Source organism: Devosia sp., from assembly GCF_025809055.1.
Lineage (GTDB): Bacteria > Pseudomonadota > Alphaproteobacteria > Rhizobiales > Devosiaceae > Devosia.
The window spans coordinates 1,754,791-1,867,711 of the sequence record NZ_CP075529.1; the positions used below are offsets into that span (position 1 = coordinate 1,754,791).

The 112,921-nt window shown below is 63.5% G+C and carries 108 protein-coding genes, 1 tRNA gene and 1 other RNA gene (2 of these 110 running past the window's edge); 29 read left to right on the forward strand and 81 right to left on the reverse strand.

Translation table 11 applies throughout. The features are described 5' to 3' along the window. The 6 genes from KIT02_RS08540 to pcaD form a co-directional block, all read right to left on the reverse strand. Positions 1–410 carry the 5' portion of a sulfate/molybdate ABC transporter ATP-binding protein gene (locus KIT02_RS08540; protein ID WP_297584966.1) on the reverse strand. Its footprint begins 625 nt before the window's first position, so only the first 410 of its 1,035 coding nucleotides appear in the window; the start codon lies at positions 408–410; its stop codon lies beyond the left edge, outside the window. 163 nt (positions 411–573) lie between these two features. Continuing rightward, positions 574–1,608: a 3-carboxy-cis,cis-muconate cycloisomerase gene (locus tag KIT02_RS08545; protein ID WP_297584968.1), complete on the reverse strand. Its 1,035-nt coding sequence runs from the start codon at positions 1,606–1,608 to the stop codon at positions 574–576. 44 nt (positions 1,609–1,652) lie between these two features. Further along, positions 1,653–2,276: a protocatechuate 3,4-dioxygenase subunit alpha gene (gene pcaG / locus KIT02_RS08550; RefSeq protein ID WP_297584971.1), complete on the reverse strand. Its 624-nt coding sequence runs from the start codon at positions 2,274–2,276 to the stop codon at positions 1,653–1,655. After that, positions 2,276–3,022 (reverse strand): protocatechuate 3,4-dioxygenase subunit beta, encoded by a 747-nt coding sequence (pcaH, locus tag KIT02_RS08555; RefSeq protein WP_297584973.1) that lies wholly within the window; start codon positions 3,020–3,022, stop codon positions 2,276–2,278. The genes pcaG and pcaH overlap by 1 nt, the downstream gene beginning before the upstream one ends. Further along, entirely contained in the window at positions 3,019–3,408 is a 390-nt protein-coding gene (pcaC, locus tag KIT02_RS08560) for a 4-carboxymuconolactone decarboxylase (RefSeq protein WP_297584976.1), read from the reverse strand. The genes pcaH and pcaC overlap by 4 nt, the downstream gene beginning before the upstream one ends. Then, a complete protein-coding gene (gene pcaD / locus KIT02_RS08565) occupies positions 3,401–4,195 on the reverse strand; it encodes a 3-oxoadipate enol-lactonase (RefSeq protein ID WP_297584978.1) in 795 nt (264 codons plus the stop codon). The genes pcaC and pcaD overlap by 8 nt, the downstream gene beginning before the upstream one ends. 159 nt (positions 4,196–4,354) lie before the next feature. Between pcaD and pcaQ the strand changes: the two genes are divergently transcribed. Continuing rightward, the gene (gene pcaQ / locus KIT02_RS08570) at positions 4,355–5,275 is read left to right on the forward strand and encodes a pca operon transcription factor PcaQ (RefSeq protein WP_297585170.1); all 921 of its coding nucleotides are present in this window, start codon (positions 4,355–4,357) and stop codon (positions 5,273–5,275) included. Positions 5,276–5,498: 223 nt separating this feature from the next. Here pcaQ and KIT02_RS08575 read toward each other — a convergent pair whose 3' ends face one another. After that, positions 5,499–6,338, reverse strand: coding sequence for a helix-turn-helix domain-containing protein (locus KIT02_RS08575; protein ID WP_297584980.1), 840 nt, complete (start codon positions 6,336–6,338; stop codon positions 5,499–5,501). 85 nt (positions 6,339–6,423) lie between these two features. Between KIT02_RS08575 and pobA the strand changes: the two genes are divergently transcribed. Continuing rightward, positions 6,424–7,578: a 4-hydroxybenzoate 3-monooxygenase gene (pobA, locus tag KIT02_RS08580; RefSeq protein ID WP_297584984.1), complete on the forward strand. Its 1,155-nt coding sequence runs from the start codon at positions 6,424–6,426 to the stop codon at positions 7,576–7,578. Between the two features lie 286 nt (positions 7,579–7,864). Here pobA and KIT02_RS08585 read toward each other — a convergent pair whose 3' ends face one another. The 3 genes from KIT02_RS08585 to KIT02_RS08595 form a co-directional block, all read right to left on the reverse strand. Continuing rightward, complete coding sequence (locus tag KIT02_RS08585; RefSeq protein WP_297584987.1) at positions 7,865–8,884, reverse strand: TRAP transporter substrate-binding protein; 1,020 nt, start codon at positions 8,882–8,884, stop codon at positions 7,865–7,867. Between the two features lie 87 nt (positions 8,885–8,971). Beyond that, positions 8,972–10,294: a TRAP transporter large permease gene (locus tag KIT02_RS08590; protein ID WP_297584989.1), complete on the reverse strand. Its 1,323-nt coding sequence runs from the start codon at positions 10,292–10,294 to the stop codon at positions 8,972–8,974. Further along, positions 10,291–10,836 (reverse strand): TRAP transporter small permease, encoded by a 546-nt coding sequence (locus KIT02_RS08595; RefSeq protein WP_297584992.1) that lies wholly within the window; start codon positions 10,834–10,836, stop codon positions 10,291–10,293. The genes KIT02_RS08590 and KIT02_RS08595 overlap by 4 nt, the downstream gene beginning before the upstream one ends. A 280-nt stretch (positions 10,837–11,116) precedes the next feature. Between KIT02_RS08595 and KIT02_RS08600 the strand changes: the two genes are divergently transcribed. Next, positions 11,117–11,593, forward strand: a complete 477-nt coding sequence (locus tag KIT02_RS08600) for a MarR family winged helix-turn-helix transcriptional regulator (protein ID WP_297584994.1) — start codon at positions 11,117–11,119, stop codon at positions 11,591–11,593. A 57-nt stretch (positions 11,594–11,650) separates the two neighbouring features. On the opposite strand, the gene KIT02_RS08605 is transcribed toward KIT02_RS08600, so the two are convergent. The 8 genes from KIT02_RS08605 to KIT02_RS08640 form a co-directional block, all read right to left on the reverse strand. Beyond that, the gene (locus KIT02_RS08605; protein WP_297584996.1) at positions 11,651–12,415 is read right to left on the reverse strand and encodes a crotonase/enoyl-CoA hydratase family protein; all 765 of its coding nucleotides are present in this window, start codon (positions 12,413–12,415) and stop codon (positions 11,651–11,653) included. 23 nt (positions 12,416–12,438) lie between these two features. Further along, positions 12,439–12,855: a thioesterase family protein gene (locus tag KIT02_RS08610; protein WP_297585000.1), complete on the reverse strand. Its 417-nt coding sequence runs from the start codon at positions 12,853–12,855 to the stop codon at positions 12,439–12,441. Between the two features lie 7 nt (positions 12,856–12,862). Then, positions 12,863–13,624, reverse strand: coding sequence for an SDR family NAD(P)-dependent oxidoreductase (locus KIT02_RS08615; protein WP_297585003.1), 762 nt, complete (start codon positions 13,622–13,624; stop codon positions 12,863–12,865). Then, a complete protein-coding gene (locus KIT02_RS08620; RefSeq protein WP_297585006.1) occupies positions 13,624–14,865 on the reverse strand; it encodes a thiolase family protein in 1,242 nt (413 codons plus the stop codon). Before KIT02_RS08620 ends, KIT02_RS08615 begins: the two co-directional genes overlap by 1 nt. Position 14,866: 1 nt before the next feature. Then, the gene (locus tag KIT02_RS08625; protein ID WP_297585009.1) at positions 14,867–16,726 is read right to left on the reverse strand and encodes a feruloyl-CoA synthase; all 1,860 of its coding nucleotides are present in this window, start codon (positions 16,724–16,726) and stop codon (positions 14,867–14,869) included. Between the two features lie 100 nt (positions 16,727–16,826). Beyond that, on the reverse strand, positions 16,827–17,801 hold the full coding sequence (locus tag KIT02_RS08630) for a PDR/VanB family oxidoreductase (RefSeq protein WP_297585012.1): 975 nt from the start codon (positions 17,799–17,801) through the stop codon (positions 16,827–16,829). 82 nt (positions 17,802–17,883) lie between these two features. After that, complete coding sequence (locus tag KIT02_RS08635) at positions 17,884–18,618, reverse strand: GntR family transcriptional regulator (RefSeq protein ID WP_297585015.1); 735 nt, start codon at positions 18,616–18,618, stop codon at positions 17,884–17,886. Then, entirely contained in the window at positions 18,615–19,661 is a 1,047-nt protein-coding gene (locus tag KIT02_RS08640; protein WP_297585018.1) for an aromatic ring-hydroxylating dioxygenase subunit alpha, read from the reverse strand. The genes KIT02_RS08635 and KIT02_RS08640 overlap by 4 nt, the downstream gene beginning before the upstream one ends. 123 nt (positions 19,662–19,784) lie before the next feature. Here KIT02_RS08640 and KIT02_RS08645 point away from each other — a divergent pair, with 123 nt between their 5' ends. After that, positions 19,785–20,906, forward strand: coding sequence for a 5-methyltetrahydropteroyltriglutamate--homocysteine S-methyltransferase (locus KIT02_RS08645; protein ID WP_297585021.1), 1,122 nt, complete (start codon positions 19,785–19,787; stop codon positions 20,904–20,906). A 22-nt stretch (positions 20,907–20,928) separates the two neighbouring features. Here the strand turns inward: KIT02_RS08645 and KIT02_RS08650 are convergent, their stop codons facing one another. Then, positions 20,929–21,699 (reverse strand): IclR family transcriptional regulator, encoded by a 771-nt coding sequence (locus tag KIT02_RS08650; RefSeq protein ID WP_297585023.1) that lies wholly within the window; start codon positions 21,697–21,699, stop codon positions 20,929–20,931. Between the two features lie 206 nt (positions 21,700–21,905). Between KIT02_RS08650 and KIT02_RS08655 the strand changes: the two genes are divergently transcribed. Together KIT02_RS08655 and KIT02_RS08660 are read left to right on the forward strand one after the other, a co-directional pair. Beyond that, the gene (locus KIT02_RS08655) at positions 21,906–23,612 is read left to right on the forward strand and encodes a thiamine pyrophosphate-requiring protein (protein WP_297585026.1); all 1,707 of its coding nucleotides are present in this window, start codon (positions 21,906–21,908) and stop codon (positions 23,610–23,612) included. Between the two features lie 12 nt (positions 23,613–23,624). After that, entirely contained in the window at positions 23,625–24,158 is a 534-nt protein-coding gene (locus KIT02_RS08660; RefSeq protein ID WP_297585028.1) for a 2,4'-dihydroxyacetophenone dioxygenase family protein, read from the forward strand. Between the two features lie 285 nt (positions 24,159–24,443). Here the strand turns inward: KIT02_RS08660 and KIT02_RS08665 are convergent, their stop codons facing one another. The 7 genes from KIT02_RS08665 to KIT02_RS08695 form a co-directional block, all read right to left on the reverse strand. Beyond that, positions 24,444–25,202, reverse strand: a complete 759-nt coding sequence (locus tag KIT02_RS08665) for an SDR family NAD(P)-dependent oxidoreductase (RefSeq protein ID WP_297585032.1) — start codon at positions 25,200–25,202, stop codon at positions 24,444–24,446. 3 nt (positions 25,203–25,205) lie between these two features. Next, the gene (locus KIT02_RS08670; protein WP_297585035.1) at positions 25,206–26,657 is read right to left on the reverse strand and encodes an aldehyde dehydrogenase; all 1,452 of its coding nucleotides are present in this window, start codon (positions 26,655–26,657) and stop codon (positions 25,206–25,208) included. 27 nt (positions 26,658–26,684) lie between these two features. Then, the gene (locus tag KIT02_RS08675) at positions 26,685–27,401 is read right to left on the reverse strand and encodes an ABC transporter ATP-binding protein (RefSeq protein ID WP_297585037.1); all 717 of its coding nucleotides are present in this window, start codon (positions 27,399–27,401) and stop codon (positions 26,685–26,687) included. Then, complete coding sequence (locus tag KIT02_RS08680) at positions 27,394–28,122, reverse strand: ABC transporter ATP-binding protein (RefSeq protein ID WP_297585040.1); 729 nt, start codon at positions 28,120–28,122, stop codon at positions 27,394–27,396. Before KIT02_RS08680 ends, KIT02_RS08675 begins: the two co-directional genes overlap by 8 nt. Further along, positions 28,119–29,057 (reverse strand): branched-chain amino acid ABC transporter permease, encoded by a 939-nt coding sequence (locus KIT02_RS08685; protein ID WP_297585043.1) that lies wholly within the window; start codon positions 29,055–29,057, stop codon positions 28,119–28,121. The genes KIT02_RS08680 and KIT02_RS08685 overlap by 4 nt, the downstream gene beginning before the upstream one ends. Continuing rightward, on the reverse strand, positions 29,054–29,926 hold the full coding sequence (locus tag KIT02_RS08690; protein ID WP_297585046.1) for a branched-chain amino acid ABC transporter permease: 873 nt from the start codon (positions 29,924–29,926) through the stop codon (positions 29,054–29,056). Before KIT02_RS08690 ends, KIT02_RS08685 begins: the two co-directional genes overlap by 4 nt. Positions 29,927–30,022: 96 nt before the next feature. Then, positions 30,023–31,252, reverse strand: coding sequence for an amino acid ABC transporter substrate-binding protein (locus KIT02_RS08695; RefSeq protein ID WP_297585048.1), 1,230 nt, complete (start codon positions 31,250–31,252; stop codon positions 30,023–30,025). A 156-nt stretch (positions 31,253–31,408) separates the two neighbouring features. Between KIT02_RS08695 and KIT02_RS08700 the strand changes: the two genes are divergently transcribed. The 6 genes from KIT02_RS08700 to KIT02_RS08725 all read left to right on the forward strand — a co-directional run bounded on the left by KIT02_RS08700 (position 31,409) and on the right by KIT02_RS08725 (position 39,290). Beyond that, complete coding sequence (locus tag KIT02_RS08700; RefSeq protein WP_297585051.1) at positions 31,409–32,302, forward strand: helix-turn-helix domain-containing protein; 894 nt, start codon at positions 31,409–31,411, stop codon at positions 32,300–32,302. A gap of 86 nt (positions 32,303–32,388) precedes the next feature. After that, entirely contained in the window at positions 32,389–34,155 is a 1,767-nt protein-coding gene (locus KIT02_RS08705; RefSeq protein ID WP_297585054.1) for an ATP-binding protein, read from the forward strand. Then, the gene (locus KIT02_RS08710) at positions 34,152–35,483 is read left to right on the forward strand and encodes a sigma-54 dependent transcriptional regulator (protein ID WP_297585057.1); all 1,332 of its coding nucleotides are present in this window, start codon (positions 34,152–34,154) and stop codon (positions 35,481–35,483) included. The genes KIT02_RS08705 and KIT02_RS08710 overlap by 4 nt, the downstream gene beginning before the upstream one ends. A gap of 176 nt (positions 35,484–35,659) precedes the next feature. Next, entirely contained in the window at positions 35,660–36,619 is a 960-nt protein-coding gene (locus KIT02_RS08715; protein ID WP_297576950.1) for a TAXI family TRAP transporter solute-binding subunit, read from the forward strand. 194 nt (positions 36,620–36,813) lie between these two features. Continuing rightward, on the forward strand, positions 36,814–38,919 hold the full coding sequence (locus tag KIT02_RS08720) for a TRAP transporter permease (protein WP_297576952.1): 2,106 nt from the start codon (positions 36,814–36,816) through the stop codon (positions 38,917–38,919). Beyond that, positions 38,919–39,290 (forward strand): DUF1850 domain-containing protein, encoded by a 372-nt coding sequence (locus KIT02_RS08725; protein WP_366520532.1) that lies wholly within the window; start codon positions 38,919–38,921, stop codon positions 39,288–39,290. Before KIT02_RS08720 ends, KIT02_RS08725 begins: the two co-directional genes overlap by 1 nt. Positions 39,291–39,710: 420 nt before the next feature. Here the strand turns inward: KIT02_RS08725 and ugpC are convergent, their stop codons facing one another. The 5 genes from ugpC to KIT02_RS08750 all read right to left on the reverse strand — a co-directional run bounded on the left by ugpC (position 39,711) and on the right by KIT02_RS08750 (position 46,381). After that, positions 39,711–40,802 (reverse strand): sn-glycerol-3-phosphate ABC transporter ATP-binding protein UgpC, encoded by a 1,092-nt coding sequence (gene ugpC / locus KIT02_RS08730; protein WP_297576955.1) that lies wholly within the window; start codon positions 40,800–40,802, stop codon positions 39,711–39,713. Between the two features lie 4 nt (positions 40,803–40,806). After that, positions 40,807–41,634 carry a carbohydrate ABC transporter permease gene (locus tag KIT02_RS08735; RefSeq protein ID WP_297576957.1) on the reverse strand — a complete coding sequence of 276 codons (828 nt, stop codon included), beginning with the start codon at positions 41,632–41,634 and terminating at the stop codon, positions 40,807–40,809. Continuing rightward, positions 41,631–42,533, reverse strand: coding sequence for a sugar ABC transporter permease (locus tag KIT02_RS08740; RefSeq protein ID WP_297576959.1), 903 nt, complete (start codon positions 42,531–42,533; stop codon positions 41,631–41,633). The genes KIT02_RS08735 and KIT02_RS08740 overlap by 4 nt, the downstream gene beginning before the upstream one ends. A gap of 199 nt (positions 42,534–42,732) precedes the next feature. Then, complete coding sequence (locus KIT02_RS08745) at positions 42,733–44,022, reverse strand: extracellular solute-binding protein (RefSeq protein ID WP_297576961.1); 1,290 nt, start codon at positions 44,020–44,022, stop codon at positions 42,733–42,735. 49 nt (positions 44,023–44,071) lie between these two features. After that, positions 44,072–46,381, reverse strand: coding sequence for an alpha-L-rhamnosidase (locus KIT02_RS08750; RefSeq protein ID WP_297585177.1), 2,310 nt, complete (start codon positions 46,379–46,381; stop codon positions 44,072–44,074). A gap of 184 nt (positions 46,382–46,565) precedes the next feature. Here KIT02_RS08750 and KIT02_RS08755 point away from each other — a divergent pair, with 184 nt between their 5' ends. Continuing rightward, positions 46,566–47,579, forward strand: coding sequence for a LacI family DNA-binding transcriptional regulator (locus KIT02_RS08755; protein WP_297576963.1), 1,014 nt, complete (start codon positions 46,566–46,568; stop codon positions 47,577–47,579). A gap of 15 nt (positions 47,580–47,594) precedes the next feature. Here KIT02_RS08755 and KIT02_RS08760 read toward each other — a convergent pair whose 3' ends face one another. Genes KIT02_RS08760 through KIT02_RS08770 form a run of 3 tightly spaced genes read right to left on the reverse strand, consistent with a single transcriptional unit; the run spans position 47,595 to position 50,415 of the window. Continuing rightward, positions 47,595–48,896, reverse strand: a complete 1,302-nt coding sequence (locus KIT02_RS08760) for a TRAP transporter large permease (protein WP_297576965.1) — start codon at positions 48,894–48,896, stop codon at positions 47,595–47,597. Between the two features lie 13 nt (positions 48,897–48,909). Next, a complete protein-coding gene (locus KIT02_RS08765; RefSeq protein WP_297576967.1) occupies positions 48,910–49,419 on the reverse strand; it encodes a TRAP transporter small permease in 510 nt (169 codons plus the stop codon). A 3-nt stretch (positions 49,420–49,422) separates the two neighbouring features. Then, on the reverse strand, positions 49,423–50,415 hold the full coding sequence (locus KIT02_RS08770) for a sialic acid TRAP transporter substrate-binding protein SiaP (protein ID WP_297576969.1): 993 nt from the start codon (positions 50,413–50,415) through the stop codon (positions 49,423–49,425). Between the two features lie 161 nt (positions 50,416–50,576). Between KIT02_RS08770 and KIT02_RS08775 the strand changes: the two genes are divergently transcribed. From KIT02_RS08775 to KIT02_RS08790, 4 genes are read left to right on the forward strand one after another with little or no spacing between them, the layout of a single operon-like run. Beyond that, positions 50,577–51,476, forward strand: a complete 900-nt coding sequence (locus KIT02_RS08775; protein WP_297576971.1) for a dihydrodipicolinate synthase family protein — start codon at positions 50,577–50,579, stop codon at positions 51,474–51,476. 29 nt (positions 51,477–51,505) lie between these two features. Continuing rightward, on the forward strand, positions 51,506–52,189 hold the full coding sequence (locus KIT02_RS08780; protein ID WP_297576974.1) for a GntR family transcriptional regulator: 684 nt from the start codon (positions 51,506–51,508) through the stop codon (positions 52,187–52,189). Between the two features lie 10 nt (positions 52,190–52,199). Further along, positions 52,200–54,848, forward strand: a complete 2,649-nt coding sequence (locus KIT02_RS08785; protein WP_297576976.1) for an alpha-L-rhamnosidase — start codon at positions 52,200–52,202, stop codon at positions 54,846–54,848. Between the two features lie 3 nt (positions 54,849–54,851). Next, on the forward strand, positions 54,852–55,535 hold the full coding sequence (locus tag KIT02_RS08790; RefSeq protein ID WP_297576978.1) for a hypothetical protein: 684 nt from the start codon (positions 54,852–54,854) through the stop codon (positions 55,533–55,535). A gap of 46 nt (positions 55,536–55,581) precedes the next feature. Here the strand turns inward: KIT02_RS08790 and KIT02_RS08795 are convergent, their stop codons facing one another. The 8 genes from KIT02_RS08795 to KIT02_RS08830 form a co-directional block, all read right to left on the reverse strand. After that, entirely contained in the window at positions 55,582–57,093 is a 1,512-nt protein-coding gene (locus tag KIT02_RS08795) for a DUF5060 domain-containing protein (protein WP_297576980.1), read from the reverse strand. Further along, the gene (locus KIT02_RS08800; RefSeq protein ID WP_297576982.1) at positions 57,090–58,688 is read right to left on the reverse strand and encodes a DUF5060 domain-containing protein; all 1,599 of its coding nucleotides are present in this window, start codon (positions 58,686–58,688) and stop codon (positions 57,090–57,092) included. Before KIT02_RS08800 ends, KIT02_RS08795 begins: the two co-directional genes overlap by 4 nt. 49 nt (positions 58,689–58,737) lie before the next feature. Continuing rightward, on the reverse strand, positions 58,738–59,568 hold the full coding sequence (locus KIT02_RS08805) for an ABC transporter ATP-binding protein (protein WP_297576984.1): 831 nt from the start codon (positions 59,566–59,568) through the stop codon (positions 58,738–58,740). Next, positions 59,565–60,479, reverse strand: a complete 915-nt coding sequence (locus tag KIT02_RS08810; protein ID WP_297576986.1) for an ABC transporter ATP-binding protein — start codon at positions 60,477–60,479, stop codon at positions 59,565–59,567. The genes KIT02_RS08805 and KIT02_RS08810 overlap by 4 nt, the downstream gene beginning before the upstream one ends. Beyond that, positions 60,476–61,390 (reverse strand): ABC transporter permease, encoded by a 915-nt coding sequence (locus tag KIT02_RS08815; protein WP_297576988.1) that lies wholly within the window; start codon positions 61,388–61,390, stop codon positions 60,476–60,478. The genes KIT02_RS08810 and KIT02_RS08815 overlap by 4 nt, the downstream gene beginning before the upstream one ends. Continuing rightward, positions 61,387–62,388: an ABC transporter permease gene (locus KIT02_RS08820; protein ID WP_297576991.1), complete on the reverse strand. Its 1,002-nt coding sequence runs from the start codon at positions 62,386–62,388 to the stop codon at positions 61,387–61,389. The genes KIT02_RS08815 and KIT02_RS08820 overlap by 4 nt, the downstream gene beginning before the upstream one ends. Positions 62,389–62,556: 168 nt before the next feature. Continuing rightward, a complete protein-coding gene (locus tag KIT02_RS08825; RefSeq protein ID WP_297576993.1) occupies positions 62,557–64,461 on the reverse strand; it encodes an ABC transporter substrate-binding protein in 1,905 nt (634 codons plus the stop codon). A 281-nt stretch (positions 64,462–64,742) separates the two neighbouring features. Next, positions 64,743–65,564, reverse strand: coding sequence for a DeoR/GlpR family DNA-binding transcription regulator (locus KIT02_RS08830; RefSeq protein ID WP_297576995.1), 822 nt, complete (start codon positions 65,562–65,564; stop codon positions 64,743–64,745). A 384-nt stretch (positions 65,565–65,948) separates the two neighbouring features. Here KIT02_RS08830 and KIT02_RS08835 point away from each other — a divergent pair, with 384 nt between their 5' ends. The 5 genes from KIT02_RS08835 to KIT02_RS08855 are packed head-to-tail and all read left to right on the forward strand — an operon-like array spanning position 65,949 to position 71,044. Next, positions 65,949–66,701 (forward strand): transketolase, encoded by a 753-nt coding sequence (locus KIT02_RS08835; protein WP_297585179.1) that lies wholly within the window; start codon positions 65,949–65,951, stop codon positions 66,699–66,701. Further along, entirely contained in the window at positions 66,701–67,663 is a 963-nt protein-coding gene (locus tag KIT02_RS08840; RefSeq protein ID WP_297576997.1) for a transketolase C-terminal domain-containing protein, read from the forward strand. Before KIT02_RS08835 ends, KIT02_RS08840 begins: the two co-directional genes overlap by 1 nt. Next, entirely contained in the window at positions 67,660–69,153 is a 1,494-nt protein-coding gene (locus KIT02_RS08845; RefSeq protein ID WP_297577000.1) for an FGGY family carbohydrate kinase, read from the forward strand. The genes KIT02_RS08840 and KIT02_RS08845 overlap by 4 nt, the downstream gene beginning before the upstream one ends. After that, entirely contained in the window at positions 69,150–70,142 is a 993-nt protein-coding gene (locus tag KIT02_RS08850; RefSeq protein WP_297577002.1) for a TIM barrel protein, read from the forward strand. The genes KIT02_RS08845 and KIT02_RS08850 overlap by 4 nt, the downstream gene beginning before the upstream one ends. Beyond that, positions 70,139–71,044, forward strand: a complete 906-nt coding sequence (locus KIT02_RS08855) for a nucleoside hydrolase (RefSeq protein WP_297577003.1) — start codon at positions 70,139–70,141, stop codon at positions 71,042–71,044. Before KIT02_RS08850 ends, KIT02_RS08855 begins: the two co-directional genes overlap by 4 nt. 145 nt (positions 71,045–71,189) lie before the next feature. Here KIT02_RS08855 and KIT02_RS08860 read toward each other — a convergent pair whose 3' ends face one another. From KIT02_RS08860 to ugpB, 6 genes are all read right to left on the reverse strand, one after another. Next, positions 71,190–71,969 carry an HAD-IIB family hydrolase gene (locus tag KIT02_RS08860; RefSeq protein ID WP_297577005.1) on the reverse strand — a complete coding sequence of 260 codons (780 nt, stop codon included), beginning with the start codon at positions 71,967–71,969 and terminating at the stop codon, positions 71,190–71,192. Beyond that, complete coding sequence (locus KIT02_RS08865) at positions 71,966–72,736, reverse strand: DeoR/GlpR family DNA-binding transcription regulator (protein ID WP_297577007.1); 771 nt, start codon at positions 72,734–72,736, stop codon at positions 71,966–71,968. Before KIT02_RS08865 ends, KIT02_RS08860 begins: the two co-directional genes overlap by 4 nt. Before the next feature lie 234 nt (positions 72,737–72,970). After that, entirely contained in the window at positions 72,971–74,008 is a 1,038-nt protein-coding gene (locus KIT02_RS08870; RefSeq protein WP_297577009.1) for a sn-glycerol-3-phosphate import ATP-binding protein UgpC, read from the reverse strand. Between the two features lie 3 nt (positions 74,009–74,011). Next, complete coding sequence (ugpE, locus tag KIT02_RS08875) at positions 74,012–74,860, reverse strand: sn-glycerol-3-phosphate ABC transporter permease UgpE (RefSeq protein ID WP_297577012.1); 849 nt, start codon at positions 74,858–74,860, stop codon at positions 74,012–74,014. Positions 74,861–74,871: 11 nt separating this feature from the next. After that, positions 74,872–75,756: a sn-glycerol-3-phosphate ABC transporter permease UgpA gene (gene ugpA, locus KIT02_RS08880; RefSeq protein ID WP_297577014.1), complete on the reverse strand. Its 885-nt coding sequence runs from the start codon at positions 75,754–75,756 to the stop codon at positions 74,872–74,874. Positions 75,757–75,860: 104 nt separating this feature from the next. Beyond that, entirely contained in the window at positions 75,861–77,186 is a 1,326-nt protein-coding gene (ugpB, locus tag KIT02_RS08885) for a sn-glycerol-3-phosphate ABC transporter substrate-binding protein UgpB (protein WP_297577016.1), read from the reverse strand. 278 nt (positions 77,187–77,464) lie between these two features. On the opposite strand from ugpB, the gene KIT02_RS08890 reads away from it, so the two are divergent. Further along, positions 77,465–79,132, forward strand: coding sequence for a Na/Pi cotransporter family protein (locus KIT02_RS08890; RefSeq protein WP_297577018.1), 1,668 nt, complete (start codon positions 77,465–77,467; stop codon positions 79,130–79,132). A gap of 71 nt (positions 79,133–79,203) precedes the next feature. Here KIT02_RS08890 and KIT02_RS08895 read toward each other — a convergent pair whose 3' ends face one another. The 9 genes from KIT02_RS08895 to KIT02_RS08930 all read right to left on the reverse strand — a co-directional run bounded on the left by KIT02_RS08895 (position 79,204) and on the right by KIT02_RS08930 (position 90,396). After that, on the reverse strand, positions 79,204–79,884 hold the full coding sequence (locus tag KIT02_RS08895) for a response regulator (protein WP_297577020.1): 681 nt from the start codon (positions 79,882–79,884) through the stop codon (positions 79,204–79,206). Then, complete coding sequence (locus tag KIT02_RS08900; RefSeq protein WP_297577022.1) at positions 79,881–82,541, reverse strand: sensor histidine kinase KdpD; 2,661 nt, start codon at positions 82,539–82,541, stop codon at positions 79,881–79,883. The genes KIT02_RS08895 and KIT02_RS08900 overlap by 4 nt, the downstream gene beginning before the upstream one ends. 1 nt (position 82,542) lies before the next feature. Beyond that, complete coding sequence (gene kdpC / locus KIT02_RS08905) at positions 82,543–83,109, reverse strand: potassium-transporting ATPase subunit KdpC (RefSeq protein ID WP_297577024.1); 567 nt, start codon at positions 83,107–83,109, stop codon at positions 82,543–82,545. Positions 83,110–83,119: 10 nt separating this feature from the next. Beyond that, a complete protein-coding gene (kdpB, locus tag KIT02_RS08910) occupies positions 83,120–85,177 on the reverse strand; it encodes a potassium-transporting ATPase subunit KdpB (RefSeq protein WP_297577026.1) in 2,058 nt (685 codons plus the stop codon). Positions 85,178–85,189: 12 nt separating this feature from the next. Further along, complete coding sequence (kdpA, locus tag KIT02_RS08915) at positions 85,190–86,899, reverse strand: potassium-transporting ATPase subunit KdpA (RefSeq protein ID WP_297577028.1); 1,710 nt, start codon at positions 86,897–86,899, stop codon at positions 85,190–85,192. 14 nt (positions 86,900–86,913) lie between these two features. Continuing rightward, entirely contained in the window at positions 86,914–87,216 is a 303-nt protein-coding gene (locus KIT02_RS17585; RefSeq protein ID WP_366520534.1) for a potassium-transporting ATPase subunit F, read from the reverse strand. Between the two features lie 96 nt (positions 87,217–87,312). Next, positions 87,313–87,389, reverse strand: a tRNA-Arg gene (locus tag KIT02_RS08920). Between the two features lie 117 nt (positions 87,390–87,506). Beyond that, positions 87,507–88,928 carry a HAMP domain-containing sensor histidine kinase gene (locus tag KIT02_RS08925; RefSeq protein ID WP_297577029.1) on the reverse strand — a complete coding sequence of 474 codons (1,422 nt, stop codon included), beginning with the start codon at positions 88,926–88,928 and terminating at the stop codon, positions 87,507–87,509. Positions 88,929–88,968: 40 nt separating this feature from the next. Beyond that, entirely contained in the window at positions 88,969–90,396 is a 1,428-nt protein-coding gene (locus tag KIT02_RS08930) for an FAD-dependent oxidoreductase (protein WP_297585181.1), read from the reverse strand. A 223-nt stretch (positions 90,397–90,619) separates the two neighbouring features. Here KIT02_RS08930 and rpmH point away from each other — a divergent pair, with 223 nt between their 5' ends. Genes rpmH through yihA form a run of 4 tightly spaced genes read left to right on the forward strand, consistent with a single transcriptional unit; the run spans position 90,620 to position 93,710 of the window. Next, the gene (gene rpmH, locus KIT02_RS08935; protein WP_046105410.1) at positions 90,620–90,754 is read left to right on the forward strand and encodes a 50S ribosomal protein L34; all 135 of its coding nucleotides are present in this window, start codon (positions 90,620–90,622) and stop codon (positions 90,752–90,754) included. A 48-nt stretch (positions 90,755–90,802) separates the two neighbouring features. Further along, the gene (rnpA, locus tag KIT02_RS08940) at positions 90,803–91,177 is read left to right on the forward strand and encodes a ribonuclease P protein component (RefSeq protein WP_297577034.1); all 375 of its coding nucleotides are present in this window, start codon (positions 90,803–90,805) and stop codon (positions 91,175–91,177) included. After that, complete coding sequence (yidC, locus tag KIT02_RS08945) at positions 91,174–93,009, forward strand: membrane protein insertase YidC (RefSeq protein WP_297577035.1); 1,836 nt, start codon at positions 91,174–91,176, stop codon at positions 93,007–93,009. Before rnpA ends, yidC begins: the two co-directional genes overlap by 4 nt. Before the next feature lie 56 nt (positions 93,010–93,065). Next, positions 93,066–93,710 (forward strand): ribosome biogenesis GTP-binding protein YihA/YsxC, encoded by a 645-nt coding sequence (gene yihA, locus KIT02_RS08950; protein WP_297577037.1) that lies wholly within the window; start codon positions 93,066–93,068, stop codon positions 93,708–93,710. A 7-nt stretch (positions 93,711–93,717) separates the two neighbouring features. Here yihA and KIT02_RS08955 read toward each other — a convergent pair whose 3' ends face one another. The 15 genes from KIT02_RS08955 to ruvC form a co-directional block, all read right to left on the reverse strand. Beyond that, positions 93,718–94,431, reverse strand: a complete 714-nt coding sequence (locus tag KIT02_RS08955; RefSeq protein WP_297577040.1) for a gamma-glutamyl-gamma-aminobutyrate hydrolase family protein — start codon at positions 94,429–94,431, stop codon at positions 93,718–93,720. Between the two features lie 94 nt (positions 94,432–94,525). Next, positions 94,526–95,011, reverse strand: a complete 486-nt coding sequence (gene msrB / locus KIT02_RS08960) for a peptide-methionine (R)-S-oxide reductase MsrB (protein WP_297577042.1) — start codon at positions 95,009–95,011, stop codon at positions 94,526–94,528. A gap of 172 nt (positions 95,012–95,183) precedes the next feature. Next, the gene (locus tag KIT02_RS08965) at positions 95,184–95,750 is read right to left on the reverse strand and encodes a fasciclin domain-containing protein (protein ID WP_297577044.1); all 567 of its coding nucleotides are present in this window, start codon (positions 95,748–95,750) and stop codon (positions 95,184–95,186) included. A 203-nt stretch (positions 95,751–95,953) separates the two neighbouring features. Continuing rightward, the gene (tolB, locus tag KIT02_RS08970; RefSeq protein WP_297577046.1) at positions 95,954–97,264 is read right to left on the reverse strand and encodes a Tol-Pal system beta propeller repeat protein TolB; all 1,311 of its coding nucleotides are present in this window, start codon (positions 97,262–97,264) and stop codon (positions 95,954–95,956) included. 63 nt (positions 97,265–97,327) lie between these two features. Then, positions 97,328–98,494: a hypothetical protein gene (locus KIT02_RS08975; RefSeq protein ID WP_297577048.1), complete on the reverse strand. Its 1,167-nt coding sequence runs from the start codon at positions 98,492–98,494 to the stop codon at positions 97,328–97,330. Between the two features lie 9 nt (positions 98,495–98,503). After that, positions 98,504–98,941 (reverse strand): ExbD/TolR family protein, encoded by a 438-nt coding sequence (locus KIT02_RS08980; RefSeq protein ID WP_297577050.1) that lies wholly within the window; start codon positions 98,939–98,941, stop codon positions 98,504–98,506. A gap of 1 nt (position 98,942) precedes the next feature. Continuing rightward, entirely contained in the window at positions 98,943–99,644 is a 702-nt protein-coding gene (tolQ, locus tag KIT02_RS08985) for a protein TolQ (RefSeq protein WP_297585184.1), read from the reverse strand. Between the two features lie 207 nt (positions 99,645–99,851). After that, positions 99,852–100,250, reverse strand: a complete 399-nt coding sequence (gene ybgC / locus KIT02_RS08990) for a tol-pal system-associated acyl-CoA thioesterase (RefSeq protein ID WP_297577053.1) — start codon at positions 100,248–100,250, stop codon at positions 99,852–99,854. After that, positions 100,247–100,456 (reverse strand): hypothetical protein, encoded by a 210-nt coding sequence (locus tag KIT02_RS08995; protein ID WP_297577056.1) that lies wholly within the window; start codon positions 100,454–100,456, stop codon positions 100,247–100,249. Before KIT02_RS08995 ends, ybgC begins: the two co-directional genes overlap by 4 nt. After that, positions 100,453–100,953, reverse strand: a complete 501-nt coding sequence (locus KIT02_RS09000) for an NUDIX domain-containing protein (RefSeq protein WP_297577058.1) — start codon at positions 100,951–100,953, stop codon at positions 100,453–100,455. The genes KIT02_RS08995 and KIT02_RS09000 overlap by 4 nt, the downstream gene beginning before the upstream one ends. Further along, positions 100,950–101,987, reverse strand: coding sequence for a Holliday junction branch migration DNA helicase RuvB (gene ruvB, locus KIT02_RS09005; protein WP_297577060.1), 1,038 nt, complete (start codon positions 101,985–101,987; stop codon positions 100,950–100,952). The genes KIT02_RS09000 and ruvB overlap by 4 nt, the downstream gene beginning before the upstream one ends. 3 nt (positions 101,988–101,990) lie before the next feature. Further along, positions 101,991–102,299, reverse strand: coding sequence for a hypothetical protein (locus tag KIT02_RS09010; protein ID WP_297577062.1), 309 nt, complete (start codon positions 102,297–102,299; stop codon positions 101,991–101,993). Between the two features lie 137 nt (positions 102,300–102,436). Then, entirely contained in the window at positions 102,437–102,754 is a 318-nt protein-coding gene (locus KIT02_RS09015) for a hypothetical protein (protein WP_297577064.1), read from the reverse strand. Between the two features lie 138 nt (positions 102,755–102,892). Beyond that, on the reverse strand, positions 102,893–103,510 hold the full coding sequence (ruvA, locus tag KIT02_RS09020) for a Holliday junction branch migration protein RuvA (protein ID WP_297577066.1): 618 nt from the start codon (positions 103,508–103,510) through the stop codon (positions 102,893–102,895). Then, positions 103,507–104,013: a crossover junction endodeoxyribonuclease RuvC gene (gene ruvC, locus KIT02_RS09025; RefSeq protein ID WP_297577068.1), complete on the reverse strand. Its 507-nt coding sequence runs from the start codon at positions 104,011–104,013 to the stop codon at positions 103,507–103,509. The genes ruvA and ruvC overlap by 4 nt, the downstream gene beginning before the upstream one ends. 306 nt (positions 104,014–104,319) lie before the next feature. Here ruvC and KIT02_RS09030 point away from each other — a divergent pair, with 306 nt between their 5' ends. After that, complete coding sequence (locus KIT02_RS09030) at positions 104,320–105,102, forward strand: GGDEF domain-containing protein (RefSeq protein WP_297577070.1); 783 nt, start codon at positions 104,320–104,322, stop codon at positions 105,100–105,102. Positions 105,103–105,105: 3 nt separating this feature from the next. Here the strand turns inward: KIT02_RS09030 and KIT02_RS09035 are convergent, their stop codons facing one another. The 7 genes from KIT02_RS09035 to ssrS all read right to left on the reverse strand — a co-directional run bounded on the left by KIT02_RS09035 (position 105,106) and on the right by ssrS (position 110,220). Continuing rightward, positions 105,106–105,660, reverse strand: a complete 555-nt coding sequence (locus KIT02_RS09035; protein WP_297577072.1) for an AAA family ATPase — start codon at positions 105,658–105,660, stop codon at positions 105,106–105,108. 112 nt (positions 105,661–105,772) lie between these two features. Next, positions 105,773–106,519 carry a YebC/PmpR family DNA-binding transcriptional regulator gene (locus KIT02_RS09040; protein WP_297577073.1) on the reverse strand — a complete coding sequence of 249 codons (747 nt, stop codon included), beginning with the start codon at positions 106,517–106,519 and terminating at the stop codon, positions 105,773–105,775. A gap of 78 nt (positions 106,520–106,597) precedes the next feature. Beyond that, complete coding sequence (locus KIT02_RS09045) at positions 106,598–106,963, reverse strand: hypothetical protein (RefSeq protein WP_297577075.1); 366 nt, start codon at positions 106,961–106,963, stop codon at positions 106,598–106,600. Between the two features lie 95 nt (positions 106,964–107,058). Then, positions 107,059–108,477, reverse strand: coding sequence for a sodium:alanine symporter family protein (locus KIT02_RS09050; RefSeq protein ID WP_297577076.1), 1,419 nt, complete (start codon positions 108,475–108,477; stop codon positions 107,059–107,061). Between the two features lie 154 nt (positions 108,478–108,631). Further along, the gene (locus KIT02_RS09055; RefSeq protein ID WP_297577077.1) at positions 108,632–109,456 is read right to left on the reverse strand and encodes a TIGR00282 family metallophosphoesterase; all 825 of its coding nucleotides are present in this window, start codon (positions 109,454–109,456) and stop codon (positions 108,632–108,634) included. Next, positions 109,453–110,040 (reverse strand): 5-formyltetrahydrofolate cyclo-ligase, encoded by a 588-nt coding sequence (locus KIT02_RS09060; RefSeq protein ID WP_297577079.1) that lies wholly within the window; start codon positions 110,038–110,040, stop codon positions 109,453–109,455. Before KIT02_RS09060 ends, KIT02_RS09055 begins: the two co-directional genes overlap by 4 nt. A gap of 22 nt (positions 110,041–110,062) precedes the next feature. Then, a non-coding RNA gene (ssrS, locus tag KIT02_RS09065) (6S RNA) lies at positions 110,063–110,220 on the reverse strand. Between the two features lie 234 nt (positions 110,221–110,454). On the opposite strand from ssrS, the gene KIT02_RS09070 reads away from it, so the two are divergent. Continuing rightward, positions 110,455–112,437, forward strand: coding sequence for a PhoX family phosphatase (locus KIT02_RS09070; RefSeq protein WP_297577081.1), 1,983 nt, complete (start codon positions 110,455–110,457; stop codon positions 112,435–112,437). Between the two features lie 37 nt (positions 112,438–112,474). On the opposite strand, the gene zapA is transcribed toward KIT02_RS09070, so the two are convergent. Together zapA and KIT02_RS09080 are read right to left on the reverse strand one after the other, a co-directional pair. Continuing rightward, on the reverse strand, positions 112,475–112,852 hold the full coding sequence (zapA, locus tag KIT02_RS09075) for a cell division protein ZapA (RefSeq protein WP_297577084.1): 378 nt from the start codon (positions 112,850–112,852) through the stop codon (positions 112,475–112,477). Next, on the reverse strand, positions 112,853–112,921 hold the 3' end of the coding sequence (locus KIT02_RS09080) for a DUF4164 family protein (RefSeq protein WP_297577085.1). 222 nt of this gene lie beyond the right edge of the window; only the last 69 of its 291 coding nucleotides appear in the window; its start codon lies off the right edge, out of view; its stop codon occupies positions 112,853–112,855.

Sequence of the window (112,921 nt, forward strand, 5' to 3'; positions counted from 1 at the left end):
AACTGACTCGGATAGCGTTTTTCCAACCCGGACAATTGCACCAGGTCCAGCAATTCCATGGCCCGGCGCCGGATTTCGCCCGCTGGCGGGCGCGTTGAGCGTGGCCGCACCTTGAGCCCGAAGGACACGTTTTCCAGAATGCTCATGTGCCGGAACAGCGCATAGTGCTGGAAGACGAAGCCGATATTGCGGTCCTGCACGCTCTTTTCGGACGCATCTTCGTCGCCGAAGAAGATCCTGCCGGCGGTGGGCTGTTCGAGCCCGGCGATGAGCCGCAACAGCGTCGTCTTGCCCGATCCCGAAGGCCCGAGCAGCGCGATCAGCTCTCCCGAGGCAATATCCAGCGACACATCATGCAAGGCCGGAAACCGGTCAAATTCCTTGCGGACATTTTCTACGCGTACGTCCATGAGCCTCTCGTGCCGCTGCCGGTGAGCAGCCTTGGTGACAAGGGCCCAAACCTATTGGCATCACCCATTTTCTCAAGATGGCCGGCGGGCAAGTTTTCCGCCCAACGCAGAAAATCATTCCAACGCAGGGCCGATGGCGCCGATCCTGTTCCGCAATGCCCGCTCAGGCGTCGGCGAGGCGCAATTGCCCCAGCATCACCTGGGCCAGTCTCAGGCTCGCGCCGGTATTGACCACTAGGTGCGGCAGGGTCAGCCATTCGAGCGTCCAGGCGGCGCCGGAGCGCTCATATTCATGGATCATGGCCTGCTGCAACGTGCCCGCAAGTCCGGCATTGGCCCGGGCCAGCGCCACCAGCACCTCGGCATTGACCGGGTTCGACTTGTGCGCCATGGCCGAAGACCCGCCGCCACCAGCAATCCGCACGGCCCCCACCTCGTTCTGGGCCAATAGGGCAATATCGGCACCCATCTTCCCCAGCGAGCCCGAGATCAGCGCCAGAAGGCCGCCCAGCGCCACGATGGGGTCGCGCCCGCTGTGCCAGGCCGGCGCCAGTCCGAGGTCGAGGCGCTTGGCCAGCGCCGCAGCAAGGGCATCTCCATGACCCTCGAAACTGCCCCGGTCCCCCACCGGTCCGCCCAACTGGACCACCAGCAATGTGCGCCGCATGGCCGAAAGGGCGCGCAGATGGCGATGCAGCGGTTCTGCCCAGGCAGCCAGCTTCGCCCCCCAGCTGGTTGGCAGCGCCACCTGCATGCGCGTATGGGCCATGAGCGGCTTGTCGCCCCATTCCCCGGCAAAGGCATCGAGGCGCGACAGCAAGGCGCCAAGGCGGGCCTCGAACAGATCAAAGACCGGTACCAGTTGCAGCACCAGCGCGGTATCGATGATGTCCTGGCTGGTGGCGCCCTTGTGCAGGGCCCCATTGTGCGGCTCGCCAATCTGGCCGCGCAGCTGCCGCACCAGCGCCGGCACGATCACCCCGTCCTGCACCAGTCCCGCTGCCAGCCCCGGCCAGTCCGGAACAAATGCGCTTGTCGCCGCGCTGACGGCATTGGCCGCATCGGCCGAAATCCAGCCGATATCGGCGCTCGCCTCGGCCAGCGCCCGCTCTACCGCCAGGAGCGCTGCCAGCTGCGCATCGTCGAAAAGCAGGTCCGCGGTCTCGGTGTCGCCCGCCAGGGCACTCAAAAGGCTCATGCCGCGATCCTATTCAGCTCGTAGGAGCTGCTCAAGCCAATAGCTCAGATGTCGAAGAACACCGTTTCCTTGTCGCCCTGCAGGTGAATGTCGAGGACATAGCGCGGCACCGCCCCCTCCTCCTTGCGGGCGATCAGGGTTTCGCGACGGCGCGGGTCCATGATCTTGTTGAGCACGAAATCGCCTGCATTGGCCTCGGCCTCATCGGAAAAATAGAGCCGCGTCTGCAGCCCGATATTGATGCCGCGTGCCACGATCCACAGGCTCACATGCGGCGCCATCGGCTTGCCGTCCGGCCCATCGACCCGCCCCGGCTTGATGGTCTCGAAGGTAAAACTGCCATCGGGCTGCGTCGGCTGGCGGCCCCAGCCGCTGAAGGCGGGGGCGGAATTGGAATTGGGGCCCATGGGCGCCGAAAAACTGCCTTCGGCATCGGCCTGCCAGAGTTCCAGCACCGCATCGCTGACCGGCGCGCCCGAGCCGTCGATGACGCGGCCGGAAATGACAATGCGCTCGCCGACTGTGTCCGGGGTCAGCATGGTGAGGCCGAGATCGGCATCGATGACCCCGGTAATGCCGCAGAAATTCGGCGTCATGCCGATATGGACATAGGGCCCTGCCGTCTGGGAGGGCGACTCCTTGAGCACGGGCGTCGGGTGCAGGCTCATCAATTCCCCTCCAGCTTGTTTTCGAACATGGTCGAGCGGCGGCCGCGCAGCACGATGTCGAACCGGTAGGCCAGGGCATCCATGGGCGTGGTGTTGTGCCGATCCAGCTTGGCCGTCAATTGGTCGATCGCGGCCTTGTCGTTGATGGTGGCGACGATCGGGCACTGCCAGATCATCGGATCCCCCTCGAAATACATCTGGGTAATCAGCCGCTGCGCAAAGGCATGGCCGAAAATCGAGAAATGGATATGGGCCGGCCGCCAGTCGTTCCCCCTGTTGGGCCAGGGATAGGCACCGGGCTTGACCGTGCGGAAGTGATAAAAGCCGTTCTCATCGGTAATCGAGCGCCCGAAGCCCCCGAAATTCGGATCGAGCGCGGCCAGATACCCTTCCTTCTTGTGGCGATAGCGCCCGCCGGCATTGGCCTGCCAATATTCCACCAGCGTCCCCGGCACCGGGCGGGCGTTCTCGTCCAGCACCTGCCCATAGACGATCATCCGCTGGCCGATGGCTTCGGTGCCGTCCTGGCTGTAATTGCGGATCAGATCGTTATCGAGTTCCCCGAGCTTTTCGTGCCCGAACGTTGGCCCCGATGTTTCCGACTTGGTCGGGCCCAGCGCCAGCAGGCTGTGGCGGGGCGCGCGAAATGTCGTGCTCTTGTAGCCCGGCGTATCGGCGGCCGGATGCCAGTCGCGATCGCGCTGGAACAGCGCTCCATCGGCACCCGGTAAGATAATTCCGCTCATTGGGCAGCCTCCTGACGCTTGGCGAGTTCCTGCTTGGCTATTTTGAAGGCGCTGTTGGCAGCCGGCACGCCGGCATAGACCGCCACATGCAGCAGCGCTTCCTTGATGTCATTTGCGTCCGCGCCGGTATTGGCCGTGGCCCGCACATGCATGGCGAATTCGTCTTCATGGCCCAGCGCCGCCAACAGGGCCAGCGTCACGATCGAGCGTTCGCGCTTGCTCAGCCCCGGCCGCGACCACACCGAACCCCAGGCCCCCTGGGTGATGAAGGTCTGAAAATCGTCATCAAGGCTCGTGGTCAGCGCCTTGGCGCGGTTGACGTGGTCGTCGCCCAGAACCGCGCGCCGCGTCACCATGCCCTGCTCAAACAGTTTGTCGTCACTCATAGCCACATTCCCCGAACAAGTCGCGCAAATACGAGGCCACCAGGGCCGGCTGCTCTACGGACGGAATATGCCCCGCCCCCGGCACGATCTGAAAGCGCGCGCCCGGAATGGCATCAGCGCAGGCCCGCACCAGCTCCACGGGCGTCGCCCCGTCCGCATCGCCTACCATGACCAGCGTCGGCAGGGCGATGGCGCCGATATCCGCCGTCAGGTCGGCATCCCGGAGCGTCGCGCAGGTCGCCGCGTAGCCCTCCGGGTCCGTCCGCAGGAACAGGTTGCGCCAGCCCGCCAGTTCTTCCGGGCGCTCCTTGCGGAAGCCCGGGCTGAACCAGCGCTCCATGATCCCATCGGCAATGGCCCCGAGGCCTTGTTCCAGCACCGCCGCCCGCCGGCTATTCCACAATTGGGCATCGCCGACCTTCGGCGCCGTGTCGCAGAGCACCAGAGCCGCGATGCTTTGCGGGGACCGCAGCGCATAGCCCTGCGCGATCAACCCGCCGACAGACACGCCACACAGGGCAAACCTGTCAAAGCCGACATGGCGGACCAGTCCCTCAAGATCGTCCAGATGGTCGTCCAGACTATACTCGCCCGCCGGGCAATCGCTGAGCCCGTGCCCGCGCTTGTCATAGCTCAGGATGCGATAGGAGGACGCGAGCCGCGCGATCACCGCATCCCAGATGCGGGCATCGGTGCCCAGAGAATTGGCAAAGACCAGTTTTGGTGCATCCTCCGGCCCGGCGAGCCGATAGTGCAGCAGGACGTCATTGATCCGGACGAAGTGCATGGTTTCCCTCTCCCCGCCATTTAAGGGCCCGGGGCCGCTGGGGTAAAATGATTACTCACACCCATAGAATAACCCTGCGATTATGATATCTCAGTCGACAGGCGCCAATTCCCAAAAAAACCGCCTTTTGCATAACCGAGCATCGCCATGGCCCAACGCATCATCGACCCGCGGATCAAGATCCGGCATATCGCCTGCTTTCTCGAGGTGGCCAGGCTCCGCAGCGTGGTCAACGCCGCCGAAGCGCTCAATATCAGCCAGCCCGCCGCCACCAAGACGGTGCAGGAGCTCGAAGAGGTGCTTGGCGGCTCGCTCTTCGATAGGAGCCGGCGGCGCCTGTCACTGACCCCGTTCGGCGAAATCTTCTACCGCTATGCCTCCACCAGCATTGCCGCTCTCCGACAGGGCATAGACGCGGCGCGCGGCGCCCAGGAAACCACCCTGGTCAAGATCGGCGCGCTGCCCTCGGTTTCGGCCCGTATCCTGCCCGAGGCCGTGCGGCGCTTCACCCTCAGCGAACCCGGCATCAAGAGCCGGATCATCACCGGGCCCAACAACTATCTATTGGCCCAGCTCCGCTCCGGCGACGTTGACCTGGTCATCGGCCGCATGGCCGAACCCGAACTGATGCTGGGCCTGTCTTTCGAGCATCTCTATTCCGAGCAGGTGGTGATCGCCGTAAGGCCCGATCATCCGCTTCTGGATGAGCAGGAGTTCACCCTGAGCATGGTCGAAGGCTACCAGACCCTGCTGCCGACACCCGGCTCGGTCATCCGGCCCCTGGTCGAGCGCATCCTGCTGGCCTACGGCATCGGCGAGGGGCGCGAGGAGATCGAGACGGTCTCCAATGCCTTCGGCCGCGCCTATATCCGCCAGACCGACGCCATCTGGTTCATCTCGGAGGGTGTGGTGGCCGAGGACATTGCCGATGGGCACCTGCGCCTCCTGCCCTTCGACATGAGCGAGACCCTTGGTCCGGTCGGCTTCACCACCCGCAACGATACGACCCTGGCGCTGGCAACCTCGGCGCTCATGCAGACCGTGCGCGACGTCGCCGCCGGATTGCGGCAGGCGAGCTAAGATATCTTCGCATTTGGAACGTCATGACGAGCCCCTTCCCTTCTCCCCTGAGGGAAGAAGTGCCTGCCCCGGACTTGATCCGGGGTGGCGCGAAGCGCCGGATGAGGGGTTCAGACTTGTGCTAGCCGAATAAATTTCACCCCTCACCCCGACCCTCTCCCCTGAGGGGCGAGGGGGCGATGGAGCCGATAAATCGGTTCATGGATGAAATGCCCAAACCACCTCACGCCCGCTGATTGCGGCCCTGCTCTGCCCGGAACCGGGCCGGGGCCGCGCCCAGCAGGCGGGTCATGACGCGGCTGAAGTATGCCGGATCGTCATAACCCAGCTCGGCGCCGATCTGCTTGACGCTGAGGGTCGAGAACAACAATTGGCGCCTGGCCTCGAGCGCTATGCGCCGCTCCACGACTTCGAGCGCGGTGACGCCCAGCACCTGCTGGCACACGCGGTTGAGATGCGTCGGGCTGATGCCCATGGCGCTGGCATAGTCCTCGATCCGCCGGCTGGTCCGATAACGCTGCTCGACCAGGTCGCGAAAACCCGCGACATGCTGCACGGCCCGGCCGGACGGTCCCGGTGTGGCCATGGCCGCGCGGCGCGCCCGATGCAGGTCCAGCAGCAACAGGGTCAGCCGCGCCCGCATCGCCATGTCGTGCCCATGCCCCGGATGATCGGCCTCCCCGATCAGGCCATCGAGGCTGGCCACCAGCCTGTCGCTGGCGCGCAGGGTCTCGGCGCCGTCAAATCCCAGGCCGAGCGTGCGGACGTCCTGCTCGAACAGGGTCAGCACCACGCCGTCGACATCGGGCGAAAACACGTAGCCATGAACCACCATGGCTGGAACGACCACCATGCTCCCCGCTGCGATGTGGACCCGCGTCCCGTCCAGTTGCATCTCTGCCTCGCCCGCAGTCAGCGACAGAACCTGGAACAGGTGCTCGTGCCGGTGCGGATCGATGCGAAAGCCATGCAGGCGACTGCGCGCCGGGATGGTTTCCCAATGCAGCCAGTCCTGCAGGGTCTCCTGTTCGCCATAGAGGGCATAGGTCGGGATCAGATTCATGTTCGAATAGTGCAAGCGATTGCGGGCCCTGTCCATTCTCTCGATCGGGATTTCGGTCCATTCTCGACCCCAGGAGGAGAAATCCATGCGCACCAATGTCGCTATTGTGGGGGCCGGCCCGGCCGGGCTGATGCTCGGGCGCCTTCTCGACCTTGCCGGGGTGGACAATGTCATCCTCGAGCGCAAGAGCGCCGACTATGTCCTCGGCCGCATTCGCGCCGGCGTGCTGGAGCAGGGCTCGGTCGATCTCATGGAGCGCGCCCAACTGGCCGGTCGCCTCCACGCCGAAGGGCTCGTCCACGACGGCACCCTGCTCAGCTTCGATGGCGACAGCCACCGCATCGACTTCAAGGCGCTGGTGGGGCGCAGCGTCACCGTCTATGGCCAGACCGAAGTCACCCGCGACCTCATGGAAGCCCGCACGGGCACCACGATATATGAGGCCGATGAGGTGCAACTGCACGATTTCGACAACAGCCCCAGCGTCACCTGGCGCAAGGACGGCGTCACCCATCGGCTGGACTGCGACTACATTACCGGCTGCGACGGCTATCACGGGGTCAGCCGCGCCAGCGTTCCGGCGACCGCGCTCACCACGTTCGAGCGCGTCTATCCCTTCGGATGGCTCGGCATGCTGGTGGACAAGCCGCCGGTGGATCACGAGCTCATCTATGCCCATCACGAGCGCGGCTTCGCCCTCTGTTCCCAGCGCTCGCCGACACGCAGCCGCTACTATGTCCAGGTTCCCACCAGCGAAAAGCTCGAAAACTGGAGCGATGAGCAATTCTGGGACGAGTTGCGCCGCCGCCTGCCTGCCCGAACGGCCGAAGCCTTGCAGACCGGCCCGGCACTCGAAAAATCCATCGCGCCACTGCGTAGCTTCGTTGCCGAACCCCTGCGCTTCGGACGCCTGTTCCTGGCCGGCGACGCCGCCCATATCGTGCCACCGACCGGCGCCAAGGGCCTTAACCTGGCCCTCAGCGACGTGGCCATGCTGGCCGATGCGCTCATCGAGCACTACGGCGAGCGATCGGACGCCGGCCTTGACGCCTATTCAGTCAATGCCCTCGACCGCATCTGGAAGGCCGAACGGTTCAGCTGGTGGATGACCAGCCTCATGCATGTCTTCCCCGACGCCGGTGCCTTCGGCCGGCGCATCCAGCGCGCCGAATTCGATTATCTCACCGGCTCCCTCCCGGCCCAGCAGAGCCTGGCCGAAAACTATACCGGTCTGCTTTAGAGCCTTCACCGCCGAACAGAACCATCGCCCCTTCACCCCCCTGACCAGGGGCTTTGAAGCGGCCGAAGGCAAGATCGCTCCAGTGGAGCGATCTTAGCAGAAAAGGCCATGAGAGCTGCGCTCGAATGGCATGTAGCGTCGCTCGGCCCGCAGGGCCGTAGCAGAGCCGGGTGGGGGTGATGCCGGCCCCGGTCCTTCGCAACTCAATCCGCACATCCTGCTGCCAACGAAAAGACCCCGCCACAATAGTGACGGGGCCCTTTTTCGACGTCAGCGGATGCCTGACTTACTTCTGAGCGTCCATGGAAGCCTTGGCGGCGTCATAGAGGGCGCGGCCATCCAGACCCAGTGCTTCCATCTCGGCGAACCAGCCATCGACGGTGGGCTGGGCAGCTTCCTGCCAGCGCGCCGTTTCGGCCTCGTCGAGCTGCACGACATTGTTGCCGGCATTGACCGCGATCGACAGGCCGTTCGCGTCGCCCGTATCCATCACCGCACCGAACTGGCGCGAGGTTTCGAGGCCCGAATTAGCGTCGATGATGGCGCGCAAATCGTCCGGCAGGTTGTTGTAGCTGTCCATGTTCATCACGAAGCCGAAGGTCTGCGTATAGAGACCGTATTCGCTGGTGAAGCCGGTATGGTTCTTGACCAGCTCGGCCACGCGCAGCGACGGCGTCACTTCCCACGGAATGGTGGTGGCGTCGATCACGCCCTTGGACAGGGCCTCGGTCACCTGCGGCACCGGCATGCCCACGGGCTCGGCACCCAGCTCGGCCAGCATGCTCGAAATGATGCGCGAACCGCCACGCACCTTCATGCCCGCCAGGTCTTCGAGGCTGTTGATCGGGTCCTTGGAGTGGAACAGGCCCGGACCGTGCGTGTGCAGCGCGATGACATGCACGCCCGCGAACTCTTCGGGGGCGTTTTCCATCACATAGTTGTAGAAGGCGGCCGAAGACGGCTCGGCCGTGGTGGTGAAGAAGGGCAGCTCAAACACTTCCGACTTGGGGAAGCGGCCGGGCGTATAGCCCAGAACGGTCCAGATGATATCCACCACGCCATCCTTGGCCTGGTCGAACAGTTCCGGCGGCGCGCCCCCCAGCTGCATGGCCGGATAGAGTTCGAACTTGATCCGCCCGCCCGATTCTTCCTGCACCTTGGCAGCCCAGGGCTCGATGGCCTGGGCCGGAATGGTCGCCTGCGCCGGAAGCATCTGGTGGATGCGCAGGGTCACTTCCTGGGCAAAGGCCGTGGTGGACATGGCAAACGCCGTCAAGGCGCCCAGTACCAGCATTTTCGTCTTCATGGGTTTCCTCCCTTTATGGCCATGGGCCGATTATAGTGTGTCGCGCCCACCAGGTCCTCCGGGGCAGGCGCGACGGGTCGAAACTGCCTAGTAGAGCATCCAGACCAACCACAAAGTGATGGGTGGAAACGCCACGAGGATAGCGGTGCGGACGATGTCGCTGGCCACGAAGGGCAGCACGCCGCGATAGGTGTGAGACAGCCGGGTTTCCGGCGACATCGAGTTGATGATGAACAGGTTCATGCCCACGGGTGGCGTGATCAGCCCCACCTCGACGACGATCAGCACGATGATGCCGAACCAGATGCCGAACTCGTCCGGCGTCAGCCCGAAATCGAGCACCGACATCATCGGATAGATGATCGGCACGGTCAGCAGGATCATCGACAGCGAGTCCATCACGCAGCCCATGATGAGATAGAAGATCAGGACCAGCACCAGCACGATCCAGGGATTGAACCCCTGGTCGCCGACCCAGGCGGCCATCACCTGCGGCACCTGCGAAAGCGCCAGGAAGCTGTTGAGCGCCGCCGCGCCGAGCACGATCAGGAAGATCATGGCGGTCGAGCGCGCGGTGATGAGGCAGGCTTCGGTGATCGACTTGCGATCAAGGCTCCGCGCCGCCAGGGCAATGACGAAGGTGCCGGCTGCGCCGATTGCTGCTGCCTCGGTGGGGGTGAAGATGCCGGCATAGATGCCGCCGATGACCAGCAGGAACACCACCAGCACCGGCCAGGTCTTGAACAGTTCGCGGAAACGCTGGCCATAGGGCATGCGCTCGCGCACCCCGCCGGAATCGGGTCGCACCCGCACATAGATGGCAATGACGATCAGATAGCCGATGGCGGCAAGAATGCCCGGCACGAAGGCGCCCATGAACAGCTTGGCGATGTTCTGCTCGGTCAGCACCGCGAAGATCACGAGGATGATCGAGGGCGGGATGAGAATGCCCAGCGTGCCGCCGGCTGCCACCGCGCCGGTCGAAAGCGCGCCGGAATAGCCGTATTTCTTCAGTTCTGGCAGCGCCACGCGCCCCATGGTCGCCGCCGTTGCCAGCGACGAGCCGCAGATGGCGCCAAAACCGGCGCTGGCGCCGATGGCGGCCATGGCCACCCCGCCCTTGCGATGCCCGAGCCAGGCGGCCGCAGCATTGAAGAGCCCCGCCGACAGCCCGCCAAGCGTCGCGAACTGCCCCATGAGCAGAAACAGCGGCACAACCGACAGCGAATAGGACGCATAGGTTGAATAGGTGAGGTTTTTGAACTGGGCGGCGATGGGATTAAAGCTGCCGCTGATCAGCCAGGTGCCGGTGACGCCGATGGCGAACATGGCCAGGCCGATTGGCACGCGCAGGAAAATCAGGATCAGGACTGCGGGAATACCGAGAATGCCAAGGATCAGGGGCGTCATGACTCGGCTCCCGCCTGCTTGGGTTCGGCCTCATTGGCCAGGGCATAGCTCAGCGAGCGGCCCACCACATAGAGCGCCACCACGACCATGATGACGGCCCCGACCATGCCCGCGGCATAGGCCCAGCCCATGGGAAACCGCAGCAGCAGCGTGGTTTCGCGATAGGCGAACTTGTCCATCATGCCGAAATAGAGGCGCCAGGCGATGAAGGCCGACAAGGCCAGCATCATCGTGTCGGTGATGACCAGGATCCAGTTGTTGATGGTCTGGCCGAAACTGTCCGTGACCAGGGACACGAGGGCATGCCCGCGCGTCAGATGCGCCCAGGGCATGAAGGCGAAAATGGCAAAACCCATGCCCACCGACACCAGTTCGTAGTCACCGGTGATCGGGCGCAGGCCGATCCACAGCAAGGCGCGGCCAACTACGCTGACCACCACCATGGCCACCATAGCCATGAGCACCAGCCCACCGGCAATGGCCAGCCATTTGGCCAGCCCCACGATCAGCCGTCCCAGAACGGATTCATCCCTGAATACCAAAATAGTCCCCCCGTTTGTCCCGATTAAAGGCCCAGTTTGCCCGGCATGTAAAATGAGAAATTCCCATGCCGAAATAACCTATGCCTTATCAAAACCCGCCCTTTTTGGGCATTGTCATAGCGGTTTCATCCGCAATCAATAACTGAGGCTGCATGATTGACTGGAATTGGCCTCGTCCACGGCCCTCTCACTCGGAACGCACCAAAGTTATGCTGGATAACCAAAATCAGGCAATGCTAAAACCAAGACCACACCCACAAGTCAGCGAGGCCCACACCTGATGCGTCCAGACCCGGCTCCTTCTGCACCATCAGTCTCCGACGTCGCCGATGGCGCCATTCGCTCCAGCGCCACCACCGGCATTGTCGGCTATCGTCTGCGACGCGCCCAGCTCAATGTCTTCCAGCAATTCCTCACCGCCTTCGAACAGATGCAGTTGCGGCCGGCCGAGTATTCGGTTCTGGTCCTGATTGACGACAATCCTGGCCGCAAGCAGACCGAAATCGCCGAGGTCCTGGGCATCAAGCGCGCCAATCTCGTCACCCTGGTGCATGGGCTTGAAGATCGCGGCCTCGTCGAGCGCATCCCCTCCGCGGCCGACAAGCGCGCCAATGCCCTGCATCTGACCCCGGCGGGCGATGCCTTTCTGGCCCGCGCCAAGGCCATCCATGATGGTCTCGAGCAGGACATCGTCGCCCGTCTTGGTGGCCCCGAAGTGCGCGAACACCTCCTCGAACTCCTCGATCGCCTCAGTTGATTGAGCGCGGTTCACCGGTGAACTGAAACTCCACCTCCCTCGCCCCTCGGCTGCCACTCACCGGAAATTGGGCGGACGCTTTTCCAGAAAGGCGCGCAACCCCTCCTCGGCATCCGGCCCGGTCTGGCTGAGCGCCGCCGTCAGGCTTTCCGCATAGAGCCCGGCCTCCGGCGGCATGGTGCTGATCTGGGCGATCGCCTGGATGATGAAGCCATTGATGGTGCGGGAATTGCTGGCAATGCGCCCGGCAAGCTCCAGGGCCTTGTCCAGCGCGCCACCCTCTGCAACCAGGTGGTGGGCCAGGCCAAGCCGCTCCCCGTCAGTGCCCGAATAGGTGCGGCCGGTCAGCATCATTTCCGTCAGCCGGTCGGGCCCGATCAGGCGCGAAATTCGCACCGATCCGCCGCCACCCACGAATATCCCGCGCAGACCTTCCGGCATCTGGAACCGCACGGTTTCCTCGGCCACGCGCACGTGGCAGGCTGCCGCGAATTCCAGCCCGCCGCCCATCACCGCGCCACTCATCGCCGCCACCACCGGCACGGGCGAATGGGCCACCAGCGCCATCACCCGGTGCCAGTTGCGCGAATGGGCCATGACCTCGAGGGGCTGGCGCGCCACATGCTGGGAGAGATCAAGTCCCGATGAGAAATGCCCGCCCTTGCCGGAAATGACGATGACACGAATGGCCTGCGGCACGGCGCTGAAATAGCCATCGAGCGCTGTGATCAGGTCATCATTGAGCGCATTGCGCTTTTCAGGCCGGTTGAGTTCGAGATGGGCAATGCCATCCCGCTCGGTCACCGTCAGAACCCCGGCCATTGCTTGTCCTTCCCTATCCTTGATCATTGCGCACCGAGCTTGCGGCGGACCTCGTCCGGAAGTGGCGTGGCGCGAATGCCGCCCTCGGCATCCCGCGCCACCCAGACGCGCTTCTCATGGGCCTCGATGGCCACCTCACCGTCCCGGAGCAGGCTGTGCTTCACCGAAAAACTCGACCGCCCCAGTTCGACGATCTCCGAGCGGATCTGCACCGTATCGCCAAATGAACTCGGCTTGAAAAACCGCGCCCCGGTATCGACCATGGGAATGCCCGCAATACCGTAATGCTCGAGCCAGTTGCGCTTGCCCATGCCCAGTGCCGCGCTCACCAGGCCCGCCGTCGCATTGTCGAAGAAGCGGAAATAATTGGGGTAATAGACGATCCCTGCCGGGTCGCAGTCACCGAACTGGATCGTGATGGAAATGGTTTGGGAAAACATGTCCGGCCTATTTGGGCTGCATGCGCAGGGCGCCGTCGAGCCGCACCACTTCGCCATTGAGATAGTCGTTGCCGATCATCGCCATCACCAGCGCCGCGAATTCTTCCGGCCGGCCCAGCCGCGCCGGGTTGGGAATCGAGGCCCCCAATCCATCCTGGACCTCCTGCGGCAGTTCCGCCAGAAGTGGCGTCAGGAAGAGCCCGGGGGCAATGGCCAGCACGCGGATGCCGAAGCGGGCAAATTCGCGCGCCGCCGGCAGGGTCAGCGAGACGATGCCGCCCTTGGAGGCCGCATAGGCCGCCTGCCCGATCTGCCCTTCGAACGCCGCGACCGATGCCGTCGAAATGATGACGCCGCGCTGGCCGTTGCCATCGGCCTCCCCCAGCGACATGGCATGGGCGCACAGCCGCATCATGTTGAAGCTGCCGAGCAGGTTGACATTGATCACCCGGGAAAAGGCATCGAGCGGCATCGGCCCGTCGCGCCCCACGATCCGAGCCGCCGTTCCGATCCCGGCGCAATTGACCAGCACCGATGGACTGCCGAGTGCAGCAATCGCCGCATTCACTGCCGCTTCGGCGCTTTCGGCATTGGCAACGTCGGCGGAAAAAAACTGTCCGCCCAGTTCCTTAGCAATCGCCATGCCCTTGTCGGCATCGCGGTCGAATATGGCCACCCGGGCGCCCGCGTCTGTCAGCGCCCGCGCCGTGGCTGCACCCAGCCCGGAGGCACCGCCGGTGATAAAGGCAACCTTGCCCGCGACGTCCATCAGCTGGCCTCCACGTTTTCGAGCAGCAGCGCAATGCCCTGTCCGCCGCCAATACAGGCCGACGCAATGCCGTAGCGCGTATTGGAGCGCTTGAGTTCCAGCGCCAGTGTCAGGCCCAGCCGGATACCCGTCACGCCCAGCGGATGGCCGATGGCAATGGCCCCGCCATTGACGTTGAGCCTGTCCTCGTCGAGCCCCAGTTCATCCACGCAGGCCAGGATTTGCGCCCCGAATGCCTCGTTGATTTCCACCCGCCCGATCTGATCCAGCGACAACCCGGCCGTTTCCAGCACGGCGCGGATGGCCGGCGCCGGACCGATCCCCATAATCTGCGGCGGCACCCCGACGGCGGCACTGGCAACAATGCGGGCCAGCGGCTTATGACCGTTGTCGCGGGCATAGGCGGCGGAGGCGACCAGCACAGCCCCGGCGCCATCGACGATGGCCGATGAATTGCCGCCGGTCTGCACGCCGCCAAAGGCCGGACGCAGCCGCGCCAGCACTTCATAGGGTGACGGCCTTATGTGGCTGTCGGTATCGACGCTTTCGACCCCGCGCGGCAGCTTAAGCCCCCGCGCCTCAAGGCCCTCGATTTCAAAATTTTGGCTCGACACGGCCGCGATTTCCTCGGCCAGGATACCGGCGTCGCGAGCGGCGATGGCGCGATTGAAGCTGCGCTCGGCAAACCGATCCACCCGCTCACGGGAGATGTTGTATTTCTTGGCCAGGTTCTCGGCCGTGTCGCCCATATTGACGCATCCGGCGGGATCGTAGAGCGCCTCCCAGAGGAAGTCCTTGAACTCCACCTTGCCCATGGCAAAGCCATTGCGATGCGTATAGGCGGCAATCGGGTTGCGGCTCATGCTCTCGCAGCCGGCCGCAAGGGTGAGATCGGTGCGCCCGAGCGACACCGAATCCGCGGCCTGCGCGATCACTTCCAGCCCCGTACCGCAAATGCGCTGCACCAGATGCGCCGGCGCCTCGGTTGGCGCACCGGCATAAAGGCCGATATGGCGCGGCGTGACATAGGCATCGAACGACGCCTGGGCCATCGAACCGGCAATGGTATGGCCGATATCGCCGGCCTTGACGCCGGTCTTTGCAATCGCCGCACGCGCCGCCGCAATGCCCAGGTCAATGGGCGAAATCTCGGCAAAGGCGCCGCGATAGTCGACGAACGGCGTCCTTGCGCCGCCCAGCAGCCACGCATCCTCGAAAGTCAGGCGAAGGCCCTTGCTCATGCTACATGCCCTTTCGCGGCAGGATGAAGATATCGGGGCCCGGCGCCTCGGCGTAAAGCGCCTTGATGAGATCGGCCCGATGCGTCCGCACGGCGCGCTGATTGATCGAACCCTTGTCGGTCACCTCGCCCCGGTCGATATCGGGCAGCTCGGTCATCACCACCGCCCGCGCCACATGGTTGGAGCTGCCGGTGGATGCCTGCGCCAGGCCCATTAGGCTATCGGCGAATTTTTCGCGCACCGCGGGGTGCGCAAGGATCGTCGCCGCATCGGTCTCTCCCGGCAGCCCGGCATGGCGGGCACAGGCGGCCAGGTCCGGAAAGATCATCGCGCCGATATAGTTGAGGTCCAAGCCCGTCAGCACCACGTCGCGAATGAGCGGCGCACAGGCAGCAATGACTGCCGAACGCACCGCCGCGAAATTGACCCAGGTCCCGGTGGAGAGCTTGAAATCCTCGGTCACCCGGCCATCGAAGATCAGCCCCTTGGCGACATCGTCCGGGTCGGCAAAGCGCACCGCGTCGCCGATGCGATAAAAGCCTTCCTCGTCAAAGGCCTCGGCGGTCTTTTCGGCATCGCGCCAATAGCCCGGCGTCACATTGGGGCCCTTGAGCCGCAATTCGGTCTTGTCGCCATTGGGCACCAGCTTGACCGTCATGCCGGCCGCCGGCAGGCCGATATGGCCGGCCTCTTCCACCGCCCAGGTGGTGGTGAAGGCAAAGGGCGCCGTTTCGGTCGAGCCATAGCCGGTGATGATCAGCACCCGCTCGCCGGTCTCGGCCCGCGCCGCCTTGTCGAGCCCCTCGAACACGTGCTGGGAGAGGCCCGCTCCCGCATATTGCAGCAGCTTGAGCTTGGCGAAAAGATTGCGGCGCGCCTCGGGATGCTCGTCGAAGGCGGCGACCAGGAATTCGTAGGCTTTTGGGACATTGGTGAAGAAGGTGGGCTGCACGGTCTTGAGATTTTCGAGCGTGCGGCCGATCCGCGCCGGCGTCGGCTGGCCATCATCGATATAGAAGGACCCGCCATTATAGATGGCCATGCCGGTATTGTGGCTGCCGCCAGCCACATGGTTCCAGGGCATCCAGTCGAGCAGCACCGGCGGCTCGTCGGCGACGAAGGCCAGCGCCGTGCGGATCATCTCCTGGTTGCAGGCCATCATGCGATTGGTGGTAATGACCCCCTTTGGCAGGCCGGTCGAACCGGATGTAAAGAGGATCTTGGCGATTGTGTCCCCGGTAATGGCCTCATGCGCCGCCGCCACAGCCGGGGTAACCGGGGTCTCAAGCAGGTCGTCGAAGACCTTGACCGGCCGGCCGGCGGGCGGATTGGTCCGCACGATCAGCGGCACATCCGCGCCAAAGGTAGCGGCAATGGCGGCCGAGAACTTTTCGCCATCGCTGGCATAAACCATGCCCGGCGTCACCAGGCCCGCAATATGCTTGAGCTTGCCGTAATCGGTGGACACCAGTGAATAGGCCGGCGAAATCGGCGCATAGGGAATGCCGACCCAGATCGCGGCCAGACCCAGGAGGAAATGCTCGACCTCATTGCCCGAGATGATCATCAACGGCCGCTCGGCCGAGAGCCCGGCGTCAAGCAGGGCCTGCGCCAATGGCGGAATAGCCTGCATCACCTCGGCAAAGCTCATCTCGCGCCATCCCGCGCCCAGCCGGTCGGCGATCAAGACCCTGTCCGGGGTCTTCTCGGCCCAGCCGGCCAGCGCATCGACAATCGAGCGCGGATAGGCGCCAAGCGGCTCCACTGAACGGATGATGGTGGTGCCATTGGCCCGGTGTTCGGCCGCCGCCGCCATATTCCCCAGCCGCACATGACGAACGGGCGTCGCCTTGATATCCATGAGATCCTCCCTCACGAATATAGTTATGTATCATAACTAAATCAGGCGCAAGTCCTTCCGGCGCCAAACGCCGTAAGTCTACGCTACCGCAGCGTTTCGCCTAACTCCCGGCGCGATAACCGACATCGATCACCGCCTCGCCCCCGGCAAGGCGCGACACGCAGGCGCACATGCGCTCGCTCTCAGCCTTCTCCTCCCGGCTGAAAAAGACATCACGATGATCGAGCTCGCCGGTGCGATCGACGATTCTGACCGCACACAACCCGCATTCACCGCGCTGGCAATCATAGATCATGTCCACGCCCGCCCCGATCAGCGCATCGAGCAGCGTCTGGTCCGGCCGCACCGGCACGGTGATGTCGCGATTGAGCACCCGGACGGTAAATTCCTGCTCCGCGAACAATCCGCTATCGCCGAACACCTCGTAGCGCAGCCGGCTGATCGGGCGGCCGCTGGCGGCCCATGCCGTTTTCGCGGCTTCCAGCATGCCGATCGGCCCGCAGAGGTAACATTCGGTATCGGCCGGCAGGGCCGCGAACTCTGCGCTCAGATCAATATGCTCCCCGCGCGCATTATCCCGCAGGTCGAGCCGGTCGCCGAGCAGGTCCTCTAATTCATCGGCAAAGGCCATGAGTGCCCGGCTGCGCGCCGCATAGACCACGCGCAGCGATGCCCCGCGCGCCGCAAGGGCCCGCGCCATGCCATAGATCGGGGTGATGCCGATGCCACCGGCGAGCAGCAGATAGTGGCGCGCGCGCCAACTGAGTTCGAACCGGTTTTCCGGCAGGGTCAGTCGCGCCGCCTGCCCGGGTTCCAGTCCCCACATATAGCGCGACCCGCCCCGGCTCTGGGGATGCAGCTTGACGGCCACCGCGATCTGCCCGGGCCTGGCCGGGATGACGGTATAGGTCCGGTTGGTCCAGCCACCCCCGGCTTCGACCCGGAAATTGCTGTGCGAACCCGGATCGAACCGGGGCACGGTACCATCGGCATCAAAGACGATCTGGCGAACGTCCTCGGCAACCTGCCGGACATCGGCGACGCGGGCATCCCGCCACTCCACGCGATTGCGCATTCCGTTCCTCCCTCGTGTGACCACCGCGATGGTCACACACTCGGCGGCCCTCCCGCGAAACCGGGAGCCGCCGTTTTCCGTCCTAACCCACGACCAGGGACAGGGCCGGCACCCGGCGGATCAGGCTGCGGTCCTCGTCCAGCACGAATTCCAGATTCTGCCGGGCAAGCCGCGCATGTTCGCGCGCCAAAGCCTCGGCCCTGGCCCCCTCGCGCAGTTCGATCGCGTTGACCATGGCCTTATGCTGGGCCTGTGCTCCGTAGAGCGAGCGGCGAAAGGCGGCGACGTCGGCCTGCTTGTGCAGGAACGCGCTGGGCGAGGCGAAGGGCAGGCTGGTCACCCGCTCCACCTCGCGCCGGATGGTCTGGCTGCCTAGGCCCCAGAGCTTTTCGTGAAAGGTCGCGTTGAGGTCGACATAGCGGTCGAAATCCATCGCCTCCACCTCCCCCTTCTGCGTCTGGTCGAGCTCCGCCAGAAGCCGGTGCAGTTCGGTCATCCGGGCCGGGGCGACGCCGCGCTCGGCCGCCAGCCGCAGCGCCGTGCCTTCGAGCACGCCGCGCAGTTCGATGGCGTCGATCACATCCTCGCGGGTAAAGCTGCGCACCGCATATCCACCCGAGGGGATGGCATCGATCAGCCCCTCCTGGCCGAGATGGGCCAGTGCCGCCCGCAATGGCGTGCGCGAAATGCCCAGCTTTTCGGCCAGCGCCACTTCCGACAGGCGCGAGCCCGGCCGCAATTCGCCCGACACGATCAGATCACGCACCCCCATCAGCGCGCGCTGCGACTGCTGGGCCCGATCCGGCCGGCCGCTCATTCTGCGGCCTCGCGCAACGCGTTTTCCTCGGCCACCATCCGGTCGATCAGCCGGCGCGCCCACATCGACCCGGCGTCGATATTGAGGTTGTAGATCACGTGGTCGGGATTGGCGTCGATGGCCCTTTGCTGGGCCTTGAGGATCCGCTCGTCCTCCCGGAAGATCGAGGATACGCCTTCGCGCAGATTATGGGTGCGAGCCTGCTCGTCGAGCTTGTAGTTGCGGGCAAAGGCCCAGAAATAGTGGCAGCTCTTGTCGGTCTCAGGCGTCATCGTGTTGAGCACGAAGCCGTTGACGCCCTGGCTGCGGTCACCTTCCGGCGCGCCGGTTCCGGTCAGCGCCACGCCCACGTCGATGGCTATGGTCGAGGGCGCCTCGAAGTGAATGATTTGCCAGCGATCGACGTTGCCGGGCTGTCCCAGCTGCCCCCGCCAGAATGGCGGTGCATCGATGTCTTTCATCCAGCGGGTGATCGTCGCGGTCGTATCGGTATGCGTCGCCTCGAACGGCGCTTCGGCGACCGCCCGGTTGCCGATGGAAGAGCCGTGCACATAGGTCTCGTGCGTCAGGTCCATCAGGTTGTCGACAACGAGCCGGTAGTCGCACTTGGCATGGATATATTTGCCGTCCGACGCCCATTCAGGGTCATCGTTCCAATGCAGGTCCGGCACCAGCGCAGGGTCCGCCAACGCCGGCTCGCCCATCCACAGCCAGATGAATCGATGCCGCTCGACCAGGGGATAGGATTTGACACAGGCGGACGGATTGATGGTGTCCTGCGACGGCATGTATACACATCGACCGGTATCGTCGAATTCCAGCCCGTGATAGCCGCAGATGACATTGTCGCCATAAAGCTCACCCATGGACAGCGGCAGCAGGCGGTGCCAGCAGGCATCGGCCAGCGCCACCGCCGTTCCGTCCTGCTTTCTATACATCACGACCGGCTTGTTGCAGATCGTGCGCGCCAGCAAGTCGCGCTTGACCTCGACATCCCAGGCCACGGCATACCATGCGTTCAGCGGAAATGTGGGCTCACCCATCGCGTCATCCTCCTGCTCTCCGCCGACCAATGAATACTAGTTGTATACATTTTGCAAGATTGTGTTTGCCAAGGCTTCCGCTTCACGCCATCACTCGCGTCGAGGTTGAATGAGGAGTTCTCCATGTCCGTGCCCAAGCCCCCCTACCGCGCCGATGTCGTGGGCAGTTTCCTGCGCCCCGATTCCATCAAGAAGGCGAGAAAGGCCTATCTGGACGACAAGTCCATTTCCGCCGAAGAACTGCATGCAATTGAGGATGATGCCATCCGCACCGTCATTCGCATGCAGGAAGATGCGGGCCTCAAGGCCGTGACCGATGGCGAATTCCGCCGCGCCTGGTGGCATTTCGACTTCATGGGCATGCTCAACGGCCTCGACATCATTCAGCGCGACGGCGGCGGCATCCAGTTCCACGGCGTCCATACCAAGCAGGATGTGCCGGTGATCAGCGACAGGCTGAGCTTCCCGGCGGACCATCCCATGCTCGAGCACTACAAGTTCGTGGCCGCCAATACCAAGGTGACGCCGAAAATCTCCATTCCGGGTCCCAGCGCCATTCACTTCCGCATTGCCGACGACGATATCGCCGTGGCCGAATACAAGCATGATGCCGAAGCCTATTTCGAGGCCATCACCGCCACCTACAAGGACGCGGTCAAGGCGTTCTACGATGCCGGCTGCCGCTATCTGCAGATGGACGACATCTTCTTTGCCTATCTCTGCGATCCGAAAATTCGCGCCGAGCGCAAGGAAAAGGGCGAAGACCCTGATTGGCTGATCGGGCGCTACGCCAAGATGATGCATGACGCCATCGCCGACCGCCCCGACGACATGCTGATCGGCATGCATATGTGCCGGGGCAATTTCAAATCGACCTGGGTGGCCGAGGGCGCCTATGACCCGGCGGCCGATGCGATCTTCAACCAGACCGATGTCGATATCTACTTCATGGAATACGACACCGACCGCGCCGGTGGGCTCGAACCGCTCCGCCTCCTGCCCAAGGGCAACAAGCGGGTGCTGCCCGGCTTCATCACCACCAAGACGGCCGCGCTCGAAGACCTCGACGATCTGAGGCGCAAGTTCGACGCGGCCGGCAAATATACCGATCTCGGCCAGCTCGGCATCGCCCCGCAATGCGGCTTCGCCTCGACCGAGGAAGGCAATGACCTCACCATGGACGAGCAGCGCCGCAAGCTCGACCTCGTGGTCAAGACTGCCGAAACCATCTGGGGCGAGGTCTGACCAACTTGGAGCGGCGCCGGCCTCACGCGCCGGCGCCGCGCCCATAGACCAGCAGTTCGGCATCACGGACCGCCTTGTCCAGCCGCAGGCGGAAGCGGTCCAGCGCGGCCCGATCGATGCGCGATGCCGGCCCGAAAACGGATAGGCCGGCCACCATCCGGCCCGCCTCGGTGCGCACCGGCATGGCAATGGCCGCGATCCCCTCCTCGCGCTCTCCCAGATTATAGGCATAGCCCCGCTGGGCGGTGCGCTCGATTTCCTCGGCCAGTTCCGGCCGTTTGACGATGGTGCGAGCAGTCAGCGCCTCCATCTCCACCGATTGCAAATATTTCTCCCGCTCGCGGGCCGAAAGATGCGCCAGCCAGGTCTTGCCATGGGCGGTGCAATAGGCCTCGAGCCGGTCTCCCACCCTGATATCCACGGAAAGGCTGCGCTGCGGCATGGCCCGGGCAATGCAGACCACCATCCCCGCCTGGTAGATGGTCGCCATGCTGGCCTCGCGCAGGTCCGCGGTGATCTCGTCCAGCACCGGCTGCATCAGGGCGCCCAACCGGTCCTGTTCAAGCGCCCGGTCGCCCAGGTCGACCAGCATGTAGCCGAGCCGGTAACTGCCCTTGCCGGTCTGGACCAGCGCCCCCTCGGTTTCGAGCGTCTTGATGAAGCGATGGGCGGTGACCGCATTGAGCCCGAGTTCGCGGCAGACCTCGGCAACGCTGATCCGCGCGCGGCCCCGGCCGAGCAGTTTGAGAATGGCAAAGGCCCGTGCCACCGAATTGTTGAGCTGCTGCGCCATGGCGTCCGTTCTCAATAATAGAGGAGTTTCATCGGCGGCTCCCACGTCTGTCCGACATCTCGCGCTCGGGAGCACCCCGCGCACCGCGCGTGTCAACGCATAAACCTATGAATTTACGTGACTTATCTCAGTTTCCGCGGAGCCATTGACTCAATCCGTTCCGCAGAACACGCTTTTATGGAATCTACCATTCCAAATATAGATAAATGAAAATCGAAGCGCTCACAACACTCACCGCCGGCGGCGCGCTGCTCGCCCGGCTCAAGGCCATCGGCGTCGACTACATCTTCGCCAATTCGGGCACCGACTTTCCCCCCATCATCGAGGGCCTGGCCGAAGCGGCCGCCAAGTCCGTCCCCCTGCCCCAGGCCCTGGTGATCCCGCACGAAAGCGCGGCCATGGCCATGGCCCACGGTTATTACCTCGCCACCGGCCGTTCGCAGGCCGTCATGGCCCATACCAATGTGGGCCTGGCCAACTGCTCCATCGGCGCCATCAATGCCGCAGTCGAGAACATCCCGGTGCTGCTGTTTTCCGGCCGCACGCCCACGACCGAGCAGGGCCGGCTCGGCTCCCGCACCGTCCCCATCGGCTGGGGTCAGGAAATGCGTGACCAGACAGCTCTGGTCCGGGAGGCCGCCAAGTGGGACTATGAGCTGCGCTTCCCCGAACAGGTCTGCGACCTTGTCGACCGCGCCCATGCCATCGCCAATTCATCGCCAAAGGGGCCGGTTTATGCCGCCCTGCCCCGCGAAGTCCTGTGCGAACCGTTTGGCGGCCGGGGCATAGACGCGCCCCTCACCATGCAGCCGGCCCGCATCACGGTTGATACCGGTCTCATCGCCGATCTTGCCGCCCGCATCGCCGATGCACGCTTTCCGGTAATCTTCGCCCAGCATGGCACCGGCAGCGCCGAGGCCTTTGACGCGCTCTCAACCCTTGCGAGCCAATGGGCCATTCCCGTCTGCCAGTACTGGGCCGTGCAACTGGCCCTGCCCACCGATCACCCCATGCATGCCGGCGGCGACCCGGCCTGGCTGCTCGAACAGGCGGACCTGGTGATCGTGCTCGATGCGCTGGCCCCCTGGTCGCAACAGGCACACGCCCCGCGCCCCGAAGCCTGCATCGTCCAGGTCGGACCCGACCCGCTCAAGGCCCGCATACCGGTGCGTAATTTCCGCTCCGACATATCCATAGCCGGCGAAGTCCCCGACGCTATCCTCGCGCTGGCAAGAGCGCTGGCGACGCAAAGCCCCGGCACCAGAGCGGACGAGCGCCGCAGCCTTATCGAGGCCCGCAACACCGCCGCGCGCCAGGCCGTGCTCGATCGCGCCCGGGCCGGCGGAGACGGCGTGATGAGTGCCGATTTTGTCGCCCTGAAAGTCTCGGAGGCCATTGCCGGGCGCAACGCGGTGCTGCTATCCGAGCGCGGCTGCCCCATGCCGCCGATGACGCTCGACCATGTCCATGCCTGGTATCAGGAACCTCATGCCGGCGGGCTGGGCTGGTCCTTCCCGGCCGCCCTGGGCATGCAACTGGCCGACCGCGACCGGCTGGTGGTCGCCAGCATGGGCGATGGCTCCTACATGTTTTCCAATCCTGTCGTTTGCCACCAGATCGCCGAGGCGCTCGACCTGCCGGTCCTGGTCCTGGTGATGAACAATGCCGAATGGGCCGCCGTGCGTCATTCCGTGCTCGACATCTACCCCGATGGCTACGCTGCCAAGGCCAACCGCATGCCCCTGACCGGCCTCAGCCCCAGCCCGGACTATGTCCAGGTGGCCAGGGCCAGCCGGGCCTTCGCGCGCCAGGTTGCCAACGCCGCTGACCTCGCCGAGGCCCTGCCCGAAGCTCTGGACCATATCGCCAGCAAGCGGGGCCTGGCCCTGCTCGACATAACCATGCGCAACTGAAGGGAGAACCCCGTGCCCGAAACAGCCAGCACCGAATTCTGGAAAGATCTGAAGCCCATCACCAAGGTCTTCCAGCCCGACGCCCTGCCCGAGGTGTACCTGGCGGATGCACCCACCGAGGACGAGCGCTATTATGTGCCCTTCACCGAAACAGTCTCATCCCGCCCCCTGTGGATCTCGCCCACCCAGAACAAGTGGTGCGACATCCTCATGGCCAGCAAAGCCGGGCTCGTGAACCGGCACTATCACCCCCACGAAGTCTTCGCCCTGACCCTGTCGGGCAAATGGGGCTATCTCGAACACGACTGGACCGCCACCAAGGGAGATTTCGTCTATGAAACCCCGGGCGAGGGTCACACCCTCGTTGCCTATGAGCACGAGGAGCCGATGAGGGTCTTCTTCACCGTCACCGGCCCGCTCATCTGGCTGGACGAGAATGGAGAGCCGGACGGCTTTTTCGACGTTCACAACTACATCGCCATGTGCCGCGCGCACTATGACAAGGTCGGCATCGGCGCCGACTACGTCAATTCGCTGTTTAGATGAATCCAGCAGCAGACCTCATCCCCCGTCTTCACGGGGGCAGGCTCTGAGCCCGTCGAAGGACGAGGTCGTGGCACCAGAGCCTCCACCCGCTCGACCTCGTGGTTCGACAAGCTCACCATGAGGTCTCCTCTGGTTAGCCCCCTGGCTCACCCGGCCCACCCACCAGGTCATTCCCGCGAAAGCGGGAACCTCCGTTTCAGAGCCACCCCCTCATCGGGGGCAAAGAGCAGACCTCATCCCCCGCCTTCACGGGGGCAGGCTCTGAGCCTGTCGAAGGACCCTGCCTCACGCGCTCATGCCGCCATCGGCCATCAGCATGGCCCCGGTGGTAAAGCTGGATTGATCCGAGGCCAGGAACAGAACCGCACGGGCGATTTCATCGGCCGTGCCATGCCGTCCCATCGGGATCATCTCGTTGAAAAACGCCGTGCCATCCCGCCCGATTTCAGCCCCCAGTCCCCGCTCGACATCGAACTGGAACGCATTGTCGATGGGCCCCGGGTGAATGGCATTGACCCTGATGCCGCGCGGCGCCAGTTCCTTGGCGAGGCACCGCATCAGCCCCACTTGCGCGTGCTTGGCAGTGATATAGGCGTAAACGCCCGGATCGCCCCGCGTGGCGGCAACGCTTGAAGTGATGACAAAACTGCCCCCGGCCCGCATGTGCGGGGTCATGTATTTGGCGACGAGAAACGCCCCCCGCACATGCACGGCGTGCACGGCCTCGAAAACGTCTTCCGGATAATCGGCAATCGGCGCCACCATGCCGAAATTGCCGGCATTGGAAAACACCACGTCGATCGCGCCGAAGCGCTCGACGGCCCGCCCGGCGAGCCGGGCCACCTGTGCCGCAACCGACACATCGCAGCCAATGGCCAGCACCCTTTCACTGGCCAGCCCCGCCGCAGCCGCGTCCAATGCGGCCTCATCGCGGTCGGAGAGCACCACATGGGCACCCTCCGCCAGCATCAGCCTTGCCGCTGCAAGGCCCAGCGATCCCGCGCCGCCGGTGACGACGCAGACCTTCCCCTCGAGCAGGCCCATGGGTCAGATCGGGTAATGGATGGGGCCGTCCTGCACCGTCACCCAGCGCAGTTCGGTAAATTCGGCAATGCCCCAATTGCCGCCGAAACGGCCATAGCCGGAAGCCTTGACGCCGCCGAACGGCATCTGCGCCTCGTCATGCACGGTCGGTCCATTGACGTGGCAGATGCCGCTCTCGATGCGACGCGCCACCGCCAGCGCCCGGTTGACGTCCCGGCCGAACACTGCCGCCGACAGCCCGTATTCGGTATCATTGGCCACCCGCACCGCCTCGTCGACGCTGCCGACACGGACCACGGTCACCACCGGGCCAAAGGACTCTTCCCCGTAGATCCGCATGGATGGCGTGACCTTGTCGAGCAGCGTCGCATCTACCAGCGTGCCCTCGATCTTGCCCCCGGCGCACAGGACCGCGCCCTTGCTGGTCGCGTCCTTGACCAGCTGCGCCAGGCGTTGCGCGGCGCTGGCATCGACCACCGACCCAAGCGGTGTCTGGCCCTTGGTCGGGTCACCAGCGACCAGCGTCTTCGCCTTGGCCGCCAGCTTCTCGACAAAGGCATCGGCAACATCCTGGAGCACCACGATGCGCTCGGTCGACATGCAGATCTGCCCCTGGTTCATATAGGCGCCAAAGGCCGCAGCGGCCACCGCCTCGTCGAGATCGGCATCGTCGAGCACGATGAACGGAGCCTTGCCGCCCAGCTCCAGCAGGGCCGGCTTGAGATGGCGGCCCGCCTTCTCGCCGATGATCCGGCCGACCCGCGTCGAGCCGGTGAAATTGACCCGCCGCACCGCCGGGTGGGCAATAAGGGTTTCAACGATCTCGCTGGCATCCTGGGGCGCGTTGGAAACGGCATTGAGCGCACCCTTGGGCAGACCCGCTTCGAGCAGGCTCTCCACGATCAGCCGGTGCGTGCGCGGGCAGAGCTCGGATGTCTTCATCACCACGGTATTGCCACAGGCCAGCGGCGTGGCCAGCGAGCGGACACCCAGAATGACCGGGGCATTCCAGGGGGCCATGGCCAGCACAACCCCCGCTGGCTGGCGCACCGCCATGGCGGTCGATCCGGGCCGGTTGGATGGCACGATCTCGCCCTTGATCTGGGTCACCAGGCTTGCCGCCTCACGCAGCATGTCGGCGGCCAGCATCACGTTGAACATGGCCCATCCAGCCGTGGCACCGATTTCGGCGCCCATGGCCTCGACGAAGAGCGGGCCCTTGCCTTCCAGCACGTCGGCCGCCTTGAGCAGAATTTTCCGGCGCTCCTTGGGCGCCGTTCTGGACCAGGCCGGAAAGGCGGCAGCTGCCGCATCGGCGGCCCGCTGGGCGTCCTCGGGCGTAGCCGCTGCCGCACGCGTGGCCACCGCACCCGAGATCGGATTCATCCGCTCGAACACGGCCCCGCCGCTTGCCATCTGATCTTCATTGCCAATGAGCAGGCCCAGTTGGTCCATAGCCCTTCTCCTTTGTAACCGAATGCGTCAGGCGGCGGCGCCGCCCAGAAATGCCTGTTGCACTGCCGGGTCCGTCTTGAGGGCCTCGGCGGAATTTTCACCAATGATGCGGCCGGCTTCCATCAGGTAGCCGCGGTCCGAAATCGACAGCGAGATCGAGACATTCTGCTCAACCAGCAGCAGTCCCACGCCCGTCTGCTTGACCCTTTCGAGGGCCCCGAACAGCTCGCTCACGACGATGGGCGCCAGCCCGAGGCTTGGCTCGTCCAGCATCAGATATTGCGGATTGCTCATCAGCGCCCGGCCGATGGCCACCATCTGCTGTTCGCCGCCCGACATGGTGCGCACGAACTGACCCTTGCGCTCGCCGAGCCGCGGAAAGAGGTCGTAGATCAACCCCGTTCGCGCCGTCTCGACGTCACGCGCCCGTTTCGGGTTGGCCCCGAGCAGCAGGTTTTCTGCCACCGTCAGGTCGCCGAACACGCCGCGCCCTTCCGGCACCAGCGCAATGCCCGCCTCGGGCACCAGATGCGGCTTCATGCCAATGAGCGAGCGTCCATCGAGCGCCACCACCGATCCGGCCTCGGGCCGGACAAGCCCGGCAATGGCCTTGAGCAGCGAGGACTTGCCCGCCCCATTGGCCCCCAGGATGACCACCGTCTCGCCTTCGGCAATGCGCAGCGAAACATCGTTGAGTGCCAGATGCCGTCCGTAGCGCAGGGATAGGGTGCTGATCTCAAGCATGGCTGTCTCCCAGATAGGCCGCGACCACGGCCGGATCGGCCAGCACGTCCCTTGTGGGTCCATCAGCGATCTTGGTCCCGACATTCATCACCACGGTGCGCGCGCACAGGGCCCGCACCGCTTCCATGATGTGCTCGACCAGAAGCACCGTCATGCCGCGCTGGCCGAGGCCCGTGATGAGATCGATGCCCACCCGCAACTCGGTCGGGTTGAGCCCCGAGAGCCATTCATCGAGCAGCAGCAGCCTGGGCTCGGCGGCCAAGGCGCGCGCCAGTTCCATGCGCTTCTGGTCGATATAGGTGAGATCGCCGGCAAACTCGCCGCCGCGCCCGGCAAGGCCCACATCGGCCAGCAGCTCCTCGGCCCGCACCCGGGCAGCAGCGCCCCAGAGATGGTTCGGGCGGAAGGCCAGCGCGGCGATGACGTTTTCGGCCACCGTCAGCGAAGGCAGGACCCGCACCAGCTGGAAGGTGCGCGCCACGCCCTTGTGGGCGATGCGATGCGGCGATGCCCCGGCAATATTGTCGCCACCCAGCACGATGCGGCCGGCCGTGGGCGCCAGGGCACCCGAAATCATGTTGAGCACGGTGGTCTTGCCCGACCCGTTAGGCCCCAGCAGCGCCACGGTTTCCCCCTGGCCCACCGAGAAACTGACATCATTGACCGCCGTCAGCCCGCCGAACTGCTTCCTGAGGCCGCCGATTTCCAGAAGCGCGCTCATCGTCCCGCCTCCTTGCCCGCGGGTCCCAGGCGTTTCCACAGGTCCTCCACCCCGCCCAGCACGCCGCGCGGCACCACGAAGACGATGGCGATGAACATCAGCCCGAGCAGGATCGAATAATGGTTCGGGAAATTGGCGCTGAGCCATTCGAACAACAGGAACAGCGGGATCGCGCCCAGCGCCGGTCCCCACAACCGGTTGGCCCCGCCCAGCAGCGCCATGATCAGGGTCAGGAAAGAGATCGTCGGATTGAAGACGATGGCCGGCTCGACATAGGTCCAGCGCGGTGCCTGGATGGCCCCGACCAGGGTGATGATCGTCGCGCTCACCGCGAACAGCGCCAGCTTCACCCCGGCAATGTTGATGCCGGTATGGGCCGCGACGGTTTCGTCGTCGCCGATCACCTTGAGCGCCAGGCCCAGCCGCGACCGCGAAATCAGCCAGCCGATGCCCAGGGTCAGCGCCGCCAGCCCCAGCAATTGCCAATAGATCTGCTCCGGCGTGATCGGCAGGAAGATATAGCGTCCCAGCGTGCCGGTTACATTGACCTCGTACCAGGTCACGAGCTGGCGGATGAGTTCGGCCAGCCCGAAGGTGAAGATGACGAAATAGACCCCGGCCAGGCGCAGCGTCGCCAGCCCCACGAGCAGCGCCACGCCCAGCCCGATCACGGCCGCCACCAGCAGCACCGCCCAATAGGGCAGCACTTCGCTCAGGACCGCGACCGTATAGGCGCCGATACCGAAGAAGGCCACGGTCGCCAGCGACACATAACGCGTCGGTCCGGAAAACAGCGCCCAGGCGCTGGCCAGCACCACATAGCCGGTCATGCCCAGCAGCAGACCCACGCCATAGGCGCCGAGCTGCGTCGGCAGCCAGGCCAGCGCCGCAAGGCCGGCCAGGATGAAAACAGTGGCAACAAGGGCGCGGATCATCGGCCGGACGCCTTTCCGAACAGGCCCGCCGGCTTCCACAGCAGCACGGCAAGGAAAATGACATAGGTGGCGGCCAGCGTCAGGCCCGGATCGACATAGGTGGCCACCAGTGTCTCGACCACGCCGAGCAGCAGCCCCGCGACCAGGGCGCCCATGAGATTGCCCAGCCCGCCCATGATGACGATCACCAGCGCCTTCATGGTGAAGACCACGCCCATCGAGGCATTGAACGTCTGGTACATCGAGATCATCACCCCGCCCGAGGCGGCCAGCATGGTCCCCAGCGCAAAGGCAAAGCGCGCGGTGCGGTTGACGTCGATGCCGACCAGCGGCGCTGCATTGGGATTGACGGCAATGGCGCGGATCGTCGTGCCCCAGCGGGTCCGGGTCAGCACATAGAACAGGCTGGCGCCGATGATCACGGCCAGCGCAAAGGCCAGCAGCCGGTTGGCGGCGACATTGGCGCCAAACACGTTGATGCCGGTATTGAGGAAATTGTAGCTCGTGTAATTGGACCCGAAGGTGACCAGCATCACGCCCTGGATCACGAAGAGCAGGCCGAAGGTGGCGAGGATGGAATCCACTTCCAGCGTGCCGCTCTTGGCCGAGCGCCGCACCAGCGGCTGCATCATCACCCCATAGATCACGTAGCCGAACGCAAAGGCCGCCGGCAGCACCAGCAGCAATCCCACGATCGGATTGATGCCCAGCGTCGAGAACAGCAGGAATGCGGCGAAGGCGGCAAAGATCAGGATCTCGCCATAGGCGAGGTTCATGATGCGCGAAATGCCGTATTGCAGGGTCAGGCCCATGGCAATGAGCGCATAGGTGCCGCCCAGCACCAGCCCGGTTATCAAGGTCGTGATCATTGCGTCCTTCTCCCGCTGCCCACCAGGCCAGGACCTGCCCTGGCTCGGCTCCCTCCCCCTGTCAGGGGGAGGGCTGGGGTGGGGGTACCCTCTTGCTTACTGTGCCGGCCAGGGTGCCTTTGGCAGGATGGGGGCCGAAGCGCCCTCCCGGTCGGCCGGCGCGATGGCGACGAAATTGCCGTCCTGCCACTGACCGCCGAACCAGAGCTGGCGCAGCTGGTTGTCTTCAAGCTTGGTTTCGCCCAGCACGGTTTCGAACGTGCCGGTCGAAAGCTCTTCGGAAACAGCTTCGCGGTCGAGGCCACGGCGCTTGATGGCTTCCTGGAGCATTTCAAGGCTCGCATAGGTGATCACCGAGCCCCACCAGTCCGGAGCCTGTCCGATGAACTCCTCATGGCGGGCACGATAGTCCATGACCTTTTCATTGGTCACATCGATGCCGCCCAGGCTCATGATGCCCTCGATCTTGTCGCCATTATTGGCGGCATAGACCGGAAAGCCGACGCCCACGCCCATATAAAGCACTTTGGGATTGTATTGGGCGACCTGCGCCTGCTGGGTCAGGGCAAAGGTGTCCGGCGGATAGGAGAAGGCGATGAAGCTGTCCGCGCCCGTGGCCGCCGCCTCGTTCAGCATCGGGGTGAAATCGGTGGTGCCCACCGGATAGGTCACGTCATAGGCCATGGTGATGCCGGCATCGGCAAAGGACTGGCGGGCCGCATTGATGAGGTCGATGCCGAAGCCGTCGGCCACCGAAATCACCGCAACCTCGCCATTGATGGTCCCGGCATCGCGCTGCTCGACGAGGATCTTGGCCAGCGCCTCGGTATAATCGTGGCCGCCACCGAGCAGCCAGAAGCTCTTCTTCCAGCGCTGGACGAATTCGGGCGCCTTGTCGGTCACCGCCGACACGGCCAGCTGCGGATAGCCGAAGCGGTCGAACAGCGGCGCCACGGCCAGGTTGAACCCCGTCCCCCAGGGCACGAGGATGAAATCCACCTCGTCCTGCGTCGCCAGGCGTTCGACAGCCCGCACCACTTCTTCGGACGATGAGCGGTCGTCATATTCGATCACTTCGATGGGCAGGCGCGTGCCGTCCGGCAGTTCCAGGCCACCGGCTTCATTCACGTCATGGACCCAGAGCTGATAATTGGGCAGCGTGGTGATACCGGCGCCGCCGGCATTGGCGCCGGTTTTCGAGATCGCATAGCCGATCTTGATCGATGTCCGATCCTGGGCAAACGCTGCGGTAGCGCTCACCCCGGCAAGCAGGGTCGCGGCAAGGCCAATGGCACGCAGGGCGGACCTGCGGGAAAACAGGGTCATCTCTTCCTCCTCCTGGCCCCCGTTTGAGGGCCGACAACGCCGGGGCTTTGACTGCCCTTCTCCGGCGACTGACCTCACGCTAGCCGCAAGTTCCCCGGACCAGAATAGACTTTTTGCGGAGAAACTTGTACTTTTAAGGCGAAATTGGAGCTAAACATGCCCACCGCCGCCACAATCGCAAGCCCGAGGCAAATGCTCGACCTGGCGCGCGAGCTCGATGGCCAGACCATTGCCACCACGCTCGATACCGCCCGCTGGACCTTGCCGGTGGAAGCCAATGCCCTTCTCGTGCTGATTTCGGGGTCCGGCGACATCAATACCGGGGAGGAACAGGCGAGCCTGCAGGCCCCCGTGCTGATCTGGGTTCCCGCCGGCCAGGCCGCCGAGGTGACCCTGATGGCCGGGGCGCGCGGCGGCTGGTTGGCCATTTCGGGCGCGGCCATGGGACAGCTCTCCTTGCCCGGCACCATTGCCGAAGATGTCCGGCGCCTCTCCAGCCGGCCGCAATTGGGCACGCGGGTCGAGCGGGACGCTGCCAATCGGCTCGCGACCCTCATGGCCTTGATGACCGACGAGCTGCGCCACGGCCAGTCCGGCGCGCAGGACATGGTTCGGCACCAATTGGCCATTGTCGCCATCCTGCTCTGGCGCCTGTCAGACATGGCCAGCACCACCGCCCGTCCGGCTCCGCGCACCATTGTCAGCAATTTTCTGCAGATGGTGGACCAGCAGATGCGCGGCCACTGGAGCGTGGGCGACTATGCCCGCCACCTGGGCATCAGCGTCGACCGGCTGACCAGCGCCGTCCAGCGCGCCACCGGCCGTTCGCCGCTGGCGCTCATCCATGCGCGGCTGGCGGCGGAAGCCCGGCAGATGCTGGAAAATTCCGGCATGCAGATCGCCGAGATTTCCACCTATCTCGGTTTTGACGATCCGGCCTATTTCTCCCGTTTCTTCAAGCGCCTGATCGGCAGGTCCCCCCGGCAGTACCGGCAGGATGTCACCATCAACCAGTCCCGGGATGGCGGCTCCTACGCGGCCTGGCCCTGATCCGATGGGGCGTCCGGCTTGCAACCGGGCCGCGACTGCGACAAATTTCGGGCAAGGGCCGGAACCGGCCGGGAGGAGAAGTGTCCATGCTGGCAATCCGGCGACGGCGCGTGGCGCTGTCCGTGCTGGCCGTTGCAACCGTCCTGATCGTCGCGCTCGGCGCCTGGCATCTGTCCGGCCTGCGCCTGCGCGGTGAACTGGTGCGCCAGGTTCAGGACCGGCTCACCATCAGCCAGCGCTCGGTCGAGAGCGAAATCGAGCGCTTCCGCTACCTGCCCGGCGTCATCGGGCAGGATGAACGCATCACGCGCCTGCTGGCCCGGAGCGACAGCGCCGAAGCCATTGCCGCCGCCAACGCCTATCTGCAGACCGTGCGCGGCATGGCCGGCGCCGACGAGCTCTATGTGCTCGATACGCAGGGCATGACCCTGTCGGCCAGCAACTGGAACGAGCCGGGCAGTTTTGTCGGCCATTCCTACGCCTTCCGCCCCTATTTCCAGGACGCCATGCAGACCGGCAGCGGGCGCTTCTATGCTGTGGGTGTCACCACCGGCAAGCCGGGCTATTTCCTGTCGAGCCGCATCGAAATGGCCGGGCGCACGGTTGGCGTTGCCGTGGTCAAGGTCGATATGGCGCCCCTCGCCAATATCTGGGCCCAGGCCGGCGAAATGAGCGGACTGGCAGATCAGGATGGCGTGGTGTTTCTCTCCGGTGAGCCCGGTTGGGTTTACCGGCCCCTGTCCCCGCTGGCGCCCACCACCCTGTCGCGCCTGGCCGATGAGCGCCGCTATGACGGCATAGACCTGGCCGGCACCGCCCCACTCGATCTGACCTTTGGCGACAATACCAGCGACACCCTGCGCTATGAGGGGCAGACCTTATTGTTCGACACCCGCTCCATCGAGCCCGACGGCTGGCAACTGCTCTCCGCCCTTCCCATCGAGCCGGTCGAGCGCGAGGCCCGCCTCACCGGAGCCATGGCTGGCCTTGTGACCCTGGTGCTGTTTGCCGTCCTTGCCTTGCTCTGGCAGCGCCGGCAGATCACGCGCCTGAAACTCGAGCAGAATGCCGTGCTCGAACGGCGCGTCGCCGAGCGAACCGCAGAATTGCGGGCCACCCAGGAAAGCCTCATCCACGCAGCCAAGCTCGCCGCCCTTGGGCGGATGTCGGCCGCCATCGTGCATGAGGTCAGCCAGCCCCTGACCGCGCTCGACAACACCCTCGCCGCCGCCGACCTGCATGCAAAGCGCGGTTCCGGCGAAGAAGTCAGCCGCACCGTCGGCTCGGCCCGGACCTTGCTCAAGCGCATGCAGCGCACGGTCAAGCACCTGCGCACCTTCTCCTCCCGCCGTGAACCCGAACCGCCGCAAAAGGTCGGCCTGCCCGCTGTGCTTGAGGCCGCTTTGGAGATTGTCCAGCCGCAGGCCCGCGAGGCCGCCATCACCCTTTCGCTCGAAGCCGGCGACGCCCTGCCTCCGGTCTCCGGCAACGCCGTCCGGCTCGAACAGGTGTTCATCAACCTCCTGCTCAATGCCGTCGAGGCAACGGCCCTGGCCGGCAATAGCCGCATCGACATCACCACCGCCAGCCGCGACGGACTGGCCGTGGTCGAAATCGCCGATACCGGCGCCGGCATGCCCGAAGCCGTGCGCGAACGCCTGTTCGAGCCCTTCTTCACCACCAAGGCGACTGGCGAAAGCCTGGGGCTGGGCCTGTCCATCACCAAGACCCTGCTCGAGGAATTTGGCGGCACGCTCACCTTCACGCCCCGGCCCGAAGGCGGCACCCTCGCCCGCGTGACCCTGCCGCTGCATCTGGCCCCGGCCACACCCAGGACACTCATTCCCGCATGACCCGTGGCGCGATCCTGTTTCTCGACGACGAAATCGAATTGTGCCGCGCCGCAGAGGAGTGGCTTGGCGTTTCCGGCTTTTCGGTGACGGCATCCACCGATGCCGTTCAAGCGCTGGATCGGCTCGATCCAGGCACCGTCGATTGCGTCGTCACCGATGTGCGCATGCCCGCCATGAGCGGCCTCGACGTATTGGCCTGGTTTCGCAACCATGCCCCCGAAGTCCCCGTGGTGCTGCTGACCGGGCATGGCGACGTCACCCTCGCCGTCGAGGCCATGCGCAACGGCGCCCACGACTTCCTCGAAAAGCCCTATGATGCCGACCATCTGGTGGCCGTGCTCGATCGTGCCATCGAGCGGCGGCGGCTGGGCCGCGAACTCGAACGGCTCCGCCATTCCGCCATCGGCAATGGCCTCGATACGCGCCTGGTCGGCCAGTCGCCAGCCATTGCCGCACTCCGCCATTCCATCGAACACCTTGCCGATGTCGATGTGGACGTGCTGATTACCGGCGAAACCGGCACTGGCAAGGAGGTCATTGCCCGCGCCCTGCATGACCTGGGCGGACGCGCCAAGGGCCAGTTTGTCGCCATCAACTGCGCCGCCATCCCCGAATCCATCTTCGAGAGCGAAATTTTCGGCCATGCCCGGGGGGCGTTCACCGGCGCCATCGGCGATCGGGTCGGCAAGTTCGAGTTCGCTCGCGGCGGCACCGTGTTTCTGGATGAAATCGAATCCATGCCGCTCGCTCTCCAGGCCAAGGTGCTGCGCGCGCTGCAGGAGCGGCTGGTCGAGCCCCTCGGCACCAATGCCACCCGCCCCATCGACGTGCGCTTCATCGCCGCCAGCAAGGTCGATCTGCGCGCCGAAAGCGAGGCCGGCCGCTTCCGCGCCGATCTTTATTTCCGCCTCGCCATTGTCGAACTCGCCGTGCCGCCCCTGCGCGACCGGCGCGAGGATATTCCGCTGCTCTATGCCCGCTTCGCCGCCGAAGCCGCACAGCGCTTCAACCTGCCCGCGCGCGACCTGTCCCGCGCCGATATCGACCGGCTCACCGGCGCCGGCTGGCCCGGCAATGTCCGCGAACTCAAGGCCGAGGCCGAACGCAATGCGCTGGGCCTGCGCACCCCGCCATCTGGCGATCCTGCTCCCCGGAGCGGTGACGATTCCCTTGCCGCGCGCGTGGCGCATTTCGAGGCCGGCGCCATCCTTCAGGCCCTGCGCGACAGCGGCGGGTCCACCGCCCTCGCCGCCGACCGCCTGGGGCTGGCGCGGCGCACCCTCAACGAGAAAATCGCCCGCTACGGCCTGCGCGAACACGCCTCCTGACCTGGCGGATTTCCGCCAGCAAATGCCGGGCGAAGCGGATTTCCGCCAGACCCGCCCAATCCGTCATCGCTAAGGGCTTGATATTGCAAGGGTTGCTACTTGGCACGGGCCTTGCTGATACTGTGCTGATCGCCACGAGGAGGTGGCGGCACTTTGCATGCAAGGGAGGAATAAGCATGTCCTTTATCTCCACGCGCCATGTGGCGGGTCTGGCAGCCGGTATATCCATGCTGGCGGGCGTCACGGTCCCGGCCCAGTCGCAGGAATTCATCAACATCCTCACCGGCGGTACGTCCGGCGTCTATTATCCGCTGGGCGTCGCGCTCTCGGAAATCTACGCCGAGGGTATCGACGGCGCCCGCACCCAGGTCCAGTCGACCAAGGCGTCGGTTGAAAACCTCAACCTGCTACAGCAGGGCAAGGGCGAACTGGCCTTTGCGCTGGGTGACTCGGTCAAGGCCGGCTGGGATGGTGTCGAGGAAGCCGGTTTCCCCGGTCCCCTCACCGAGTTGCGCGCCATCGCCGCCATCTACCCCAACTATGTGCAGATCGTCGCCAGCGGCGAGAGCGGCATCACCTCGCTCGAGGAACTCAAGGGCCGCACCATTTCGGTGGGCGCCCCGGCCTCGGGCACCGAGCTCAATGCCCGTGCCATCTTCGCCGCCGCCGGCATGAGCTATGACGACATGAGCAAGGTCGAGTTCCTGCCCTATGCGGAAAGCGCCGAGCTCATCAAGAACCGCCAGCTCGACTCCACTTTGCAGTCCTCCGGCCTCGGCGTCGCCTTCATCAAGGACCTCTCGGCCACCATGGACATTAATATCGTGGCCATTCCCGCCGAAGTGGTGGACAGCATCGGCGCGCCCTATGTGGCCTCGGTGATCCCCGCCGGCACCTATGACGGCCAGGACGCCGATGTCCCCACTGCCGCCATCGGCAATGTGCTGGTCAGCCATGCCGGCGTCAGCGACGAGACCGCCTATCAGATGACCAAGCTCATCTTCGAAAACCTCGAACGCCTCCAGGCTGCCCATGCGGCCGCCGGCGGCATCACGCTCGAAGGGGCGATCGATGGCCTGGCCATCCCGCTGCATCCGGGCGCCGAGCGCTACTACAAGGAAGCCGGGCTGCTTTAGAGCGTTTTCAAGAAAAGTGGACACCACTTTTCTGGTTCGAAAACGTGACCATGCAACAACTTAGAGCCCTCGTTCTGATTCAATCAGAACGAGAAAGGCTCTAATAGGCCCTGCATGAATCCAGCCAAGAACTGGATCGGTTGCCCGGGCCACGCGCCCGGGCAACACTAAGAATTGTCCTGGGGAGGATCACGATGAGCAATACGAGCGGCGCTGCGGCGCCGATGCATGATAGCGCCGAGGAGTCGGTCGAGGGCCTGCCGCCGGGCTTCGGCGTGGGCACCATGGGCAAGATCGCGTTTGGCATCGCCATCGTCTTCGCCCTGTTTCAGCTCTGGACCGCGGCCTACGGCACCTTGCCCAGCCAGGTCGTCCGCGCCATGCATGTCGGTTTCCTGCTTTTGCTCGGCTTCGGCCTCATCGGCAATCTTGTCGCCAAGACCCTGCCCGGCCGCGTCTTCTTCTGGACGCTGGGCCTGCTCGGCTTCGCCACCGGCCTCTACAACTGGATTTTCTACGCCGACCTGCTCAAGCGCAGTTCCTTCCTCACCCAGCTCGATCTCGTCGTTGGCACCACCGCCATCGTTCTGACCTTCGAGGCGGCGCGACGCTTGATGGGCCTGCCGCTGGCCATCATTGCCGGCATTTTCCTGGCCTATTGCTTCTTCGGCCAGTACATGCCCGGCCCCTTTATTCACCGCGGCTACGATTTCGAGCAGATCGTCGAGCATTTCGGCTTCGGCACCGAGGGCATCTATGGCACGCCCATCTATGTTTCCTCGGCCTATATCTTCATCTTCGTGGTCTTCGCCGCCTTCCTCGAGCGCGCCGGCATGATCCGCCTGTTCAATGACTTTGCCCTGGGCCTGGTCGGCGGCTGGCGCGGCGGCCCGGCCCAGGTCTGCACCCTGTCCTCGGCGCTCATGGGCACGATTTCCGGCTCCGGCGTCGCCAATGTCGTGGCCAGCGGCCAGTTCACCATTCCGCTGATGAAAAAGTTCGGCTTCCGCTCCGCCTTTGCCGGCGGTGTGGAGGCAACCTCATCCATGGGTGGCCAGATCATGCCGCCGATCATGGGCGCGGTGGCCTTCATCATGGCCGAAACGCTGGACGTGCCCTATAGCGCCATCGTCCTGGCCGCGCTCATTCCCGCCGCGCTCTACTTCGCCACCTGCTTCTGGGTCGTGCATCTGGAATCCGGCAAGGCGGGCCTGCGCGGCATGAACAAGGCCGAATTGCCCAATCCCTGGCACGCCGTGCGCGATCACTGGCCGCTGGTCCTGCCCCTGGCCGCGCTCGTCTATCTGCTCTTTGCCGGCTATACGCCCATCTTTGCCGGCACCATGGGTCTGGCTCTGGTCGTCGTGCTCATCCTGGGCACGCCCCTGGCCGCTGCCATCGGCCCGCGCGCGTTCCGCTATGCCTTCTGGGTCGCGCTTGGCCTCGCCTCCGCCGCCTTCCTGCGCTACGGCGTCAACCTGCTCTTCATCGTCATCGGCGCGCTGGTTCTCGCCTGCGTCTTCGTCAAAGGCGGCAAGGAAACCCTGCTCATCGTCCGGGATTCGCTGGCCGAAGGCGCCCGCAATGCCCTGCCCGTGGGCATCGCCTGCGCCATTGTCGGCATCGTCATCGGCACGCTGACCCTCACCGGCATTGCCTCGACCTTCATCGGCGCCATCATCGCCATCGGCGAGAGCAATCTCTTCCTCTCGCTGGTCCTGACCATGCTGACCTGCCTTGTGCTGGGCATGGGCATTCCAACCATTCCGAACTACATCATCACCTCCTCGCTTGCCGGTCCGGCCCTGCTCGAACTGGGCGTGCCGCTGCTCGTCAGCCACATGTTCGTGTTCTATTTCGGTATCATGGCCGATCTGACCCCGCCCGTGGCCCTGGCCTGTTTCGCCGCCGCGCCCATGGCCAAGACCTCGGGCCTGAAGATTTCAATCCAGGCCACAAAACTCGCGGCCGCCGGGTTCATCGTGCCCTTCATGGCGGTCTATACGCCCTCCCTGATGCTGCAGGATGGTGGCGCCATCGCCGCCCAGTTCGGCTATCCGGTGGAGGTGATCTACATCGTCCTCAAGACGGTCCTGGCCATTGCCCTGTGGGGCGTTGCCGTTGTCGGCTTTCTCGTGCGGCCCGCCCATATGGTCGAGCGCATCGCCGCCTTCCTCGTCGGTGGCCTGCTCATGCTGGCCCTACCCTGGACCGACGAGCTCGGCTTTGCCCTTGCGGTCCTCCTGATCGGCCAGCATTGGTGGCGCGCCCGCCAGGCCCCGGCCGGGGCCCTCTCCTGATGCTCTGCATCGCCAGCGCGGGGGCGGTCACTGCCCTCGCCGTCTCCAGTTTCACCCTGAGCTGGAGCCATTCGGTCGAACACACACGCTGGCAGGAAAGCTGGCGCGTCGGCGATGACCGGCTCGAGATCGTCGAGGCAATGGTGGAAGGGCCCGGCGCCGGCATGGAGGCGCCCGAAGGCGCGATCTGGTCCGAGGATGGCTGGCGCTATACCCCAACCGTGCCGCCCCTGCGCGAAGTGCGCCTGGCCGCATCCGGCATGACCGATGGCGGCTGGACCCTGTGCGCAGACGACACCTGCCAGGTGCTCGGCGCGGAAGCCGGCACCGAAATCGTCCTCACCGCGGCGGCAACCTGCCCTGAACCCTGATGGCCACGGCGGCAACCCGGCTCCATCGCCCCCTTGCGCCAGGGAACAACCCAATCCACTCTCTTCACCTCCCCCTTGAAGGGGGAGGTAGCGTCGCTCGGCCCAACGGGCCGTAGCAAAGCTGGGAGGGGGTGCTTCTGGCCTCCGGGATCGCGCAGAAGGCAAGAGCCCCAAGTCCGCGAGGGGCGCGACGACAACCGCGTCCAAACCATTTCAGGAGAACCTTTAGACCACTTCACGATAGGACTGAAACGCCGGAGCCCTTCCCTTCTCCCCTGAGGGGAGAAGGTGGCGCGAAGCGCCGGATGAGGGGTTCAGACTTGTGTTTCTGCTGATGGGCATTCACCCCTCACCCCATCCCGCTCCCCTGAGGGGAGAGGGGGCGATGAAGTCGGTGGTTCAGTTCAAGGGTGAAAACTGCTAACCATCCGTGGCGAGCGAACGCGCCACCCCTTCCCCGTCAAAAACGATCCCCGCCTCCGCCCCGAACGACAGCGTAATGCTCTGTCCCACTGCCGGATTGTGGTCCCCGTCGAGCACGGCGAGCCATGAGGCGCCCGAGGGCAGGCCGACATTGACGATGGTTTCGTTGCCCAGCCGCTCGACCAGCAGCACCTTGCCCACAATGCTGCCCGAGCTGTCCTGCACCAGTTCATGCGGCCGGATGCCCAGGGTCACGCTGTCGCCCACCGCGATGCCACTTGTGTCCGCCGGCAGGGTCAGCGGCGCAATATCCTTGCTGGCAACCGTCAGGCTGTCCTCGCCCACCTTTTCGACCCGTACCGCGACGAAATTCATCTTCGGCGAGCCGATGAAACCGGCAACGAACAGATTGGCCGGTCGCTGGTAGAGTTCGATCGGGCTGCCCACCTGCTGCACCACACCGGCATTGAGCACCACGATCTTGTCGGCCAGCGTCATGGCCTCGACCTGGTCGTGGGTCACATAGATCATGGTCGCACCCAGGTCCTGGTGCAGCTTGCTCAGTTCCATCCGCATGTCCACGCGCAGCGCGGCATCGAGGTTGGAAAGCGGCTCGTCGAACAGGAACACTTCCGGCTTGCGCACGATGGCCCTGCCAATGGCCACGCGCTGGCGCTGCCCGCCCGACAGTTGGCTCGGCTTGCGCTCGAGCAGGTGTTCCATCTGCAGGATGCGCGCCGCCTCGCGGATTTTTTGGTCGCGCACATCCTTTGGCGTCCGCGCCAGCTTCAGACCGAAGCCGACATTGTCGTAAACGCTCATATGCGGATAGAGCGCATAGTTCTGGAACACCATGGCAATGCCCCGGTCGCGCGGCTCGACCGCATTGACCACCCGGTCGCCGATCTTGAGTTCGCCCCCGGTAATGTCCTCGAGCCCCGCGATCATCCGCAACAGGGTGGATTTGCCGCAACCCGAGGGGCCGACGAACACCACGAATTCCCCGTGCTCGATGCTGAGGTCCACGCCCTTGATGACCGGCACATCGCCATAGCTCTTGTGCAGTCCGTTGAGTTCAAGTCCGGCCATGTGGTTACCCCTTGACGGCGCCCGCGGTCATCCCGGCCACGATCTGTCGGTTGAAGAACAGGAACACGATCAGCGGCGGAATGGTGATGAGCAGGATATTGGTGAAGAGCAGGTTGTAGGCGGTGTTGAACTGGCTCTGGAAATTGTAGAGCGTCAGCTGCACCGTCGCATTGGCATTGCCCGGCAGGTAGTAGAGCGGGTTGGTGAAGTCGTTGAAGATGCCGACCGACTGCACCACGATATTGGTGACCGTCACCGGCCAGAGCAGCGGCAGGATGATCCGGAAGAACACATCCAGCGGCCGTGCCCCGTCGATGATCGCCGCCTCGTCCAGCTCGCGCGGAATGGTGGCGATGAAGGCGCGATAGAGAATGATCGAAAAGGGCAGGTTATAGGCCACCTCGATCAGGATCATGCCATGCAGCGTCCCGAAGAGTTTGAGCCCCTGCAGCAGCCAGATCGTCGGCACCACCGCCGGCGGGATCATGAGGCCGGCAAGGATGAGAAATTCGATCAACCCGTTCCACCGCGTCTTGCGCCGCGCCAGCACGTAACCGACCATGGCCGCGAAGATCACCAGGAGCGTCACGCTGGCCACCGTGATGATGGTGGAGTTGACGAAGGCGGTGATCATCATCCAGTTGCGGGTTTTGACCACCTCCAGAACATTGTCGAAGAGGTGGAAGCCTTCGGGCCACGAGAAATCGCGCAGGGCCGATTGCTGGCGGTCCTTGAACGCCATCATCACGATGAAAATGAACGGGATGACGAAGACCACGAATGTGGCGGCGATGGCGGCCACGCCGCCGATGAGCGAAGCGCGCGGTTTCATTCGTGACCCTGCTTGCGGTTGAGCACCATGGTCAGCGGCACGACCAGCACCGCGATGAGCACGAACAGCACCACATTGCCCGCCGTCGACAGCCCGTAGAACCCGGCCTGATACTGCTTGTAGATCACCGAGGCGACCGTGTCGGAGGCAAAGCCCGGCCCACCTCGTGTCATCGCCCAGATGAGATCGAAGGTGCGCAACCCGCCGATAAAGCTGAGGGTGATCACCGTCGCCGTCGCCGGCCGCATCAGCGGCAGCGTCACGTACCAGAAGTTCTGCCACTTGGTGGCGCCGTCGATGCGCGCGGCCTCGAAATAGTCCTTGGGAATGGCGACCACCCCGGCAATATAGATGACCGTGGCCAGGCCCACGCCCTTCCACACATCCACCAGCGCCACCGAATAGAGCGCGAGCTTGGGGTCGACCAGCCAGCCCGGCCCGGCAATGCCGATCATGGCCAGGCCCTGGTTGATCATGCCCTGGGTGGGATGCATCAGCACCGTAAAGGTGATGCCCACGCCCACCGTCGAGACCAGCACCGGAAAGAAGATCACCGACCGCAGATAGCCGCGCGCCACGATCTGGCTGGTCAACAACAGCGCCAGCGCCATGCCGATCACCACCTTCAGGCCCGAGGTCACCACCGCATAGATGACGGTATTGACCAGCCCCTGGATCAGGAATGGCTCGCGGAAGAACTGCGCGAAATTCTCAAGCCCGATGAACACGCTGTCGAACAGCGTCCAGCGCGTCAGGCTGAAATAGAGCGAGGCAAAGGTCGGCGCCAGGAACAGCACCGAATAGATGATGGCCGCCGGCAGGAAGAACCAGCCCGAATAGGGCGACCGGCGCTTGCGGGGTTGGGCAGCTATTGCCCCTCTTCCGGTACTGGCAGCCATTGCCGTCATCTGTTTCGCGCTCCAAAGGCGTCGTTGTCGCCTCCCTCCCCCTTGTGGGGAGGGAATGAGGGTGGGGGTGGCCTAGGGCGCTATGCCAACGGCAACCCCCACCCCAGCTTTGCCAAGGCCTTCGGCCTGGCGCCGCTACCCTCCCCACAAGGGGGAGGGAGGGCTGGAGCCGAAGGCCCCGTGCCGGAGCCTACCAGCCGGCAAGACCAAGCTGCTGGGCCTGCTTGCGCACGTCCTCGTCGTAGAGCGCAGCGCCGCTGGCGGCATCGCGGATACCCGAGCCGACTTCCACGGTGATCTGCTCCAGCGCCGGCCCCTTGACGGGCGACAGGAATTCGAGCGCCGGGCCGTTCTGTCCGCCTGCCTCGAAATAGGGCAGCATGTCGGCCACGGCCGGCGGCACGTCGGCAGGCAGTTCACATCCCGCCACCATGTAGGGACCGGTCGCGCCCACCGCCTCGTTGCGGATATCGCAGCCTTCGGGGCTGGCGACGAAGCCGACGAAGTCCTTGGCCAGGTCCGGGCTGGCGGTGGATTTGGCCACATAGATCGAATCCGGCATCCAGGTGGTCAGCCCGTTGCTGTCGGCGCTGTCGCCCGGCTGGGCGAAAAAGCCGACATCCTGGATATGGTCGGGAACCGTTTCGGCGATGGCGCCGATGCCGAAGGTCAGCATCGGGTAATGCGCGCCCTCGCCGGTGGCCACCATGCGGATGCCGTCGGGATAGGTCGCGGCGCCGAAATCGGCATTGAGATAGCCGCCTTCGAAGACTTCCTGCAGCTTCTCGAAGCCGCGCAGCGCCGCCGGCGTCGTGGCGAACTTGGCCTCGTTGGCGGTGTACTTCTCGGCAAAGTCCGGCACTTCGGCCATGACATTGTAGAAATCGGCCAGGACGAACAACTGGCTCGACCAGGTGTCGGCATAGGTCTGGATCACGGCCGTCTTGCCCGCGGCCTTGATCGCCTCGTTATTGGCCATGAACTCGTCCCAGGTCTTGGGAATGTCCAGCCCGAGTTCTTCATAGATCGGGATATTGTAGAGAATGCCGCCGCCCATGGCCGGTGCGAAAGGCGCGCCATAGACGTCGCCTCCGGCCGAAACCACCAGCTTGAAGCTGTCCTGCACATTGGCCTGGAAAGGCTCGTCGGTCAGCGGCAGCAGGTTCTGCACCGGGTTGATCGCCTGGAACAGCGAACCGGAATTGTAGAAAAACACGTCCGCCATCGCCCCGGTGGCCAGGCGCGTCTTGACGATATTGTCGCCTTCCCCGCCACCCGGACGCACTTCGATATCGATGGTGACATCGGGGTTCTTGGCGGTATAGGCGGCCACCCAGGCCTCGGCCACTGCCACCGATTGCGGGCCATTGTCGATCAGGAACGACAGATAGCCGGATTGCTGTGCATTGACGGCACTGGCCGTCAGCAACAGTCCCAGCGTGCTGGCGCCCATCAGGGCAGTCAGTTTGGTCTTGGTCATGGTCTTCCTCCCATTCACCCGCATTGGCGGGATTTTCTGAATTCTGCCTCTAGGGCGTATTGGCGTTCACCAGCGAGCTCCGCCGTTCCCGGCGTTGTGGTGCGGTGTAGCTGAACGTGATGACATGCGGCCCCGGCGCCAGTTCCGCCTCCCGGCCGCTCAGCGGCACCCCGTCGAGCCGTGCGTCCCGATAGGCCTCGGCCAGGCGCAGCACGCCGCGGCTCCCCTCAGGCACCGCGATTTCGTAGCGTATGGCCTCGCCCTCGATCGTCCATGCGGCCCTTATGGTCCCGGCGGGGCTATCGTGATGCGCCTTGACCGGCGACAGCTCGGGCAGGATCAGCGGCTCGAAGACCACGGTCTTGAAGCCCGGATCGGCGGCATCGGGCCGGAACCCGGCAACGCCCTCCAGCAGCCACTGGCACACCGCGCCATAGGCATAGTGATTGTAAGAGTTCATCTGCGGATTGTAGATCGACCCATCCTCCTGGATCGCGTCCCAGCGTTCCCAGATCGTGGTCGCCCCCATCTTGACCTGGTAGAGCCAGCCCGGCACGCCCTCCTGCAGGAAGACTTCTGCGGCCAGGTCCCATTCGCCCACCTTGATCAGCGCCGGCAACAGCGCCGGCGTGCCGATGAAGCCGGTGCCGATGCGCCGGTCGGCGCGGTCGATCGTATTGCGGAAATAGCCCTTGGCCGCGTCCAGCTTTTCGGCCGGAATGAGGTCGTGCAGGATCGCCAGCGCATAGGACGTCTGGTCGTCATAGGCGAGGCGCCCGGATGCGGTGATGAACTCGCTGGCAAAGGCAGCCTTGACCGCGTCGGCCATGCGGCTCAGCCGGTCCTGGCTCGCCTCGTCGCCGACAAGTCCGGCAATCTCGGCCACCTGCTTTGCGGCGATGTACAGGTAGATCGTGGCGGCCGCGTCATCCCCGATGGTCGGCAGCGGCTTGGCGCTCGGCCCCTTGGGCTGCAGCCAGTCGCCGAAGGAGAAACCGCGCCCGCCCCATTCGCGCGGCGGCGAAACCACCGGCCCGTCGCTGATCGACCAGACGAAATCGACCCAGCGGATCATGGCCGGCAGCGCTTCTTCGAGCAGCGCCGTGTCGCCATAATGCAGGTAAACCTGCCAGGGCACCTGATAGATGGCGTCGCCCCAACCGGTGGAGCCGAAAAACCCCGGATAGTGCTCGGGCTGCATCCGCGTCGGGTCCGGGCAGACATGGGGAATGGCCCCATCGGCACGCTGGTCGACCATGAGGTCGCGCACCCATTTGCGGAAAAATCCCTGCACATCCCCGAGATAGGCCGCCGTGCCGGCAAAGACCTGCGCGTCACCGGTCCAGCCCAGGCGTTCGTCGCGCTGCGGGCAGTCGGTCGGCACATCGATGAAGTTGGAGCGCTGCGACCAGAGCGTGTTGAGAAACAGCCGGTCCACCAGAGGATTGCCCGAGGAAAAACTGGCCGTCGCCTCGGTGACAGAGCTGATCGGCACCGCCTCGATGGCCAGCATGTCCACCGCGCCCGACAGGGTCACCCGCGCGTATCGGAAACCCTGGAAGGTGAAGTGGGGCTGGTAGGTCTCGACCCCGTCCCCGCTCAGCGTATAGACCAGCTCACACTCGGCCGTCCGCAGGTTGCCATTGTAGAAGACGCCGTCCTTGTCGAGGATTTCGGCATGTTCCACGCGCACCGTGGCGCCTGCCGCCCCGCGCACCGAAAACCGTACATAGCCACCCGCGTTCTGGCCGAAATCATGCACCATGCGCCCTTCGGCATCGGCCCAGCTCTTGACCGCCGGGAGCGCCGCCATCTCGCGCACCGGCGTGGTTTCATGGGCGATCAGCCGGGCCGTGTCGAAGGCAATGGCAGCGCTGCCGGTCGTGACCTTGGGGACAATCCGGGCGTCGAAATGTTCGCCGAAATAGATGCCGTTCTCGCGCACGGGAATATCGCCGCTCGTCCAGCTGTCATCGGTACCCACAAGCAGCGCGCCAGCGCCGTCGCGCAGTTCGGCGATGGCGGCGATCTGGTCGCCCCAGGTATTGGTGATGGGATGCTTGCCCCACATCAGCTTGGACCGGTACCAGCCGTCGCCCAGCCAGATGTCGATGGCATTCTCACCCGCCCGCAGCAGGCCCGACACATCATAGGCCTGAAAGCTGAGCCGCTTGTCATAGGCCGTCCATCCGGGCGTCAGCACGTCCTGGCCAACACGCTGGCCGTTGATGAAGCAGACATAGAGCCCGAGCGCGCTGATCCGCAGCGTTTCCCCGCCGGATACCGTCTTGAGGTCAAAACTCTTGCGCAGGAAGCTGCCCGGCGTACCGACACCCTTGTCGGCCAGCGGGCGCACCATCTGGGCGACCCAGCCGGCTTCACCCAGCGACGAACCATGTGCAAGTGCTGCGTCGTACACGCGACCTCTCCCGATATATGCCGCTTGACGCGGTCGTAAACTGTTCTACGTGTATCGTTCTACAAACTGATCCAATTTGCAATAGCGTTTTTGTGCGTTATGCGGAGGCGGGGGAGTTGGGGCTATGGCCGAACCGAAGACGACAAAGCGGCAGGGTCGCGTCACGATCCGCGAAGTCGCCGAAGATGCCGGGGTCTCCGTTGCGGCGGTGTCCAAGGTGCTGCGCGATGCCTATGGCGTCAGCGACACATTGCGCGCCAAGGTGCGCAACTCCATGGAAAAGCTCAATTACCGGCCATTGGCCTCGGCGCGCGGCCTGCGCGGCCGCACCTATGCCCTGGGCCTGCTGCTCCCCGATCTGCGCAATCCATTCTTCGCCGACATCTTCGACGGCGTGAACTCGGCGCTCTCGCGCACGCAGTATCAGGCCATGCAAGGCATCTCCGTCGCGGCCAACGAGGTGGTCGAGGCCATGATCAATCGGCAGATGGACGGGCTCATTCTTATTGGCCCCAATGCTGTCGCAGAACGTCTGGTTGATATCAGCCAGCGCATTCCGACCGTGCTGATCGGCCATCACGATCGGGCCAGCACCAGCTTCGACACGGTCAATAACGACGACCAGCTTGGCGCCCGGCTGGTCGTCAGGCACCTCCATGCCAATGGCTACCGTCGGATTGCCATGCTCAGCCTCATGCAGGCCGCCTCCATCATCAGCGAACGTGAACTGGGCTACCGGCTCGAAATGCTGGACCAGGGCATGGGTACCGCCATTCAGATTACCCGGTCCTCGCAGGTTCTCCGCGACGTGCAGATCACCGTGCGCAAGCTGCTGGAATCGCCCGATCGCCCCGACGCCCTGTTCTGCTGGACAGACCTCATTGCCATCGAGGCGATCAGCGTGGCGACGGAATTGGGCCTGTCCATTCCCGACGACATTGCCATCGTCGGCTATGACAACACCATGTATTGCGATTTTGCCCAGCACCGGCTGACCAGTGTCGACCAGTCCGGGGAAACCCTCGGCCTGCAGGCGGCGCGGCTGCTGATCGAGCGCATCGAGGGCCGCACCGAAGCCGAACACTTCGTCGTCACCCCCCGCATCGTCGCCCGCGCCAGCTCCCGCCGACGCGGCTGATCGGACCGGTCGGCCCTATTGCATGGCGCCGGCTTGCCGCGGCAGCCACAGCACCAGGTCAGGCACATAGGTGATCAGCAGCAGTACGGTCACCAGCAGCAGCAGATGCGGCCACAATTCCTTGATCATGGCGCTGATCGGAATGCCATTCACCGCCTTGATGACGAAGAGCAACATGCCCATTGGCGGGGTGATCAGGCCGATCATCATGTTGAGCACCAGCACCACGCCCAGATGCACGAGGTCGATCCCCAGGGCCAGCGCCGTCGGGATGAACAGCGGCACGATCACCAGTTGGATGGTCGAGACGTCGAGCACGCAGCCGAGCAACAGGAAGAGGATGTTCAGCAGGAGCAGGAACAGCCAGGCTTCCATCTGGTAATAGGCGAAGAACTCATAGACCATCTGCGGGATGCGCTCGACGGCAATGACATAGTTGAAGACGAAGGCGCCGCAGAGCACGATGCTGACAACGGCCGTCGTCTTGACCGTCGAATAGACGACCGCCTTGAAGGCCTTGAAGTCGAGCGTCCGATAGGCGAACAGGGCCAGCAGCAGGGCATAGAATGCCGAAACCGCAGCGGCCTCGGTGGGCGTGAACACGCCCGAATAGATGCCGCCCAAGAGGATGACCGGCATCAGCAGCGCCGGCAGCGCCTTGAGGAAGATCAGCGGAAACAGCCGCCAGGGAATGGCCTGTTCGACCGGAAAGCCGCGCCGCTTGGCGGTGATGAAGGCGGCGACCATCTGGAAGCCGACCAGGATCAGCGCCGGCACCACCCCGCCCAGGAACAGCGCCCCGATCGAGGCTGAAGACACCAGCGCATAATAGACCATGGGAATGGATGGCGGGAAGATCGGGCCCACCACGGCGGTGGCGGCCGTCAGCGCCCCGGCATAGCCGGGCGGATAGCGGCCCTCGCGGGTCATCATGTCGTTGACCACCTTGCCAACGCCCGCGGCATCGGAAATGGCGCTGCCGCTCATCCCCGAAAAGACCAGGCTCGTCATGATATTGACCTGCGCCATGCCGCCCGGCAACCGGCCGACCAGCGCCAGGCAGAAGTTGAGCAGCTTGTCGGAAATCTTGCCCGCATCCATGATATTGGCCGCGAAGATGAACAGCGGCACCGCTACGGCGGCAAAATTCCCGAATATGCCGTTCAGCACCATTTCGGCGCCAAGACCAACGTCACGGCCCGAAATGAACAGGTAGAACACGCTCGAAACGATCATGGCTATGCCCATGGGCAGCCCCGCGACCGTGGTCGCGATCAGAATGACGAGCATGAGGGGAAGGGCGTACTCAGCCAGCATGAGGTCCTCGGCTCTATATCTGCTTGCCCCATTCGGGCGTGAACAGACGCCAGAGCCGCAGCGCGGCCTGGATGGTGAAATTGACCACGAACAGCAGGTAGCAGCCGTAGATCCAGGTCATGGGCAGGCGCAGCACCGGGCTTTTCTTGCGCATGAGGAATTCGAGATAGTCCCAGGTCGCCGGGATCAGCAGCACGAAGGCGATGATCAGCATGACCATGGAGAAAATCGCCATCATCCGCTTCACCTGTGGTGACATGACCTCATAGACGACATCGAAGGTCACGTGGTCGCGGATGTTGACGATGAAGGCCGCGGCCCAGAACACCGTCCAGACGAACGCGATCATGGTGACCTCTTCGGTCCACAGGATCGGGCTGTTCATCACGTAGCGGAAGAAGATCTGGACGATGAAGCCCAGGAAAGCGGCCGTAAACAGCAGGACGCCGACCAGGTCGGCGCCCTCCTTGAGAACCCGCAGCCAGCCGGGCATCCGGCTGGCGGATGGGGTGGTCTCGTCCATGGCTTACTCGGCAGCCAGGGCGTTGATCTGCTCGATCCAGCCTTCCGGCCATGCCGCGGCGCGATCGGAATTGAGGTAGAAGTCCTGCACGTGGCTGCGGAAGGCATCCACATCCGGGGTAGTGACCGTCAGGCCCTGTTCCTCGAAGAAGCTCACGAGGCGCTCTTCGTCGGCCACGCGCTTTTCATTGTTCCAGTCGCAGGAGGCAATGGCCGCCTCGGTCATTGCTGCCTTCTCGTCGTCGGTCAGTTGTTCCCAGGTCTGGTTGTTGACGGCCACGTTGATGGCGTCGACCAGGTGGCTGGTCAGCACGATCTGCTCGGTCACTTCGTAGAACTTGGCCGCTTCCACCGATGGCAGCGGGTTGTCCTGGCCGTCGATCGTGCCGGACTGCAGGCCGAGATAGACTTCACCGAACGGCAGCGGGGTCGGATTGGCGCCCAGGGCCTGGCCAAGGAACAGCCAGGCGTCGGACGAAGGCATGCGCAGCTTGACGCCGGCCAGGTCATCCGGGGTCTGCACGTCGCGGGCGGTGCGCAGGTTCACCTGCCGCGTACCCAGATAGCAGGCATCGAGCAGCTGGATGCCCATGTCGTCGGACACGCGCTGCTTGAACTCGGCGCCGATATCGCTGCCGAGGAAGGCGCGGTAGTGCTGCGGGTTCTGGAACAGGTAGCCGGCGGTAAGCAGGCCGTATTCGGGAATGGCGTCGGCGATCAGCTGATAGGACACATAGGTCATTTCGGCATTGCCGCGCTGCAGCGCGTCGAGGTCGGCGCCCTGGGCAAACAGCGAGCCCGAATCATAGAGCTGGATGTCGAAGCGGCCGGGGACCAGTTCTTCAAGCTTGTCGGCAAAAACCTTCATGGCCTGCGTATGCAGGTCGGTCGGCACGCTCGGAACCGTGTACTTGATCTCCAGCTTGTCCTGTGCGCCGGCGGCGACGGTGAGAGCCAGGGTGGAAACGGCGGCAATGGCAAAAGTCTTCATGGTCATGTCTTTCCCTCCTCCAAGGGCGAGTGCAAGCGCAATGGAGCCTCCCCAGGCGATCACCAGCGCGATGGCGGCAACTTGCAATAAGTTGCAGCTCATGTAAACAGTGATTTGAAGATTGATTGTTGCACTGATTGTATCAGTTGCCACCCAAGGAGCCTCTCGTGTCCGCAGCCCCTCTCAAAGGCGTCATCGCCGCATCGATCACCCCGATCGCCGCCGACCTGTCCGTGGACATCGGCCGGCTCGCCGCGCACACGCATCGCCTGATCGACAATGGCTGCGCCTATGTCTCGACCTTCGGCACCACCGGAGAGGGCGCATCCTTCTCCACCGCCGAAAAACTCAAGGCCCTTGGCGCCCTGCGCGATGCCGGCGCCGACATGTCGCGACAGGTCCCGGGCGTCATGACCCCGACGCTCGACGACGCTGCCGCCATGGTCACCGGCATCGCCGCGCTCGGCTGCCGGGCGGCTCTCGTGCTGCCGCCCTTCTACTATGGCACCAGCGAGGCCGGCATTGCTGACTGGTTCGACGCGCTGGTCGAACGCACCCGCTCTGCCACCGATATCGACCTGCTGCTCTACAATATCCCCCAGCTCAGCCGCATCCGCTTCACGCGCGAACTGGTCGAAACCATTATTTCCCGCCACGGCAGCCGCATTGCCGGGATCAAGGATTCCACCGGCGACGTCGACAATGGCGTCATGCTGGCGCGCAGCTTTCCGAACCTGGCCGTCTTTACCGGCGATGACCGCGTTCTGCCGACGCTGCTGGCCAATGGCGGTGCCGGCATGATCGGCGGCATGCCCAATGTCTTCGCGCGCGATCTGCGCAGCCTTTATGACGACCGCACCAATGCGGCCATTCTCGACAAGCAGACCCAGCGCATCCTGGCGGTGGACAAATACGGCTCCCTGATTGCCCTCAAGGCCGCCCTGGCTGCCTATCTCGATGACGAGGATTTCGCCCGCGTCCTGCCCCCGCTCAAGGCACTGGATGGGGATGGACGCGCCAAGCTGCTGGCATCTTTTGCCCAAACCGGATTTGATGCGGCCGCGTGAGCCAAAATCGGCCACGAGGGAGAATCACCATGCGATCCGCCGAAGCCGCCCCGCCCGCCAGCGAACCAGAACTGCGTTCTGTGAAGCAGGCGGCCTATGAGCGGTTTCGCCAGGCGCTGTTCGACGGGCGCCTGCGCCCCGGACAATTCGTGTCCCAGCGCGAACTGGTAGCCATGCTCGGCCTGTCGATCGGCGCCCTGCGCGAACTGCTGCCACGCCTGCAGTTCGAAGGGCTGCTCAACGTCATGCCGCAGCGCGGCATACAGATCACCCAGATCGATCTGCCCATGATCCGGCAGGCGTTCCAGATGCGCATGGCCTTCGAGCGCGAAGCCGTCGTCACCGCCGTGCGGCGTTTGGACGACAGCGTGCTCGATCAGCAGGAAAGCCTGCATCGCACCGTTCTCGACCAGGTGCGGACCGATCCGTCACCGGCCCTGTTCGAACATGCCCAGCAGGTGGATGACGGCTTCCACAACCTGCTGGTGGCCGCCACCCAGAACGACCTGCTCATCCAGGCCTATGCCGTCAACGCCATTCGCATCCGGCTGATCAAGCTCGACCGCATTACTCTCTCGGCCAGCGTCCTGCCCTCGGCATTCGGCGATCATCTCGCCATCATCGCCGCCATTCGCGCCCGCGACGCCCATGCCGCCATGGATGCCATGGACCGGCACATGATGAATGCGCGCGAGCGGGCCCTCGAACTCTAGCAGGGCCCCCTTGTCTCCACTTGTTCCCTACGACCTGCGCTGCGAACACCTGGCCACGCCGCGCGGCCTCAATACGTCCGCGCCACGATTCTCCTGGGCGTTGCGCGGCACCGGCGTCGAGCGGCGCCAGACCGCCTATCGTCTTTGTGTCACCCAAAGTTCCGGCGCGCCGCTCTGGGACAGCGGCAAGGTGACCTCGCCGCGCACCCAGATGATCGACTATGCCGGCCCGGTCCTGCCAAAGGATGCCATCCTGAGCTGGACAGTAACCGTCTGGGACGAGAACGACACCGTCTCGGCCGCCGCCGAACCGGCCACCATTTTTACCGGTCTCGCCGCCGGAGACTGGCAGGCCCAATGGATTGCGCGCTACTTCGTGCTGCCCGCCGGCCGCGAAGTGCCCGCCGACAATCCCTACGACAATCGCTGGCAGGCCCGGCCGGCCGACTATCTGCGCCGCGATTTTTCTGCCCGCGCCGAGCCGGTGCGCGCCCTGCTCTATGTCACCGCGCTTGGCCTCTACGAAGCCTATCTCAATGGCCAGCGGATCGGGCAGGACGTCATGGCCCCGGGCTGGACCGACTATCACCGCCGCGTCGATTACCAGGTGCACGAGGTGACCGATCTGGTCCGCTCGGGCGGCAACGTGCTCGGCGCCATCATCGGGGAGGGCTGGTATTGCGGCCGCGTTGGCCACAATCAGCGGCGCGCCGGCAATCACTATGGCGGTCGTCCGGCCTTTCTTTGCCAATTGCATCTGACCCATGCCGATGGCTCCCTCGAGATCATCACCACCGATGAGCATTGGCAGACCCGGCAGGGCCCGATCTGCTATTCCGATTTCCTCATGGGCGAGATGGTCGATGCCCGGCTCGACATCACCGGCTGGGACACGGCGCCCGGCCCCCTGCCCGGCTGGCAGCCCGTCGAGGTCTTCGTGCCCGATCCGGCCGCGCCGCAACTCGACGCGGCCCGTATGCAACCGGCGCGGGAAGTCGCCCGGCTGCCGGCGACCTTTTCGCATCGCACGGCGAATGGCGCCGCCATTTTCGACCTCGGCCAGAACATTGCCGGCTATGTCGAACTCAGCGTGTCTGCCAAGGCCGGCGACCGCTTTACCCTCCGCCATGCCGAAATGCTCGATGCCGCGGGCGAGGCCTATACCGCCAATCTGCGCCATGCCGTCGCCACCGACATTTTCGTGACGCGCGGCGGCGGGCGTGAAACCTTCAAGCCCCGCTTCACCTTTCATGGTTTCCGCTTCGTCGAAGTCACCCTGCCCGAAGCCATGTCGCCGGACGACATCGGCCTTGTCGGGATAGCCATCCAGTCCGACACGCCGCTATGCGGGGAGATCGAGACCGGCCATGCACAGACCAACCAGCTGCTCTCCAATATCTTCTGGAGCCAGCGCGACAATTTCCTGTCCGTGCCCACCGATTGCCCGCAGCGCGACGAGCGCTATGGCTGGACCGCCGATGCCCAGGTGTTCTGGAAGACCGCCGGCTACACCATGGATGTTTCGGCCTTCCTCTCCAAATGGATGCTCGACATCGAAGATGGCCAGTCCCCCGACGGCGCCTTTCCCGATGTGGCGCCGACCAAGCCGCTCAATCCCTATCGCCTCACCCCACAGCCGGGCGCACCGGGTTGGGGCGATGCGCCGGTCATCATGGCCTGGGAACACTGGCTGCGCTACGCCGACAAGGGCCTCCTGGAGCGCTATTGGCCGGCCCTCGAGGCTTGGGCCGCGCACATCGAGCGCGCCAATCCTGATCGCCTAAGGCGCCAGGCCGTTTACAACAATTATGGCGACTGGCTGAGCGTCGGCCCGGCTTCGGACCGCACCCTGGTCGCCACCGCCTATTGGGTCCGCGTCGCCGATCTCATGGTCAATATCGCCGGAGTGCTCGGCCACGCCGGTCGCGCCGCGCACTACACAGCGCTTGGTCAGACAGTGCGCCAGGCCTTTGCCAAGGCTTTCCTCGATGCCGATGGACATCTGAGCGGCGATACCCAGACCGCCTATCTTCTGGCGCTCGATTTCGACATTCTCGACGCCCCCGCCTCGGCCCGCGCCGCCACCCGCCTCGTTGAACTCATCGAGGCTGCCGGCGGACATCTGCAGACCGGCTTTCTCGGCGTCCGCCACCTGTTGCCGGTGCTGACCACCATAGGGCGCGACGATCTTGCGGTCGCCATGCTGCTCAAGGACACCTATCCGAGCTGGGGCTTTTCCATCCGCCATGGCGCGACCACCATCTGGGAGCGCTGGGATGGCTGGACACCTGATAACGGCTTCCAGAGCACCAATATGAACTCCTTCAACCACTACGCCTATGGCTCGGTGGGCGAATGGATCTGGTCGCGTCTGGCCGGAATTGACACGACGAGCACCGCGCCCGGCTATGAAGCCATCCGCCTTGCGCCCCTGTTTGATGAACGGATCGGCATGGTTCGCGCTCGCTATCAGTCACACCGCGGCTCCGTCGCCAGTCACTGGCAGTTCATAGAGGGCACCGTGCACTGGACCATTGACGTTCCGGCCAATTGTATCGCCCATGTCGCCCTGCCCGCCGGCTGGCGCCGGCGCCATGACCATGCGGACGGATGGACGCTCGGTTCCGGCGAGCAGAGCTACGACCTCGAAAGGATCTGACCCATGCACGCCTTTTCCGAACAATTCCTGGCGGCTGTCGACAAGTCCACGGTGGTCGATCGGGCAATGGCCCAACTGCCGGCCGACGCGGCGGAAGTGATGGCCATTCAGCGCCAGAACATCGATGCCCTCGGCGGCCCCGGCGGCTGGAAGGTGACGCCGTGGATCGAAGGCGTACCCATGTCCACCGCCCCGATCCCGGCACGATGGATCAGACCCTCCGGCGCCACCATTCCCATGGTCGAGGGCCTACTCCTCGAGGTCGAACTGGCGCTATCGCGAACCGCCGACGGCAACTACCTGCTCCTGCCCGTATTCGAGCTGGTGCTGCGGCGCCTCGACCCGAAATCCGACTGGCCAGAACTGGCCAAGCAGGCCGGCCTCATGTCCACCGATGGCATGGTCCTGGGCACACCGCGGCCAATGCCATCCGCCGACATTGCAGAACTTCCGATCGTCCTCACCCAGGGCGATGGCAGCCAGGTCCGGATCAATACGCCGCTCGACCGCACTGCTTTGCTCAAGGCTGCTGAATTCGTCACCGATTATGCTACCCAGCTCGGCCACCCGTTGCAGGCCGGCACCGTGGTCACCACCGGCGCCCGCATCGGCCCGATTCCCGTACTGTCCGGCCGGACCAGTGTCGATATGGCGGACCTGGGCACGGTCGAATTTCAAACAGCGTGAGTGTCGGCGAAAGGCTAGCAATGCGCTAGCACTAACGCCCCATGTGTCACCGCTTCCGAACGCGGATGGCGAGGTATGGCCGGCCCGGCAGTTCCACCGCGAAAGCGGCATCCGGCTTGCGCTGCATGACCACCGCACCATGCCGGGTCGGGTGGTTCTGCGGCGCCGGAACCAGTTTGGCAGGCTCCACCGTCATGGCCCAGGTATCGATGAGATCGACCTCATAATCCCCCTCATCCTGCGGCAGTCCGGCGGCCCAGATCACCGGCTGATGCTCACCCAGATAGATGATGGTTGTGTCCCCGTCCCGCGCGCCCGACACCCGGTTCCAGGGATAGCGCGTTTGCGGATCGATCGGCTCAAACCCTTGTTTTATATCGGTTTCCATGAGATCGCGCAGGAAACCGATCCGCGTCCAGGCCTGTCCGTGCAACGCGCCGCCTTTGGCCCACCAGATCAGGTCATCCGGGTTTGAAAAGGTCTCGCCATGGCCTGCATACCCGCCGCGCATCGCCGTCACCCAGAAGCGGTGCACCAGTTCCTGCGCGGAAATATTGCCCCAGACCTGGATGATGTCGCCTTCATATTCAGGCTCGTCATTAACCACCGGCTTGCCATAGGCCAGCCGCCAGTCCCCGGTGCGTTTCACGTCCCAGTTCTGGATGCAGACATGGGTCACCCAAGGCTTGCGGTGATCGTAGTTGGCTTCCGGATCGCCATTGTGAATCGAGCGCAAATGCCCATAGGGATCGTTCTCTTCCAGGATATGGAAATAGCGCTCCCACTGGTGCATCGGCTTGGTATTGAGCAGGAAATCATACTCGTTGGCCAGCGACCACCAGACATTGCGATAGGCGGCAAGACGCGCGGCGAGGTATTGCACATAGGCGTAGTCCTGGGCCTCGCTCATGTCGCAATAGCCCCAGCGATCATAGGGATGGAAGATGATGATATCGGCTTCGATACCCATCTCTCCCAGCGCCTTCACTTGGTTCTCGAAATGCCGGAAACTCTCGGGATTGGGCCGGTCGAAGTCGTAACTGCCGTCGGCGCCCTTCTGATAGACGTCGTGCAATGCCGCGTTGACATTGTAGGGATAGTCCTTGGGGAAGACGCCCATGCGCAATTTGTTGAAGCGTGTTTTCCTGAGCGTTTCGAGTGTCTTGGCCTGCTCGCTCAACGGCTGATGCGTCCAGGCATAGCAGGTGGTGCCAAAGGACAGGAAGGGCGTGCCATCGGCATAGGCGAAGTGGAACTTGTTGGCGACCCGCACCGGCCCGTGCACGCCCTCCTGGGGCGCGGCCGCGGTGAATTTTCCGCCCTTGCCATCCAGTTCGCCGACATTGGACCTGGTCGAAAACGTCCACTCACCCTCGGTATCGGGCATGAATCGCACCCGGAAAATGCCGTCGCCGTCATAGAATCCCGGCACGCGCACAATGCGGCTCTTCTGCTGGAAAGAAGCTTCCAGCGTAACATCGAGGAACGGATTTCCGGCGGATGGCCCAGGAAAACTGGCCTCGAACACATCCCATTGCGCCACTGTCGTCATCGTCACTCTCCGTCCACCCGCCTGAACAGCAGGGCCTGATAGGGCTTTGGCGAGAAGTGCAGCACGTCACCACGCTCGACGCAGTCCGAAAGGGTCTTTTCGGTCATTTCCCAGGTGTCGATCAGGGTCGCCGAGTATTTTTCGCCCGGCGGCGTTGCCACGGCAAATTCACTGGGCTGGTTCTCGCCGAGATAGGAAAGATAGTAGCGATGCGGCTGGCCGGCGGTGGCAAACCAGGCCTGCACCCGGGGCCAATCCTCTTCGCCCGGCGTCGGCTGAAACAGTTGCGCAAGAACGACATTGTCGAGCCCGCCGGCGACCGTGGTGCGGTAGGCGCCGGTCGACTTGACGGGATCGAGCCCCTCGTCCGGGCCTTCCTCCAGGATCCTGCGCAGGAAGGCAATGCGGGCCACGCTCTCGCCGGTCAGGGTGCCGCCCTTGGCCCACCACAGGTTTTCCTCGTCATTGTAGTAGGTCTCGCCATGGGTGACATAGCCGCCATTGACGGTTCCGTCCCAGAAGCGCCTGACCATCTTCTGGCCTGAAATATTCCCCCACAGCTCGGCAATGTCGCCCTCGTAGCAGCACTCGTCGATGGAAACCGGCTTGCCGTATTTCTCCCGCCACAGCGCAGATTGGTTGGCACCGGACCGCTGGATGCTCGCATGGGTGATGCGGGGATGGTTGTGGTCATAAAAGGCAAAGCAATTGTGGACACCCAGCAGGTGCCCATAGGGATCGTTGTCCGAAACCACGTGAATGAACCGATCCCAATCCGCCATGGTCTTGGACGGCATGAGGTCATATTCATTGGCCATCGACCACCAGACATTGGGAAACGCCGCCAGCCGCGCGACCAGATATTTGAGATACCGGTCGTCCTGCTCCGCCGTCATCCTCGAAAAGCCCCAGCGATCATAGGGGTGGAAGATGATCAGGTCGGCCTCGACGCCGATTTCCGCCAGCTGGTTGATGCGCTTTTCTAGGTGCTGGAAATAGTCGGGTTCGAAACGCGAAAAGTCGAACTCCCAGCCGAACTCACCGCGGAAACTGCCGGTCCATTCGCTTGATCCGGTCTTGATCACCGGGAAGGGATAACGGTCCGGCTCGTTCTGGTTGTACCGATAGTGCTTGGGGAAGACGCACATGCGGATCTTGGTGAAGGGCGCGTCCTTGAGGGTCCTGAGCGTCTCCTCCTCCATGGCGTCGCCCTGCAGGTTCCACACATAGGCCGTGGTGCCGATATTGATGTAGCGGGTGCCGTCGGCATGGCGGAAGTGGTGCCGATTGGAGACGCGCACCGGCCCGTGGTGACCGGGCTTTGCTGCACCCACCGCAAAGCTGCCGCTCACCCCATCAAGTGCCGGAACATTGCTCCTGGTTTCGTAAGTCCATGTACCGGTCACGTGGGGCAGGAAACGCACCTTGTATTTCCCCTGCCCGTCGTAGAAGCCGGAAACACGAACCACCCGATCTTTCTGCCGGAACGTGGCCTGCAACGAGACATCCTCGAAAGGATTGCCAGAACTCGGTCCTTCAAGAGCAAGTTCATATGTCGCCCATAGCGATGCATCGCCATTGGCCTGGGCCTGATTGGTCATTGCACTATCCTGTCGTCGAAATCAGCGGCGCCTGCGCCGGATGGAAGAATTATCGGGACGCGACCAGGCGGGGCCGCTCGCGCCATCGGCTGGTCGTCGTGGGAATGGAACTGAGGAGCAATCGCGTATAGTCGTGCTGGGGCTGCGACATCACCTGCCGGGCGGGCCCGAACTCGACTACGCGCCCCTTGTTCATCACCGCAATGTAGTCGGAGATGTAATAGGCCGTTGCCAGATCATGGGTAATATAGACAAAGCTCCGCCCCTGCTCGTCGCGGAGACGCTTGAACAGATTGATGATGATCATGCGGCGGGACGCATCGATCATGCTCACCGGCTCGTCGGCAACGATCAGCTTGGGTTGCGGAATGAGCGCCCTGGCCACCGAAATGCGCTGCAATTCGCCGCCCGAGAACTGCGCGGTATATTTGCCGCTGACTTCGCGATAATTGAGCCCGACGCTGCTGAGCGCATCGGCGACGGCGGCTTCGGCCGCCTGCCCGTCCATGCCGGCCACCCGCCGGGCCGTTTCGTGCAGATAGGCATCCACCGGACGGTAGCGGCTGAAGGCCTCGAACGGGTTCTGGAATATGGGTTGCACCACCCCCAGAAAGTCCTTTTTCGAGCCTGTGGCACCCTGCCCGGCCACCACCTGATCATAGACAATGGCGCGGCCGGACGTCGGCGTTTCGAGCCGCAGCAGCGTCTTGGCCAGTGTCGTCTTGCCCGAACCGGATTCTCCGACAATGGCAATGACCACCGGCTTGTCGCTCTCCACGGTGATGTTGACATCGTTGAGCGCCTGGATCTGGCGGTTGCGGACAAATCCGCCCAGGCGGTAGGTCTTGTTGAGGCCTTCGGTCTTGAGGATGAAGGTCATGCCGAAGCCTCCTCCAGCTGGCGGGCAGGCTGGGCGACGAAATGGCCCGGCTTGACTTCCACCAGATTGGGCTCGACCCGATAGGCCCGGTCACCGCCTGCACCAGCCTGGCTCGCCAGAACGCCGCGCATGCTGTCGTCGCCGATCGTGGGAAGCGAGTCGATCAGCATCTTGGTATAGGGGTGCTGCGGATCGGCAAAAACGCTGTCCGTGTCGCCATATTCGACCACGCGGCCGGCATACATGATCAGCATCTTGTGGGTGACCTGGTAGTGCACGCCCATGTCATGCGAGACCACGAGGATGGTGTTGCCCATCTCCTCCTGCAGTTCCATCAGCAGCATCAGGATGTCCTTCTGAACCACCACGTCCAGCGCTGTTGTCGGCTCGTCCGCAATAATCAGCTCAGGCTGAAAGAAGGTCGCGAGCGCAATCATCATGCGCTGCCGCATCCCGCCCGAGAGCTGGTGAGGATAAGAATCCATGGCTTCCTGGGGCAGGCCGAGCTTGCCGATATAGGCGCGCGCCTTTTCAAGAACCCGCTTCTTGTTGCTGTCCGTCCCAGGAAAGTCGACGAACTGCTCGCGAATACGGATCACCGGATTGAGCGAGTTCATCGAGCTTTGCGGGATGTAGGAGATGGACTTGAACCACTCCTTGCGAACATTCTCCGAGGTCACCGGCTTTCCATCGCCGCCGGTCAGGCCGTATTCGATGGACCCCCGGGACAGGGACATCGGCGACTGGATATCGCCATAGATGGCTTTCATCAGCGTCGATTTGCCCGAGCCGGACTCGCCGGCAATGCCGACGACGCAATTGTCGGGAATGGTCAGGGTGACACCATCCACCGCATCGATGGTTCGCGTACCGATCCGATAGCTGATCTTGAGGTCGTTGAGGCGGATCATGAGACACCCCGCTTGCTGGCAAAGGCCTGGTTGAAGCCTGTCGAGGTGAGGAACAACCCGAGGAACAGGGTCACGGTCGCGACGATCGGGGCCACGATCCAGGTATATTGTCCGGTAAACAGCGCATTGTAGCTCAGAGCCCAGAAGATGATGGAGCCAAGCGTCGGAACCTCCACCTTGGACAGGCCGATCACCGCCAGGGTCGCTTCGGTATTGATGGCGAACAGCACCGTGTTGATGAACCCGACCAGGATATAGGCCGAGACATAGGGCAGAATTTCGCGGACCAGCACATCCACTGTGTTGGCGCCGGAAAAGCGCGCCATATTGATGAACTCCCGCTCGCGCAGAGACAGGGCCATGGAGCGGACCGTACGCGCATCCCAGGCCCAGCCGAAGATGATGATGATGAGGCCCACCGTGAAGAATGAGGTATTTCCGCGGATCAGGGCCCCGAGAATGATCAGAATGGGCAGCAGCGGAATGGTGATGAAGGTGTCGACGATCAGCATGACCGCGCGCTCGAAGCGCCCACCGATATAGCCCGCGCTGAGGCCGACAATGGTGGCCACGATGGTCACGCCGATGGCCACCATGATCCCGAGCATCAGCGAGTTGCGCACGGAAAGCACCAGGAACCAGAAAATGTCCTGGCCCAGTGAATTGGTGCCCAGCCAATGCGCGCCGGACACCGGCAGGTTGCGCATATAGGTGGCCTGGATCGACGGATCGGCAGGGGCGAAAATAGGCAGCACGAAGCTCCCCACCCCCATGATCGTCAGGATGATCAACCCGATGGCAAGGCGCGGATTGAGCAGCCAGAGCAGGCCAGCTGCAAATCCCGGGCGGGAACCGGCTCCCGATGCCGGGGCAGCATCCGCGAGCGAAGCGTCTTTGGTGTCGATGCTCATTTGTGGCGAATCCGCGGATCAAGGAGAGGATAGATGAGGTCGATGACCAGTCCTGCGGTGGCGACGGCCAGGATCGAGAGCGTGATGGCGCCGTAGAGCACGTTGTAGTCACCGCCCGTGGCGGCCGTGCGCATGATGAGGCCGATGCCCGGATAGGAGAAAATGATCTCGGTCAGCAGGGCGCCGTTGAAGATCATGCCCAGCGACAGGGCCAGGGCCGTAACCTGCGGCAGCAGCGCATTGCGGAACACATAGCGTGTCATCCGCGTCCAGTTGGAGGTGCCCTTGAGCCGGGCATAGGTCACATAGGGCTCTTCGGTGGTCGCCACCGCCAAAGCCTTCATCGACAGGATGTTCCAGCCGAACCCGGCCAGTACCAGCGTAATCGCCGGCAAAAGGGAATTGTAGATGATCATGCCGACCTTGGGCCAGGTCATCTCGCCAACAGGAAAGGTCGGTGACAGCGGAAAGATCGGAAAGATATAGGCCAGCAGCAGCAGCACAGACACGGCCAGGATGTAATAGGGGATCGGGTAGAGGAGAATGCCGACGAATTCCAGGATCGAGGCCGCCCGCTTCTTGTGGAAGTAGCCAGCCACCAGCCCCACCATATTGCCGAGCAACCAGGCGATGATCGTCGCCGTCAGCAACAGCCCCAGCGTCCACGGAAGGGCCGTGGTGATCATGGTCGAGACTTCTGCGGGATAGTAGGTAAAGGACGGGCCAAAATCGAAGTCGATCACCACTCGCTTCAGATAGGCCAGGTACTGGGTGAAGATGTCGCCCTCAAGGCCGTAAAGCTGCTCGAGATTGACCCGCATTTCTGCAATGGCCTCAGGCGTAAGCGTGCCGTTGGCGCGGCTCTGGATCTGCCCGATATAGCCATCCACCGGATTGATCGGCAGGAAGCGCGGCAGCAGGAAAGTGATCGTCAGGCCAATGAACAGGACGGCGAGGTAAAGGCCGAACCGCTTGGCGACATAGGCGAAGACACCCATTGGTCAATCCTTGCGTAAGTGATGTCGCGCCGCGTCCTGGGACCGTCACCCACCCGCCCGGTCCCGAGGGAGCTCGAGAATGGGGCCGGTGGGATCGAGGCCGGCGCTGACACGCCACGGGGGCGAGGTGGCCTGGAGGACATTGGCCACCCCGCAGATCGCATGGACCTATTGCTGGCCGGTGGGCTCGATATTGACCACCGTCTGCTTGAACGAACTCCACCAGGTGTAGGGGGCAGCGTAGAAGTTGTCCTGCTTGGGGAAGTTGGTCCAATAGGTCTTGTTGGTCGGGATCGTCGTCGGGATGTTCATCAGATTGATCATCTGCATGTCTTCCACGAGATACTTGGCGATGCTCCGGCCATTTTCGAGGAATTGCGGATCGTCGGTCGGCAGCTGGGCGCTGTCGGTCACGATGTCGAAAATCCTCTGGTCGGTGACGCGCATGAAGTTGCCAACAAGGGCGTCGGTCGAGTCAGGGGGCAGCACGTAGGACTCGGCGAACTGGCGCCAGGAATTCTGCCAGTTGGAGTTATAGGTGCAGGACTGGGCCCAGTTGATCATCAACTCGTTGCGGGAATTGGTGTTCTGGACAGTCGTCCATTCGCCATTGTCCACCTGACGGGTATTGATGTTGAAGCCCGCCTGCCGCCAGCTATCGGCAATCGAGAAGCCAATGCGCTGGATAACCTTGTTCCAGTCACCGGGGATCACGAATTCGATAACCCAGGGCGAGCCGTCTTCACGGGTGAAGAACCCATCTGCGCCCTTGGTCATGCCCACGGATTCGAGCAGCTTTGCCGCCTGAGCCGGGTCGTGTTTCCACCAACCCATGCCAAAACCCTGCTCGATCGCGTCGCCGGTCGGCAACTGCGTTGCGTCCACGCCCTGCGATGCCAGGGCATCGTTCAGCTCGGTCGCAAAGTTGGTGTTGTAGGGCTTGTAGCCGTCTTCCAGCGTCAATTCTTCGAGCCACGACTGAAGCGGCGCATAGTAGAGCGGATTGGTGATCGGCGTGTCTGCCAGCGGCAGGGCACCTGCCTTGAACTGGCCGCTCATCGAGGAAATGCCGACCTGCTGCATGTTGAGGGCGAGGGCCAGGGCCCAGCGAACCTCAGGCTTGTCGTATGGCTCGCGCTGCAGATTGATATAGACACCATAGGAACAGGCGTCGTTCATGTCGTGATAGGGGAAGGTCGGCGAAAAGCTCTCCACATTGGGATTGCGCGCCTTGGCCGCGTCGATGGAGTCCGGGCTCATGAACGTATCGACGTCATACTGGTTCTGCACGAAAGCCAGGGCCCGGGTCTCTTCCGCACCGAAATCCTTGTAGAGAACGAATTTGGGCTTGGGCTCGCCCAGATTGCCCCAGCCGGAGCGCTCCCAGTCCTCGCGAAGCTCCCACAGCTGCCAGGAACCGTTGGGATCGAATTCCTTGATCTTGTAGGGCCCAAGCGTCACCGCATTGGTGTTCTGGAAGGTCACAACTTCGTCGCCCAGCGGCTCGAAGATATGCTTGGGCACGATCACGAACTGGCTGCCCCAGGTATAGACGCCCATCACGGTCTGGAAGTCATAGGACGGGCGGTTGGTCTCGACTTCGAAGGTGTAGTCGTCGACCTTGGTCCAGCTCTTGACGAAATTGGCGACCACGGCCACGCGACCGAGCTGGCTGCGGTACTTGAGATAGGTTTCGAGCGAGTAGATCACGTCATCTGCCGTGAATTCGACGCCGTCGCTCCAGTACACACCCTCGCGCAGCGTCACCCGGAACTTGGTTTGCTCGTCGTTGAGCACTTCCACCGGACCGGCCGCCAATTCCGGATAGGATTGGCCGGTGGCCGTATCCATTTCCCAGAGCCAGCTCCAACCCAGCTCGCGGAAACCGCGCCAGATCGCGTAGGAATTCATCGGATTCTGCGCCGAGGGGTTTGCTGCGCGACCATCGAAGGTCTGCACGATCAGCGTCTCGCTGCGGGGTGTGCCCACATCGGTCATCGTCTGCGCGAATGCGGTAGTCGACATCAGGGCGCCCAGAACGGACGCCGCCAGAGTACGGCCAAGCCGAACCATATTCTCCTCCTTTGCCGGTCGCCGGTTGCTGCCGGCCGACCCACGAAACGCGAGGCGTTGGTGAAGAAGAGGGACGTGTTTTCAGTGTCGGCCGGCATCTGTGCCGGCACGATCTAGGCGCACCAAAAAAACTTCGAACTCCTCCGCGCGCTCCCGCAGCGGCCGCAAGCTCATTTGTTGTTTTTTCGAGTTCTTGCGATTACTAACGATTATGTTCGCATTAGGAGCTTGTCAATGCCCTATCGCAAGCAATGCCAAGTGCACCCGGAGCAATCGAAAGGTCAGCGCGCGATGATGACCTCGACGCCGCGCCGCTCGAATTCTGCGCGGTCTGCATCGGAAATCCCATCATCGGTGATCAGAGTGTGAACCATCTCCACACCCCCCAGGGCGGAGAAGGAGACCCGGCCGATCTTGGTTGAGTCAGCAAGCAGATACACCTGCGAGGCCGCCTTGATCATGGCTCGCTTCACATAGATATCGCCAATTGCCGGATAGGTGAGCCCGACATCGAAGGACACACCTGCCGTCGCCAGAAACAGCTTCTGCGCGTAAATGCCAACGAAGAACTCGACGGACTTCTCGCCGCTCAGGCTCAGGGTCGGCGCTTTGAACTGGCCGGCCGGCATATGCACTGTATTTGTCGGAATCGCACCCAGGATCAGCGCGATGTTCAGCGCATTGGTGATGATGTTAAGCTCTTGTCGAGACTTAAGATTTTCGGCAAACTGGGTCGTCGTGGTGCCGGAATCGATTATCAGCGTATCGTGGTCGGACACAAGCGCGGCCGCCGCCTCGCCGATGGCTCGCTTCTTGTCCATATTCTGCACGTGCTGCAGCGACATGGACTGCACCTGCTGCGGTATGGACCGCAGATACGCCCCTCCGTGCTCGCGCGAAATGTAGCCATCGGCGTCTAGTCGCTCGAGATCCTGGCGGATCGTCGCTTCCGATACGCCGAAGGCCGATGACAGGTCCCGGACCCGGGCGCTGCCCTCTTCCTGCAGCCATTCCAGGATACGCATACGGCGGGGTTCGGCCAGCAATTGTGGCTGCCCATTGTCCCGGCTGATCGTGCGGCGACGCTGCGGCGCTTTTGTCATGTTCGCTCTCGGCTCCTGCACTTGGTTACGCGCAACACTACGGAATTGCTTGCCTATTTGCCCATGGCTCGCTTCGGTTTCGCACGGAAAAACGACATAAAGAAAATTTCGATTTTCACGATATGACGCACAAAAACGCAGAAATCACAAATTTTCCTTATTGCGCGAAACCGGAGCACGCGGTAGCACTTTACCAAACGAGCAAGCTGATCGTGCGGCATCCCTGCGCTGTCCTTCGTGGCGCCCTGATTGCCATCGTTCTTCACACTTGCCACGAAATTTGCCTGGGAGGTCAGATTGTCTTCGCCCGCATCCCGACTGCCGAACGATCTCGCGGCCGAGCTCCGCGACCGTGCGCTTTGGATACGCCGCCGCAGCTTTCAAATGGTCTATGAGGCGCAGCTGGGCCATCCTGGTGGCGATTTCAGCGCCGCCGACATTCTGGCCACGCTCTATTTCGGCGTCATGCGCTATGATCCCGCCCGGCCTGCCGATCCCCTCCGCGATCGCTTCATCATGAGCAAGGGGCACTGCACCGGCGCCTTTTATGCAGTTCTCGCGGCGGCCGGCTACTATCCGGAGGACGACCTCAAGACCTATATGCAGCCCATGTCCCGGCTCAACGGGCACCCCAATCGCAACTATCTTCCAGGCGTTGAAACCAATACCGGCCCGCTTGGCCACGGCCTCCCGGTCGCGACCGGCATTGCCATTGCCGGCCAGATCGACGGGGCCGATTTCCGCACTTTCGTGCTGACCGGCGATGGCGAGCTCCAAGAAGGCAGCAACTGGGAATGTGCGCTTACGGCGGCACATCGAAAGCTGGAAAACCTGACCCTCATCGTCGATCGCAACCGCTTGCAGCAGGGCGCCGGCACCGAGGAAACCGCCTCGCTCGACCCGCTGGACGATAAGTGGCGTGCCTTTGGCTGGCATGTGGAAATGGTCGATGGCCACGACCACACGCAGTTGCTGGATGTGCTGTCGGCTTCACCCAAGGGACGCGGCAAGCCGCTCTGCGTCATCGCCAACACGGTCAAGGGCAAGGGTGTCAGTTTCATGCATGACAACGTCTCCTGGCACCACGGCGTCCCCAACAAGGAACAATTCGAACAAGCCATGCGGGAGCTGGTCTGATGAGCGCTGCTGCCCCCAAACAGGATGGCCTTTTTGACTGCCGCGACAGTTTCGCTGCGACCATTGAAGCGCTTGCCGCAGCCGATTCCCGGATCGTCACCGTCGTCAGCGACAGCGTCGGCTCGTCCAAACTTGCCGGTTTCCGCAAGAAGTTTCCCGACCGGATGGTCAATGTCGGCATCGCCGAACAGACCCTTGTTGCCGTCGGCGCCGGTCTTGCCAATGGCGGCAAGGTCCCCTTCGTGTCTGCCGCCTCCTGCTTCATCACCGGCCGCGCCATGGAACAGGTCAAAGCCGACATTGCCTATTCCAATGTCAATGTGAAGCTGATTGGCCAATCGAGCGGCGTCGCTTACGGCGAGTTGGGCCCCACCCACCATTCGATCGAAGACCTCGCCTGGCTGCGTCTCTTCAACAATATGAAGCTGATCGTGCCGGCCGATCCCTGGCAGACCGTTGAAGCCATCAAGGCGGCAGCGGCCCATGATGGTCCGGTCTTCGTGCGTGTCAGCCGCATGGCCGTGCCGGCGCTGGAGCGGGGCGTCAATCCGACTTTTTCCATCGGCCAGGCCGAAACGCTCGTTGATGGCGCAGACGCTACGATCATTGCCAATGGCACCATGGTGCATCGTGCGGTCGCAGCCGCGCGCACGCTTGCGGCAGAAGGTGTTGCCGTCCGCGTCGTCAACATGGCGACGGTCAATCCGCTGGACGAAACCGCCATCGCGGCGGCCGCTGAAACCGGGGCCATCGTCACGGTGGAGGAGCATTCCGTAAGGGGTGGCCTGGGTGGCGCCATAGCAGAGGTGGTCGCCACCACCAACCCGGTGCCGATGCGTATTCTGGGTTTCCCCGGCTTCGTCCCGACCGGTTCGGCTGAGTGGTTGTTTGACCATTTCGGACTGACTGAGACTGGCATCGCCGACGCCGTGCGCCAGACCATCGCCCGCAAGAAACGATGACCAGCGAGCTGATCCTCGCCATCGACCAGGGCACCACCAACACCAAGGCGTTGCTGGTGGACCAGGCCGGTCGCGTGTTGCACCAGGCTTCGGTGCCCAATGTCGTCACCTATCCCCGGCCGGGCTGGGCCGAGCAATCGGCAACCGCGCTGGTCGACGGCGTCCGGCAGGTCATCGCCGACGTCGTGGCACAGGCGGGTGACCGCCCGATTTCCGGCATCGGCATTTCCAATCAGCGCGAATCCATTCTCGTCTGGGACGCGGATAGCGGTGAGCCGATCGGACCGGTGGTCATCTGGCAGTGCCGCCGCTCCGCCCCCAGATGTGATGCCTTGCGCGCTTCCGGTCACGCTGAGGTCATCGAGGCCCGTACCGGCCTCGCACTTGATCCCCTTTTCCCCGCCGCCAAGATCGCCTGGCTCCTCGACTACATACCCGGTGCCCGCGATCGCGCCAAGAACGGCCGCCTGCGCGCGGGAACTGTCGACACCTGGCTCCTCTGGACGCTGACGGGCGGCGCTGTCCACGCGACCGACCATTCCAACGCTTCGCGGACCCAGCTCTTCAACACCGAGACACTGACCTGGGACGCCGAGCTCTGTGCCCTGTTCGACGTGCCCCAAAGCCTATTGGCAGAGGTCAGGTCGTCCGATAGCCGCTTTGGGCTGACCGCCCAGGGCGCGACTGCTCTCCCCGCAGGCACACCGATCCTGGCTATGATCGGCGACTCCCACGCGGCCCTGTTCGGCCATGGGGTGCGCGTACCGGGCACAGTGAAAGCCACCTATGGCACCGGCACATCTTTGATGGCCCTCACGCCCGGCCGCGTGCGCTCGACCCATGGCATATCGAGCACCATTGCCTGGAGCCTGAACGGCAGTGTCCAGCACGCCCTCGAAGGCAATATTTCCGTTTCCGGCCAGACCGCCGCCTTTGCCGCAGAACTTCTTGGGCTGGCAGACGCCGCAGCCTTGTCCGCCCTTGCCGAAACCGTTGCCGACAGCAATGGCGTCGCCTTTGTACCGGCGCTCGTCGGCCTTGGCGCACCCTATTGGCGTGCCGATGCGCGCGGCACCATCACAGGACTGTCGCTGGGCACCAAGCCGGCGCACCTTGCCCGCGCGGCCCTAGAGGCCATCGCCTTTCAGGTGGCGGATGTCTATTCGGCGATGGAAGCCGACATGGGCGCGGCGCTCGGCGAATTGCGTGCCGATGGCGGCGCGTCCCGCAATGCCATGCTGATGCAGTTCGAGGCCGATATTCTCGATCGCCCCGTTGCCGTTGCCGCCGCCCCCGAGGTCAGTGCGCTCGGCGCGGCCGCACTGGCCTTTTCGGCCCTAGGCATTTCCATGCCGGGCGTAGCGGCGGCCCGCCAGTTCGCGCCCGGCATGAACTCAGGCGCCGCAAATGAACACCGCCAGCGTTGGCAGTCCGCCGTGACCCAGACCCTGGCAACACAAGACAGACACACAAGTGGAGGAAACCAATGACCACCCCGCGATTTGGCGCCGGCATCTGGCACTTTGCCACCTATCTCGATCGCTACGCGACCGACGGATACGGGATTCCACGCAACATCATTGAAGCCATCGACCTTGCCGGCCAGGTCAAGGATCTCTCGGTCGTCGATCTCAATTGGCCCTATTTCGGTGGTGAGTTCTCCGACGCGCAGATCAAAACGGCGCTTGAGCGCAACAAGCTCAGCGTCATCGGCATCACGCCGGAAATCTACACCCGCGATTTCGTCAAAGGCGCCTTCACCAATCCCGACGCCGGTATCCGCCGCAAGGCCCATGAACTGATCACCGCTGCCTGCGACGTGGTCCGCTTCCACAAGGCCGACTATGTCAAACTGTGGCCCGGCCAGGACGGCTGGGATTATCCCTTCCAGGTCGATTATTCGACCCAGTGGCAGCGCTCGCTGGATGGGGTCGGGCAACTGGCATCGGAAAATCCCGATCTCAAATTCGTCATCGAGTACAAGCCGCGCGAACCGCGCGTACGCATGAGCTTTGGCTCGGTGGCCCGGACTATTCTGGGTATCGAAAAGATCGGCCTACCCAATGTCGGTATCCTGCTCGATTTCGGCCACGCCATCATGGGCGGCGAGTCGGCCGCTGACTCGGCCCAACTCGCCATCGATCACGGGCGGCTCTTCGGCATGGACGTGAATGACAATTACCGCTCCTGGGACGATGACCTCGTCGCCGGCAGCCTGCATCCGATCGAGCTTTTCGAGTTCTTCTACGTGCTCAAGAAAAACAAATGGGAAGGCGTCTGGCAGCTCGACCAGTTCCCGTTCCGCGAAGACTCCGTTGCCACGGCGACGCACGCCATCGACTTCCTCAAGGCCGCGGCCAGGGGTCTCGACCGCCTCGATGTCGATGCGCTTCAGGAGGCCCAGAGCCGCCATGACGCCATCGGCGCCCTGAAAATCGCTCAAAAGGCCCTGTTTGGCGCCATGGGAGACGACAAGTGACCAATCTGCCCCGCGAAAAGCGTGCCCGTCTCATCCTCAATACGGACGCCAAGAACGAGGCCGATGACCAGTTCACCATCGTTCACGCCCTGCTGACCCCAACCTTTGACTTCCACGGCATCATTGCAGCCCATTTCGGCGCTCACCGCTCGAAGACGTCGATGGAAGACAGCCGGGTCGAGATCGATCATCTGCTCAAGTTGATGGATCTGGAAGGGCGCATTCCCGTCGCCAATGGCGCCGCCACCGCCCTGCCGGATGAAAAGACGCCAGTCCCCTCCCCCGGCGCCCAACTCATCATCGACCAGGCCATGAGCGATGATGACCGCCCGCTTTACGTCGCCTTTCTCGGCCCACTGACCGACATGGCTTCAGCGCTGCTCATGGAGCCGCGCCTCAATGAGCGCAATGTGATCTGCGTGTGGATCGGCGGCGGCGTCTGGCCCTCGGGCGGTCGCGAATTCAACCTCATGAACGACATTGCCGCGGCCAATGTGGTCATGCGCTCGAAAATCCAGGTCTGGCAGATTCCATCCACTGTCTATCGCATGATGGCCGTGAGCTATGCCGAGCTGCAGGAGCGCTGCGAAGACAAGGGCCCGATCGGAAAGTATCTCGTCGACCAGTTGATCGACTGGAACCTGCGCGTCCATCAGGGCCCGATCGAACACCGTTCTCTCGGCGACACGCCGGCCCTTTCGGTGATCCTCAACCCAATGGGCGGTGTGTCCGACTGGCGCCCCGCCCCTGAATTCTCGCCGCAGATGCACTATGTGCACACCGGACAGAACCGGCCGATCAGGGTCTATGACACGATCGACGTGCGCTACATCTTGGAAGATTTCTACGCCAAGCTCGCCCGCTTTCATCGCGGGGTCCAGGACGTGGCAAACTTCGGCTAGAGCGTTCTCAAGAAAAGTGGATACCACTTTTCTCCTCGGGCTCCGACCCGAGGATCGAGAGCGCGACAATTCAAAAGCTCAGAACCGCAACGCACGTTGCGGGCGGCGCCACTCCCGGATGAGGCGCCATGTCAGGCAGGGTCGGCTATCGGCTGGCCCTGCGGGCCGCAACAATGGCTTGCGCGATGTCGGCGAAACCCAAACCCGCTTCGCTGCTGGAAATCCATCGTGGTCTGGCCGGAAGCAGGGGCAGTACCGGGACGATATTGGCGACGCCGAATGACTTGTCGACCAGGGCAAACATCGGCGCGTCGTTGCGCGAATCCCCGACGAAACCAATATCCGTCGGGGTCGAGCCTTCGGCCAGCCCGAGCTCAGCCAGGAGCCGCTCGCTCATGGTGCGCTTGTCATAGGGCCCCAGCCAGGTGTTGATATGCACCGAACTGATGGCAACACTTGCACCGATATTGCGGATGCTTTGCGCCAGGGCTTCGACCTCGGCGACGTCCTGACCGATGATGTCGATGGCCACATCGGCAAGGCGCAACCGCTGGTCATGGGCCAGTTGAAATTGCCCCAGCAAGGGCCGTACGGCCTCAAGATGGGCAGCTTGCCGTTGGGCCTGACGGTCCTCGTCATCCCAGAAGCGGACTTCGACGCGGTTCCTCCGCGCCGTCATGCTGAAGGCGCCGCTTTCCCCGATCACCGCCGCCACCGGCCAGGCGCGCACAATGTGCTCGCACCACCCGGCCGATCCGCCGGTTACCGGCACCACCGACACGCCGGCCTCGAAGAGGTCCCACAGCGCCTGAAATGTCTGAGGTAGCAATCGGCCATGCGTCGTCAGCGTGTCGTCGATATCGGTGAAAAGCACACCGATATGGCGCAGGTCGCCTTCTTCTGGAGCGGGGCCGATGAAACTCATGCGTCCGACCCGCAGATTTCCACCGCGATACCCGAAGTACTGATCGCTTCCCGGGCCAGCGCATCCGTGGGGAGCCTGTCGGTGAACAGGTGCGACACCGCCGCAAACGGCACAACGCGCACGGAGGCATCGCGGCTCCACTTGCTCGCATCGGCCACCAGGAATTGCTGGCGTGCATTCTCGACCAGCTTCATCGTGACCTCGGCCTCGGAGTAACTGAAGTCGAGTACACCTTTTCCCGCGTCGAGCGCGCCGGCGCCAATCACCGCGTGCGAAGCGTAGAACTTGTCGAAATAGTGCAGGACATCGGCGCCGATGACGTCGCGGTCATTGTGCCTCAGGACGCCACCAGTCATGTGCACCTCGATCTGCGGTGCATCGCTGAGCGTCAGCGCCACATCGATATTATTGGTGACGACGCGCAGCGACGCGTGGTCGCGCAATGCAGAGGCGACAAATTGCACCGTGCTGCCAATGCCCATGAACACCGTTGATCCCGGTGGAATGGCCGCCGCGACCCGGCGGCCGATCGCCCTTTTGGCGCTGCCATTGAGCGCGGCACGGGCATTGACCGAAATGTTGCGCGATCCGACCGGGACGTCGACGCCGCCATGGAAGCGGCGCGCATAGCCCTGATCGCACAGGGCGTTGATATCGCGCCTGATTGTCTGCGTGGTCAGATCATAGCGGTCGGCCAGTTGCTCGATATATTGAGCACCTTCCGCCTCGATCAACGCCAGAATGTCGCGTTGTCGGTCTGATAGCATGACCGTTCCGCCTCACGACCGCCTCAGGAAGGGCCCAGCACCAACGGTAACGACACCGGCCGGTCCAGCATTCCTGAATGAATACAGATGCATAGAATTGCCACACGCCCACGCCCTGGTGCGGCGCTTCGCGACCCAATCGTGCCGGTACATGCCGAACGTCTTGTCGTTCAAATGAAATGTCCCCGAAGGCACGGCTGCCAACTCCTCGAAATCGCGGCGCGTCAAACCAGGTTACGGATTGTCGGTGCGCTTGCCGCTTTCCCGGTTGAACGGGTGAATATCCTGCGGACGCGCAAACAGTGTGACAGTTTTGCCTTCTTCGAGAGATGGCCGGCCGTGAATCGTCAGGATCACGGGCTGATCGGCACCCTGCACCCGCACATGCAGATGGCTTTCTCCCCCCACGGGCTCCAGCAACTCGACGGTTCCATCGAGCGTCAGGACCTGGCCTTCCGGCCGCTCCAGAACGATCTGGTCGGGTCGGAGGCCCACAAGGTCGGTGTCCGGGCTCAAGTCTGCGCCCTCGCCCAATGCGCTGACCGGAATCAGGTTCATGGGCGGCGAGCCGATGAAGCCGGCGACGAAAAGCGTAGCCGGTCGGTCATAGACTTCGGTGGGTGTGCCGATCTGCTCGACGAGACCACCATTCATCACCACCAGCCGGTCGGCCAGGGTCATCGCCTCGAGCTGGTCATGGGTCACGTAAAGGCTTGTGGTCTTGAGGCGCCGTTGCAGCCGGCGGATCTCGACGCGCATCTGCACGCGCAACTTGGCGTCGAGGTTTGACAGGGGCTCGTCGAATAGAAAGGCCGCTGGTTCGCGCACGATGGCGCGGCCCATGGCAACGCGCTGGCGCTGCCCGCCGGAAAGCTGGCGTGGCTTGCGCTCAAGCAGCGGCCCGATCTCCAGGATATCGGCCGCTTCCTTTACACGACGATCGATTTCCGCCCGTGGTGTACCGCGGTTCTTGAGCCCATATTCCAGATTGCCGCGCACGCTCATATGCGGATAGAGCGCGTAATTCTGGAACACCATGGCGATGTCGCGCTCGGCGGGCTCTGCCTTGACCACATCTCTGCCGCCAATCTCGATGCGGCCGGAAGTCACCGTTTCAAGGCCCGCCACCATGCGCAGCAATGTGGACTTGCCGCAGCCGGAGGGGCCCACCAGCACGATCAGTTCGCCATCGGCGACATCGAGGTCGATGCCCTTGACGGCAGGAACATTGCCATAACTCTTCTTGAGGTCGACCAGCTTGATGGTTGCCATGGCTTATTTCTCCGTATCCACGAGGCCTTTGACAAACAGGCGCTGCATGAAAATGACGACAAGGACGGGGGGAAGCATGGCCAGGATCACCGAGGCCATGACGAGGTTCCAAAGCGGTTCTGAATCGGCTGTGGCCGCAAGGCGCTTGATGCCCATGACCACCGTATAATACTGGCTGTCGGTAGTAACGAGCAGAGGCCAGAGGTACTGCACCCAGCCGTAGATGAAGAGGATGACGAAGAGTGCCGCGATATTGGTCCGGCTCAGCGGAACGAGGATATCGCGGAAGAACTTCATCGGCCCGGCCCCATCGACGCGTGCGGCCTCCATCAACTCATCCGGAACCGTGAGGAAAAACTGCCGGAACAGGAAAGTCGCCGTGGCCGAGGCGATTAGGGGCAGGGTCAGCCCGACATAGGAATTGAGCAGGCCCAGATTGGCCACGACGGCAAAGGTGGGAATGATGCGCACTTCGACCGGCAGCATCAGGGTGATGAAGATGATCCAGAACGCCAGCAGCCGGAACGGAAACCGGAAGAACACGATCGCATAAGCCGATAGCAGCGAGATGGCGATCTTGCCCACCGCGATGACGATGGCAATGATCGTGGAGTTCATCAGCATGATTGAAAGCGGCGGCGCGCCCGCTGTCGAAATGCCCTCCGTGAGCATGCGGCCATAATTCTCCACCAGGTGCGGACCCGGCAACAGCGGGACAAGGCCGCGCATGAAGTCGCCGCTGCCATGGGTCGAGGCGATGAAGGCGAGATAGACCGGGAAAACCACGATCACGACGCCGACGATCAGCACCAGATGCGTGAGGAAACTGAGCCAGGGGCGATTTTCTACCATGGTCCGGGCTCCTAGTACTGCACGCGCCGCTCGACATAGCGGAACTGGATTGCGGTGAGGGCGATGACGATGAGCATCAGGACGACCGATTGCGCCGCCGAAGAGCCAATGTTGAGGCCGAGGAAGCCGTCGGCATAGACCTTGTAAACGAGGATGTTGGTGGCCTGGTTGGGGCCGCCATTCGTCGTGGCGTCGATCAGCCCGAACGTATCGAACATGGCGTAATTGATGTTGACGATCAAAAGGAAGAACGTCGTGGGCGAGAGGAGCGGGAAGACAATGGTCCAGAACCGCTTGAACGGCCCTGCTCCGTCGATGGCCGCGGCTTCATTGAGCGATTGGGGTACCGATTGCAGCCCCGCCACGAAGAACAGGAAATTGTACGAAATCTGCTTCCAGCTGGCCGCGATGACCACCAGTATCATGGCTTGCGTACCGTCGACGCGATGGTTCCAGCTGATGCCCACCGCGCGCAGCAGATAGGGCGCAATGCCGATTGTGGGGTTGAACATGAACCACCACAGAATGCCCACCACGACCGGGGCCACGGCATAGGGCCAGACCAGCATCGTCGTATAGGCCCGATTGGATCTGATGACCCTGTTCACGGCCACAGCCAGCAACAGCGACAGGCTCATCGACAACAGGGTGACCGATACCGCGAAGATCGCGGTCTTGGTCAGGGCGTTGACATATCCGGGCTCGGAAAACAGCCGCGTATAATTCTCGAACCAGATGAACGTCGTCCGGAAGCCGAACGGATCCTCACGCTCGAAAGAGGATTTCACCGCCTGCGCGGCGGGCCAGATGAAAAAGACCAGCGTCACTGCAAGCTGCGGAGCCAGTAAGGCATAGGGCAAGAACTTGCTGGGAAATACGGTGCGCTTGGTTTGCATGGACTGGAAGCTCCCCCGACAGTCGCATCACGAATTGCGGGTGGCCATTGGCCGCCCGGGGTGGATCACCCCGATGCCACGGCACCGGGATGATCCTGGGAGGTTCAGCTATTGGCGGCTTCGAAGTCGCGCAGGATCTGGTTGCCACGTTCGACAGCAGCATCCAGGGCTTCCTGGGCGGTCTTGCTGCCCGAAAGCAGAGCCTCGAACTCTTCGTCGACAACCGAACGCGCCTGGGTCAGGTTGCCAAACCGGATTCCCTTGGAATTGACCGAAGGCGTGCCGCGGGTGATCTGGTTGATGGCGATATCGGAGCCGGGATTGGCTTCGTAATAGCCCTGCTCCTTGCCCATATCAAAAGCGGCATTGGTGATCGGCAGATAGCCGGTCGCCTGGTGCCACTCAGCCTGCACCTCGGGGCTCGAGAGATAGGTGAAGAACTGGGCTACGCCCTTGTACACTTCCGGGTCCTTGCCATTGAGGGCCCACAGGGTGGCACCGCCAATGATGGAGTTCTTCGGCTCCTCGATCTCGTCGTCATAGTATGGCAAAGGCGCAAAACCGACTTCGAATTCCTTGGCATTATTGATGACGCCGGCGCGCGAGGCCGAGGAATTCATGTAGATGGCGCATTCCTGGGCATAGAATTTCGGCGGCGCATCACCGCCACCGACAGGACCGCCATATTGGAACAGGCCTTCATCGGCCCACTTCTTCAGGTTGTCCCAGTGCTTGACCTGAACCGGGCCGTTAAAGGTAAATTCGGTGCCAAGGCCGCCGAAACCATTGTCCATGGTGCCATAGGGTTGGTCATGGATGGCGGACAGGTTTTCCAGCTGCACCCAGCTGACCCAGCCGGTGGTGAAACCACATGGCGCAGCGCCGGACTCCATGATCTGCCGGCTCATCGTTTCAAGCTCGGCCCAGGTCTTGGGCGGAGTTTCGCGATCAAGGCCGGCCGCCTCGAAGACGTCCTTGTTGTAATACATGATCGGAGTGGACGAATTGAACGGCATCGACAGAATATTGCCGTCGGTGTCCGAGTAATAGCCGGTCACCGGGGCCAGAAACCCGCTCGGGTCCCAGGGCTCACCATTGTCGGCCATGAGCTGATAGACCGGGTTCACGGCGCCCTGGGCCGCCATCATCGTGCCAGTGCCCACTTCGAACACCTGGACGATTGCCGGCTGCTCATTGGCGCGGAAGGCTGCAATCGCGGCCGTCAGGGTCTCGGGATAGGTGCCCTTGTAGCTCGGGACCACCACGAACTCATCCTGGCTGTCATTGAAACCCTGTGCAATTCCCTCAAGCCGCTGCCCCAGCTCCGCGTCCATCGCGTGCCACCAGGCAATTTCGGTCTGCGCAAAGGTCGGCGTTGCCACGATGACGGCGGTCAGCCCTGCTGACAAAAACAATGCGTTCTTGAACATGCTCTCTCCCATCTTTTCTTTGGTCCAGGGCCTCCCTGCCCCGGGACGAAGGTAAATTCGTACCGCGCGGCAGAGGTTTTGCAACCAGAAATTGTTCATTTGAACATTTTTTGTGTTCGATCTTCCAATCCGACAGCACTTTGATGCACGGAAAATCAAATGCTTGTTCGCTACTGTCGCGAAGCAGGTGGCCTTCATGTAAGATCGATTGCACCGGCCATGTTCGTGTGAACATCATGCGGATTGGTCGTGACTGGACCATTGGGAGCGCTCGATACATGTATTTCATAGTTGTGCAGCTGGCCGCGGCAATCGTGCTCTTGCTTTGGGCGGTCCGCATGGTGCGCACGGCGGTCGAGCGCGCCTATTCGGCACAACTCAAGCGCGCTCTGGGTCATGCCGAAAAAAGTGCGTTATCAGCGGCCAGTGTTGGCGCCGTCATGGCCGTGGCCCTGCAGAGTTCGACCGCCGTTGCCGCGCTGGCATCGGGCTTTGCCTCAGGTGGCCTGCTCGCAGGAGCAACCGGCCTCTCCCTGGTCCTGGGGGCCTATTTCGGATCGGCCGTCGTGGCCAGCATCCTGTCGTTCGACCTGTCGCTGCTGATGGCCCCGCTGATCATCATCGGTGGCATCCTGTTTCTGCGCGGAAACTCGCGCCAGACCAAACAGCTGGGCCGCATGATCCTGGGTGTCGCCTTCGTGCTGCTCTCGCTCGAAATGGTCTCCGAGGCCACGGCACCCTGGCGCGGCAGCGATCTGTTGCAGGCAGCAGTCGGCTATTTGCGCGGCGATCCCTGGACCGGCTTTCTGGTCGCTGCCGCGATCACCTGGCTGTCCTACTCATCCGTTGCCAGCGTGCTCGTCATCATCACCTTCGGCGCAGCCGGCGTAATTCCGCTGGAAATCGCATCGGCGCTGGTTCTGGGGGCCAATCTGGGCGGCACCCTTATCGCATTCGGCATGACCAGAGGGGGCGACGTGCGCGCCAGGCGGATCGCGATTGGTGCGGTTGTCCTGCGCGGTGGCGGGGCGGTGATCTTCCTTATCGCGCTACAGTTCTTGCTGCCGGCACTTGCGCAATTGCCGGGAAATGTGGGGCAGCAGGCAAGCCTGCTGCATATCGGGTTCAACCTCGCCATCCTGATCATCGGCCTCCCCCTCGCCGCCCCGGTAACGCGGCTGCTCAATCGCCTGGTCAAGGAGGCGCCATCCGCCGAGTCCGCCGACATTGCCCGCTTCCGCCAGACTGCCCTTGGCAGCGGGCATAAAGGTAATGTGGACGTGGCGCTGGCCAGCGCCATGCGCGAATTGCTGCGCATGAGCGAGATGGTCGAGGTCATGCTGCAGCCGGCCATCGAGATCCTGAGAACAGATGACAAGACCGCGATCCGCAGGGTCAAGGCACTGGAGCCTGAAGTCGACCAGGCCAATTCATCCATCAAACTGTTTCTGACGCAACTCGACTGGAATGAGATGGACGACGAGCAGGCCCGCCGCGCCTCCGATCTCAGCACTTACGCTGTCAGCCTGGAGCAGGCAGCCGACATCATCGTCCGGCAGTTGCTGCGCGTCGCCGATCAATTGCAGGAACGTCGCCTCACCTTTTCAGAGGCTGGCTGGGGAGAATTGATCGACCTGCATGCGCGGGTCATGAGCAATCTGCAACTCGCCCTCAATGTGCTGGTTTCCGAAGATGTGGAGTCGGCGCGCCAGCTGGTATCGGAGAAGGACGCGGTTGGCGTCATGGAGCGCAAGAGCATGGGCGACCACTTTTCGCGCCTGCGCTCGGGCAATCCGAACAGCTTTGAAACCAGTGAACTTCACCTCGAAACCGTGCGCTCGCTGCGCCGGGTCAATTCCCTGCTGTGCGGCATCGCCTATTCGATCCTGAGTGAGCACGGTGAACTGCTCAACTCACGCCTCGCCCGCCGCTCCGCTGCGACCTGAGCGGCGTCCGGCAATTCATCAGGGCTCAAGCGATGAAAGGACGCGCCGGTGGGGATCGGCCATCGACCTGATCAACGGTGCTCTTTCAGCCGATAACCGACGCCGGGCTCGTTCTCGATGAGGCTGGTTTCGTTGCCGTCCAGCTTGGCCCGCAACTGGCCGACTACCACCCGCAGATACTGCACATCCTCGGTATGAGCCGTGCCCCAGACGCGTTGCAGGGCGTCGGCATGCGTAACCACCCGGCCTTGATGGTCTGCCAGAAGGACGAAAAGCTCATACTCCTTCGGCGTCAGATGAATACGCTCATCACCGCGGCGGAGTTCGCGCTTTTCGCGATCCAGAACGATGGAGCCGATGGCTTGCGGACCGGCCGGCACTGGCACGGGTTCGACATGGCGCAACGCGACCCGGATGCGGGCCAGCAGTTCGCCGATGCCAAATGGCTTTTCCAGATAGTCGTCGGCTCCGGCGTCGAGCGCTGCGATTTTTTCTGTCTCCTGGTCGCGGGCCGACAGCACAATGATGGGGACCTTGGAAAAGGCCCGGACTGTGGCGATGACATCCTTGCCATCGCCATCGGGCAGGCCCAGATCAAGCACGATGAGCGCGGGGGCACGGATGGCCGCAAGGCGCTTGGCCATGGCAGCGGTGTCAGCCGTCTCGACTTCAAAATCGACTGCCTCGAGCGCAGGTCGCAGAAAACGCTGGATCTGCGGCTCATCATCGACGACGAGGATCCGGGGCTTCATGAACCAGCCTCTTCGGCGCGTGGCAATCTGACGATGAAGCGCGTGCCGCGACGCCGCAAGGCGGGGCTCTCCGCCTTGATCGAGCCACCCATGGCCTGAACAAAGCCCCGCGCAATGGCAAGTCCAAGTCCGGTGCCTGCCTGGCGGCCATCGCCCTTGGAGCGACGGTAGAATTTTTCGAAGACCTTTTCCAACTCGTCCTCGGGAATACCCTTGCCCTGATCGGTCACGGCAATGGCGATGTCGCCTCCCTCTGGCCGGGCATGCACAGTAATCGCGCCGTCGCCGCCATATTTCCTGGCATTATCGAGGAGGTTGAACAACACCTGTTCGAGCAGCGCCGGGTCGCCGCTGGCCTGAGGCAGATCTTTGGCCAGGCTTGTCTGGACATCGAGCGCGGCATGCAGACGCCGGGCGCGCTGGATGGATGCGGTGAGAACCGCCTCGACATCGACCTCTTGGCCGCGAACGCTGCTCATCCCGGCCTCAATCCGCGTCATCTCGAAGAGATTGCCGACGAAGCGATTGAGCCTGCCGGCCTCTTCCTCGATGGAGGCCAAGAGGTCAGCGCGACTGGCCTCGGGCAGCCGGTCACCCAACTCCCGGAGCGTCGTGACTGCCCCGGTTATGGCCGCCAGTGGCGTGCGCAGGTCGTGTGAGAGTGACGACAGAAGCGCGCCCTGTATTTTCTGCCCCTCGCGCGCGACCGAGGCACTCGTGTTCTCGCGCGTCAACCGCGCCCGGTCCAGGGCGATGGCTGATTGCTCGAGCAGAGCGCTCAACGTGCGCTGCTCAGCCTCCGGTGGCGGCCCATCCTCATGCACCATGGCAAGGCCGACAACGCCGAGCACCCGTTGGCCAGAGAGGATCGGGCGGAACAGGTAAGGCACCTGCGGGAGGGTCCCGGTCAGGAAGCCGGAAGCCTCACGCTTGTCGGAAGCCCACCGCGCCGCGGTCATCGCCGTCCCATCCAGATCCTGATCCGGCGGCCAGGCCGATGCGAGGATGAGCTCTCCGGCTTCATCGGGCGCGAGGACCACACTCGCTCGCCCCAGGGCGCCATGCAAATGGCTGGCAATGGTATCGAGCACCTGCTCCCGGCCGAAGGCGCCAGACATCTTGCGAGCAAAATCGAGAAGGGCCTGGGCCTGTCGCGTCTGCTGGCTTGAGCGATCGATACTGAGGCGCAACCGAGCTGCCAGTTGCCCGGCCGCCAACGCCACGGCGACGAATATGGCCAGCGACAGCACCTCTTCGGGCTGGGCAATCGTCAACCTGCCGGTAGGATCGATGAAGAAGAAATTGTAGGCAAGGAACGACAGAACCGAGGCCAGCAAGGCGGAGAACCGGCCCGCAATCACCGCCGCCACAAGGACGGCCGCCAGAAACAGCATGGAGAGGTTTTGCAGCGCCACGAGCGCAGAAAGGCCAAGTCCAAGCAGCGTCGTCGCGCCGACCGCCAGTACGGGCACGCCGAGGGATAGGAACCATTCAGGGACGCTGCGCCGCTGGGGCCGCACGCGCCTCGTCCGGCCGGGTTCGAAAGCGACGACGTGGACGCCGATATCGCCGGCCTTTTGCAAAAGTGCGTCCGGCAGTGAGCGGCGCCAGAACGCCTTGCTGGTGCTGCGACCGATCACGATCTGGGTGGCATTCTCGCGCCGTGCTGCCTTGAGGATGGCCTCCACGAAATCGTCGCCGGTTTCACGACGGATGACGGCGCCGAGTCGCTCGGCGAGCCGCAAAGTCGCTTCGAGCCTGTCGCTGGCCTCGGGACTGGGCGGCAGTCCGTGGGCGCGCGCGATTGAGAGCACGGTCCAACGCGCATTGAGCCCGGAGGCCAGGCGGCTGGCCTCCCGCACCACGCGTTCGGACATATCGTCCGGACCAACGCAGACCAGCAGGCGCTCACCCGTGGCCCAGGGTCCTTCAATTGCGCTCTGTCGCAAGAAATCGACCATCTGGTCGTCGACCCGGTCGGCGGCCCGCCTCAGGCTCAGCTCGCGCAGGGCGGTGAGTGTCGCAGGCCTGAAAAAACCATCAATTGCCCGCCCTGCATTTTCTGGCAGATAGACCTTCCCGGCCCTGAGCCGCTCGATCAGTTCGGCCGGCGGCAAGTCGACCAGCACCACTTCATCGGCCTGCTTGAGGACGATGTCGGGAACGGTCTCGCGCACCGGCACGCCTGCAATGCGGGCCACCAGATCCGAAAGGCTTTCGAGATGCTGGATGTTGAGCGCCGTCCACACATCGATGCCGGCACCGATCAACTCGGCGATGTCCTGATGCCGCTTGGGGTGACGGGCGCCTGGAGGGTTGGAATGGGCCAGTTCATCCACGACAATCAATTGCGGATGGCGCGTAAGGGCGGCATCAAGATCGAGCTCGCCATAGTCACCGGCGCCATGGGCGCGGGGCAGCATTTCCAAACCTTGGGCCAAGGCTGCAGTCTCCGGCCGGCCATGCGTCTCGACAAGGCCGATGACCACATCGGTTCCCTTGGCAAGCTGGGCACGGGCACGCTCAAGCATTGCATAAGTCTTGCCGACACCTGGCGCCATGCCGAGAAAAATCGTGAGCTTGCCGCGCCCTTCGCGCGCGGCAAGCTTCAAGAGGGCCTCGGGGTCGGCCCGGTTCGCGTCGGCAGGCTGGCTCATTTCATTCCGCCAAAGGCGTCTCTTGGTCGAGCGCCAGATTAAGCGCAAGCACGTTGACGCGGGGTTCGCCGAATATACCCAAGGTCGGCCGCTCCGTCATGCGATCGAGAAGAGCCTGGACGACGGCCGGCTGCGTGTTGCGCGCCTCTGCCACACGGGCCACCTGCAGGGCTGCGTATTCGGGGGAGATGTGCGGATCAAGACCCGAGCCGGACGTCGTCGCCGCATCCGCGGGCAGCGATGCCTGGCGGGATGCTGCAACGGTTTCGGCGGCCCGCTGCACCAGGCGGGCATCGGTGGCGCCCAGATTGGAGCCACTCGAGGCGCCTGCATTGTAAGGGTTTGGGCTAGTAGCGGAGGGCCTCCCCCAGAAGTACTGCGCAGACGCAAAGGTCTGGCCGATCAGCTCTGATCCCACCAATACGCCATTGCGCTCGATGCGGCTGCCATTCGCCTGATACGGGAAAACGGCCTGGCCTATGCCGGTCATGGCCAATGGATAGGCGATGCCGGTGAGCAGGGTAAAAGCCAGGGTGAAGACGATTGCGGGACGAATTTGAATGAGCATGGTCGTATTCCTAGATGATGCCCAGCGCGGTCACGGCCATGTCCACCAGCTTGATGCCGACGAACGGAGCGACCAGACCACCCAGCCCGTAGATGAGCAGGTTGCGCGACAGCAGCGCCGCCGCGCCGACGGGCCGATAGGTGACACCGCGCAGGGCCAGCGGGATCAGTGCGACGATGACGAGGGCGTTGAAGATGACGGCCGAGAGAATGGCCGATTGCGGGGAGGTGAGGCCCATGATGTTGAGGGCGTTGAGACCAGGATAGGTGGCCACGAACAAGGCCGGGATGATGGCAAAATACTTGGCCACGTCATTGGCGATGGAGAAGGTGGTGAGCGCCCCGCGCGTCATCAGGATCTGCTTGCCGATTTCGACAATCTCGATGAGCTTGGTCGGGCTCGAATCCAGGTCCACCATATTCCCGGCCTCGCGGGCCGCCTGGGTGCCCGATTGCATGGCCACGCCAACATCGGCCTGGGCCAGAGCCGGCGCGTCATTGGTACCGTCTCCGCACATGGCCACGAGGCGCCCGCCGGTCTGTTCGCGACGGATAAAGTCCAGCTTCTGCTCGGGCGTGGCTTCGGCGAGGAAATCATCGACGCCCGCCTCCGAGGCAATGGCCGCCGCCGTGACAGGATTGTCACCGGTCACCATGACGGTGCGGATACCCATGGCCCTGAGGGCGGCAAATCGTTCTTTGATACCCGGCTTGACCACATCCTTGAGGTGGACAACGCCGAGCAGACGATCGGCCTCGGCAACGGCCAGTGGCGTCCCGCCGGAACGGGCAATGGCATCGACCGCCTTGTTGAACTCAGTGCCAGCCTGGGCCTTGTCGACGCCGACAAAGCGCATCACGGCATCCACCGCACCCTTGCGGATGCGCCGGCCCTCGACATCGACACCCGACAGGCGCGTCTGGGCCGAAAAGGGAATAAACGATGTCGCGCTGGCAGCATGAGCCGGCTCGATCACATGGTATTCATCGCGCGCCAGGGCCACGATCGACCGGCCTTCGGCGGTCTCGTCGGCGAGGCTAGCCATCAGCACGGCCTCAGCCAGGTCCTTTTCTTTGACACCGTCAACGGGGATGAATTCGGACGCCATGCGGTTGCCGAAGGTGATGGTGCCGGTCTTGTCGAGCAGCAGCGTGTCGACATCGCCAGCCGCTTCCACAGCGCGGCCCGAGGTCGCGACGACATTGAAGCGGATCAGGCGATCCATGCCGGCGATACCGATAGCCGAGAACAGGCCACCGATCGTGGTCGGGATCAGTGTGACGAGCAGCGCGGCCAGCACGGCCACGGAGAGATCGGTGCCCGAGTAAAGGGCCAGTCCATAAAGCGTGACCACGGCGATCAGGAAGATCAGCGTCAGACCCGAAAGCAGGATCGAGAGAGCAATCTCGTTGGGGGTCTTCTGCCGCTTGGCGCCCTCGATGAGACCGATCATCCGGTCGACGAAGCCCTCGCCCGGCCTCGTCGTGATGCGCACCTTGAGCCAATCGGAGATGACCTGGGTGCCACCGGTAACCGCCGAACGGTCGCCACCCGCTTCCCGGATGACGGGGGCGGATTCACCGGTGATGGCACTCTCGTTGACCGAGGCAACGCCTTCGATGACTTCGCCATCGCCCGGAATGAGGTCGTTGACCTCGACGATAACCACGTCGCCAACCTTGAGGCGGCTGGCCGGAATGACCTCGGAAGCGTGGTCGCCGGCCTTTTCAGGAAACAGCAGTTTCTTGGCGAATAGGTCGGTCTTGGAGCGCCGCAGACTTTCGGCCTGCGCCTTGCCCCTACCCTCTGCCACGGCTTCGGAAAGGCAGGCAAAGAGCACAGTGAACCAGAGCCAGAGGGCAATCTGACCCGAAAACGCAACGGTCCCGCTGCCGGTCACAAGATCCTGGACAAGCAGGGCGGTGACCAGCACGGCCACGATCTCGGTGACGAAGATCACCGGATTGCGGATCAACTGGCGCGGGTCGAGTTTAATTACGGCGTCCCGCAGGGCCGGCACCAGAATGGCCGGGCTGAAGACGGAGATGGGTTTTGCGGAAGTGGACATGATGGAGGGTCCTTAGAAGCTCTGGCCAGCGAGCATGGCGAAATGCTCGGCGATGGGCCCGAGAGCCAGGGCGGGGAAGAACTGCAATCCGCCCATGATGAGGATGATGCCGATCAGGAGCCCGACAAAGAGCGGCCGGTCGGTGGGGAATGTGCCCGACGAGGCGGGGACGCGTGGCTTGGTGGCCAGCGATCCGGCAATTGCCAGAACCGGCACGATACAAGCGAACCGTCCGAGCAGCATGGCTATGCCCAGGGTGGTATTGTACCAGGGCGTATTGCCGCTCAGGCCGCCGAAGGCCGACCCGTTATTGCCTGCAGCCGACGAGAAGGCATAGAGGATTTCGCTCAGGCCGTGCGGTCCGGGCGTGTTGATCGCACTGACGCCGAATTCAACGACGGCAGACACAGCCGTGAAACCCAGAATGGCCAGTGGCAGGATGAGGACGGCCAGCATGGCCAGCTTCATTTCGCGGGCCTCGATCTTCTTGCCCAGGAATTCAGGCGTGCGCCCAACCATCAGGCCGGCCACGAAGACGGCGAGAATGGCAAAGATGATCATCCCGTAAAGTCCCGACCCGACGCCGCCTGGCAGCACCTCGCCCAGTTGGATCAGGAACATGGGGATCATGCCCCCCAGCGGGGTGAGCGAGGAATGCATGCCATTGACGCCACCGTCGGAAAGGCCCGTCGTGACGGCCGCATAGAGCGCGGTCATGGCTTGGCCGAAGCGCACTTCCTTGCCTTCCATATTGCCCTGTGCGGCCTCGACGCCCACGGCATGGAGTAGCGGATTGCCAGCGGTTTCGGCCCAGTAAACGCCGCCGATGCCTGCGGTCAGGAGCACGAGGGTGACCGCGATCAGGGCCCAGCCCTGGCGACGGCTGCCGACCAACTGGCCAAAACTATAGACCAGCGCCAGCGAGATCGAGAGCATGGCAATGATGTTGAGATAGTTCGAGAACGCATTGGGATTCTCGAAGGGATGGGCGGCATTGACGTTGAAGAAACCGCCGCCATTGGTGCCCAACTGCTTGATGGCTTCCTGGCTGGCCACGGGACCCGTGGCAATGGTCTGCGGCGCGCCTTCCAGCGTCGTGGCGACGAAGCTGCCGTCAAGGCTCTGGGGCAGGCCCAGGGCGATGAAGGCAATCGCAACCAGGATGGCGAGGGGTAGCAGCACGTAGAGCGTTGCGCGGGTCATATCGACCCAGAAATTGCCCAATGCACTGGCCCTGGAACGCACGAAAGCGCGCGTCGTGGCCATGGCCACGGCGATGCCAGCGGCAGCGGACAGGAAGTTCTGCACGGTCAGGCCCGCCATCTGGCTGAAATGGCTCATGGTGGTTTCGCCACCATAGTTCTGCCAGTTGGTATTGGTGACGAAACTGACGGCCGTATTGAAGGCCAGATCAGGCGGCAGGCCAGCAAAGCCCTGCGGGTTCAGCGGCAGGATGCCCTGCAGGCGCAGAATGGCAAACAGCGCCAGGAACCCGGCAATGCTGAAGGTCAGAATGGCCAGAGCATAGCTCAGCCATGTCTGTTCCTGGTCCGGATCGACACCGGCCAGGCCATAAAACCCCTTCTCGACCGGGCCGAGAACGGGAGAGAGCCAGGTCCGCTCTCCGGCGAAAACGCGAGCCATGTATAGCCCCAGGGGCTTGGCAAGCAAAAGCACTGCGATCAGCACGACGCCGATCTGCAGCCATCCGGTGATGGTCATGGAAAGTCTCCGGCTTAGAACCGCTCCGGACGCAGCAGCGTCAGGAGAAGATAGGCTGCAAGGCCTACGGCAGTGACAAAGGCGAGGATCAGCATGGCAATTCTCACAGCCGATTGAGCACGAGTGCGTAGCCCGCAAGCAAAGCGAGCACCCCGGCACCGAGCATGATGAACAGGAAATCGAGCATGGCATGAGCCTCCAAACGAGAAGCCCAGCAATGCGCCCTTCGCCCGTAAGCATTCCATTCGGATTGCCCGGGACGGGCATAAGGATTGTGTAAAGGTCGGCGCGCCGTTCCCGGCGCCACCGATGCCCATACGGAGGTGGTCCGTCCACCCACGTGAGGACGGACTGCAAGCATCGATCGCCCACGAAAATCTGAGCCAGAAAAGGGTTCAATCTCGTGGATGAAATGGCGCGCCCGAAGAGATTCGAACTCCTGACCCCCAGATTCGTAGTCTGGTGCTCTATCCAGCTGAGCTACGGGCGCGCAGGCCGCCTTGGCGGCATCGTTCGGAGCGGTTTGTTCCGAAGCGGCGCAACCCATACATGGCTGGCCGGACCATTGCAAGCACCGCCCTGTGGATTTTCCGCCGTTGGGCGAAGCTCATGCCGGGTCGCGCGGCAGGACGATGTCGAAACGCGTGCCGATTTCACTGTCGCCGAGGAAAATGCGCCCGCCCTGGGCCTCGACGAGTTCGCGGGCAATTGCCAGCCCGAGGCCGGTTCCACCCGATCGCACCGATCCTTCAAAGGCCACGAAGAGGTGTTCGCGCGCCCGCGCCGGCAGCCCCGGCCCATTGTCGGCCACCGACAGCGTCACCTCCCGGTCGCCAGCCAAGGCCGAAACGGTGATCTGGTTGGGCGGGCTCGCCGCGCTTTCGGCCTCCAGGGCCTCCCGGGCATTCTTGAACAGATTAAGCAGGACACGCGCCATCATCGCCCCGTCGGCGAGAACCATCAGTTCAGGGGAAACGGTGTCCTCAAAACTGATCGAGGGGTGGTTCAGCACGCGTGCATCAAATGCGGCATCCTCCACCAGCGGACGCAAGGCCACGGGCGCCAGTTGCGGCGCGGCATTGGCCTCACGGCCATAATCCATGACGGACTGGGCGAAGGCGATGGCCCGGTCAAGGGTCGTCACCAGCCGGGGTGCCAGCCGCTGCACCTTGGGGTCATCCAGTGTCGCCACCTGGTCCGACAACAATTGTGCCGAGGTCAGCATATTGCGCAGGTCGTGATTGATCTTGGCCACGGCAAGACCAAGGTCAGCCAAGTGACGGCGCTGCCGCAGCAAGGCAAAGATCTCACTCTCCATCGCCGCCAGTTCGCGTTCGACGATACCGATCTCGTCGGCCCGCTCGGACGGACTGAGGATCAGTGCGGCATTTTCCGGAGCCTTGCGAAAGGCGAGCATATTGTCGGCCAGGCGCAAGACCGGATCGATGAACAGCCGGCTGACCAGCACGTAAAGGACGAAGGCCGTTATTGCGGCAATGCCCAGCGAGACCAGAACGATATTTCTGGAATAATCGAACATGTCGCGCCGCAAGGGGCCCTCGGGCATCAGGATTTCGACCAGGCTTTCGTCCAGATCCCCCTCGCCGACGATCCGCAATGTCCGGCCCGGCCCGGCAAGCATGACCTCGATCGCGCCCCCGATCTGGCTGGCCAGATCGCGCTGGCGCATGTCGGCCGTGATCACCAGATCGGGCGTCACCGGGTCGGTCAACTCGATCAGCTGACTCTGCCCTTCGCGGCGATAGACGATGGCATAGGCGCCCGCAGCGTTGAGCAGACGATCCGTGAGATTGCGCGGCAGGCTCATGACATCGGGAACCGAATCCAGGACCCGCGCGGCCACCACGCCCACCCTCAGGCGATCCTGCAGCCAGCTGTCGCGATAGCCGGCGATGGAGGGGAAATAGACGACCACTTCGACAAGCAGGATGACACCAATGATGGTGGCAATCAGCTTGTTCGAAAGTCCGGAAAACCTGCTGGGCAAAGCGCTGGGATGGTCGGTCATCGGATCGATCATAGGCCAAGCCTGACGGCGCCGTCAGCCCCTACCAGGGCAGAAGCCGTCGCGCTGCACGCCGGCGCGACGCCCAGGGTGACTCTGGGCGCGCGGCAGCATGCCTCCTGGCCAGGTCCGACAGCGCCACGAGAGCGCCGGGCGCTGGAACCGCGGGATCGGCAAGCCGCGAAAAGTCCACCCCGTTCTCCATGGCGAAAGCCAGAACTGCCGCCGTTTCCGCCGCACCGAACCCGAAGGCCGCGCCGCCGACAATCTTGTCGTCGCCACCGACCAGAACCTTGAGCAGCCCCAGATCAACGCCAGCGGCCAGCGCCGCCAGATTTTCCGACAGGCTGGCCCGCAAGACCTGTATCCGCGCCGGCGATTTCCCGCGCAACAGCGCGGAGCGGCCAATCTGGACCAGGGGCGGATCGGTGGGAACGAGTTTCGGAGGCACGAACCCCTGGCGTTTCGCCGCGACTCCCGCAACCGCGTCGACAATCGCCTGACCCTGGGCAAGCGCCTCCCCCCATTGGCCGATCCCGGCTGCGATCCCGGCAAGGCGCACCAGCCGATTGCTGCTTCGCCCGCCCGCCCGCACCTGCAGTGATCCGTCCGGCTCCATGGTCAGTTTGGCCGCCACGAGATCGAGATCGCTCACATCGGCGACCCGTCCAGTGCTGACCAGGACATGAGAGACATCGAGGGTATCCGCGTCCCCATTCGGCATGGCGAGCACAATTCCGGTGCCCTGCCGCCTTGGCTGGATTTCCTGCACCATGGCCCCGTCGAGGACCGTTACCTCTTCGTCGGAGAGGTGCCGCACCAGCATGGCCACGGCTTCAGGATCATAGTCCGCGAGCAAGGCCCCCTGCGGCACCAGGGAGACCGCAGTGCCCAAGCGGCGGTAGGCCTGCGCCAGACACACCGCGCTTTCATCGCCACCAATCACCAGCAGGTGCGTCAGCTTGCGGCTGTTGTCGAGCAGGCTGGCGGGGTCGAACACGGCGATCTCATCGAGGCCCGGCACGTCGGGCAGCGCCGGATGACCGCCAACGGCCAGGATGAAGCGGCGTGGCCTGACGACGTCGTCCCCCACCTTGAGGCCCGAGGCATCGACGAATCGACTGGCGCCAGCAACCACCCCAATGCCCAGCGCAGCGAGCCGGTCACGGCTGGTCTCGGGCTCCATTTGGCCCACCAGATGGTCCAACCGCTCCTGAATGGCCTTCATCGCCACTTTCGGCGTTTCCGGGCCAATCCCGAAATGTCCATTGCGCCGCAGCGCCTGCGCATGAGCAGCACTGGCCGCGAGTCCGGCCAGTTTTGTCGCATGGGCCTGAATATCACCAGGTTCTGCCCGGCCGCGATCGACCAGGGTGACCTCCAGCCCGCGGTGCCGGGCATGCCTGGCCAGCGCCACGCCAAGAGCGCCGGCGCCCACGATGCACAGGTCGGGTCGTATCGCCTCAGCCATTTTCACCAAGCATCACTTTGAGTGCGGCTTTTATGCGGATATTGACCCGCCAATACAACTGCTTGTCGAGGGCCCGCCATGCACATGAGCCGCGTTGACTTGCCCGCCAGTTTTCCCTATAGACGCCCCAACCCGGAAGGCAGGGCTCTGGCTGGCCTTCCCCACGTTTTCTGCCCCGGCAGTCGCAAAGAAGAGGAACCGTGCAACAGCGCGGTCTGATGTTATGAAGCGTACATACCAGCCCAGCAAGCTCGTGCGTGCCCGTCGTCACGGTTTCCGTGCCCGCATGGCGACCAAGGACGGCCGCGCGATTCTCAATCGCCGCCGTGCTCTGGGCCGCAAGAAGCTGTCGGCCTAACGGATCGGTGGCCGGATGACGGCCGACCCTTCTGCACCCGAAGCGAAATTGCGCCGCCTCAAGCGGCGCTCGCAATTTCTCAGAGCCGCCCGGGGCAATCGCGCCGGGCGCTCTGCGTTTGGCCTGCAGGCGATCGCCACGGACCAGCCTGAACCGGGTATCGGTTACACCGTCACCAAGAAAGTGGGCAATTCGCCCGAGCGCAACCGTATGAAGCGGCGCCTGCGCGCGGCTGCGGCAGCGTGTGCGCGTGACTTTCGGCCCGGACATGACTATGTCCTGCTGGCGCGGCGGGAAGCCTTGGGGCAGCCCTTCGCCAAAATGGTCCTCGATCTTGCGGACCTCATCGCCCGCGTTCACGACAAGAACGCCGGCAGTCGACACAATTCTCCCGGCCGCGGCCAACGGAACGCCAGACCATGAACTCTGACAATCGCAATGTGATCCTCGCCGTGGTGCTCAGCATGATCGTGCTGTTCGGCTGGCAGTTCTTCATTGCCGGACCGCAGCTCGAACAGGCTCAGCGGCAGGCGGAAGAGCGCGCAGCGGCCCAGGCCGAACAGAACCTTGCGGTTCCGCAGACCACGGCCGAAGGCGCGACCCCCGCAGCCGATGCCGCCACCACGCCTGTAGCCTTTGAGACCCGCGACTCGGCGCTTGCGTCATCCGAACGCGTCACGATTTCCACGGCTGACCTTGAAGGCTCGATCAATCTGACCGGCGCCCGCATCGATGATCTCGAGCTCAAGCAGTACCGTGAGACGGTCGATCCTGATTCTCCCATCATCGCTCTTCTGACCCCGGCCGGCCGGCCCGATGCCTATTTCATCGAGCAGGGCTGGGTTGCCGCTGCCGGTTCCACCGTTGCCCTGCCAGACACCAATACTGTCTGGACCGTTGAGGGCGACAACACCACCCTGACGGCGGAAACCCCGGTTACGCTGCGCTATGACAATGGCCAGGGGCTGGTCTTCCACCGCACCTTTGCGGTCGATGACTATTACCTGTTCACCGTCACCCAGACCGTCGACAATGCCGGCGCCGGTGACGTGGCCCTCTTCCCCTTTGCCCGCGTCGTGCGCCATGGCAATCCGCAGGTGCAGAACTTCTTCATCCAGCACGAAGGCCCGATTGGGGTGCTGGGCAACAATAATTACGTGGCCCGCAAGTATCACGACCTGCAGAATGAGCGTCAGGTCGATTTTGCCTCGACCAATGGCTGGGTCGGCATTGCCGACAAGTACTGGGCCACGGCCGTGCTGCCCAAGCCCGATGCCGGGATCAATGCCCGCTTCGCTTATTCGGCCCCCAATGGCACCAATGTCTTCCAGTCCAATTATGTGGAAACCCAGCCGGTCGTCGTCCCCGCCAATGGCAGCATCAGCCACGAGGCCTACATCTTTGCCGGCGCCAAGGAAGATGCCGTTATCAACTCCTATCAGCAGACCTATGGTTTCGACCGTCTGGAACTGCTGATCGACTGGGGCTGGTTCCACTTCCTGACCAAGCCCATGCACTGGCTGCTGGTCACGCTCTACGGCATCATGGGCAATTTCGGCCTGGCCGTGCTCGCCGTGACCGTCATCGTCAAGGCGATCTTCTTCCCGCTGGCCAACCGGTCCTACGCGTCCATGGCCGCCATGCGCCGCGTACAGCCGGAAATGAAGGCCATCCAGGAACGGCTCAAGGATGACCGCGCCGCCCAGCAACAGGCGATGATGGAGCTCTACAAGAAGGAAAAGATCAATCCGCTGGCCGGCTGCTGGCCGATCCTGATCCAGATCCCGGTCTTCTTCGCGCTCTATACGGTCATCTTCATCAGCCTCGAAATGCGCCACGCGCCGTTCTTTGGCTGGATTCAGGATCTGGCTGCGCCCGATCCGACCAATATCTTCACGCTGTTCGGGCTGATCCCGTGGAATCCCACGGCCCTGCCTGTCCTGGGTGGCTTCCTGCATCTGGGCATCTGGCCGGTCATCATGGGCATCACCATGTGGGTGCAGATGAAGCTCAACCCGCCGCCGCCGGATCCGACGCAGGCCATGATCTTCAACTGGATGCCGGTCATCTTCACCTTCATGCTGGGCACGTTCCCGGCGGGTCTGGTGATCTACTGGGCCTGGAACAACACGCTCTCGATTGCCCAGCAGTGGTTCATCATGAAGCGCCACGGTGTCGAGGTGAACCTGTTCGGCAATATTGCCGACAGCTTCCGCAAGAAGCCCAAGCCGGCCGAAGAAGGCACCAAGAACTAACAACACGCCTCGGGCCCGCCGCACACCGGCGGGCTTCGACTTTGAGGGCTACGACCATGTCCCAGCCAGATTTCTCGCCCGATACCATCGAGCGCGGCCGCCTGATGTTTGCCCGCCCCTTCGCCTTCGTGAAGGGCTGCGTGCGCATTGCCGACCTGCCCCCCATGGATCGCCTGGAGATTGCCTTTGCCGGCCGCTCAAATGTCGGCAAATCGAGCCTGATCAACGCATTGTGCGGCACCTCGGGCCTCGCCCGCACGTCGAATACGCCGGGCCGCACTCAGGAACTCAATATCTTCGAGAGCCAGAGCGAAAATCTGCGCATCGTCGATATGCCCGGCTACGGCTACGCCAAGGCACCCGAACCCAAGGTCAAGGCCTGGACCCAGCTCATTCACCAGTACCTCACCGGCCGCGCCACGCTGCGCCGGGTCTATGTGCTGGTCGATTCCCGTCACGGCCCCAAGGATAATGACATCAGTGTCATGAACGAGCTGGACCGGGCGGCGGTGAGCTATCAGGTAGTGCTGACCAAGATCGACAAGCCCTCGGCCAAGGAGCTAGAAACGGTCATTGCCCGGACACGCGCCACCATTGCCAAGCGCCCGGCCGCCCATCCCGACATCATCGAAACTTCGAGCGAAAAGGGCACGGGCCTGCAGCACCTGCGCAGCGAGATCGCCCTGCTGCTTGAAAGCTGACCGGCCGCTATTCGGCCGATTGGCGAAAGAAGCGCACGATATACTGGCTGACCAGCGGGCTGTCTGACGCTGCGGCAAAGGACGACAGCGCCGTCTCCACCACGTCCTCACCGATCCGCCCACGCCTCCACTCGGCAAGGGCGGCGGCATAATCGTCGGCAAATTCGGGATGGCCCTGGAAACTCAGGGTCCGGCCATTGGAATAATGCAGCCCGGCATTGGGCGTGAATTCACTGCCCAGGATCACCGTAGCCTCTGGCGGCGCGACGATCACCTGGTCCTGATGCGAGCAGGCGATCGCAAGAACCTCGGGCGCGTCCGCCATGAAGTCGGGGCGCGCCAGCACGCCATAGTGGTGCCGGCCGATGCCCCAGCCCTTCTCGGACTTCCGGACATCGCCACCCAGGGCATCGGCAATGATCTGATGGCCAAAGCAGATGCCGAGCATGGGCTTGCCTGCCGCGTGAACGGCGCGGATGAAGGCGCGCAGCGGCTCAAGCCAGGCGAAATCGTCATAAACCCCGGCGGGTGAACCGGTGATTGCAACGGCCTCGACATCCTCGGGGCGCGGCAGGTCTGCGCCGCCCCAGACATCGACGCCCTCATACGCGAACCCGCCGCCGCCAGCCTCGAACATGGTTTGGAACATGTCGATATAGCTGTCGAACTGACCAGCCAGATGTTCGGGAACTTTGCCGGTTTCGAGAATGGTGATTTTCATGACGCGCCGGGGTTGAACGATATCCGCACAGATATCGAAACCGCGTGCATCAAATCAACCACCCCGGGGGCATGGCTGCCCCCCGGGTGTGCAATCAGGCGGCTTCGAAGGTCAGCGCCACGCCATTGATGCAGTATCGCAGGCCGGTTGGCGCCGGGCCGTCGTCGAACACATGGCCCTGATGGCCACCGCAATTGGAGCAATGCACCTCGATGCGGGCCATGAACAGGGAATTATCCTCTTTCGTGCCGATCGAACCGGGGATGAAATCCCAGAAGCTGGGCCAGCCGGTACCGCTGTCGAATTTCGTGTCTGAGGCAAAGAGAGCCTGCCCGCAACCGGCACATTTGAAGGTGCCCGCGCGCTTTTCGTCATTGAGGGGAGAGGTGAACGGCCGCTCGGTCGCCTCGTGGCGCAGCACCTGGTAGGCAGACGCATCAAGCTTGGCCTGCCATTCGGCATCACTCAGCTTGAAGGGAAATTCGCCCTCGGCGGCGATGGCCGGCAATTTGCCCAGAAACAGGCCCGACAAGACCAGGCCAGATCCACCGATCAGAAAATTCCGACGCAACGTGTTCATCTTCGTCCTCCTTCATCTGGACAGGCGCCGCCGCACCGGGAGAGGCACGGCGGCGCAATCGGCCTGACGGCAAGGGTCGGGGAGGCAGTGTCCCCCGTCAAGCCAAAAGGACGCCCTCAGGGACCGAGGGCGTCCGGGTTCATCGTGTCATTCGTTGCGACACGAGGTCCGGTTACATGGCCGGCAGAAGAACCGCATCGATGACGTGGATGACGCCGTTCGACTGGTCGACGTCGGCGATGGTCACGGTGGCGGTGCCGCCATTGGCGTCGGTGATCTTGACCATGTCGCCATCAAGGCTGAAGGTCAGTTCGCCGCCCTGGACGGTCGCAGCCTTGTACTCGCCGCCATTGTCATTGATCATCTTGATCAGGTCGGCCGAGTGAATGTCACCGGCGATGACGTGATAGGTCAGGACAGCGGTCAGCTGATCCTTGGCTTCGGGAGCCAGGAGGCCTTCAACAGTACCGGCCGGCAGGGCATCAAAAGCAGCGTTGACCGGAGCAAACACGGTGAACGGGCCTTCGCCGGACAGCGTTTCGACCAGGCCAGCAGCCTGAACGGCAGCAACCAGGGTGGTGTGGTCGGCCGAGTTGACGGCGTTTTCGATGATATTGTTGGTGGCCGGCATCGGAGCGCCGCCAACCATCGGGGCGTCCTGGGCGATGACGGCAGCGCCCGAGACCGAACCAACGGTCAGCAGAGCGGCAACGGCGATAGCGCGAAGAGAAAGCGTCATGGTGAAGTTCCTTCCTGTTTAATCTTGTTCCCTGTTGATCGGGACGCAGGAAGTTACGGGGGCCATTGGGGATAGTTTCAGCGCCAAGAAAAATTTCTGCGCGGCACCGAAAAATTTCCCGGCCGCGCTGGCGAGGACCCTCCAAAAGGGAAACTCCCGCTTTCGCGGGAGTGTCTGTGATCGGATCAGCAGGTTCGGGCAGATTACCCGCGAAGGCCAGACCAGGCCGGGTCCGACGCATAACTGTCGGTCGGGATGGTCTGGGCACTACGGCCCCAGATATCGACGCTCATCAGGCGCGGACCGTCATTGCCACCCGGATCCTGGAAGAACATGATCACCCGGCCATTGGGCGCCCAGGTCGGCCCTTCCGCATGGAAGCTGGAATAGAGCAGGCGCTCGCCCGAGCCATCCGGGTTCATGATGCCGATATGGAACTGCCCGCCCGACTGGCGGGTAAAGGCGATCAGGTCGCCCTTGGGAGACCAGACCGGGGTGGAGTAGCTTCCCTGGCCGAAGCTGATGCGCTGCGCATTCCCGCCACCGGCACCCATCATGTATATCTGCGGCGAACCGCCCCGATCACTCTCGAACAGGATACGGCTGCCATCGGGGGAGAAGGACGGCGAGGTGTCGATCGCCGCGCCCGACGTCAATTGCATCGGCTGCCCGCCACCGGTCGACACTGCATAAATATTGGTGGTGCCGCCCTGCTCTACCGAAAAGGCGACCGTGCCGCCATCCGGCGAGAACCGGGGCGCGAAGGTCATGGCCCCGACATTGGCCAGCCGCTGCTGCTGCCCGGTGGACAATTGCAGCAGATAGACCTGCGGATTGCCATCGGCAAAATTCATGTAGGTCACGAGGTCGCCATTGGGCGAAAAGCGCGGGGTCAGCGCCATGGCCGTCCCATCGGTCAGGTACTGCGCATTGGCGCCGTCCTGATCCATGATCGCCAGGCGGCGCGTGCGATTGGCCTTGGGGCCACTTTCGGCCACATAGATCACCCGCGTATCGAAATAGCCCGAACCACCCGAGAGCTGCTCATAGATGGCGTCCGAAACGATATGGGCGATGCGGCGCGCCGAGTTGGGATCGGTGTTGTAGCTCTTGCCCACCACCTGCGCGGCCTGCTGGGTATCCCAGACACGCACCGACGAGGTGATCTGACCGCCCCGCTCCACCGAACCCATGACCACGCCATCCACATTGGCGGTGCGCCAGACGTTGAAATCCGGCGTGTTGTTCACATCGCCCACCTGAACCGGCAGCGACGCCGGATCGAGCGGCAGGAACAGGCCCGAGCGGCGCAGATTGTTGCGGACGATCTCGGCGATCTCCCGCCCGAAACTGGGATCGGAAGAGGCGAAATCGGGAATGGCTATGGGCAGGGGCTGAAAGTTGGCGCCCTCGACCACAATGCGCAATTGGGCAAAAGCCATGGACGAGGTTGCCAGTAGGGCACCGCCCGCCAGACCGAGCTTCAGCGCGTCGCGTCGCGTTACAAGGGTCATTGTGTTTGGTCTCCAGTCTCGCCTTTGGGGTCAGTCAAGGCCACCAAGCGGGCAAATTCAAGGTCAGGGTCTGAGTTCGATTTCAATACTGCGCCATTGGTCATAGGCGTCGGCAGAAAGCATGGAATAGGGGCCGCATTGCATCACCGCCCGCTGCGCCGCCCGGGCAATGGCCTGCCCTGCCGGTGAGGGATCGGCCGTTACCACCTGTGGCGTGCCATTGACGCTGCCATCGGTATTCATGCGCACCCGCAAGGTCACGTTGAGGCCGCTGTTGAAGTCACTGGGCAACAGGTTCCAGCAGGTTTTGATCCGGGCCACCAGCCCATCGATGGCGGTCTGGCTGAGCCTTGCCGAGGTGCCGGTCGTGTCTCCCAGCGTGGGCGAGCCGCCCTGCCCGGTCGTGGCGCCGGTGGTCGGGGCATTGTTGATGATATTGGAAATATCGTCGGCGGTGTCCTGGCTGATCTGGCTGGCTGGCGCCTGTGTCGGCTGACTGGCCGCCGCCTGGCGCTGACGCTCCTCTTCCTCGCGACGGCGGCGTTCGGCCTCGGCCGCTCGTGCCTGCTCGCGAATCTGCTCGAGATTGGCCGGGCGCGACGTCGGCATGGTCACTGCAACTTGTGTCGGCGGTTCCGGCGTCGGCTCCGGCTCGGGTTCAGGTTCCGGTTCAGGTTCCGGTTCGGGCTCCGGCGTCGGCTCGGGTTCCGGCGTGGGTTCGGGCTCTGGCGCCGGTGCGGGCGGCGTCAGATTATCCGGCCGGGTGACCGGCAGGCTGGGCTGCGGGGTCGGCGCAGGCTCGGGAACCGGTTCGGGGATCGGCTCGGGTTCTGGTGCCGGTTCCGGCTCTGGAACAGGTTCCGGTATGGGTTCCGGCTCAGGTTCTGGTTCAGGCGTGGGTTCGGGGGCGGGCGCAGGCGCCGTTTCCGTCACCGGCGCCGGCGTGGGAACATCGGCCGGCGACGGGGTAACCTGGTCGTCTTCGGTATTGCCTGTGGGCTGCGCCAGTTCTGCGGGTTCTTCGGATTCGACCGCGCTCGGCGTCTCGGTCTCCACGACCTGGCTGTCCAGCTGGCCCATGCGGATATTGGAGAATTCCTCGATCGGCACCAGGTCCACCGCGATAGACTGCACGGTCGGCTGCAGCGGTTCGGTCCATCCCAGATTGATGAGACCGATCGCCAGCAGCAGAACATGCAGCGATATCGAAGCGGCTAGGCCGGTGCGCATGGCGTCGGCCTATCTCTCGCGCTCGGTGACGAGCCCGATCTTGGTATAGCCCGAGGCCGACAGCAGCCCCATGACCCGCATGACCGTGCCGTAATTGGCCGTGGTATCGCCGCGCAGATAGATGCGGTCTTCTGTGGTGGCCAGGGTGCCGATCGTGGTCACGAGGTCTGCTTCAGCCACCGGCGTCTCGTCGACGAAGATGGCGCCTTCTGGCGTGACTGCGACAGTGATCGGCCGCGTCTGGCTCGGCATTTCGTTGGCAGCGGTGCGGGGCAGATCGACCGGCACGCCCGATGTCATCATCGGTGCGGCCACCATGAAGATGATCAGCAGCACCAGCATGACGTCGACCATCGGCGTCACGTTGATCTCGCTCATCACCGCGCTGCGCTTGCGGCGGCGACGACGGCCACCGCCCCCACCGCCTGATGCTACGCCCATGCCCATGTCAGCGGCTCCGCGCTTCGAGCTGGCGGCTGAGAATGGTGGAGAATTCGTCTGCGAACCCTTCCAGCCGGCCGATCATCTTGCCGGCGTCGGACGACAGCTTGTTATAGGCAATAACGGCCGGAATGGCGGCCACGAGGCCGATGGCAGTCGCGAACAGGGCTTCGGCGATGGGGCCGGCCACCACGGCCAGATTGGTATCGGAGGACGCGGCGATATTGGTGAAGGCATTCATGATGCCCCAGACCGTGCCGAACAGGCCGATGAACGGCCCGGCCGAACCCACGGTGGCCAGGAAACCCAGGCGTTTCTCGAGATATTCGCTTTCGCGGGCGATGGCCACGTCCAGCACCTTGTCGAGCCGCTGCTGCATGCCCACGAAGCTCGCCGCGTTCTGTTCGTGGCTGCGCTTCCACTCTTTCATGGCCGCGACAAAGACCGCGCCCAGCCCCCCCGAGGGCTTTTCGGCCTGCTGCTGGTAGAGTTCTTCCAGCGACTGTCCGGACCAGAATGTCCGCTCGAAGCGGTTCATTTCCGCCTGTGTGCGCCGGTAGGTCAGGGTCTTGTCGATGATGATGGCCCAGCACCAGACCGAGGCGGCCAGGAGGCCGAGCATGACCGACTTGACGACGATATCGGCGGCCCAGAACAGGCCCCAGATGGACAGGTCTGCATGCGGTGCGGCTGCTGCCACTGCATCCACGGCTTCCATGAAACGATCCTTTTAGCCCGGTCCGAAAAGGGACCCTATCGTCGGTGCGATGGGGTCCAAATCTGTCAAAATTAAGAGAAATGCCCGCAATTCCGGGCCCCTTCGGGCACGGCTCGGCGCAAATCGCCCATTGCGCTCTTTATGGTCACCAAAGGGTTAACAAACCCCATCTGCGCGCGGCGTGACGTCATCACACTGTTAGCGTTTGGAGGCGCTCAGGGCCCTAAGTGCTAGCGGAAGGCGGGCCGGACCGCCGCTGGTCTTGATCGCGGCGACGGTCAACTCGGCACTGGTCAGAATGGTCTGCTCACGAACAATTGTCTGCCGGAGCACGAGCCGCGCGCCGCTGGCGCTGACCACCTCGGTCAGAACGTCGAGCAGATCGTCGATCCGAGCCGGAGCGACGAATTCGAGCGCCATCGTACGCACGGCGAAGGCGATTCCCTGCTCGGCCAGTTCGGCATGGTGGATGCCTTGTTCGCGCAGGAACTCGGTGCGGGCCCGCTCGAAGAATTTGAGATAGGCCGCGTGATAGACATTTCCCGAAAAGTCGGTGTCTTCGTAGTAGATGCGGACGGCAAAACGATGCTCGCTCATGGCGACTTGTAGCCCAGTCCGCGCTCGGCCATGGCCGGATCCAGCTCGACAAAGCTCTTGGGGCCGATGCCGTGCAGATCGGCGACGGCCTTGCGGGTCCACTGGGTCAGGTCCGCGAAGGTAGCGATGCCTGCATGGGCCAGAGCCGCATGGGCCGGGCGGCTGAGTTTCAGGCAATCGGCGATGCGATCAATGGGTGCGGTCATCGTGCGGCCCGTTCGTCATGCACGATATGGGTGAGCGCCACAGGCATGTTGCGCAGCACTGCGCGCAGCCAGACCGGCTGAAGATTGAGCGCCTCGAGCCCGTCGCCGGCCAGATCGACCCAATGAAAGCGATGTTCGTTGTCCTCCTCGTGGGTGACACGCCAGGGACTTTTGCCGTCGGGCCCGTCCCCGCCATCGAAACGGGCATGGTAGAACAGGCCTAACTCGTGCATGTCGTAGCCCATGCGCCGATAAAAACTCTCCGAGGTGAGGGCGATGTCGCCTACGGTGGCAGCAAGGCCGATTTCCTCGACAATCTCGCGCTGCAGCGACAGCTTGCTGGGCTCGCCCAGTTCGACGCGGCCGCCCGGCAGCATGGAAAAGCCGTCATCATCCTCGTCGCAAACCAGGACATGGTTATCGACCATGAAGATCGCCGCCACGCGATAATTGAAGCGCTGACCCTCGATCGGGAAACTGATCATATGGCGGCTCATTCCTCGCCCTCCTCGAAGAGGCTCGATTGCAGGCCGACGAAACCCTGCGGCACGATCTTGTTCAGGTGCTGGAAGGCGATGGCGGTCAGCATCCGCCCGCGCGGCGTGCGCTGGATGAAACCCTGCTGCAACAGATAGGGTTCAACGATCTCCTCGATGGCGTCGCGCGGCTCGCTGAGGGCCGCCGCAATGGTTTCGATGCCCACCGGACCGCCATTGTAGAAATCGGCAATGGTGGTGAGATAGCGCCGGTCGAGCTGGTCGAGACCCCGTGCATCGACGTCGAGCCGGATCAGGGCCTTGTCGGCGACGGCGCGATTGACCTCGCCGACCCCGTCGACCAGCGCGAAATCGATCACCCGGCGCAACAGCCGCCCGGCAATACGGGGGGTGCCACGGGATCGGCGCGCAATTTCCATGGCGCCATCGGCGGACATGGCCATGCCCATCAGCCGCGCCCCGCGCGTCACGATCAACACCAGTTCCTCGGGCGTATAGAAGTTGAGTCGCACCGGGATGCCGAAGCGGTCGCGAAGCGGTGTTGTGAGCAGGCCTGCGCGGGTTGTGGCACCCACCAGCGTGAACTTGGCCAGATCGATGCGGACCGAGCGCGCCGCGGGCCCCTCGCCGATGATGAGGTCGAGCTGGAAATCCTCCATGGCCGGATAGAGCACTTCCTCGATGGCCGGATTGAGCCGGTGAATCTCGTCGATGAAAAGAACGTCGCGTTCCTCGAGATTGGTCAGCAGCGCCGCCAGGTCTCCGGCCTTGGCGATCACCGGACCGGAAGTGGCGCGGAAGCCGACGCCCAGTTCCTTGGCAATGATCTGCGCCAGTGTCGTCTTGCCTAGCCCCGGCGGGCCCACGAACAGCACATGGTCGAGCGCCGTACCGCGGTGCCTGGCAGCCTGGATAAAGACTTCCAGATTAGCCCGGGCCGCCGCCTGGCCGACAAAATCGGCAAAGCCCGAGGGGCGGAGCGAAACATCAAGGCTGTCATCGCGCCCGGCGGATGCAGAGGTCAGGGTGGTCACAGTCTAAAGGTCCTTTTGCGCGGCGTCAGGCAGCGACTTGGCATCAACTACGCGGAATACAAGCCAGGACAGCACAAAGCCAGCTATCGGCAGGATGACTTCCCAAACAGGAAAGGCAATCTTGTCGGCCCGCCGAGCCCAGTCATAGAGAAAATAGGCCGATGCCGGATTGAAGGCGTAGAGCGCAATGACCTGCCCGTCCAAGACCCGCCCGTTCCGGTTCTCCCAGCGTGCCAGAATGAACCAGTAGATCATCGCCAGACCAACACCGATGGCGAACATTGCTCCGACAAACACGAGTGTAAATCCCATCGGCCTCTGCAACCAGGAGGCCAAGGGAAGTGCCTGGCTGGCACCAAAGACGATGAAAGGCGCCGGCCCCAAGAGCGCAGTCGTACCCGCATAGAGCCGGCCCGACCCGGATGACGGGGAAAACCGCGATGCGCGCACTATTGAATGCTCGAAACCGGGACACAGGCCGAGCGAACGGCGGTCTTGTCCTTGAGGTCAGGATTCTGCCGGGTCATGCGGAAGAACATCTTGGTCAGATAATCGAGCCTGGCGTCGCAGGACCAGCGCGGCAATGGCTGGGCGGGGTCATGAAAGTAGTAAGGCTTGGTTGAGCCGTCCGCCTCCACAAACCAGATGGCAACGGCTGTCGCTTCGTTCTGATCGGCCTGCACCACCGGCGCGGTGGCCAGAGCCATGCCCAGTGCGATCACAACAGACTTCCATCCCGTCCGGACCATCGCGCGTTTCTCCCTCATCAGTTTCACCGCGACCCTAGAGCATTTCTCGTTCTGATAGAATCAGAACGAATGCTCTAACTCTTTGATTGGTCGCGTTTTCGATCCCCGGGTCGATGCCCGAGGAGAAAAGTGGCGTCCACTTTTCTTGAAAACGCTCTAGCTGCTCAACTCCCGCAATCCCAACCGGATCAGTTTTTCCGTTGCCGTATCCTCGCCTTCCCTGGCCACCACCCGCGCCACGGCAGCAGAGGCCTGGGCGCTGGAATAGCCCAGATTGCTCAGGGCCGAGACCGCATCGGCAATATTGCCGGAGGCCACCCCATCCCCCAGCGCCGCCTGCAGACCCAGCGTGCCGGCGTCGACCGCACCCATGGCCGGCACCTTGCCCTTGAGCTCGGTCACCACGCGCAGCGCCAGCTTGGGCCCGACGCCATTGGCACGGCCGATCATGGCCTTGTCCTGCAGGGCCACCGCACTCGACAGCTCGGATGGCGTCATCACCGACAGGATGGCCAGCGCCACGCGCGAGCCGACCCCCTGCACGGTGGTCAAAAGGTTGAACCAGTTCTTTTCGGTTTCGCTGGCAAAGCCATAGAGCCGGATCAGGTCCTCGCGCACGATGGTCTCGATAAAGACCACCGCCGCTTCGCCCACGCGCGGCAGAGCCTGCAAGGTGCGGCTCGAGCAAAAGACCTCGTAGCACACACCCCCGCAATCGATGAGGACCCAGTCGTCGCCGAAGTGATCGACCAGACCCTTGAGCTTTCCGATCATGCAAGGCTCCTCATCCGCAGCGCGGAAACACGGTGATGGGCGTGGCAGATGGCGATGGCCAGCGCATCGGCCGCGTCGGCGCCCTTGACCAGGGCGGTGGGCAACAAGGTCCGCACCATGAGCCCCACCTGCGCCTTGTCGGCATGGCCGGTCCCCACGACCGACTTCTTGACCAGATTGGCCGCATATTCGGAGACCGGCAGCCCGCGCAGAGCCGGTGTCACCAGCACCACGCCCCGGGCCTGGCCCAGGATCAGGGCCGAGCGCGCACCAGCATTGACGAAGGTTTCTTCGACTGCCGCCTCGTGCGGGCCATGCGCGTCCAGCACACCGGCCAATCCTTCGGCCAAGGCGGCAAGCCGGCTGGCCAGCGGGCCTTCGACCGGCGGGGTCAGCGTGCCGGCGGCCACGAAGGTCAGGCGGTTGTCCACGGCATCGAGGATGCCCCAGCCGCACCGGCGCAGGCCGGGATCGATTCCGATGATTCGCACGGACTTGCTCATGGCTTCCTTCTACCCGGCCCACATGAGCCTACCAAGGCCAAAGTGAACAAAGCGGAAACAGACAAAGATGTGATGACAGATTGTTAGAATTGCACCAATCGCGCCAAGAGGTCGTTGACGCCCTTCGCGTAGGCAGGGAGCGGGAGTGCAAGAGGACGCGTGCAATGACAGGTTTTTGGGCTATCCGACCCCGATATAGAGGCCGCACGGCCCTGCCGATGGACCTGCGGAGAACGAACCCTACGCCACCCTGAGCCGAGGCCCTTCAGGCTTTTTCATCCCTTGGTCTTGCTCAGGCTGTGCAATATGAACTCATCCCCAAATCCGGTCATATCCCGAAACTGGTCCAGTGTCGGCCGTTGGACGATTTTTGGCACGCTGATCTGCATTGCCGTCTCGGTCGCCTTCAACCGCATCGTCTTTGACGATCTGGGCGGAGACGCGGTCGGCCGGGCCGTGATGAGCGCCACCGTCCTGCCGCTGCTGCTCGGCACGCCGCTGTTCCTTTTCCTGTCCATGCGCGTGCGCGGCCTGGCCCTTTCCAACATGCGGCTGCGCGTCGTGGCGCGAACCGACAGCCTCACCTCCTGCCTCAATCGCGGGGCCTTTGCCGGGCGCGTGGAAGACTGGCTGCATCGCGCACCGCAGAACGCCACCGGCGCCCTGTTGATGATCGATGCCGACAATTTCAAATCCATCAATGACCTGTTCGGGCATCAGATGGGCGACGAGGCGCTGACCATTATCGCCCGTTCGATCCGGGCGGTGCTGAGGCCCGGCGACGTGGCCGGCCGCATGGGGGGCGAAGAATTCGCCGTGTTCCTGCCCAATGTTTCGGAAATGGAAGCCCAGGTGGTGGCCGAGCGCATCCGCCGTGCCGTCTATCTCGCCATGTTCGTGCCCGATGGGCAAAGGCGTCATCTCAGCGTCAGCATTGGCGGCGCCGTGTTTGTGCGGTCCACCACGTTTTCGACCCTGTTCCGCATCGCCGACCAGCGGCTCTACGGCGCCAAGAACGCCGGCCGAAACGCCATCGCCGTGGCGCAGGTGGACGACCACCCCGATATTCGCCTGAAACTGAGCGCCTGACGATCAGGCCGTCGCACCCGGCGGCAAGCCATGTACCCATTCTGCAATGGCCTTGGCCGCGTCTTCCGGCGACAGCGTCGTGACGTCCAGCCTCAGCAGGTTCGGTTGATCAAGACCAAGAAGCGGCTTGGCGTCAGCGTGGTTCCGCCGCGCCATGTCGGCATCCCTCGGTTTTCGTTTGGCTCCGCGGCCCTCGGATTGAATGCGGCGAACATTCTCGTCGAGTGCACAAGCGAGGTGGACCACGCAGAACGGTGGACGCGTCCTGCCCAGACGCACAATCCTGCCCCATTCGGCATCGCCCCAAGCGCTCCCCTCGGTCAGAACGGTGGTCAGGACGACGGGCACATCTTCCGGCAGTTGGCACACCAGATCGTGCGCGACGGCCTCGATGCGTTCGACAGCATCCATGAACGCCTGCGATTTGAACTCGGTCAGCGCAAAGGCGATGTTGTAGACAGAGTGGATGTCAAGCAGACGTGCGCCAAGCACACCGATGAGCTCATGGCCAATCGTGAGCTTGCCAACCCCTGGATAGCCGTTGAGTACGATGATCATGTGGCTGCCCCTCCGGGACCAGACAGCCCGGAGTTCGGAACCGCGTCAAGCTCAGCGCATGAAAAAGGCGGCCAGTTGGGCCGCCTGATCTTTTGTTGCTGTTGCCAGAGAACTACTGGTCCAGCTTGGCGGCGTCTTCTTCGCTCATGTCGAAGTTCGAATAGACGTTCTGGACGTCATCGTCTTCCTCGAGCGTGTTGATGAGCTTCATCAGCGTCGCGCCTTTTTCGGCGTCGATCGGGGTCTGGTTCTGGGGGCGCCAGATGGCCTTGACCGATTCGGCCTCGCCCAGCACCGCCTCGAGAGCCGAAGCGACTTCGGCCATGCCCTCGAAGGAGGTGTAGATATAGTGGCCGTCCTCGTCGGTCTCGACATCGTCGGCACCGGCTTCGATGGCCGCTTCCATGACCTTGTCTTCCGAACCGGCCGATGCCGGATAGGTGATTTCGCCGACGCGGTCGAACATGAAGCCGACCGATCCGGTTTCGCCCAGGGCGCCGCCATTCTTGGAGAAGTAGGAGCGCACATTGGAAGCGGTGCGGTTGCGATTGTCGGTCAGCGCCTCGACGATAACGGCAACGCCGCCGGGGCCATAGCCCTCGTAGCGGATTTCGTCATAGTTCTCGGCATCGCCGCCCGAGGCCTTCTTGACGGCGCGCTCGATATTGTCCTTGGGCATGGACTGGGCGCGGGCATTGGTGATGGCCAGGCGCAGGCGCGGATTGAAGGCGGGATCGGGCTGGCCCATCTTGGCCGCCACGGTGATTTCGCGGGCGAGCTTGGAAAAGATCTTGGACCGGATGGCGTCCGACTTGCCCTTGCGGTGCATGATGTTTTTGGCGTGGGAATGGCCAGCCATGAGAAACCTCGGATAAGCAATTTCTGGAGTTCGGCATGGCTTATAGGCATCGCCGGGCCAATTGTGAAGCCGGAGCGCTTAATCGGCGGCCAGTTGCACCTCGACCATCGCCGCGCCGGCACTGAGGCGAGCCGCCAGAGCGACCGCCTCGGCCATGGTGCCCACGCCGCTAATCTGCAGTGTTGACGTGTTGATCTGGGTCTGGATGACCGGGGAGGTCAGCACCTGCCCATCCACGATGAGGTCGGTGCGCTTGCCGACATTGCGCCCGGTGAACAGCGCAAAGCGGGTCTGCGCCTTCTTGCCCAGATGCACCTCGATGACCGGCAGGCCCGACAAGGCGTCGGCGATAGCCTCAGCATCATGCACGAGCAGGGCAATGCGCTCCTGCGCGAAGGACGGCAGGGGCAGCATCGAGAGCGCCAGCGCGGTCAGAATTGTCACGGCATGTTTCATGCGCTCTCCATATCACGGCCGATCCCGGCCCGACAGGTGAGCGCGCAATGGTGGTGCCCCGGATGGCCGGGGCACCGCGCGTATCAGCCTGGATCGTGCTTGTTCCAGATGTTCTTGTCGATCTTGCCCGCCAGTTCGGGATAGTCGGCCGCATGGAACAGAGGCTCCTTGCCGGCCTTGCGCTGGGCGATGAAGTCCTTGGTCAATTTGGCCACCGTGCCCGAGAGCAGGACGATGGCGATGAGATTGACCGTGGCCATCAGGCCCATGGACGCATCGGCCGCGTTGAACACGGTGGCGACGCTTTCATAGGCGCCCCAGACCACCATGGCCAGAACGCCTAGCCGCAGCACGGTCAGGCCAGGGCGGCTGCCGAGCTTGAGGAAGGTCATGGCGTTTTCGGCATAGGAGTAGTTGCCGATGATCGAGGTGAAGGCAAAGAACAGGATGGCGATGGCGATGAAATATTGTCCGGCCCCGCCGATATGCACCGTCATCGCCGCCTGGGTCAGCGGGGTGCCGGTCAATTCACCGCCCGGCACCATGACGCCGGAGAGCAGGATCATCAGCGCGGTCGCCGTGCAGATGAGGATGGTGTCGATGAAGACGCCCAGCGCCTGCACGAAGCCCTGTGAGGAGGGATGGTGTGGATCCGGCGTGGCGACGGCGGCGATATTGGGCGCCGAACCCATGCCGGCCTCGTTGGAGAAGAGGCCGCGCTTGACCCCGTTGAGCAGCGCACCGGCCAGCCCGCCGCCGGCGGCATCGAGGCCGAAAGCCGACTGCACGATGTGGCCGAGCATGCCGGGCACTTCCCCGATATGGGTGAAGACCACATAGAGCGCCACGAGCAGATAGATGACCGCCATGAACGGCACGATGATCTCGGCCACTCGCGCGATCTGGCGGATACCGCCGAAGATCACCACGGCGGTCAGGGCCGCCAGCGCCACGCCGACCCAGATTTTCTCGACCCCGAAGGCGCCCTGCATGGCATCGGCGATGGAATTGGCCTGCACCGCGTTGAACACCAGCCCGAAGGCCAGGATCAGGCAGACCGAGAATATCGCGCCGGCCCAGGGCGCGCCGAGGCCCTTGGCGATGTAGAAAGCCGGACCGCCGCGATATTCGCCGTTCTCGTTCTTGGTCTTGTAGAGCTGGGCCAGTGTGGATTCGGAATAGGCCGTGGCCATGCCGACCAGTGCCACCATCCACATCCAGAAGATCGCCCCTGGCCCGCCCAGATAGAGCGCCACCGCCACCCCGGCGAGATTTCCCGTGCCCACGCGCGAGGCGAGACTGGTACACAGGGCCTGAAACGGGGTGATGCCGGCACTGTCATTGGCCTTGGAGCCAAGGACGGAGCGGAACATTTCGCCAAAATGCAGAAACTGGATGAAGCCCAGCCGGACGGTGAAGAACAGGCCCACCGCCAACAGGCCGTAGATGAGGACATAGCCCCAGAAGATATCGTTGAGGAAATTGATGATCGGATCGAGCATGGCCCCATTCCTTCATGCGTGAACGATGGATCGGCACGTCATGCCGCGTCCGGGGCTCTTCTCCGCATCATCGACCCACAACCTGCGCCCCAGGCGCAACACCCCGATCCGATCCCAGATCGGCGCCAACGGCAAGGGGAAATGTCGCCTGCGCTTAGAGCGGTGGAAAATCCGGCAGGGTCTCGGCCAGAACGCCGCCGACGCGCAGCGGCGCGACGAAACGGGCCAGGCCACTGCGCGGGTCGGTTTCCACCACCACGCCGCACAGCGTTGCCTCACCTTCGGCGGGCGTGAACCGGCCATTGGGAATGCCTGTCAGGAACCGGTTCAGCGGCTCTTCGGTTTCGGTGCCGATAATGCTGTCGAAATCCCCGCACATGCCGGCATCGGCCATGAAGGCGGTGCCGCCCCGCAGCACCCTGTGGTCGGCCGTGGGGATATGGGTGTGCGTGCCCACGACAAGGCTCACCCGCCCATCGAGGAAGTGCCCCATGGCCTGGATTTCCGAGGTGGCCTCGGTGTGAAAATCGACGATGATGGCATCAGCGACATCGCCCAGGGGCGCACTGTCGACGGCCGCCTCCACCGCCCGGAAGGGATCATCGATCGGCGGCATGAAAACCCGGCCGAGGGCATTGACCACCAACACACGATGGCCGTTCCGGCCCTCGGTGAGCATGGCGCCGCGCCCGGGCGTGCCGGGCGCATAGTTGATCGGCCGGATCAGCGTCGGCTCGCGCTCGATATAGCTCAATGCCTCGCGCTGGTCGAAAGCGTGGTCACCCAGGGTAATGATGTCGGCCCCGGCATCCTTCAGGGCCCGGAAATGGCTTTCGATCAGACCCTTGCCATGGCTGGCATTCTCGCCATTGACCACGACGAAATCAAAGCCATAGCGCGCAACCAGCCCCGGCAGGTGCTCGCTGACGCCATCGCGGCCGGACCGGCCGACCACGTCACCCAGAAACAATAGCCTCATTCGGCGCGACCGAAGAAGCGGACACCCGTTTCTGTCACCACCGCGTCGAGCGGCACGTCATGGTCTTCCCGCGGGATGAACGGCAATTCCTGCGCCGCAAAGGCCAGACCGACCAGCAAGGGCTTCTTGTCGAGGCTCGCCAGGGTCCGGTCATAATAGCCCCCGCCATAGCCGAGCCGCGTCCCCTCGCTGTCAAAGCCCAACAGGGGCATGAGCACGATATCGGGCACGGCGCGCGGCGCCAGATCCGACGGCGCCAGGGTGCCGAACCCGGCTTCATAGAGAGGCTGGTCGGCTTCCCAGACCCGCAGGTCGAGCGGCTCTTCATCACCCTGGACCACTGGCAGCACCACACGCTGCCCGCTATCCATCAACCGCACCAGGATCGGCTGGCAATCCAGCTCGTCGCGGATGCGCCAATAACCGGCAATGACGTCGTCGGGCGCAAAGGCAATGTCCTCGAAGAACAGGTTCGCGACCTGCCGCGAAGCCTCGGCCCGGTCTTGCTGGGACAGCGCAGCGCGGGTGTCATGGGCCTGCTTGCGCAGGGCTGCCTTGGTCTCTTCGATCTGCGGATCCGCCATGCGCCCTCTTGCCCAAAGATGATTCGGTGCCGCCCTGGCCGTGGGAAAGTCGATCCCGGGAACCTACTCACGTAGGTGGGCGCCGTATGTCCAAGCCCACGGGCCCGGTCAGGGACAGCTCCCTTAGGATCGATTAAGGCCCCGGGGATGTGATTATCCGCACGCGCCGGGCAGCGCGCAAGATATAGGCGTTTGCCGCCGCCGGTGCAAAGCCAGTTGTCGCGCTTTTCACCGGCACTGCATCACTCTTTGCGGCGATCGCCGCTCGCCGGCCACCAGTGGCCGGCAAAGCGGGCCGCTCCGGCCTGCACACATTTTCCGCCCGCGCCGTCATCGCACTGTCATCGCCAGTTCCTAAGCGAGAGCCGCCTCAGGTGCCGGAGCGCACCTATTGCTGTTGAAGGAGCAATTCGGATGACCGACCAATCCCGCCTGTTCAAGACGTCCCAGCTCGAAGCTGCCGATGCCGAGCCGCGCAACATGACGTCCAACCCCACCATGGGTGAATTGATCAGCGCACGCTTTTCCCGCCGCGGTTTCCTCAAGGGCTCGCTGGCCGTTTCGGCCATCGCCGCCACCGTCAGCCCCTTGGCGCTGCTGACCGCCCGCCCCGCCGAAGCCAGCGAGGGCTCGGCCTTTTCGTTCACCGAAGTGGAAGCAGGCATCGACGAGACCCACCACGTCGCCGAAGGCTATGATGCCGATGTGCTGCTGCGCTGGGGCGACGGCCTGTTCCCCGACGCGCCCGAATTCGACCCCACGGCCCAGACAGCCGCGGCCCAGGATCGCCAGTTCGGCTACAACAATGACTATGTCGGCTATATCCCGCTCGAAGGGTCGTCCGAGCATGGCCTGCTCGTGGTCAACCACGAATACACCAATCCGCACCTGATGTTCCCGGGCCTCGTCACCCTGGTGGAAGGCGCCCTGACGCTGAGCCCGCTCAGCAAGGAACAGGTGGATGTCGAAATGTCCGCCCATGGCGGCACGGTGGTCGAGATCAAGAAGGTGGATGGCAAGTGGCAGGTGGTGCGCGATGGCGCGCTCAACCGCCGCATCACCGTCAACACCGAGATGGCCATTTCCGGCCCCGCAGCCGGCCATGACCGGCTCAAGACCAATGCCGACCCCTCCGGCACCAAGGTGTTCGGCACCATCAACAATTGCGCCGGCGGCGTGACACCCTGGGGCACCTACATCATGGCCGAGGAGAATATTCACGGCTATTTCGGCGGCGAGCTGCCGGCCGATCACCCCGAAGCCGCCAATTACGACCGCCTCGGCCTGCCGGAGGGCTCCTACGAATGGGCCAATTTCTACGATCGGTTCGACGTCTCCAAGGAGCCCAACGAGGCCAACCGCTTCGGCTATATCGTCGAGGTCGACGTGATGGACCCCAATTCGGTGCCCAAGAAGCGCACCGCCCTTGGCCGCTTCAAGCATGAAGGCGCCGAATCCATCCTCAACAAGGATGGCCGCGTGGTCTTCTATCTCGGCGACGACGAGCGCTTCGACTATGTCTATAAGTTCGTGACTGCCGGCACCTACAATCCCGACGACCGCGCTGCCAACCTGGACCTGCTCGACGAGGGCACGCTCTATGTCGCCCGCTTTGCCGAGGACGGCACCATCCAATGGCTGCCGCTGACCCATGGCGAAGGGCCACTGACCGAAGCGAACGGCTTTGCCTCGCAGGCCGACATCGTCATCGAAACCCGCCGCGCCGCCGACCTGCTCGGCGCCACCAAGATGGACCGCCCCGAAGACATCCAGCCCAACGGCGTCAACGGCAAGGTCTATGTCATGCTGACCAACAATACCCGCCGCACGGCCGAGCAGGTGGACGCCGCCAATCCCACGGCCGAAAACGCCTTCGGCCACATCATCGAGATCGCCGAGGCCGATGGTGATTTCGCCGCGACCACCGGCACCTGGGAAGTGCTGCTCAAATGCGGCGACCCGGCCATTGCCGAAGTCGGCGCCACCTTCTCGAGCGCGACCACCGAGAACGGCTGGTTCGGCATGCCGGACAATTGCGCGGTGGACTCGATGGGGCGCCTCTGGGTTTCGACCGACGGCAACAATCCCTCGGCGACCGGCCGCACCGACGGCCTCTGGGCGGTCGATACCGAAGGCGACGCGCGCGCGACCTCAAAACTGTTCTTCCGCGTGCCGGTTGGGGCGGAAATGTGCGGCCCGCTGTTCACGCCCGATGACGAAACCGCCTTCGTCGCCGTGCAGCACCCGGCCGATGGCGGGGACGACTGGGAAGGCTTTGGCCGCGTCTCCTATTATGAGGACCTCTCCACCCGCTGGCCCGACTTCGACGACGCCATGCCGACCCGTCCCTCGGTGGTGGTCATCACCAAGCAGGGCGGCGGCAAGATCGCTGTCTGAGGTCTGAAAACCGGAGCCGTCGCCAGGAGGCGGCGGCTCAGCCCTTGGCGATGGGCGCGGCCTGATCGAGGCTGTCGGCCACGCCCTCGAGCGCCTTGGCGGCCTCGGTGAGCTTGCGCGCGAAGCGGCCCTCGGTGGCCTCGAGCTCCTGGGCAATGTCCTGGCCAGCCTGGGTCAGGTCCGTCACCTGGGCCTCCAGCGCCTTGATGCGCCGTTCGGCCTCGGCCAGATCGTCGAGCACGGCTATGCCGGCCATGACGGTGAGGCGATTGTCGCCGATTTCCCCGACGGCACCCTTGAGGCCCTCGACCTGGGCATTGAAGCGCTCTGCCAGACCGATCAGGTGGCCCTGCTGACCCTCTTCGCAGGCCATGCGATACTTGCGGCCATTGATCTCGACATTGACTTCGGGCACCTAGTTCTCCGCCTTCTGCAGCACGGCGCGGACCGTTTCCATGGCCACCACCAGCCGTCGCGACACCTC

What these genes read in the sequence shown, in the direction of transcription:
- KIT02_RS08545 (WP_297584968.1), bottom strand. Translation starts at nt 1,608, where the DNA reads ATGAGCCTTTTGAGTGCCCTGGCGGGCGACACCGAGACCGCGGACCTG.
- pcaG (WP_297584971.1), bottom strand. Translation starts at nt 2,276, where the DNA reads ATGAGCCTGCACCCGACGCCCGTGCTCAAGGAGTCGCCCTCCCAGACG.
- pcaH (WP_297584973.1), bottom strand. Translation starts at nt 3,022, where the DNA reads ATGAGCGGAATTATCTTACCGGGTGCCGATGGAGCGCTGTTCCAGCGC.
- pcaC (WP_297584976.1), bottom strand. Translation starts at nt 3,408, where the DNA reads ATGAGTGACGACAAACTGTTTGAGCAGGGCATGGTGACGCGGCGCGCG.
- pcaD (WP_297584978.1), bottom strand. Translation starts at nt 4,195, where the DNA reads ATGCACTTCGTCCGGATCAATGACGTCCTGCTGCACTATCGGCTCGCC.
- KIT02_RS08575 (WP_297584980.1), bottom strand. Translation starts at nt 6,338, where the DNA reads ATGAATCTGATCCCGACCTATGCCCTCTATGGCGAACAGGAGACCCTG.
- pobA (WP_297584984.1), top strand. Translation starts at nt 6,424, where the DNA reads ATGCGCACCAATGTCGCTATTGTGGGGGCCGGCCCGGCCGGGCTGATG.
- KIT02_RS08585 (WP_297584987.1), bottom strand. Translation starts at nt 8,884, where the DNA reads ATGAAGACGAAAATGCTGGTACTGGGCGCCTTGACGGCGTTTGCCATG.
- KIT02_RS08590 (WP_297584989.1), bottom strand. Translation starts at nt 10,294, where the DNA reads ATGACGCCCCTGATCCTTGGCATTCTCGGTATTCCCGCAGTCCTGATC.
- KIT02_RS08600 (WP_297584994.1), top strand. Translation starts at nt 11,117, where the DNA reads ATGCGTCCAGACCCGGCTCCTTCTGCACCATCAGTCTCCGACGTCGCC.
- KIT02_RS08605 (WP_297584996.1), bottom strand. Translation starts at nt 12,415, where the DNA reads ATGGCCGGGGTTCTGACGGTGACCGAGCGGGATGGCATTGCCCATCTC.
- KIT02_RS08610 (WP_297585000.1), bottom strand. Translation starts at nt 12,855, where the DNA reads ATGTTTTCCCAAACCATTTCCATCACGATCCAGTTCGGTGACTGCGAC.
- KIT02_RS08615 (WP_297585003.1), bottom strand. Translation starts at nt 13,624, where the DNA reads ATGGACGTCGCGGGCAAGGTTGCCTTTATCACCGGCGGTGCCTCCGGG.
- KIT02_RS08620 (WP_297585006.1), bottom strand. Translation starts at nt 14,865, where the DNA reads ATGAGCAAGGGCCTTCGCCTGACTTTCGAGGATGCGTGGCTGCTGGGC.
- KIT02_RS08625 (WP_297585009.1), bottom strand. Translation starts at nt 16,726, where the DNA reads ATGGATATCAAGGCGACGCCCGTTCGTCATGTGCGGCTGGGGAATATG.
- KIT02_RS08630 (WP_297585012.1), bottom strand. Translation starts at nt 17,801, where the DNA reads ATGCGCAATCGCGTGGAGTGGCGGGATGCCCGCGTCGCCGATGTCCGG.
- KIT02_RS08635 (WP_297585015.1), bottom strand. Translation starts at nt 18,618, where the DNA reads ATGAGCGGCCGGCCGGATCGGGCCCAGCAGTCGCAGCGCGCGCTGATG.
- KIT02_RS08640 (WP_297585018.1), bottom strand. Translation starts at nt 19,661, where the DNA reads ATGGGTGAGCCCACATTTCCGCTGAACGCATGGTATGCCGTGGCCTGG.
- KIT02_RS08645 (WP_297585021.1), top strand. Translation starts at nt 19,785, where the DNA reads ATGTCCGTGCCCAAGCCCCCCTACCGCGCCGATGTCGTGGGCAGTTTC.
- KIT02_RS08650 (WP_297585023.1), bottom strand. Translation starts at nt 21,699, where the DNA reads ATGGCGCAGCAGCTCAACAATTCGGTGGCACGGGCCTTTGCCATTCTC.
- KIT02_RS08655 (WP_297585026.1), top strand. Translation starts at nt 21,906, where the DNA reads ATGAAAATCGAAGCGCTCACAACACTCACCGCCGGCGGCGCGCTGCTC.
- KIT02_RS08665 (WP_297585032.1), bottom strand. Translation starts at nt 25,202, where the DNA reads ATGGGCCTGCTCGAGGGGAAGGTCTGCGTCGTCACCGGCGGCGCGGGA.
- KIT02_RS08670 (WP_297585035.1), bottom strand. Translation starts at nt 26,657, where the DNA reads ATGGACCAACTGGGCCTGCTCATTGGCAATGAAGATCAGATGGCAAGC.
- KIT02_RS08675 (WP_297585037.1), bottom strand. Translation starts at nt 27,401, where the DNA reads ATGCTTGAGATCAGCACCCTATCCCTGCGCTACGGACGGCATCTGGCA.
- KIT02_RS08680 (WP_297585040.1), bottom strand. Translation starts at nt 28,122, where the DNA reads ATGAGCGCGCTTCTGGAAATCGGCGGCCTCAGGAAGCAGTTCGGCGGG.
- KIT02_RS08685 (WP_297585043.1), bottom strand. Translation starts at nt 29,057, where the DNA reads ATGATCCGCGCCCTTGTTGCCACTGTTTTCATCCTGGCCGGCCTTGCG.
- KIT02_RS08690 (WP_297585046.1), bottom strand. Translation starts at nt 29,926, where the DNA reads ATGATCACGACCTTGATAACCGGGCTGGTGCTGGGCGGCACCTATGCG.
- KIT02_RS08695 (WP_297585048.1), bottom strand. Translation starts at nt 31,252, where the DNA reads ATGACCCTGTTTTCCCGCAGGTCCGCCCTGCGTGCCATTGGCCTTGCC.
- KIT02_RS08700 (WP_297585051.1), top strand. Translation starts at nt 31,409, where the DNA reads ATGCCCACCGCCGCCACAATCGCAAGCCCGAGGCAAATGCTCGACCTG.
- KIT02_RS08705 (WP_297585054.1), top strand. Translation starts at nt 32,389, where the DNA reads ATGCTGGCAATCCGGCGACGGCGCGTGGCGCTGTCCGTGCTGGCCGTT.
- KIT02_RS08710 (WP_297585057.1), top strand. Translation starts at nt 34,152, where the DNA reads ATGACCCGTGGCGCGATCCTGTTTCTCGACGACGAAATCGAATTGTGC.
- KIT02_RS08715 (WP_297576950.1), top strand. Translation starts at nt 35,660, where the DNA reads ATGTCCTTTATCTCCACGCGCCATGTGGCGGGTCTGGCAGCCGGTATA.
- KIT02_RS08720 (WP_297576952.1), top strand. Translation starts at nt 36,814, where the DNA reads ATGAGCAATACGAGCGGCGCTGCGGCGCCGATGCATGATAGCGCCGAG.
- KIT02_RS08725 (WP_366520532.1), top strand. Translation starts at nt 38,919, where the DNA reads ATGCTCTGCATCGCCAGCGCGGGGGCGGTCACTGCCCTCGCCGTCTCC.
- ugpC (WP_297576955.1), bottom strand. Translation starts at nt 40,802, where the DNA reads ATGGCCGGACTTGAACTCAACGGACTGCACAAGAGCTATGGCGATGTG.
- KIT02_RS08735 (WP_297576957.1), bottom strand. Translation starts at nt 41,634, where the DNA reads ATGAAACCGCGCGCTTCGCTCATCGGCGGCGTGGCCGCCATCGCCGCC.
- KIT02_RS08740 (WP_297576959.1), bottom strand. Translation starts at nt 42,533, where the DNA reads ATGGCTGCCAGTACCGGAAGAGGGGCAATAGCTGCCCAACCCCGCAAG.
- KIT02_RS08745 (WP_297576961.1), bottom strand. Translation starts at nt 44,022, where the DNA reads ATGACCAAGACCAAACTGACTGCCCTGATGGGCGCCAGCACGCTGGGA.
- KIT02_RS08750 (WP_297585177.1), bottom strand. Translation starts at nt 46,381, where the DNA reads ATGGTGCGCCCGCTGGCCGACAAGGGTGTCGGTACGCCGGGCAGCTTC.
- KIT02_RS08755 (WP_297576963.1), top strand. Translation starts at nt 46,566, where the DNA reads ATGGCCGAACCGAAGACGACAAAGCGGCAGGGTCGCGTCACGATCCGC.
- KIT02_RS08760 (WP_297576965.1), bottom strand. Translation starts at nt 48,896, where the DNA reads ATGCTGGCTGAGTACGCCCTTCCCCTCATGCTCGTCATTCTGATCGCG.
- KIT02_RS08765 (WP_297576967.1), bottom strand. Translation starts at nt 49,419, where the DNA reads ATGGACGAGACCACCCCATCCGCCAGCCGGATGCCCGGCTGGCTGCGG.
- KIT02_RS08770 (WP_297576969.1), bottom strand. Translation starts at nt 50,415, where the DNA reads ATGACCATGAAGACTTTTGCCATTGCCGCCGTTTCCACCCTGGCTCTC.
- KIT02_RS08780 (WP_297576974.1), top strand. Translation starts at nt 51,506, where the DNA reads ATGCGATCCGCCGAAGCCGCCCCGCCCGCCAGCGAACCAGAACTGCGT.
- KIT02_RS08790 (WP_297576978.1), top strand. Translation starts at nt 54,852, where the DNA reads ATGCACGCCTTTTCCGAACAATTCCTGGCGGCTGTCGACAAGTCCACG.
- KIT02_RS08800 (WP_297576982.1), bottom strand. Translation starts at nt 58,688, where the DNA reads ATGACCAATCAGGCCCAGGCCAATGGCGATGCATCGCTATGGGCGACA.
- KIT02_RS08805 (WP_297576984.1), bottom strand. Translation starts at nt 59,568, where the DNA reads ATGACCTTCATCCTCAAGACCGAAGGCCTCAACAAGACCTACCGCCTG.
- KIT02_RS08810 (WP_297576986.1), bottom strand. Translation starts at nt 60,479, where the DNA reads ATGATCCGCCTCAACGACCTCAAGATCAGCTATCGGATCGGTACGCGA.
- KIT02_RS08815 (WP_297576988.1), bottom strand. Translation starts at nt 61,390, where the DNA reads ATGAGCATCGACACCAAAGACGCTTCGCTCGCGGATGCTGCCCCGGCA.
- KIT02_RS08820 (WP_297576991.1), bottom strand. Translation starts at nt 62,388, where the DNA reads ATGGGTGTCTTCGCCTATGTCGCCAAGCGGTTCGGCCTTTACCTCGCC.
- KIT02_RS08825 (WP_297576993.1), bottom strand. Translation starts at nt 64,461, where the DNA reads ATGGTTCGGCTTGGCCGTACTCTGGCGGCGTCCGTTCTGGGCGCCCTG.
- KIT02_RS08830 (WP_297576995.1), bottom strand. Translation starts at nt 65,564, where the DNA reads ATGACAAAAGCGCCGCAGCGTCGCCGCACGATCAGCCGGGACAATGGG.
- KIT02_RS08835 (WP_297585179.1), top strand. Translation starts at nt 65,949, where the DNA reads ATGGTCTATGAGGCGCAGCTGGGCCATCCTGGTGGCGATTTCAGCGCC.
- KIT02_RS08840 (WP_297576997.1), top strand. Translation starts at nt 66,701, where the DNA reads ATGAGCGCTGCTGCCCCCAAACAGGATGGCCTTTTTGACTGCCGCGAC.
- KIT02_RS08845 (WP_297577000.1), top strand. Translation starts at nt 67,660, where the DNA reads ATGACCAGCGAGCTGATCCTCGCCATCGACCAGGGCACCACCAACACC.
- KIT02_RS08850 (WP_297577002.1), top strand. Translation starts at nt 69,150, where the DNA reads ATGACCACCCCGCGATTTGGCGCCGGCATCTGGCACTTTGCCACCTAT.
- KIT02_RS08860 (WP_297577005.1), bottom strand. Translation starts at nt 71,969, where the DNA reads ATGAGTTTCATCGGCCCCGCTCCAGAAGAAGGCGACCTGCGCCATATC.
- KIT02_RS08865 (WP_297577007.1), bottom strand. Translation starts at nt 72,736, where the DNA reads ATGCTATCAGACCGACAACGCGACATTCTGGCGTTGATCGAGGCGGAA.
- KIT02_RS08870 (WP_297577009.1), bottom strand. Translation starts at nt 74,008, where the DNA reads ATGGCAACCATCAAGCTGGTCGACCTCAAGAAGAGTTATGGCAATGTT.
- ugpE (WP_297577012.1), bottom strand. Translation starts at nt 74,860, where the DNA reads ATGGTAGAAAATCGCCCCTGGCTCAGTTTCCTCACGCATCTGGTGCTG.
- ugpA (WP_297577014.1), bottom strand. Translation starts at nt 75,756, where the DNA reads ATGCAAACCAAGCGCACCGTATTTCCCAGCAAGTTCTTGCCCTATGCC.
- ugpB (WP_297577016.1), bottom strand. Translation starts at nt 77,186, where the DNA reads ATGTTCAAGAACGCATTGTTTTTGTCAGCAGGGCTGACCGCCGTCATC.
- KIT02_RS08890 (WP_297577018.1), top strand. Translation starts at nt 77,465, where the DNA reads ATGTATTTCATAGTTGTGCAGCTGGCCGCGGCAATCGTGCTCTTGCTT.
- KIT02_RS08895 (WP_297577020.1), bottom strand. Translation starts at nt 79,884, where the DNA reads ATGAAGCCCCGGATCCTCGTCGTCGATGATGAGCCGCAGATCCAGCGT.
- KIT02_RS08900 (WP_297577022.1), bottom strand. Translation starts at nt 82,541, where the DNA reads ATGAGCCAGCCTGCCGACGCGAACCGGGCCGACCCCGAGGCCCTCTTG.
- kdpC (WP_297577024.1), bottom strand. Translation starts at nt 83,109, where the DNA reads ATGCTCATTCAAATTCGTCCCGCAATCGTCTTCACCCTGGCTTTTACC.
- kdpB (WP_297577026.1), bottom strand. Translation starts at nt 85,177, where the DNA reads ATGTCCACTTCCGCAAAACCCATCTCCGTCTTCAGCCCGGCCATTCTG.
- kdpA (WP_297577028.1), bottom strand. Translation starts at nt 86,899, where the DNA reads ATGACCATCACCGGATGGCTGCAGATCGGCGTCGTGCTGATCGCAGTG.
- KIT02_RS17585 (WP_366520534.1), bottom strand. Translation starts at nt 87,216, where the DNA reads ATGGGCATCGGTGGCGCCGGGAACGGCGCGCCGACCTTTACACAATCC.
- KIT02_RS08925 (WP_297577029.1), bottom strand. Translation starts at nt 88,928, where the DNA reads ATGACCGACCATCCCAGCGCTTTGCCCAGCAGGTTTTCCGGACTTTCG.
- KIT02_RS08930 (WP_297585181.1), bottom strand. Translation starts at nt 90,396, where the DNA reads ATGGCTGAGGCGATACGACCCGACCTGTGCATCGTGGGCGCCGGCGCT.
- rpmH (WP_046105410.1), top strand. Translation starts at nt 90,620, where the DNA reads ATGAAGCGTACATACCAGCCCAGCAAGCTCGTGCGTGCCCGTCGTCAC.
- yidC (WP_297577035.1), top strand. Translation starts at nt 91,174, where the DNA reads ATGAACTCTGACAATCGCAATGTGATCCTCGCCGTGGTGCTCAGCATG.
- yihA (WP_297577037.1), top strand. Translation starts at nt 93,066, where the DNA reads ATGTCCCAGCCAGATTTCTCGCCCGATACCATCGAGCGCGGCCGCCTG.
- KIT02_RS08955 (WP_297577040.1), bottom strand. Translation starts at nt 94,431, where the DNA reads ATGAAAATCACCATTCTCGAAACCGGCAAAGTTCCCGAACATCTGGCT.
- msrB (WP_297577042.1), bottom strand. Translation starts at nt 95,011, where the DNA reads ATGAACACGTTGCGTCGGAATTTTCTGATCGGTGGATCTGGCCTGGTC.
- KIT02_RS08965 (WP_297577044.1), bottom strand. Translation starts at nt 95,750, where the DNA reads ATGACGCTTTCTCTTCGCGCTATCGCCGTTGCCGCTCTGCTGACCGTT.
- tolB (WP_297577046.1), bottom strand. Translation starts at nt 97,264, where the DNA reads ATGACCCTTGTAACGCGACGCGACGCGCTGAAGCTCGGTCTGGCGGGC.
- KIT02_RS08975 (WP_297577048.1), bottom strand. Translation starts at nt 98,494, where the DNA reads ATGCGCACCGGCCTAGCCGCTTCGATATCGCTGCATGTTCTGCTGCTG.
- KIT02_RS08980 (WP_297577050.1), bottom strand. Translation starts at nt 98,941, where the DNA reads ATGGGCATGGGCGTAGCATCAGGCGGTGGGGGCGGTGGCCGTCGTCGC.
- ybgC (WP_297577053.1), bottom strand. Translation starts at nt 100,250, where the DNA reads ATGAGCGAGCATCGTTTTGCCGTCCGCATCTACTACGAAGACACCGAC.
- KIT02_RS08995 (WP_297577056.1), bottom strand. Translation starts at nt 100,456, where the DNA reads ATGACCGCACCCATTGATCGCATCGCCGATTGCCTGAAACTCAGCCGC.
- KIT02_RS09000 (WP_297577058.1), bottom strand. Translation starts at nt 100,953, where the DNA reads ATGAGCCGCCATATGATCAGTTTCCCGATCGAGGGTCAGCGCTTCAAT.
- KIT02_RS09010 (WP_297577062.1), bottom strand. Translation starts at nt 102,299, where the DNA reads ATGGGATTTACACTCGTGTTTGTCGGAGCAATGTTCGCCATCGGTGTT.
- KIT02_RS09015 (WP_297577064.1), bottom strand. Translation starts at nt 102,754, where the DNA reads ATGAGGGAGAAACGCGCGATGGTCCGGACGGGATGGAAGTCTGTTGTG.
- ruvA (WP_297577066.1), bottom strand. Translation starts at nt 103,510, where the DNA reads ATGATCGGAAAGCTCAAGGGTCTGGTCGATCACTTCGGCGACGACTGG.
- ruvC (WP_297577068.1), bottom strand. Translation starts at nt 104,013, where the DNA reads ATGAGCAAGTCCGTGCGAATCATCGGAATCGATCCCGGCCTGCGCCGG.
- KIT02_RS09030 (WP_297577070.1), top strand. Translation starts at nt 104,320, where the DNA reads ATGAACTCATCCCCAAATCCGGTCATATCCCGAAACTGGTCCAGTGTC.
- KIT02_RS09035 (WP_297577072.1), bottom strand. Translation starts at nt 105,660, where the DNA reads ATGATCATCGTACTCAACGGCTATCCAGGGGTTGGCAAGCTCACGATT.
- KIT02_RS09040 (WP_297577073.1), bottom strand. Translation starts at nt 106,519, where the DNA reads ATGGCTGGCCATTCCCACGCCAAAAACATCATGCACCGCAAGGGCAAG.
- KIT02_RS09050 (WP_297577076.1), bottom strand. Translation starts at nt 108,477, where the DNA reads ATGCTCGATCCGATCATCAATTTCCTCAACGATATCTTCTGGGGCTAT.
- KIT02_RS09055 (WP_297577077.1), bottom strand. Translation starts at nt 109,456, where the DNA reads ATGAGGCTATTGTTTCTGGGTGACGTGGTCGGCCGGTCCGGCCGCGAT.
- KIT02_RS09060 (WP_297577079.1), bottom strand. Translation starts at nt 110,040, where the DNA reads ATGGCGGATCCGCAGATCGAAGAGACCAAGGCAGCCCTGCGCAAGCAG.
- KIT02_RS09070 (WP_297577081.1), top strand. Translation starts at nt 110,455, where the DNA reads ATGACCGACCAATCCCGCCTGTTCAAGACGTCCCAGCTCGAAGCTGCC.